This window comes from Pseudocolwellia sp. G5-9, from assembly GCF_055808995.1.
Window position 1 is genome coordinate 4,498,376 of record NZ_CM147893.1, and the last position, 115,343, is coordinate 4,613,718.

Here is a 115,343-nt window from a genome sequence, read left to right on the forward strand (position 1 = left end):
GGGATAGTTTCTAATTCGGCACCATTAAAAGTATAGCCGCCACCCTGAAATATGAAGTTAGAAACACTTCTATGGATAATGCTGTCGGTATACGCGCCATCATTTACATAGGCTAAAAAATTTTCCACTGTTTTTGGGGTATCTTCGTCAAATAAGTTAACTTGAATATTCCCTTGTGATGTTTGAAATTCAACAATAGTCGCATTACTTGTGAAACAGGAAAATACTGCGGTAAGACTAAAAATAGATGCAATATAATTGCATTTTAACTTATTTATCATAAGTACCTCATAATTATTGGAATTGTTTTTAATATAGTGAGTTGGATAGTAAAGATTATGAATTAAAACAACAACAGGCAATATTTACTGTTTATTGATAATGAGTGAGGAAATAAAGCTAACTTTTTGATATTAATATAAATAAAATAATGTGATTTTTTGTAATTATTGTTGATGAACTTTTGTTTTTCGTAATGTTCCTTCATTTACAACTCTTTTTAATAAAAATATATGCATCTATAAATATCTTGATTAAAAAATACACTTATTATATATATTTAATGAATAATAAAAATAATAGAGTTAGTAAAATTATGAATGTTAATAAAAAGCTTTGGTCGTTTATTTTTGGCTGTTTAATTGCTGCATCTTTTGTCTGGTTAATTAGTTTTGGTAAGAATGCCGCGGTATTAGAGTTTTTTCATCAGTACCCAGATTTTGTTATTGATTATTACGCTTTAACGGTTACTGCTGTTACTTCAGTGGGAGTAACATTTATTATTATTTTTATTATGAGTTGGGTTTTTAATGTATGTACCAGTGAACATCCCTTTTGGTTAATTCTTCCCAGTGTTACTTTTGTTTTTTTAACCTTATTTACATCTCAATTCATGCTAGCTTCTATGCTTTCAGCCGCTATACCAGCATTAACTATATTGCTACTTACTGCCATAGTATTTAGATTTTTAAACATTAACCGAGAAAATAATAAAAACGCCGACTTATAAGTCGGCGTTTTTATTTATATCCGTTACTGCTCAAGATACGTATTTTAGTTCCCACTGAAACCTGCATATTGAATGATAACGGGTATACATACTGATTATATTTTTAAAGAGAGCTACTTGGTACACTTGTTGGGCTAATGTGCTCAATAGGGTAGCAACCTAACACTTTAATAAAGTTAGTGTGCTGAGTTATTTCAGCAATAGCTTCTTGTAAGGCTAAGTTCTTTAAATTAGCTTCTACGTCTAAATAGAACATCTCTTCCCAAGGTCTACCTTGAATAGGGCGAGATTCTAATTTACACATGTTAATGCCTTTTTCTTTTAATACGATTAAGCATTCTACTAAGGCACCTGGTTTTTGGCTGGTGGCCAAAACAATAGCTGTTTTAGCTGGAATTTGTTCAGCAACATCTACAGGTTTACGCGCAACAAGAATAAACCTACTGTGGTTCTCTGCTTGATTAGCAATAGACTTTTCTAACGCATGTAGTTTGTATAGCTGACCACCTTCTTCACTACCAATAACTGCAACTGTTTTGTCTTGTAATTCATATGCTTTAGCCATCGCTTCTGCTGTACTTTCGCAATACTCAATACGGATGTTCTTTTGTTTATCTAAAAAGTTACTGCACTGAGCAAAAGGCTGGCCGTGTGCGTAAATTGTTTTGATATCGCTAAGCTTGGTGTTTACAGCAGTAAGTAAACAATGCTCTATAGGTTGAGTTATTTCACCTACAATCGACAGGTTAGTATGCTGTAACACATCGTATACTTGGTTAATACTACCTGAACTTGTGTTTTCAATCGGTAACATGCCGTAGTCTACTTGGCCTGATTCAACTCGTTGCATTATTTCAGCAAAGCTTTGGCAACCTGATTCAATGATTTTTTCAGCTCGTCGAGAAAAATATCGATGGCTAGCTAAATAACTGTAAGAACCTTTGTCACCTAAAAAAGCAACACTTACTGTCGGAACCTGAATATTTGGATTAGCAAGTGTTTGTAAATAGGCTTGCTGATTTAATACGGAGTCCTCAATTATCGTATGAAAAACACTCGTAACATAGTGGGCATCTAAACCTAATTTTTTACCTTCAGTTATTAGCCTAATCAGTAGTGCTTGTTCACGTTGTTGATCGCGTACTGGTCTTATTTGGTGTGCTTTGCTTTTAGCTACATTCAATGTAAGAGAACGTCTTTGAGCAAAAAGTTCTAGTAACTGTTGGTCAAGCTTAGTAATTTTTTCACGAATTTTGTCAAGATCTAGATCTTCGTTCACCGCATTTTTCCTATAAAATCAAATGAGAAATCATTAACATCAATATTTTTATTTTACATATAAAAAAACCTCCAACTAGGAGGTTATTATTGTTTTTTTACAAAACAAAAATCCCCTCATCTTCAATTAAAGAAAGGAAAAAGTATAAATCGTAAAAAATAAAAAGATTGAATAAGGTTCATCGTCATATCGTAGCCATGTAAGGTAATTTATTCAACCGTTTATTTAGATGAATTTAACAAGATCTATAATTTGTGTTTATTAGGGAATACATAACCAAATAATATACACAGGGCAAAATAAACTAATTGCCCAAACAAACGAGCGTAATGTGCTGAAATTAAGTAAATATAATAGGTTATATACCACTCTAGCAATAAGGTAAGTGATTGCTATTTGTTGAATAAGATCGCCTGTATGATTAGTTGCTACGGCAATTAATATTGCAGGACAAAATATAATTAATGACTCAAATGCATTTTGATGAGCAGCTAAGGCTCTGGCACCTAATCCTGTCAAGTTTTCTTGTTGGCTTCTTGGATGTTGGTTATCGTACTTTCCTAATTGATGCATTGCTATAACTACAGGGATTTTAGCCACAAAAGGCAATAATACCGCAATAAATAAAACCCAAATAAGTAAAGTCATTCTAACTCCTTGATTTATAAATGTTCGATATATAACTTTACACTAAAATTTTGTATATGCTTAATTGAATATTTATTATTCTCCTACTGGTTATATTCATTATAAAAACTTAATCAATTAATCTTTCATGAATTCTTAAATATAGGCGTTTGTATTAGTCGCTTTATTTGTTAAGATAATGTGAAGAGTTGGTTATCGTTTAGGTTATTTAGCATTGATTTATAATGATTGGTGTTAAGCAGTATAAGTTTGTATTTGTTACTCATTAACTAAGTTTGATGAGTATTAGTAATATAAATCTAATTCACAAGTATGTGTAATTGAAGAAGTTAACACTTCATAATTCAATAGCTACCACTTTACATGACTATTTATCATGGTTGATATATAGATAGGTTTGTAAGTCAACGGCAGTAAAGCTAGATTGACTCAATTAATGGTACATAAAATGTCACAAGAAAGCGCTCGTTACATACAAGTAGGTGAATGGGTCTTTGAAGTTAAAACGGTTAGAGCATTACGTGTAGATGAATATGGTAAACCTTATTCAGCTATTGCCAATTGTAATTTAAATGGCGACACAATGTATGTAGACGGTTTATTAACTAAAGACGAACAAGAGTTCAGTAAAGAAGATTTTTTAACTTTTCATAAATTTTGTAAAAAAATGGGGTTAGAAGGTTTTTCATATCATAGATACCATAATGGTGAGTCGGTAACGAAAGACGTAAAAGTTGAAACGTTAGACAACAAGTCTACTTCTGTAGATGTACCAATGAGATTAGTGACTTAATCAAAGTTATTTATTCCTGCTAAATCAGCATGTTAAGTTGATGCTGGCGACTTACTTTTTTGGGTGCTTTAATGGATGATTTTGCTGTAATAATTTTGGCTGCAGGAAAGTCTTCAAGATTAGGTCACCCAAAACAGTTAGTTGAAATAAACGGTGAAAGTTTACTCGTTAGGCAATGCAAAATATCCTTATCTATAACAAAACATGTATATTGTGTTTTAGGATACGAGACTAACTTATTTAAACCGTTGTTAGTGCCGTTACCGGTAAAACTTGTTACTAATCCTCATTGGCAACAAGGTATGTCTTCTTCTATCAGTTCTGCAATAAAGTGTTTACCTGAAACAATTGAACGTGTGATGATTGTTTTAGTTGATCAATGGCAAATTAATAAATCATTACTTATTCCACTTATTGATACGTCATTAGATAATCAATGTAATATAGTAACTTCATCTTGCTCTCGTAATAACAAATTACCGCTTAACAAAAACATACAACCTCATACTCAATTAGATAATCGAATTGGTCCTCCCACTATTTTTCCGAAAGCTTATTTTTCTCAATTATTGGCTTTAAAGGGAGATAAAGGTGCAAAAGCATTAATGATGAAAGAGATAGAGCAAGTCATACACGTTGATTTACCCGAAGCTTTTATTGATTTAGATACGGCCAACGATTTATCAAAACTGAGATATGTTTACCCTGAATAATTCTACTATCTTTAGTTTTGTTTCTTTAATAAATCAGCAAAACTGCTAAAATAGCATTTTTATTCGTGACCCCAATTAGGACAAATAGTTTATGGCGTCGTTACAAGATCAATTGTTAAAAGCAGGCTTAACTACTAAACAAAAAGCACGTCAAGCTAATAGCGATCAGCGCAAAAAAAATAAGCAAAAAAGAAGTGGTGTTAAACACGACCTGAGCTTGCAAGAAAAAGTAAAACAAGATTTAGCAAAAAGCAAAGAAGAGAAAGCGAAAAAAGATGCTGAGCTTAATGCTGAGAAAAACAAGCAACTTGCTCAAAAAGAAACACACTTAAGAATTCTTCAAATATTACAGCATCATAAATTGACAAGAATTGATGGTGAAACCGAATACAACTATACCTTTAACAGTAAAGTTAAAAAGTTATTGGTTGATGCTATTACCCATAGAGCGCTTGTTAATGGACGTTTAGCCATTTGTGGCTTAGACGAAAAAACCTACGTTGTTACCTCAGAAACAGCAGAGAAAATAGCGACATTAGATAGTTCTATTATTTTGGTTCAAAACGATAAAGTTGAAACTAATGATGTAGTAGAAGATGATCCATACGCTGAATTCCAAATTCCAGACGACTTAATGTGGTAATGATATAACCTCATACCTTGAATGCTATGAGGAATTATTATTGAATGTAATTTACTTTATGTTCGGTCCTTTAGTTGAACTAACCTTAACTACGCTAACTTTAACTACGTTAAAATTAATTATATAAAAAGAGTCAATATGTTTATTATCAGATGGATTTTAGGTCGCATTATTTTAGGTTTGAATTTTATTTTTTCACCTAGTTCGCCTAAACGAGATGCAAATGCACAAAATGAAATTAATGCCCAAACACAACATTTAAGTTTATATCAATTACCTGCTTGTCCGTTTTGTGTCAAAGTACGCAGAGCAATAAAACGTCAAGGTTTACAAATTGATATTTGTAATATTAAAGATGAAACATACCTTAACGAACTAGTAAACGAAGGTGGAAAAAGAACGGTTCCTTGTTTAAAAATAGCTAAACCGGGTGAAGCTGTTACTTGGTTGTATGAATCGAAAGACATTATTAATTACTTAGGAAAAATTGCTTAATTCTTCAGTAAGTTTTAACTCTCAATTCTATTTACTGTATTAAGTATGAAATGAATCATGCTTAATACGGTCTTATCATTTAACAACCTATTAATTTTAGAATCTAGTTCCCTTTAAGAGAGTGAGTACCGCATGCTTATTAAAACTCCGGCTAAATCAGCTTTAACAGAAAATAGTGTTACAGACGAGAATGTTTATACTGATAGACGAAGTTTGTTAAAAAAAATGGGCTTTTTAGGAGCCGGTACTTTGTTAGCAAGTTCAGCTAATGCTAAAGGTTTTGATCTGTTTTCTTCTGATGAAGAAGCGGAAGTATTTAAAACAAAAGCGATAAAGTATTCACCCGCTAAAAATGCCATGAAAGGTGAAGTGCTTACGCCAGAAACTAAAGTGATTAGCCATAACAATTTTTATGAATTTGGTACTAAAAAATCAGATCCTATAAACAACGCTCAAGCGTTTAAAGTAAATCCTTGGACGCTAAAAATATCAGGTGAAGTGAATAAACCGTTTACTTTAGATTACGATGATCTATTTAATAAGTATGCCATTGAAGAACGTATTTACCGTTTACGTTGTGTTGAAACATGGTCTATGGTTATACCTTGGTTAGGTTTTTCATTATCTAAAATAATTAAACAAGCCGATCCAACCTCAAAAGCAAAGTATGTAGCCTTTGAAACCTTACATGATCCTGAGCAAATGCCAGGACAAAGAAGCCGAAGAGTTGGTGGTGGTATCGATTATCCTTATGTTGAGGGTTTACGTATTGACGAAGCAATGAATCCTCTTACATTAATGAGCGTAGGTTTATATGGAAAAACATTACCTGCTCAAAATGGCGCACCTATAAGATTAGTTGTGCCTTGGAAATATGGTTTCAAAAGTATTAAATCGATTGTAGGTATTAAATTAGTAGAAAAAATGCCACCTACAACATGGAATATATTAGCACCTAGCGAGTATGGCTTTTACGCGAATGTAAACCCTGCAGTTGATCATCCTCGCTGGAGCCAAGCAAGTGAACGTAAGATAACATCTGGAGGGCTATTTTCTCGAAATAGAATCGATACTTTACCTTTTAATGGCTACGGCGAAGAAGTTGCTGATATGTATGAAAATATGGATTTACGGAAATATTATTGATGCAGATTAAAAAATATTTTCCGCCTATTTGGTTGCTTAAAACCTTTGTACATGTTTTTTCATTATTACCTTTAATCAACTTATATTGGCTGGCGTTTATAGATGAGTTAGGCGCAGATCCTGTAAAAGAAGTTATTCACTTTACTGGAATTGGAGCACTTAACTTATTTTTATTGTCGTTAACAATCTCTCCATTAGCTAAATTTTTAAAACAAGGGAAACTGATTAACTTGCGTAGAGTGATTGGTTTATATGCCTTTTTTTATGCGGTATTACACGTATTAAACTTTTTATTTTTTGAAGTACAATTCGATTTTAGTTTATTTATTGATGAGATATTTGATAGGCCTTATATCACTATAGGAATGGTAGCTTTATTAATTTTAAGTGCACTAGCTATAACTTCAATAAGCACTATACGCCGCAAAATGGGGAAGGGGTGGCAAAAACTACATAACTTAACTTATTTAGCTGGGATACTTATCGTGACTCATTTTTATTGGTCGGTTAAGTCTGAGCTAACCAGCCCGTTAATGTATATCGCCGTGCTTATTTTGTTACTTTATTTACGTCGCGACAAATTTCGTCGGTGGTTGTAGTGTTCTTTTTAAATGGGTAATACCAGCACATTAAAAACAAGATAAAAAACCGATATTATAATGTAATTGGTATAATATCGGTTTTTATTATTTGTTAACTAACTTTACCATTAAGGTAATTATAAGTTTTTAGCTTTCTAAGTAATCGGTTGTTTTTACCGAAAACTCTTTTAATAAATCATCAATTAAGCGATTTATTTCTCCAGCCATTAATGAGAAATCAGCATCTAACTTAGCAATAATATCGTCGCTATCAATATCATCGTTTTGCTCTTGTAGTACATCAAAAAACTTTAAGCGTTTAATGGCTAAATCATCACATAAAATAAACGAAATAGCGTCATCCCATTCAAGAGCAACTTTCACTACGTATTTGTCGGCATCTAAATGCGCTTTTATTTCATCGCTTGCTAGATCTTGATTTTTAACGCGCACTACAGCACCGTCATCACCAAGCGCATTAAATTCAGCTTCCATACCTAAATTAAAGTTGTCGCCAAGTTCAGTACCTGCTACCCAATCTGTCATTACTTCATCAGGTGCTTTTTCAGGTGATACTGAAGTAACAGGTAATGTGCCAAGCGCTTTACGTAATAAAGCAAGGAAATCTTCTGCTTTACCTCTTGAACCGGTGTTAATAACAATAATGTTATGTTCAGGGCTTACATAGGCATGTGTATCGGTTACACGTGAAAAAGCACGTGGTAACAATTCAAAAATAATGTCTTCTTTAAATTGTTCTTTTTCTTTTTTAGTTGCTGAACGCGAATGTTCTTGTTCATGCAACGCTATTTTAGCTTCTAGTTGATCTTTAATAACCGGAGCTGGAAGAATTTTTTCTTCTTTTCTAGCGCATAATAAAAAATTATTGTTTACGCCATGCACAATTGTACTACCGTGCTTACCTAATGCGTTTACCCAACCAAAATGAGATTGTTCTGTAGAAGCACAAGGCGTGAATAAGTGCTCAGAAAGTTGTTTTTCTATATCTTGTTCAGACCATTCAAAAGGGCGCGTGAAAGCAAAAAAATAAAGGTTCTTAAACCACATTGATAATAATCCTGCCCCATATTTATAGGGATGTTGAGTGAAGAAAGTGGGTAATAATAGCTTAATTGATTGGGTTATTCATTGAAAAGTCCTTTTAAGATTCACTTATTTGTCATTTTATTTTTTAACGACTATGGTTAAATTGAAAATTAGCGATAAAAAGAAGAAAAAACTAAGCACAATAAAGAAATAACAAAAATGATAAACGGCTTAAATATAAAACAGGTTTTTCTTTGTTTAGTCATAAAAAAGAAACTAAAAAGAAATATATTTTTAATGATAATGTAATAAAACTTTAAAGTTTTTGTCGCATTGTAATAAATTTGTCATAAATTAACGGCAAAATATGCACCATTAAATAATACACTTTCAAACAATTTAAGGCACAACATGAAACTTACACATAATATACTTGCCATTGCTGTTTTATCTTCGTTATCAATAACTACATATGCTGCAGACGTTACTATTTACGGGAAAGCTAACGTTACGGTTCAGTCTTCAGATGATGGCAAAGGCTCTTTTACTGAAGTGAAAAGCAATGCGTCACGTATTGGTGTTAAAGGTACTCATGAATTAGAAGAAGGGCTTGAAGTTGTTTACAAAGCTGAATTTCAAGTAGACCTTGACGGTGATAGTGCTAAAGGAGATAGCATTACCGATCGTAATCAATACATAGGATTACGCGGTGCCTTTGGTGAAGTGTTATTAGGTAAAAACGATACGGTTTTAAAACAGTCGCAAGGCAAGGTTGACCTTTTTAGTGATTTAAATGGTGATATTAAAACTTTATGGAAAGGTGAAAACCGTATGGCTGACACGGTTACATATAAATCACCTAAATTTTCTGATGTTCAAGTAGGTGTTACTTATATCGCTGAAGACAGTGTTGAAGCTGACAATGCTTACTCTTTATCAGTATCATATGGTGATTCTAAGCTTAAAAAATCTAAACTTTTTGCCTCTGTTGCAATGGATTCGGAAGTTAATGGATATGACGTAGTTAGAGCAACTGTGCAAAGTAAAGTTTCAGGTATTACTTTAGGTGCAATGCTTCAAACACAAGAAAGAATTGATGGTACTGCTGAAATGGATGGTTTAATGGTATCGGCTAAGTATTCTGTAAATAAATTAACGTATAAAGGGCAAGTACAAACTGCTAATTTTAAAGACGGTGATGATCTATCAGGCATTACTCTAGGTGTTGACTATGCTTTAGCTAAAAGTACTAAGCTGTTTGCTTTTTACACCAATTTTGATTTAGACAGCCAAGTGGATAAAGAATATTTAGCGGTAGGTATTGAATATAACTTTTAGTTATTGGTATAGCCTGATAAAAGCCGCATTCAATGCGGCTTTTTTATGATTAAAAGATAGTGAACTAAAGTTGTTCTTGATATTATTCACTTAATCTCTCGCTTTGTCATAAAAGTGTCACTTAAATTTAGCACAATGAACATATATACCAGTTGTTATTCCAGATGAAAAATCTGTAATAAGCATCTTGAATGGTAACGGGTATGAATATTGTTACTTCTTTTACGTTTTTAATTAAGAGGTAAATTTAACATGGTTATATTGACCGCTTTTTGAAACATAGCAGGAATTTTATGAGCAGACGTATTTTAGTTGTCGAAGACGAAACGCCGATCAGAGATATGATTACATTTGTTTTAGAGCAAAACGGATTTAATGTAGTTGAAGCTGAAGACTTTGAACAAGCCACAAAAAAAGTTGTTGAGCCTTATCCTGATCTTATTTTATTAGATTGGATGTTGCCAGGTGGCACAGGGGTTAAACTAGCAAAATCACTTAAGCAAAACGAATACACACGTAATATCCCTATTATTATGTTAACTGCTAGGGGTGACGAAGAAGATAAAGTTAAAGGCTTTGAAGCCGGGGTCGATGACTATGTAACTAAACCTTTTTCGCCTAAAGAGCTTATTGCTCGTATAAAAGCGGTTATCAGAAGAGTATCTCCCACGTCTTTAGAAGAAGAGATTGAGTTTCATGGTATGAAATTAGATCCTGTTTCTCATCGTGTTTCTATTCATGATAGCAATTTAGACTTAGGTCCAACCGAATTTCGTTTATTACATTTTTTTATGACACATACCGAACGCGTTTATAGTCGTGAACAGTTACTCGATAATGTTTGGGGAACTAACGTGTATGTTGAAGATAGAACAGTAGATGTTCATATCAGGCGATTACGTAAAGCAATCACCGGACAAGGTCATGAAAATTTTATTCAAACAGTTCGTGGTTCTGGCTATCGTTTTTCTGGAAAATTATCGTCTTAAACTATGCATTTTAAATTAATTATTCGTACTTTATTTTTACGACTAGGTACTTGGCTTTCATTAAGTGTTTTACTCGGATATTTACTAGGTAGTGTTTGGGCCGCTTTAGCATTATGTAGTCTTACTGTTATTGCTTGGCACTACCGTCATTTGTACGAATTTATTAATTGGATATGGCAGAGTAAGGCCATTTCGCCTCCGCAAGCGGATGGTGTTTGGGGTGATATTTATAATGGATTATATCGACAAATAAAAAGACATCGTCAAAAACAAAAAAAATTGAATGATAAACTTCGTCAGTTTAGAGACGGAGCCGAGGCATTACCTGATGCCGCTTTAGTGTTATCTAAAGACTTTATTATTCAATGGGGCAATAAAAAAGCACAAAAATTATTAGGTGTACGCACTTCTGGCGATGTTGGCCAGCGTATCGATAATTTAATTCGCTTTCCTGAATTTTCAAAATACCTCGATGCGCATAATTGGGATACTCCTTGCCACATTGTTTCTCCCGTTAATCATGAAATTCATTTAGAACTTCGATTTATGGCTTATGGAACTGAACATTTACTTTTTATAGCGCGTGATGTGAGTAAAATTCGCCGCTTAGAAGAAATGCGCAGAGACTTTGTTGCTAATGTTTCGCATGAGCTAAAAACACCTTTAACGGTAGTTAGAGGCTATGTTGAAATGATCCAAATGGAAGAAGAAACTTTTAATCCTCATTGGAAAAAAACTTTCGCGACCATTGAATCACAAGTTTCACGTATGGACCGATTGGTTGAGCAACTGTTAGTTTTATCTCGAACAGAAATTAATGTTGATAACCATGATCAACATTTAGTTAACGTGCCTGAGTTAATAGAAGACTTAGTTGAAGATTCACAATGGTTAAATCAAGATAAAAAACACACTATAACTACCGAAATAGATAGCTCATTTGGCTTATTAGGATTTGATACAGAATTGAAAAGTGCATTTTCTAATTTATTGTCTAACGCTATAGGTTACACGGCACCCAATGGAAATATTCATATTACTTGGAAAAAATCGGGTAATAGAATGATGTACAGTGTGAAAGATGACGGGCCAGGCATTAGTAAACAACATATCAACCGACTAACCGAGCGTTTTTATCGTGTAGATAAATCAAGATCTCGTGATACTGGTGGTTCTGGTTTAGGGCTAGCTATTGTTAAGCATGTATTAAATCATCACCATGCAGAGTTAAGTATTAATAGTGAGTTAGATAAGGGAAGTGAATTTATCATTTATTTTGATGCTAAAAGTATGGTTTCGTTAACTAACTAAATTTTTAGCCAACATATTAATCAATATATTGGTGGTTCTAATACTTCGTAATAGGGGCCATCAACACGCTCTAATAGATTTATGTGATAATTATTCATCCCTGTAATCCTTTCTTATTTCAACTATATTTCCTTTTTATTTCTAATTTGTTTCTTTTTTATTTCAATTGTCATTTAACTGTCACATAAGCGCCCTATAATTTTTACATTGCGTTTATATACTACACCGCAATCAATTATATATAACAACATTCGTCGGAGAGTGACATGGGTTTTAAACGTGCTTTAAGCATTTTAAGTTTTACAAGCTTAGTAAGTTTTTCAACTTTAGCAGTTGATAATACATTACCAGAATACAAAAAAGTAAGTGGTGTTTCAGGCAACCTATCATCAGTAGGTTCAGATACTTTAGCCAATATGATGACTTTTTGGGCTGAAGAATTTAAACGTACTTACCCAAATGTAAATGTTCAAATACAAGCTGCGGGTTCTTCTACAGCTCCACCAGCATTAACTGAAGCTACTTCAAACTTAGGGCCAATGAGTCGTAAGATGAAGTCTAGAGAAATAGAAGCATTTGAAAAACGGTATGGTTACAAGCCAACAGCTGTTCGTGTAGCTATTGATGCGTTAGCGGTATTTGTTCATAAAGACAATCCAATTAAAGGTCTACGTATTGACCAAGTTGATGCTATTTTTTCTAACAACAGAAAATGTGGTGCAGATAAAAATGTTGATCGTTGGGGTGACTTAGGCTTAACGGGTGACTGGTCTGGTAAAGATGTTCAACTATACGGTCGTAACTCGGTATCTGGAACATACGGTTACTTTAAAAAGAAAGCCCTTTGTAAAGGTGATTTCAAAAACACAGTAAATGAGCAACCGGGTTCAGCATCTGTAGTACAGTCAGTATCGGCATCTTTAAACGGTATTGGTTACTCAGGTATTGGTTATAAAACTTCTGGTGTACGTGCATTACCTCTTTCTAAAAAAGGTGATAATTTCGTAGAAGCAAATATGGAAAATGCGGTTTCTAAAAAGTATCCATTATCACGCTTTCTATATGTTTACGTGAACAAACATCCTAATAAGCCTTTAGCACCTATGGAAGCTGAATTCTTGAAAATGGTTTTATCTAAATCAGGTCAAACTATTGTAGAAAAAGATGGTTATATTCCATTACCTAGAAGCGTTGTAGATAAAGAGTTTAAAAAGTTAGGTTTAACTCACTAGTTAACTTAATCATTTTTAAATTGAAAAGCCTGACAGTGTCAGGCTTTTTTGTTTTCTACATTATGATAAGTAAATATGAGAAGTAAATTAAGACTTGATTAAAAGCTCAATACCTAAGGGTTTGAGTAGATCAATCTCATAAAATAATTCGTTATCTACAATAGGGTGATCAATCAACCAATCATTATCAAGTGATAGCGTTAATATATCGTCATCTGCTTCAACAACTAAGGTATAGGTATCGTTAATGTGGCGTTGCTGAGTCAGTAAAATACTTAAGCGGATGATCACACATATTTTTTCTAGTTTTTTAGGTTCAAGTAAATACCACTGAAAATGATTAATAGGTGTTATTTTTTTTCGTTGATTACCCACTAACCATGCTAATGCTTGTTGTTGTTCCTGATTGAATCCCGGCAAATCAGCATAAGAAAGAATATATGCGCCGTGTTTATGGTAGCCAGAAGGATTTATGTCGAGTCCAATTTCATGCAGTTGTATTGCTGCTTTTAAAAGCTCTTTATAGGTGCTTTTATTCATTTTCCAACTGGGTTGTACTTGGTTGAATATTGCAACAGCTTGTTCGTTTACTGTATTGGTGTAGTTTTCATCAATACTAAATCTTTCCATTAAACTTGTAATAGTACGGCTGCGTATATTGTTTGTTTCGTTGGCTGTATTGTCGAGTTGTTCAAACAAAACACCTTCTCTAAGTGCATATTGGCAATGGCTAAACTCTTTAATTTGTAATGTTTCCATTAGCGCTATAGTAATAGCTACGCCTGCACAAATTACGGGTACTCTATTTTCTTTTAAGCCACTAATGTTGATGTTTTTTATGTGCTCACATTGAATTAAGTCTTTTTTAAAGTCGTGTAATTTTTTCAGCGTAACGGGTTTATCAATATGCTCTCCATGGTTAACAACTTTATAAATAGATTTTAGTGTGCCTGAAGTACCTATAACTTCTTGCCAAGGCGATTTTTTAAAACGTTTTACAATAGAGTCTATTTCGCGTTTTGCCCCTTTAATGGCTTTTTTAAACGCTATTTCAGAAATTGAACCCTCAGCAAAAAACTGTTGAGTAAAGCTAACACAACCCATAGTTAAACTGGCTAAGGCGTGAATATGGTTGCCTGTGCCTATTATACATTCTGTACTTCCACCACCAATATCGATCACTAAACGGGTGTTTTTAGAGTGAGTTAAATTATTCACGGCTTGATAAATGAGGCGAGCTTCTTCATGCCCCGAAATAATTTCTATATCGAAAGGGAATACTTTGGCTGCTTCTTTTAAAAATTCTTCCGTGTTTTTAGCTTCACGTAAGGTAAAAGTTGCAACGGCTCGAAAGTTTTCTTTGGTTAAATGTTCTGTAGTGGCAGCAAGGTTCGCTAAAATATTTACACCTCGCGAAATAGCTTCTGAAGATAATGTTTTATCTTCAGAAAGGCCATCTGCGAGTTTAGCTTGGTATTTTTCGGTGTGCAGTATTTGTATATGATTATTAATACTGCGAGCAAGAACAAAGTGAAAGCTATTCGAACCAATATCTAATGCTGCTAAGTAGTTGTCAGCACCATTGTTTAAAGCAGGTTCAGAGTTATTCATAGAGTTTACGTTAGTTTCAAATTTTCTATCATCATAGTATCTTTATTTTCTTCTGCAACTAAATAATCATAAATCGCCATTTGTGATCTAACTTTGGTTTTACTATTGTTTGTTACATATTTATTACTGTTTGTTTTATCTATGACACGAGCTTTAACATTATCTTTAAAGTGTAAATCAATGGTATGAATAATACGTTGTTTTAATGATTCATCGTAAATAGGGCAGCCAACCTCAACACGGTGATCTATATTACGTTCCATCCAGTCGCCTGAGGTTATAAAGACTAATTTATCTCCTTGGTTATGAAAAATCATAACGCGTGGGTGTTCTAGGTACGAATCAACAATAGAAATGACTTTAATATTGCTACTTAAGTCTTTTATGCCGGGTACTAGTGAACACATGCCTCTGATCACTAGCCTTATTTTTACGCCAGCTTCACTGGCTGCGTAAAGTTTATTAATTAAACTTTCATCAACAAGGTTATTAAGTTTTAGGGTGATTTCAGCCTTTTTATTACTTTTAGCTGCTTGTATTTCGTTTTCAATAAATTGATTTAGGCGTCTTCTTGATGTTAATGGCGATACAATTAAGTGATTAAATCGAAAGCGTTTATAACTGTGAGAAATAAACGAAAATACATTATCTACTTCTTGGCAAATTTCTTTATGTTTAGTAAATAAAGCAAAATCTGTGTATACCCTAGCGTTACTTTCGTGAAAATTACCTGTGCCAATATGGGCATATTTAACTAATTTGTCATTTTCATTACGTATAATAATGCAAAGCTTTGAATGTATTTTTAGGGTTTCAATACCAAATTCTACGTTTATTCCAGCGTCTTTCATTAATTTAGCCCATTCAATATTGGCTTCTTCATCAAAACGCGCTTTTAGTTCTACCACAACCGTAACTCTTTTACCGTTTTTAACCGCTTCAATAAGTGATTGAATAATTCTTGAGTTTTTAGCTACACGATAAATATTAATTTTAATTTCTTTAACCAAAGGATCGTAAGAGGCTTGGCGAACAAATTCAGTGAAGTGTCTAAACCTATGATAAGGGTAGTAAAGTAATATGTCGTTTTGTGTTATAGCTTCAAATACCGAAGGGTATTGAGCAAATCGTTGAGCATCTAATGCTTTAAGTTTTTCTTTAACTAAGTATTTATCACCTAAGTTTGGAAATTTGATAAAGTCTTTAAAGTGGCGATAACGAACACCAGGAACAAGATTGTCTAATTCTCTTATTTTTAACGATTTACGAAGAAAAAGTAGCATGTATTGCGGCATTTTTTCATCGTGTACAAGTCGAACTAAGTCAGCTTTTAAACGTTGCTTAATACCTTTGGACATTTGATCGAGTAGGCTTTCGTCTAATTCATCCGTTAGGTTATATTCAGCATCTCGCGTCAATTTCATTGAGTAAGCATCGATTGAGTCGTAGTCAAATACACCATGAAAAAGCTTATCGATAAAAAACAGTACCACATCGTCTAATAGTACTATTTGGCTTTCTTGATTGGGTGATGAGGTTGGTAAAATAATAAAGCGTTCAATATCGTAACGAGGGATTTCTACCAAACAAAATTGATTATTTTCATCTTTATTAAGTGAAACAAGAAAGTAAATGGCATCGTCATCAATACATGAAGATAACTGTGTTTTGTTATTAATAATAATAGGCGTTATATGACGAATAATTCGGTTGTCAAAATATTCAGCTAGCCATTCTTTTTGAACAGAAGAGAGTTTATTTTTAAAGGTTCTATTGGTTGGATCATTAAAAATAATGTTGATACGTTTCTTTTTTATTTCATCAAAAATAGTATCGGCTACAAATTTAAAGCGGCGAGTTAATTCATTCACCTTTTCTATAATATTAGTATGTAAGGTAGTCCATTCATTGGTTGAATTTTCTTGTGCTGATTCTAAAATTGCACTGCGGCGAATATTGGCAACACGTACTCTAAAAAACTCATCTAAGTTAGCAGAATATATACCTAAAAATCTTATTCTATCAACGATAGGAACGGTTTCGTCAGCGGCTTCTTGTAATACTCTTTCGTTAAAAGATAACCAACTTAATTCTTTGTCAAAATATGTCGTCATACTGCTCGTCTTTATCGTAATATCAAACAGACTAATTTGTTGTTAACAGAACAACAAATTAGTCTGATTTGCATAATTCGTCAATAATAAAAGGTTAGTATATGGACTTCTTGTTACTGATTTATTACGATTTTTATGACGGTACAGTTGTTACCCATCAATTAACGAGATACATCAACAATCAGGTCGTCAGCTAAGCATTCAATGGCATCAATTAATTCATCTATTTGTTGGTCATCTACAGCAACAGTTACTTTTGCTTTAAATAATTCTTGACCACTATGAGCGGCAATTTCTGTTTTACTAACGACTTTAAGTAAGTTGCCACCTTGCTTATGAATAACCGAAGAAACTTCTTGTATAATGCCTTCACGATCGTTTGCAGTTAGTTCAAGAATAATACTAGGCTGTTTTACATTTTGTGCGTTGTCAGCAATTTTTATAATACTTTCTAAACCGTCAATTTCTTTGAGTGCGTCAACTAACTGGGCACTTTTATCTACTGCTACTGCAATTTCAATTGAACCAGAAAAAAAGCCTGACATATGGTGCAAACTACTACTTTTCCAGTTGCCGTTATGTTGGCGAACAACGTTCGATATGGCGTCTACTAATCCTGGGCGGTCTAAACTAATAAAAGAAATAATGATGTTTTGCATGTTGTTTCCTTCTGCTTCAAGGCGTTTATAAGTATGGAGGTTTTTATTATTATTCGTGTGAATAGCTAAGTTGTGAAAGCTCTTTGTTGAGTTGTTCGCTATCACCAAGATTCAATTCTATAAGTCTACGTAATATAGAAATACTGTCGAGATCAATAGAGTTACAATGTAACCTTATTTCCGAGTCGTGTTCGTGCACAATAGTGACATTCATTGATACTTTCGAATCTTCACCATCGAGTGAAAAATGCAATATGCCTGTTTGATCAGCTAAATCGGGTTTGTCTACGCTGCATTTTATTAATGCACCTGACATTGAAATGTCGTGAAGGCTCACAGGGTAGTCTATGTTGTTTACTGTCAACCTAGCATCAATTGAAAATAATACCCGTGTAAAAATTCGTCTATTTTCCATAACTGCACTCAATTTAAGTTATTTATCACTTTAGCATAGTTGGTTTGAACTAACTTTGAAACAAAAATGGAAACTTAAATGGGAAATAACAAAGCACATCACGCGTGATATGTGCTTTGTTTTATATGGATATTAACCTATTTTTTTGTATTTAATTCTATGAGGTTCTAACGCAGCAGAGCCAAGCGTTTTCTTCAACCATTCGTCGTATTCAGTAAAGTTACCTTCGAAGAAATTAACTTGGCCTTCATCACGGTAATCAAGAATATGCGTAGCAATTCTATCTAAGAACCAACGGTCATGCGAAATAACCATAACACAACCTGGAAACTCTAAAATAGCTTCTTCTAAAGCACGTAAAGTTTCAACATCTAAATCGTTGGTTGGTTCATCAAGTAGTAATAAGTTACCACCCACTTTAACCAGTTTAGCTAAATGTACACGGTTACGTTCACCGCCTGATAAGTCTTTAATAAACTTTTGTTGGTCGTTACCTTTAAAGTTAAATCTACTACAGTAAGCTCTTGCTGGAATTTGGTAAGTGCCTATTTCTATAATATCGGTACCTTCAGAGATTTCTTGGAAAACTGTATTGTTTTCGCCCATGTTGTCTCTGAATTGATCAACACTAGCAAGTTTAACGGTTTCGCCTAGCTCTGCTGTACCACTGTTGGCTTCTTCTGCGCCAGACAGAATTTTAAATAATGTTGACTTACCTGCGCCGTTAGCACCGATAATACCCACAATAGCCCCTTTAGGAACACTAAAGCTTAAATCATCAATCAATACTCTGTCGCCAAACGACTTAGTTAAGTTTTTAACATCTAATACTTTATCGCCTAGGCGTGGCCCCGGTGGTATATAAAGCTCGTTAGTTTCATTACGTTTTTGAGATTCTTGACTATTAAGTTTTTCAAACTCAGCCATACGCGCCTTACTTTTAGTTTGGCGCGCTTTAGGATTTGAACGTACCCATTCAAGCTCTTGTTTAATGGTTTTTTGTAGCGCGCTTTCCGCTTTACTTTCTTGCTCTAAACGTGCGTCTTTTTGTTCTAACCAAGAAGAGTAGTTTCCTTCCCATGGGATACCGTAGCCTCTATCTAGTTCTAAAATCCAACCAGCAACGTTATCTAAGAAATATCTATCATGGGTGATTGCTACAACGGTACCAGAGTAGTCGTGTAAGAAGCGTTCTAACCATGCAACCGATTCAGCATCTAAATGGTTGGTTGGTTCATCAAGTAGCAACATGTCAGGTTTTTGTAATAATAAATGGCATAAAGCAACACGACGACGCTCACCACCACTTAATACCGCTATTTTTTGATCCCACTCGGGTAAACGTAAAGCATCAGCTGCGCGTTCTAAAACGTTATCAATGTTATGACCGTCTTGACTGTTAATAATATCTTCAAGTTGACCTTGCTCTTTTGCTAGAGCATCAAAGTCAGCACCTTCTTCAGCATATTCGTTATACACTTGATCTAAACGCGCGATTGCATTTTTTACTTCAGAAACGGCTTCTTCAACAACTTCTCGAACGGTTTTGCTTTCATCTAATTGCGGTTCTTGCGGTAAGTAACCAATATTAGTGCCAGCTAAAGCTTTTGCTTCACCTTCAAATTCAGTATCTACACCAGCCATAATACGGAGTAGGGTTGATTTACCTGAACCGTTTAAACCTAGAACACCAATTTTAGCGCCAGGGAAAAACGATAAAGAAATATCTTTTAAAATAGTACGCTTAGGAGGAACCACTTTTGATACGCGGTTCATCGACATGATAAATTTATCTGGTAATGGTTGAGCCATAGAAAAACCTTTTGCTTAGAGATGAAATTATATGGCCTATATTTTAGGTTATTCGAGGGAGATTAAGCAAATATGATTGTAGTAATTTTGTGAATGAAATTAAGGAGAAGATTCGCTGTATTTTGACAACAGCTTTGTTACTGAAATAAAGCAAGTGTTGTGAAAAATTAACGTCATTAAACAGATTTTAATTGGTGTAAAATACAACAATCTTCAACGTGATGATTTTTACAAGAAGAAGCTAAGGTAGCAAGTGATTGTTCTAGCAAGGCGAGCTCTCTTTGGCTTTGTTGAATACGGGCTAATTGATCCGCAATAATTTTATCTACGCTAGCACATGATGCTTTAGGATCTTGTTGTACATCTATTAGGAGTTTTATATCGCTAATAGCAATATTTAACTCTCTGCACCGTCTAATAAATATGAGTGTTTCAACATTTTTCTGTTGGTACTGCCTATAACCATTGTCTTTTCGCTTTGGAGCTGCCAATAAACCTATTTGTTCATAATAGCGAATGGTTTTGGCGGGTACTTGTGCCTTATCTGCTAATTCACTTATTTTCATCTTGACCTTCCAGTAGCTGTAACCTTTAAACTTTGCATATCATATAATACCTTGTAAGAAATACCACTTATGTTTAACTCTGCTTCACCCGCAATACTTGTTTTTACTTTAAGCTTACTACCGCTGAGTTATGCCAGCGGAATTGAAATGGAAGATGAGCACCACGAACAAGATGAACACGAACATGCCGATAAAGTAGAAAAAATTATTGTACAAGCAACACGTTCTGGCCGAATTGCAGATGAGCAACCTATTCGCGTAGAGCTTATTAATCGAGAAGAAATTGAAGAAAAAGCCGCTATGCGCCCGGGTAATATTTCAATGTTAGTTGCTGAAACTGGTGGCGTACGTATGCAAACAACTTCACCTGCTTTGGGTAGCGCCAATATTCGATTACAGGGTTTGTATGGTCGTTATACACAATTGCTGGCAGACGGTTTACCTCTTTATGGTAATCAAGCTTCTTCTATTGGTTTAATGCAAATACCACCTACCGATTTAGGTCGTGTTGAAATTATTAAAGGTTCAGCTTCATCGTTATATGGTGGCTCAGCATTGGGTGGAGTCATTAACCTTGTATCCAGAAAACCAAGCGACGAACTAAAAGGTGAAATGCTTCTCAATGCAACCACGCGTAACGGACAAGATCTTACGTCGTACATTGAAGCGCCATTGACTGATTCTTTTAAAGGTTCGTTAACCGCAGGCGCTCACTACCAAAAAGCGCAAGACATTGATCATGATGGCTGGGTTGATTTAGCCGATTATGAAAGATATACCGCTCGACCTCGACTTTTTTGGGAAGGCGATGCTGGTGAAACCCTTTATGCAACAGTAGGAGTTATGACTGAGCAACGTGTAGGCGGAAATTCAGTCGGTGGAACCGTTGCTGATGGTAGCTTCTATCAACAATTACAGGAATCACAACGTATAGATAGTGGTTTAGTTTTTAATATGCCTGTTTTAGACTCTCTTACTTTGAACACCCGAGCATCAGCTATGGTGCAAGATCATACTCATGGCTACGGTGAAATTACTGAAGATGATCAACACGAAAGCTATCTACTTGAAACCAGCCTTGCAGGATATAGCGATAAAAGTGACTGGGTTGTTGGTGTAGCTTATCAATCTGAGATTTACGCTTCTGATACTTTTCCTGAGTTTGATTATTCTTATGAAGTCCCTGGGATATTCGCTCAATTAGATTATGAACTGAGTGAAAAACTCACTACGTCTTACAGCGCTCGTGTAGATGAACACAGTGAGTACGGCACGCAGTTTAGCCCCAGAATATCGCTGTTATATCGCCCTTCAGATTTAACCATAAGAGGTTCTTTTGGGCGTGGTTATTTTGCTACAACACCCTTTGTTGAAGAAATTGAAGCTGTTGGTTTATCAAGGCTTGAAAAAATAAAAAACTTACAAGAAGAGCAAGCTGAAACTGCTTCTCTTGATTTTACCTATACTTTTGAAAATATTGAAACCAGCTTGACCTTATTTGGTTCAAACGTAGATAACGTGGCTAAACTAGAAGCTTTTTCATCGAATAACGATAATGTTTTAGACGGTATAAGATTGTTAAATACCGAAGGTGAAAGCAAAATTCGCGGTTCAGAAGTTTTGCTACGTTACCACTGGGAAGACATCAAATTGACTGCGAGCTACTTATACTTAGATGCGACAGAGTTATCTCCAAATGGACAAGGTAGAAGACAAATTGCATTAACACCACAACATTCCGCTGGTTTTGTTGCAATGTGGGAGCAACATGGAAACTTTAGAGCGGGATTCGAAGCTTATTATACAGGGCCGCAACGGTTAAATGATAATCCTTATATTGATGAGTCGGATCCATATTGGCACTTAGGTTTAATGGGAGAAATGACCTTTGGCCGCTTAAGTTGGTTTATTAATTTAGAAAACTTATTAGATGTAAAGCAAACAGATGAGCATCCATTATTATTACCCTCTAGAGCACCTACAGGGCAATGGACAACAGATATATGGTCTCGTAATGACGGATTTATTGCAAATGCTGGTGTTAGAATTAAATTTGGCGACTAACTATGATCATTAAATATTGAAGGCTGTATAGCCTATAAATTTATCGTTTAAACTTAAAGCTACTATACCCGTCATAGTAGCTTTTTTTATTTTAGGTGGAATGCCTTTTATCAATTTAAGCGCCGTTTAAACAATAACAAAGTGTCTGCTTAACATGTTAACAATGCACGCTGATGGTGCGTTTTATTGGTGCATTCGTATTTGTTTGCTAGCAACTTAATATTATATTTTATTTGTTTTTATCTAGAATAAAAATACCTATCCCTTTATTTACAAGGTCTGTATGAAGGTCTTCGTAGTGGTGTAAATTTTTTATTTCGCTATTTTTATAGTGGCATATATAGTGCTATCTCATAGTCGGTATCAATTTTAAATACGACTATAGGTTCAATATGTATCGCAATCAAAACACTTCTGTTTTTGAAAAACCCTCTTTAGTGATTATCGGCAATGGAATGGCGACGGGCAGGTTATTAGACGAAATATTGGAGCGAACGCCGGGGCAGTATCAAATTACGGTTATAGGAAAAGAACCTTACGGAAGTTATAACCGCATTATGTTGTCGTCTGTACTGGCAGGTGAAACAACGATTGATGGCATTATTCAAAAAACACCTCAATGGTATAAAGATAATCAAATTAAATTTATCAGCGGTACTCATGTTTCTCATATAGACAGTGAAAATAAAAAACTGGTCTTACAAAACAGTCAAAACCATGAAAGCCTTGAAGATCAAAAAATTATTTCATACGACGAACTTGTGCTTGCGGTTGGTTCTCGTTCTGCAAAAATTTCTGCTAAAAATCAAAACGTAAAAGGTTTGTTTAACTTTAGAGATATTAAAGACACCGAGCAAATTCAGTCTTTTGCTAATCAAGCCTCTGCGCTGAAAGGCGAAGAGGGTAAAGATAAAAAAGCCTTGGTTATTGGTGGTGGATTATTAGGTTTAGAAGCGGCTTATGGTTTAGCGATAAGTGGTGTAAAAGTTACCTTAATACATCGTAATAAATGGTTGCTAAATCGTCAGTTAGACCAAGTGTCTGGCACTATGCTGAAAAACATTATGGCTGCTAAAAATATTAATTTTATTTTAGGGCACGAAGTTGCGCAATTTACCAGTAAAACCAACAAAGAAGGTGAAAACGTTTTATCGGGTGCAGAATTAACGAATGGTGAAACGATTACTGCTGAAATGGCGGTTATTGCAACAGGGATCACGCCAAATAAAGAATTAGCGGTTAGTGCAAATATTATTGCGGAACGTGCCATTGTTGTTAACGACTTTATGCAAACAAGCAATAGATATATTAGCGCGTTAGGTGAATGTTGCCAGCATAAAAACTCAACATTTGGATTGGTTGATCCTATTTGGAGCCAATGTAAATCGCTTGCTGAACGATTGTGTCTTGGCCGTTTATCTGCCTTTAAAAATGCTCCAGTGCCAACAAAATTAAAAGTGTCTGGTGTACAGCTGTTTTCTGCTGGTGTTGTTGAATCATCTGATACCACACAAACATTTGTTCTTACCGACCAAAAGTCATCTATATACCGAAAAATCATTATTGAAAACGACATTATTGTTGGTGTTGTTTTATTTGGCGATGTGAGTTCTGGAATGGTGTATTTCGAGATGATGCAAAATAAACAAAAAATATTGCATGCAATGCCTGAGTTATTAATAGGTCATGAATTTATGGTCATTGAAGCTGAAAATAAAGATGAGCGTAGTGAAGCTGCGTAATAAGACAATAGATAATTTTCGGGTAAGAACGTACATTTTAGAGAGTTAAATGAATTCAAATATAATTTTTACGGATAAGCAAGACGCTACAGTTTCTCTAGCTTCTTCAATTCATAAAACCACTTGTCCTTATTGTGGTGTAGGTTGTGGAGTATCAACCACGGTTGTTGATAATAAAATAGTCGCGGTAAAAGGTGATGAAAATCACCCATCAAATTTTGGACGTTTGTGTGTAAAGGGCTCTTCGTTACATGAAACGGTTGCTGATACAGGGCGAATTTTAACCCCTAAAGTTTTTGGTAAAGAAGCCTCGTGGGAAGAAGCAACATCAACCGTTGCCGAGCATTTTAAACAAACTATTGCAGAACACGGCCCTGACTCTGTCGCTTTTTATGTTTCTGGTCAAATTTTGACAGAAGACTACTACGTTGTTAATAAATTAATGAAAGGCTTTATTGGTTCAGCAAACGTAGATACAAACTCTAGGTTATGTATGGCTTCTGCCAGTGTTGCCCATAAAAGGGCGTTTGGAGAAGATGCTGTACCTGGTTGTTATGAAGATTTAGAACAAGCAGAGGTTATTTTTATTGTTGGTTCAAACCCTGCTTATGCTCATCCTATTGTTTACCAACGTATTGTAAAAGCTAAAGAAGATAACCCTAAGCTTAAAGTGGTGGTTATTGACCCTAGAGCAACAGCAACCAGTAAAAATGCAGATCTGCACATAAAGTTAAAGCCGGGAGCTGATGCTTTTTATTTTAATGGCTTATTAGCCTTTTTAGCTGAAAACAATGCGATAGATACTGATTATATTGAACAATATTGTTTAGGTTATAGCGAAGCACTCGATACCGTAAAATCACAAATGCCTACCTTAGAAAATGTAGCAAAAGCGTGTGATATTGAACCCGAAACACTACTTGAAAGCTACCAGCTTTTTGCACAACATAAAAAGGTTGTGAGCATGTTTTCAATGGGCATTAATCAATCATCTTCAGGGGTTGATAAAGGCAATGCTATTATTAATTGTCACTTAGCTTCGGGGAAAATAGGTTATGCGGGCGCAGGACCTTTTTCTATTACAGGTCAGCCAAATGCTATGGGCGGGCGTGAAGTTGGTGGGCTGGCTAATCAATTAGCGGGTCACATGCACTTTGAAAATCCTAATGAAATTGATTTGGTTCAACGCTTTTGGAATGCGCCTAATATGGCACAAAAACAAGGCTTAAAAGCTGTTGACATGTTTGATGCTGTTAATAGCGGTAAAATCAAAGCTATTTGGATCATAGCAACCAATCCCGTAGTCAGTATGCCTAATGCTAATGTAGTCAAAAAAGCATTACAAAAGTGCCCTATGGTGGTGATAAGCGAAAGTTACGAAAGTGCAGAAACCGTTAACTACGCTGATATTGTGTTACCTGCAACTACTTGGGGCGAAAAAGAAGGCATGGTAACGAGCTCAGAACGTACCATTTCTTTACAAAAGTCTTTGGTAAGTGCACCGGGTATGGCTAAAAATGACTGGGAAATTATCAGCTTAGTTGCCCAAAAAATGGGTTTTAGCGATGCCTTTACCTATAAACATGCACACGATATTTTTAAAGAGCATGCTGCATTATCAGGTTTCGAGAATATCTCTACCGATGAAAATACACATAGAAGCGATACTGAGCATAGAGTACATCGAGCTTTTGATATTTCGGGCTTGGCTAATATATCGTTAGATGCGTATCGTGATTTTACACCAACCCCTTGGCCAATTAATGCAGAAAACCCGAAAGGGACCAAACGTTTATTTACCCAAGGCGGGTTTGCTACTAAAACAGGTAAAGCTAATTTTGTTCCTGTTGTTGCTAAATATCCGCAAGTGGTACCTAGTGCCAATCAAGTGATCATGAATACCGGACGTATAAGAGATCAATGGCATACCATGACACGTACAGGGCGAGTGCCTAAGTTAATGACGCATCTAAGTGAGCCTTTTATACAAATTCATGCTGATGACGCAATGCGGTTGAATGTGGTAGATAAAGAACTACTTCAATTAGATAATTTAGGTTCATCTTATATTGGTCGAGCACAAATAACAGATGAACAAAGAGTCGGTGAAATATTCGTTCCTATTCATTGGAATGATAGTTTCTCTAAATCAGCTAAAGTTTCAGCTTTGGTCAGCTCTATTACCGATGCATTATCGGGGCAGCCTGAGTTTAAACAGTGTCCGGTTAATATAAGTGCTTTTAACGCTAAATGGTCTGGTTATCTGGTTAGCTCAACGCCAGTAAATTTAACTACTGACTATTGGACTATGGCAACAATAGAACAAGGGGTTAAATACGTAATAGCAGACAAGCAAGATTTACCTTATTCAGCAGATAATAGTGAAGCGTTTTTACAAGCACATTTTCCTGATGTTTCTGATTGGCTGGTTTTAAAAGATGATAAAAGTCATATTTTAAGAATAGCGGGATTTGTTGATGACGTACTCACATGCTTTTTTGCTGGCGGTACGGACCTATCAATAAAATACAGCACGCAGTTTATTGAGAAACAAATAGGGCAGAAGCATAACCCTAAAACACGATTTAAACTTTTATCAGCCTTAGATTCAGATGGTTCGTTAGATGTAGGTGAAATTATATGTTCGTGTTTTCAAGTAGGCAAAAAAAACATTAAACAAGCTATTGCGTCTGGAGATTGCTCGTCTGTTGAAGCTTTAGGTAAGCAATTAAAATGTGGAACAAATTGTGGTTCGTGTATTCCCGAATTAAAGGCTTTTTTTTAGTTCTTGAGTGCGGTGTTCTTAAAGGAGTGATATCCATGAAACTTAATGGAATTGTTATTACTCCTTTTGTTCCTTCAGCTTAGTTCGGTAATTATTGGCAACAATTTTAATAATATCTCGCCAAGTAATAATACCAATAGGTTCATTTTTTTCGTTCACTATGGGTAAACAAGAAATGTGATTGTCGTCAAACAGTAAGGCCGCTTCGTTAAGTGAAATAGATGATTTTGCCGTTACAAGGTTTCTACTCATAATTAAATGGACTTTTTTGTGTAACAAAAAAGTATCTTTAGCAGTTTCTATACGAGTGCCTACAGATGGGCTTAAGTGTTTAAATATGTCTCTGTCAGTAATAATTCCCATTAATTCTTTATTATGGAGAATGAGAATGTGATGAATGTTTTTTGCATCGATGATCTTTTTGGCTTTTTCTAAATTGTCATCCATATCTAAGGTAATTAAACTACGCGACATGACAGTTTCTACACTCATAAGCTTGTCCTTATTTAATTAAGCTGTAACAAACAGGTCTTAATATATTCTATATTTTAGTATACTAGGCAAATAAATACTAAATCATTATAGGTAAAAGATCGTTATGACAGATCAACAAAATATTATCAAAACATTTATGACTGATGTAAAAGTCTCTCAAACCTTATGGGCTTTAAAGGAACCCGAGTCAGAAAACTATGTGGTACTAGACTCAGTTAACTTTGAAAACACAGAAGTAATGCCTTTGTGGTCAAGTGCTGAACTTGCGCAAAACCATTGCTTTGAAGAATGGGAAGACTACCAGCCAACAGAAATTTCAGTTGCTGAATGGATGGAGTTTTGGATTGAAGACCTAAATGAAGACAATATTATTATTGGACTTAATTGGCCTGAAGAGGGCGATTGTGTAGAAGTTGAATTGGCTGAATTTACACAACTACTTTCTGAAGTTGAAGTTTATAAATAAATATAAACAAATTAGCTCTAAAACTTATTAGGTTATAGGGCTCATTTTTATCCAATCTTAATTCTTGTAAACACATCTGTCACAAAACTGTAATATTAATGACATATAATTTAATTTGAACTTAATATTTATAGTAGATAAAGGCAGATTTAGTGGCTCTAGCATTTAAATCAACTGGCACACGTCAGCTTAAAAACTCTTTAGCAAAATGGTTAATTACACTCGGTGGTATCAGTGTGTTATTTACCCTTGTGCTAATTTTTATGTATTTACTTTACGTAATTAAACCTGTTTTTGACTCAGCAACTGTAGAACAGACCTCTCAACTTTCTCTTACGTCTTCAACCAAAACATTAAGTGTTGGTGTTGATGAACTAAAAGAAGTGGCCTATCAAATTAATGAACTAGGTGATATTCGCTTTTATCGTTTAACTGATAAAAACGGATATAAAACAGGAAGTCAGTTGTTTTCACAGCAATTAATTTCTAACGGTGGTGAAGTTAAACACATTGTTGATTCAGGCATTAATTACAAACTGATTGTTGACTCAAATAACAATAACCTAGTTATTGCTCCTAAGTTTCAATCTGTTTACACCGCTGACAGCCGTGAGATTATTGCGAGAATTGATTACCCGTTAGGAGAAGAACCGCTAGAGCTTGACGAAAGCAATGCAGGTTTCTCTAAAGTTGCTTTTGCAATGAACTCTGAAAAGGCTGTGTTTGTTGCAAAAACAGACGACGGCCGATTAATAAAAACCACATTGGTATCAGAAGATAGTTTTGATTATGACCCCGCTTTTGAAACTGTTTTTCAAGAGATAGAGTTTTATTCAAAAAAAGTTGATGAAATTCTGATTACACCTGACTTATCGTTAGCCTTTGTTCAAAGTGGCAATACTATATCTGTATTTGAATTAGACGATGAATACAGCGTTACTTTAAAAACGGAAATAAAACCTAAGAAAACCATTACCTCTATGGCATTGCTTTCGGGTAGTAGCTCTATTCTCATTGGTGACAATAAAGGAAATATTAGTCAGTGGTTTGAAGTGGCTGGAGACAGTGGTAGAGACTTTCAAGAAATACGCTCATTTAACAATAGTACAGGTGAAGCTGTAGCAAAAATTTATACTGAGCAATTTCGCAAAAGCTTTTACGGGATAACGGCTACAGGTGCCGTTGATGTGTTTTATACAACCAGTGAAGCGCAATTATGGAACGGAAAACTCGTTAATACGCAACCTGATGCTTTTGCGGTATCACCAAGGTCTGACGCGATTATTACCGTTAATAACAATGAGCTAAAAATCTTTTCAGTACACAACGAACATCCTGAAGTAACGTGGTCTGCACTATGGAAGGAAGTATGGTACGAAGGGTATGCTGAACCTGATTATATTTGGCAATCTACATCGGGAACGGACGACTTTGAAGCTAAATTTTCTTTAGTTCCTATTTCTTTTGGAACCATTAAAGCGGCATTTTACGCCATGTTATTTGCAGTACCAATTGCATTAACCGCTGCCATTTATACCGCATATTTTATGACTCCGGCTTTACGTAAAAAAGTTAAACCTACTATTGAATTGATGGAAGCATTACCCACCGTTATCTTAGGGTTTTTAGCTGGACTTTGGTTAGCACCACTGATTGAAGACTACTTACCTGCAATATTCTTAATGGTGATCTTCTTACCTCTATCGACCCTTATTGCAGCGTTTGCTTGGTATAAATTACCGAAAGAACTAAAAATTAAAATACCTGAAACTTTAGCTCCGGTAATTTTAATTCCTGTTATTTTAGTCTCGGTTTACTTTGCTTTTGCGTTATCACCCGTACTTGAATTACATATGTTTGGTGGCGATGTTCGTCAATACATTACGAATGAATTAGGTATTAGTTTTGACCAACGTAATGCATTAGTTGTGGGTATTGCTATGGGGTTTGCGGTAATTCCTACTATTTTTACTATGGCTGAAGATGCAATTTTCAGTGTTCCTAGGCATTTAACCAGCGGTTCATTAGCGTTAGGCGCTACACAGTGGCAAACCTTAATTAAAGTAGTTTTATTAACGGCTAGCCCCGGCATTTTCTCAGCGTTAATGATGGGGCTTGGTCGTGCGGTGGGTGAAACCATGATTGTACTCATGGCAACAGGTAATACCCCAATACTTGATTGGAGTATTTTCCAAGGCATGAGAACACTAGCGGCTAATATAGCGGTAGAAATGCCAGAGTCAGAAGTGGGTAGCTCGCACTACAGAATTTTATTCTTAGCTGCATTTGTTTTATTCGTGTTTACTTTTGTAGTTAACACACTTGCAGAATTTATTCGTCAGCGTTTACGCGACAAATATAGCTCGTTATAAAGGCAAGTTATTAGGTAAATATGATGAAAAATAGTAATAAAGAGCAACAAAATATGAATAAATGGTTTCGTTCAGGATCACCTTGGATATGGTTGTCAGCCGGCGGTGTAAGTATCAGCTTAATTTCAGTATTAGGTTTGTTATGGCTTATCGCTTCTAAAGGTTTATCTTACTTTTGGCCAGCCGATATTTATGAATTTAAGTCAATAAACGATAAAGGTATTCACGGTACAGTGATTGGTGAAATATACGATCGTGAATTTATTCCTGCCTCTCAATTAGCACATACGGCAATTAAATTAGCGCCGGGCCAAGAAACAGTAGAGCGTTTGCTCGTTAAAACAGGTAACCGTGAGTTAGTAAGCTTAGATTTTAGATGGTTATTAGTACCAGAAATTCAAACAACAACTAAGCCTGAAGAAGTTGTTGTTATTGAACGTAGAACCAATGGTAACTTTTATGGTTATATAGAATCCGTTATTTTAGAAGGGAAAGAAGTCGATATAACTCGATTACCTGAATTACTTGAGCGTGTAGACAATTTTCAAGAAGAAATTGATTCACTACAAAAAACTCATATTGGGGCTATTAACTACAACATTGAGCGTACTCGTTTAAAAGAGCGTAAATATAAGCTTGATAACGAATTAACAGACGATTTAGCGAAAGAATTAAATAGCGAAGTTGCAACATTACAAGCTGAATATAAAGTACTTGAAGCTGAATTAATGGGCTTGCGTGAAGAAATAGCACGTGACCAGTTAGTGGTAAGAGCTATGGATGGTCAAAAAGTTACTATTAACTTTGAGCACATTCTTAAAGTAACTTATAACAACAAGCTTAACTTTTTTGAAAAGTTTTTAACCTTTTTAGAACAAATTAGCGCATTTTTAGTTGATGACCCAAGAGAAGCTAATACCGAAGGTGGCGTATTTCCAGCTATTTTTGGTACGGTGCTAATGGTGCTGTTGATGACTGTTATTGTTTCACCATTTGGCGTTATTGCGGCTATTTATTTACATGAATATGCGGGTAAAAATGCATTAACTAAATTATTACGTATTGCTGTAATTAACTTAGCGGGTGTACCTTCAATTGTATATGGTGTGTTTGGCTTAGGTTTCTTTGTTTATATGGTAGGGGGCAGCTTAGACCAATTGTTCTACCCAGAAACATTACCAAGCCCTACATTTGGTACGCCAGGTGTTATGTGGTCGGCTATTACGCTAGCGATATTAACGCTACCTGTTGTTATTGTATCAACAGAGGAAGGTTTAGCGCGAATTCCATCAGCAATGAGGCACGGTAGTTTAGCTCTAGGTGCAACAAAAGCAGAAACCTTATGGCGAATTATATTACCTATTGCTAGCCCAGCAATTATGACGGGAATTATTCTAGCGATTGCTCGTGCAGCGGGTGAGGTTGCTCCTCTTATGTTAGTAGGAGTTGTTAAAATGGCACCTAACTTACCATTAGATGGCAATTTCCCATTCTTACATCTTGATAGAAAGTTTATGCACTTAGGTTTCCATATATACGATGTAGGTTTCCAAAGTCCTAACGTAGAAGCGGCAAGACCACTTGTTTATGCAACCGCTTTATTACTCGTCACAATTATTGTTGCTTTGAATATGACCGCTGTTTCTGTTCGTAACAAATTACGAGAGAAATACAGAATGTTAGAACATTAAGCTTTTAACTTTCAGTACCGGTAAAAAATTATTTAAACAATTTATTTATATGAACAATGGAGGGACACCTCCAAAATGAGAGAAAAATATGATCTCTGTAACACCAAAAGCTTTAATTGATAGCCCAAATAAAATTGACTTAGCAAACTTGTCACCAGAGCAAGTTGCGTTAGAAATCAAAAATCTCAACCTTTTTTATGGTGAAAAACAAGCACTACAAAATATATCTATGGCGATCCCAAAAGGCCAAGTAACCGCCTTTATCGGCCCAAGTGGTTGTGGTAAATCTACGCTATTACGTTGTATTAACCGTATGAACGACTTAGTTGATATTTGTAAAATAACGGGTGAAATTAACCTGCATGGCGAAAATATTTATGGTCGTCATGTTGATGTAGCTGAGCTACGTAGAGCTGTTGGTATGGTATTTCAACGACCTAATCCATTTCCAAAGAGCATCTATGAAAATGTTGTTTATGGCTTACGTATCAAAGGCGAAAATAATCGTAGAGTTTTAGACGAAGCCGTTGAGCAAGCATTAAAAAGCGCCGCGCTATGGAATGAAGTTAAAGATAGACTACATGACAGTGCATTAGGTTTATCAGGTGGTCAACAACAACGTTTAGTTATTGCTCGTGCAATTGCTATTCAACCAGAAGTATTGTTGCTAGATGAACCCACGTCTGCACTTGATCCTATTTCAACGCTTACCATTGAAGAGTTAATCAATGACTTAAAGCAACAGTTTACTGTGGTTATTGTAACGCACAACATGCAACAAGCTGCTCGCGTATCAGATCAAACTGCTTTTATGTACATGGGAGACTTAATTGAATACAGTGATACCAACACGTTATTTACGACGCCTTCTAAAAAGAAAACAGAAGATTATATAACCGGTCGTTACGGTTAAAGTTGGTCTATCTTTAATAGAGATAACTAGTAAATTACATTATTCAATAAATACCATAAATTATAAAAGGTGAGGCATGGACAGTTTAAATATAAGTCGTCATATATCGGGACAATTTAACGAAGATTTAGAACGCATTATTAATCTTGTAATGCAGATGGGTGGTTTAGTTGAAAAACAACTAAATGAAGCCTTAGAGTCGGTAAGTCAAGGTGATGAAGACTTAGCTAAAAAAGTACTTTCAAATGATTATCAAGTCAATAACCTTGAAGTTGTTATTGATGATGAATGTACGCGTGTTATAGCTAAGCGCCAGCCTGCCGCAGGCGATTTACGTTTAGTGATGGCGATCATAAAAACCATCGCAGACTTAGAACGTATTGGTGACGAAGCTACAAAAATAGCAAAGGTAACGCTAGAGAGTTTAACCAGTAAGCATAAAGAGCTTTTACTAAATTTAGATAATTTAGGTCGTAGAGTTTTAGAGTGTTTACAACTTACACTTGATGCTTTTACGCGTATGGATGTGGAGGCGGCATTCAAAATTCATCAAATAGATGAAAAAATAGATCGTGAATATGAAGCGTTAATGCGCCAATTAATGACCTATATGATGGAAGATCCTCGTTCGATTCCTCAAGTGATGAGTGTTATATGGTCTGCAAGGGCATTAGAGCGTATTGGCGATCGTTGTCAAAATATATGTGAGTACATTATTTATTTTGTAAAAGGTAAAGTTGTGCGTCATACCAGCGTTGAAGATATGAAAAAAATATAATTTATTTAACTCATTTAATAATTTGGTAACTTATATTAAATAAGTTATCCCCACACTTTAAATTAAAGGTCTTTATTTTATCGTTGTTCGTCGACAAAGCATTTGCTAATTATAGCAAATAAGTTAATATCCGCCGCGAATTACAATAAAGAGAACCCTTTACTGGAAATTATTATGGCCAGAAACACAATATTAGGTGTCTTTGCTAAGTCTCCTATCAAACCACTAGAAAAACACATCAGGTTGGTTGCTAAGTGTAGTAAACAACTCATTCCTTTTTTCAATGCTTGTACCGCACTCGACTGGGACAAAGCTGCTGAAATCCGAACTAAAATATCAACGTTTGAAAAAGAAGCTGATGCGTTAAAGCGCCAAATCAGGTTAGGGTTACCGGGTGGTTTATTTATGCCCGTTGAACGTACAGATTTACTTGAGCTACTCTCTAAGCAAGACAAAATAGCAAATAAAAGTAAAGACATTGCAGGGCGTGTTTTAGGGCGTAAAATTGTTATACCTGAATCGTTACAAGTGTCTTTTATTGCTTATTTAGAACGTAATTTAGATGCTATTGAAAAAGCAACGGAAGCGATTAATGAATTAGATGATTTATTAGAAACCGGCTTTAGAGGTATTGAAGTTGAGTTGGTTGAGAAAATGATCCTTCAATTAGATTTAATTGAAAATGACACTGACTCAATGCAAATCAAGATTAGACAAGAATTATTAGCAATTGAAGCCGATTTAAACCCCGTAGATGTGATGTTTTTATATCAAATCATCGACTGGGTGGGCGAACTTGCCGATATAGCGGAGCGCGTAGGTGCTCGTTTAGAAATTATGTTGGCGAGAAAATAAGGGTTAGTAATGGATATTTTAATTTCGAGTGGCTCAACTCTCATCATAATGGCTGCAGTTGTTGGCTTTTTTATGGCGTGGGGCATAGGTGCTAACGATGTTGCAAATGCAATGGGAACCTCTGTTGGCTCTAAAGCATTAACCATTAAGCAAGCAATTATTATTGCGATGATTTTCGAATTTGCAGGTGCTTATTTAGCTGGTGGTGAAGTTACATCGACTATTCGTAAAGGTATTATTGACTCAAGTTATTTTGTTGATTCGCCTGAATTACTTGTATTTGGCATGATTTCAGCTCTTTTTGCTGCGGCAACTTGGTTATTGATAGCATCAATACTTGGCTGGCCTGTTTCAACGACTCATTCAATTGTTGGCGCTATTATTGGTTTTGCTGCTATTGGTGTGAGTCCTGATACTGTTGCTTGGGGGAAAGTAGGAGGTATTGTAGGTAGTTGGATAGTAACGCCTCTCATATCGGGGGTCATTGCTTTTGCTATATTTAACAGTGCACAAAAACTCATTTTTGATACAGATAACCCTTTAAAGCAAGCTAAACGTTATGTGCCTTTTTATATGTTTTTAGCAGGCTTTGTATTAGCGCTAGTAACCATTAAAAAAGGTTTAAAACATATTGGTTTAGAAATTGGTGTGCAAGAAGGTTATATTTACGCGATTATTGTTGCACTCGTAGTCGCTGTTATTGGTAAAATATTTATCTCTCGTCTTAAGTTTAACGAAAAAGCAGCTAAAACAACGCTTTATGCTAACGTAGAAAAAGTGTTTGCTGTTTTAATGATAGTAACAGCATGTTGTATGGCATTTGCTCACGGTTCAAACGATGTAGCTAACGCTATAGGGCCACTAGCAGCCGTTGAAAGTATTATTAGTAATAATGGTGAAATAGCTAAGAAAGCCGCTATTGCTTGGTGGATATTACCACTCGGTGGCTTTGGTATTGTTGCGGGTCTTGCATTATTTGGACACAAGGTTATTGCAACTATCGGAAACGGTATAACGCATTTAACTCCAAGTAGAGGATTTGCTGCAGAATTAGCTGCGGCTTGTACTGTTGTTATTGCTTCAGGTACAGGGCTTCCTATTTCAACAACGCAAACATTAGTTGGTGCAGTATTAGGTGTAGGAATGGCGCGTGGTATTGCTGCTATTAACTTAGGTGTAGTGCGCAATATTGTTATTTCATGGGTTATTACGTTACCAGTTGGTGCTGGGCTTTCAATCCTATTTTTCTGGATACTAGAAGCTTATTTTACTTAATTGTAGTGATTAACGTGCCAAGCTAAGTTATTAGGCTGGTTTTTAACAAACGTAAAAAAGCCCCGATAATTTATCATTATCGGGGCTTTTTAATAAATACTAATCTATTACGTACGAGCAGTAACTTCTAATAAATGGTAACCAAATTGTGTTTTAACAGGACCTTGAACTTTGTTAAGTTCTGCACTGAATACTACTTCATCAAACTCAGGTACCATTTGACCACGACCAAATGAGCCTAATTCTCCACCTTGTGCTTTAGAGGGGCAATTTGAATGCTCTTTAGCAACTTTAGCAAAGTCTTTACCTGCTTCTATTTCTGCTTTAAGTGCTAAACATTCTTCTTCAGTATCTACTAATAGGTGACGAGCTGACGCTTGACTCATAAACTTTCCTTAAGTGTTATTTTATAATTAGTCGAACAATATCGTAATTTTTCGATCATTTAAACCGTGATTAGTTTATTTTTAATTTTATTGGTGATTGAAGAAAGTAACTAAAAGATAGATGATATCAACACAAGTATTATTACAGCATGACTTAAACGAATGAATTTGCCTAATTTAAAACATTTACAATATTTTTTGTCTTTACATGAACATCAAAACTTTAATCGGGCTGCAGCAGCTTGTTATGTAAGCCAATCAACATTAAGTAGCGCGATATTAAAACTTGAAGAACAACTTCACTGTCAGTTAATTGAAAGAGATCATAAATCTTTTATTTTTACTGCACAGGGCTTATCTATTGTAAAAATGGCGAGAGAGCTATTAGTGTCTACTAATGAGCTGGTTACCTATGCTCAACAACAAGGAAACCCTAATGGTGGGTCAATTAGAATAGGTTGTATTCATACCATAGCTCCTTATTTATTGACTGATTTTTTACATTCCTGTCAAAAAAATATACCGGATCTTTCACTATATTTAATAGAGAGTACAACAGAAAACCTCATGCTAATGTTAGCCAACGGTGAGATTGATTTAATTGTACTGGCTTTACCCGTTGGCAAACACGGTTTTAAAAGTAAAGTCGTAGGTAAAGATTCATTTTATTTGGCAGGTAATAGTGAGTTAGTAAGACATTATTCGGAGAATAAAGACTATAAAGGTTTGCCACCACAAAGTGTTTTTTTATTGTCTGAAGAACATTGTTTAACAGATCATGCTGTATCAGCTTGTAACTTTACCGATAAAAGTCTCATAAATCCTTTCTTAGCATCTAGTATTTCTACTTTAATACAAATGACGTCATATCATAACGGAATGACTTTTTTACCGAGTATGGCGGTTAAGAAGGGGGTTGGAGTAAATGAAAACTTAACCATTACAAAGCTTGATAATTCTATGTACAGAGATATTGGTATTATGTGGCGTCCTACCACTGTTCGACAGCAGTTGTTTTTAAAATTAGCGGACTTAATCTCTGATCTTCTTTAGAGCGTTTAGGCCTTTTAGGTAACCTCAACTCGGGTTAATGAATGTTAGCGAATGAATTAAAGTTATTATTTATCAAAGGCTTAATGTGTATCGTTGTTTTCCTAAGCTATATTAGCTTCTCAACATTGATATTTTTGTGTATAACAAGGCGAATTTTTCTATCTAATAGCTGGCTATTAGTAATAAATTCAACGAAGTTAGACGTAAAAATAGCTTGTTGAGTAACTTTGCTTATCCCGAGCTGAGGTTAGGTATACATTTTGTTCAAATTAAATGCTATTTAATTTAGGCGTCATTCTATGTAAAAGAGCAACACCAACGAGTGAATGGCGTTTAAATGAACCTGTAAGGCAATGCTAGTTTGGCATTTCTGCTGTGTTATCGTTTTCTTAAGTACGAAACGCATGAATGAATTGACCTATTTTACACGAAGAATAAATGGTCATATACACAGGTTCATCGTTCCAGACTGAACCTAAGCATCTACTTCCTGTAGGTGAGGATTTTATATAGAGCGACTATGCTACACTCCTTGCGGCGAGATCAATAAATATTTAATTCGAACAAAAATAAACATAAAAGATCTATAGACCTAATTAAAGAGATACTAGAAAAGATACGTTTTTATAAGATGTTAAATTGGAATCTGTGAATAAACAAGTAAGTGGCTTATTAATCAATAAGACCACTTATTAGAATAATCAATTAATGTAGGTTTTTGCTGTTTTTACATTGAATAGCGTTTTTATCTTTAGGTGTATCACCATGCATTAAGTGATCTTTACTTTGAGAGGTTTGATTAAAAGATAATTTAGCGAGAATTTGCTGTAATTTGTCATTAAAGATAGTTGCTAATTCAAATATTTCATTCTTTTTAGTGAAACTAGATGCAGGTATGTATTCACTAGGAATAGATGATGTTAGATTGAGTAAAGGCCTATTAATAACTTCATTAAAACTATTTATTGAAAATATATTTATTTTTTTATGTTCTTCAACAAGTTTTATCACTTGGTTAGATGAGATACCTGAAGTGGTATAAGTTACTGTTTGAACAATAAACTGTTTGTCTGCAGCATGAGAAATAGTAGAGCATAAAGCAACTGTACAAAGTACGGTTGTTATAAATACTGAGACGACTTTAGATTTCATTGTTAATTCCATTATGTTTATTATCTGTTCGATGGCTTGTTGTAAGTTAAACAGTAGATAAAAATGTAACTAATTATATATCATTGACAATATAACTTCCTACACTTTTAATGCTAATTTTATAAGATAAATAACATAATTATCAAGATAAACAGCGTGATTAATAGACAAATATTGTTTTAACTAAATAAATATACATAAAAACTGTGTAAATATACAGAGTAATCAATTTATTTAATAGGCTATTTTATTGGATTTAAAGGGGGGGTTATAGATGATTAAAATGGATTATCTCTATAATTAGCCCTATCTACATACCGATAGGGCTGTGCTAATTTTTAACTAATGAGCTTGTTTTTTTAGCGTACGATAATGGTGTAAAAGAGGCTCTGTATAGCCGCTTGGCTGGCTTTCCCCTAAAAATACGAGTTGTGTTGCTGCTTCAAAAGCTAAACTATTATCTAAATGATCAGCAATGGGTACATAAAGCGGATCGTTTTTATTTTGTTCATCTACTATTTTTGCCATTTTAGTAAAACTTTGCATCACTTGTTCTTTAGTACAAACATTGTGCTTAATCCAGTTGGCTATGTGCTGACTAGAAATACGTAATGTAGCTCTATCTTCCATTAATGCAACATTATTTATATCAGGCACTTTTGAACAGCCAATGCCTTGATCTATCCAGCGTACAACATAACCCAATATGCCCTGCACGTTGTTATCTATTTCATTGATGATTTCTTCTTCAGACCAGTTAATTTCATCTGCAAGTGGGATAGTAAGAATATCATCTACTGAAGCAGGTATTCTTTTTAATAATTTTTTCTGGACATCAAATACGTTTACCTCATGATAATGCAGAGCGTGTAGCGTTGCTGCTGTTGGTGAAGGGACCCAAGCTGTTGATGCGCCTGATTTTGGGTGGTCAATTTTAGAGGTAAGCATGTTTTTCATTTGATCTGGAATGGCCCACATGCCTTTACCTATTTGTGCTTTACCGCTAAACCCACAGGCCAAACCAATATCTACATTGTTGTTTTCGTAAGCGCCAATCCATACTTTGTTTTTAATTTCTGCTTTTCGAGCAAAAGGACCAGCACACATAGAGGTGTGTATTTCATCACCGGTTCTATCTAAAAAGCCAGTATTAATAAATACAACACGTTCTTTAGCTGCATAAATACATGATTTTAAATTAATACTGGTTCTACGTTCTTCATCCATTATGCCCATTTTTATTGTAAGCTTAGGCAAAGACAGCATGTGTTCAACACGTTCAAATAATGTATTAGTAAAGGCGACTTCTTCAGGGCCATGCATTTTAGGTTTTACAATATAAATTGATTTTTTGCGAGAGTTTTTAATAGTTTGGCTGTTTTTAATATTATGCATAGCAATTAATGAAGTAATAACGGCATCAACTATACCTTCAGGTACTTCGTTATTGTGTTGATCTAATATTGCAGGTGTTGTCATTAAATGACCTACATTACGAACAAACATTAAACTACGACCTTTTAAGATAATTTCATTATCACTTAGGCCTTGGTATATTCGATCTTTTGCCATTACACGTTTTATGCTTTTACCATTTTTAATAATAGATTCTTCTAAATTACCTTTGTTTAAGCCTAGCCAGTTTTTATAGGTAGTAATTTTATCTTCAACGTCTACTGCAGCTACTGAATCTTCACAATCCATTATGGTGGTTAATGCTGACTCTAAGGTGATGTCGCTTATGCCTGCTTTGTCTGTTTTAGCTATTTCACTTGCTGAATTAAAGTTGATTTCAAAGTGCAAACCGTTTTGTACAAATAGCAATGCTTTGGGTGATTGGATTTCACCTGTATAGCCTTTGAATAATTGGGGTGTTTGAAGCTGAGTTGTTTCGTTATTACTAAGTTTGGCGACAAGGCTATTGTCAATGACTTCGTATTTAACTACATCACTATGGCTAGCATTTGCTAAAGGAATTGTTTTATCAAGAAAGTCTCTTCCAAAGGCTATTACTTTATTACCACGTAGTGGATTGTACTGCGTTGCTTTTTCAGCGCCGTTCTCATCAGATATTATATCGCTACCATATAATGCATCATATAAACTTCCCCAGCGGGCATTTACTGCATTGAGTGCAAATCGAGCATTCATTACAGGGACTACAAGCTGAGGGCCGGCTAATATTGCTAATTCATCGTCTACGTTTGATGTTGAAATATTAAAATTTGGTGCTTCTGTAGCGATGTAGTTTATTGCTTTTAAGAACTGTTTATATTGTTTGAAGTTAAATAACTCGCCTGAATTTTCTTGATGCCATTGATCAATTTTTTCCTGCATGCTTTCTCGTATAGCGAGTAAGTTTTTATTTATGGGGCTTAGGTCAGTTATAAGCTTAGAGAAATCCCTCCAAAAAGTGTCATTGTTAACATCAATTCCAGGTAGAACTTCATGGGCAATAAAGTTATAAAATTTTTCATCTATTTGTAAATTATCAATATTTTTTCTAGTAGACATGATTTTTATCCATGGTTGTATTGATGTTGAAATGATTCATTATTTCTTTCAAAATTTATTTCTTTTTCTAAGGTAATGCAATCTATGCTAACTGCATTAAATTTTAAATTTAACTTAAATAATATGTTTTTATTTTAACTGTTTGTATTTTAATGTTTTAATTTTATTTTGTGCTTTTTATTTAAATTCATGATAAGTATTATTCATTGTGTGAATTTAAACTTTGTTTTTTGTGGTCTCTCATGAATGTAAGTCGATAAATTTCTAGTTTAAAATTTTTAATAATTACTTTTTAAATCGTTAAATAAAGTAAAAAAACATAAAAGGAATTAAAAAAGGGCTTACTATTGCTGTAATTACAGCTGATAAAATTAAAGCTAAAGATCCATAAGCAGAATGTTCGTAACTGATCTTACTTATCGTTGCTGTGCCTAGTGCATGGCTTGCTGCACCAATTGCTAAACCTTGGGCCTCAGCAGATTTTACATTAATAAAATTTAGCCAACTAGGCCCTAATAATGCGCCAAAAAAACCGGCAAGAATAATAGCAAATGCTGTGATTGCGCTATTACCGTTTAATGCCTCTGTAAGCGATATTCCTATGGGGGTAGTGACTGACTTTAAAGATAAAGACACTGCAATTTCTGGTATAGCAATAAGCGACATTGTTAGTAACATACTTACAGGAATAACAATAAATACACCTAATGTTAATAATAATACGATGACTTTCCATTGACGTTTTATCGTATGTAATTGCTGATATAAAGGAAAACCTAGTGCAACTACTGCAGGCTCTATAAGATTAGTCAGTAGTTGTGTTGATTCAAAGTATTGCTGAAATGGCATATCTATATAAAGTATAAATATTGCAATAACAAAAATAGATAGCAACAAAGGGTTTATCCATATAGCTTTTGATTTAATCTGCATTTTGGTAAATGCTTGGTAAATGCCTATCGTAGATACTATAAGTATGGTTGATAGTACTACTGAAGGTAATTGATCTATAAGCATAGTTTATATTACAAAGATGTCGAGTGACTTGTTGTTTGTGTATTATTTTGCTTTTTCATTGTTCTCTCAAAAAGTAACCCAACAATGGTAAGCAGAATAAATGTACTCATAAATATAATAAAAACGATAGCTAGGCCGTGTTGTTGAATTAATTCGAAGTGTTCAATAATTCCAACCCCAGCAGGAACAAAGCAAATACTCATATTTTTAATGGCCCATTCAATACTTAATTTTATTCTATCTACAGATAATATTTTAAAATGCAACAGTAAGGTAAAACATATTAAACCATACAAACTAGAAGGTAATCCTCCAATGAGATAGACGGTAAGCTTTCCTATAACGACACAGCCTGTAACAGCTAAAATACTATAAATAATATCTTTCATTATATGGAACCTTATTGAATAACTTTAATTAGCATTCTGACGCTGCTTCAACAACAAGTTGTCTAAACCATATGTGGCTAGCATCGTGATGTAAAAGTGGGCTCCAAATCATTTTAAGTTCAATATCTGGGATATCGAAAGGAGGGCTAACAATCGTGTAGTTATTATCGTTCTTATGTAGCATAGCTGCTTTAGTTGGTAATGTTGCAACTAAACCATCTTCATAGGCTAATTGCATGGCTACATGGTAGTTACGAGTGAAAACTTTTATATCTCGTTTTTTGCCAAGTCTCGCTAATGATTCATCTACCCAACCTAGTTTTTGTACGTCTTTAGGATCCATTCCTACACCTACACCAAAACCTGTTTTAGATACCCAAACATGCTTAGATGAGAGGTAACTGTTTAAGTTAAACTTAGCAACTACTGGATTATCTGCACTTAATAAACAAGAAAATGTATCTCGCCATACCGTTTTTTGATGGAATGATTGAGGCAGTTCATCAAAGCGGTTAATGGCCATATCAATTTTACCTGCTTCAACGTCATGAAACGTTACATCACTTGGTGTCATTATATCAATAGTCACGTTGGGTGCTATTCTATTAACTTTTTTAAGGAGGATAGGTAATAGAGTAGAAGCTGCGTAGTCGCTAGCCATAATTCTAAAAACACGTTGACTCTTTTCAACGTTAAACTCTTCTTCACCTTGTAGTGCTTCTTCTAGCTCTAATAAAATTTTTCTTATAGCAGGAGCTAAAGCTCTTGATCTCTCCGTAGGCACCATTCCATCGGAAGTTCTCACTAGAATCGGATCATTAAATAAAGTTCTTAATCGCTTTAATCCGTTACTCATAGCAGGTTGAGTAATATTTAATTGGCTAGCTGCCCTTGTTACGTTTTTCTCTCTTAATAACACGTCTAAATAAATAAGAAGGTTTAAATCTATTTTTGAAATATTCATGATATTAATAGCCCGTAGTTAAATTATAAATGAAGTATATTTCATTTGTATCTAGGTACATTAAGTCATTTTTTAACTTAATTTACTTTTTGGTTTTTATACGCCTGTTTGAAAATAATGTATTTTTAATTAACTATTGTAATTAAAGGTTTTAATTATTATTTTGTATAAAAATAATACGTTGTATTTATTTTAATGATGGTAGGGATAGATTATATATATTTAGTAAATGTTTGTCGATCAATTAATCTTTGTGTTGTTAGTTTTGTATTGTTTCAGTTGTTACTACATAACATCAACTGATTTTAATCATAAATTCTAATGCTAAGTTTTCAGTAAACTTACTTAGATAAATATAAAAAATTGGAGATAACCATGTCTACTTACCAAAGTGCTATTGAGGCAGTAAAAAAAATTAAGTCACAAGCTGGAGATTCTTGGGATGCTATTAACCCAGAATCAGTTGCACGTATGAGAATACAAAATAAGTTCAAAACGGGTTTAGATATCGCTCAGTATACTGCGAATATCATGCGTGCTGATATGGAAGCTTATGATGCTGATAGCTCTAAATATACGCAATCTTTAGGTTGCTGGCATGGTTTTGTTGGTCAACAAAAAATGATTTCTATCAAAAAACATTTTGGTGGTAAAACAGATCGTCGCTATTTGTACCTTTCTGGTTGGATGGTTGCTGCGTTACGTAGTGAATTAGGGCCTCTTCCTGATCAGTCTATGCATGAAAAAACTACTGTAGCTACCTTAGTTAAAGAGCTTTACACTTTCTTACGTCAAGCTGATGCGCGTGAATTAGGTGATCTCTTTCGTAAACTAGACAACGCAGATGAGGCAGATAAAGCGGCTATTCAGTACCAAATTGATAATCATGTTACTCATGTTGTGCCTATTATTGCTGATATTGATGCAGGTTTTGGTAACGCAGAAGCTACATATTTAATGGCTAAGCAAATGATTGAAGCAGGTGCCTGTGCACTTCAAATTGAAAATCAAGTTGCTGATGAAAAACAATGTGGTCATCAAGATGGAAAAGTGACGGTGCCACATGCTGATTTTCACTCTAAGATCCGTGCATTACGTCACGCTTTCTTAGAGTTAGGTATCGATAATGGTATTATTGTTGCTCGTACAGATTCTGAAGGTGCTGGTCTTACTAAAGAGATCGCAGTCGTTAAAGAACCGGGTGATCAAGGTGATCAATATAATTCTTATCTCGACGTTGAAGAAGTTGATGTAGCTAACATGGCTGAAGGTGATGTATGTTTTAACCGAAATGGTAAAATTGTACGTCCTAAGCGTTTACCTTCTGGTTTATATCAGTTTCGTGAAGGTACGGGAGAAGAGCGTTGTGTATTTGATAGTATTGAAGCTATCAAGGCGGGAGCTGATCTTCTTTGGATTGAAACAGCAACACCAAATGTTGCAGATATTACCGCTATGATGAATGAAGTTCGTAAAGAAATACCAAACGCTAAGCTTGTTTATAATAACAGCCCATCATTTAACTGGACGCTTAACTTCCGTCAGCAAGCTTATGATGCCATGGTTGAAGCTGGTGAAGATGTTTCTAGTTATACTCGTGCTGATTTAATGAATGTTGAGTACGACAATACTGAGTTGTCTAAACGAGCTGACGATAAGATCCGTAGCTTTCAATCAGATACTTCTCGCGATGCCGGAATCTTCCATCACTTGATCACACTTCCTACTTATCACACTACAGCATTATCAGTAGATAATTTAGCTAAAGAGTACTTTGGTGATGCCGCTATGCTGGGTTATGTTGAAGGTGTACAACGTAAAGAGATACGTCAAGGTATCGCCTGTGTTAAGCATCAGAACATGTCAGGATCTGATATTGGAGATGATCACAAAGAATATTTTGCTGGCGAAAATGCACTTAAAGCTGGTGGTGAGAAAAATACGTCTAATCAGTTTTAGTTTTTTATACCGACTGTATAAAAAGCAGACAATAAAAAACCGTACATTTGTACGGTTTTTTTATAAGTAGAATTACGAAAAAATATGGTTTTAAAAACTATACACTAGCGTAATAGCTGTTTGGGTATCTGTTCTTTCATTACCCTCTGCAACTTCAGTATTATGGTCTATTTTAAATGAAAACTTTAACTGTAATGTTTCAATTAATTTAGTGGTAATTGAAGATTCAGCTTTATACTTACTATTTTCACCTGATTTTGGCGCATATTTAGCACTTAATGTTTGTTTAAATTGAACAAAGTTATTTATTTTTCTTAAATAAAGTACTTGAGCTTGAACAATAAATGCACTGTTAGTTACGTCACTATCTTTTAATACGTCACGCTTATAACCTGGACCAATATCTGCGAAAAAAGAAGCGACTTCTGTTTTATACCATTCACGACCCCAACCAGCCGAAAGTGAACTTTGGCTATCAAAGTTGCCTGTTTTACTATCTTCATAAGCTAAGTCACCATATACATAGCTTTTTTTAGCTTTATTTAAGGTGTAATTGGTTTTTGATTCAATGGTCCACTTTTGATCTGTGGTTTCAAAGTTTTCAGAGCCGTCAGCTTGTATTGTATCTGCTTTTTTGATTAATAAGTCAAAAGCAAGTGTGCTACGCCATAAATCTTTTTCGTATTTTAAATCGTATCCGGCCTTTAAATCGGTACTTCTTGTATTACCTGATTTAAAAAGCATACCTAATTCAGCAGATGATGTTATTGCTGACTTTTCAGCTGGCTCAGCAGCTAAGGCTACTGAGCTAGTTAATGTTAAGCCAAGAGACGCGGCTACAATTAATTTATGGTCCATATTAGTCTTCTTTATTCATGTGCAAACCCATTTGTGGGTAAGGGATTTCAATGCCAGCTTCGTCTAGAGACACTTTAATTGTTTCTAATAATTCAAAGTATACTGGCCAGTAATCTGCCGATTTAACCCAAGGACGAAGCACTAAATTTACAGAACTATCAGCTAGTTCACTTACACCAATAGTTACAGCCTGATCTTTTAATACTAATTCATGTTCATTTGCTATTTTAGCTAATATTTCTTTAGTTTTAGCAAGATCGGCGTCGTAGCTTACACCAATAACTAAATCGATTCTACGTGTAGGTTTAGTCGAATAGTTAGTAATTGTACCGCCAGTAATTGCTGAATTTGGAATAATGACTGTTTTATTATCACCAGATCTTAACTGTGTAGAAAATATGTGAATTTCTTCAACTACGCCTGCAGTACCCGCTACTTCTACAAAGTCACCACTTTTAAACGGTTTTAATACGATAAGTAATACACCTGAAGCAAAGTTAGATAAAGAACCTTGAAGTGCTAAACCAACAGCTAAACCAGCAGCACCAATAATAGCGACTAGAGATGTTGTATTAAAGCCCATGTGAGAAATAGCAGCAATAATAGAAACGAAGAATATTAGGCTAAATAAAATACTACCTACAAAGCTTGAAACGGCTTTATCAATATTCTTAGCAAGCATAACTTTAATAATCGTATTACTTATAAGTCTTGCAACCCATTTACCGATGACGATGATCGCAATAGCGATAGCAAAATCAATTAAATATTGTAGAAATAAGCCTTGGTTTTCTGAAAACCATTTGTTGATCATGTCCATGTGTTTATCCTTTAGTTGTGTATGTTTTTTATTTTAGAACAAAAAGAGTATATAGCATGTTTTTTATTATAAAAAGGTAGGGGATGAAAAAATGTTAATATTTTGTTAAATATTTTTATATGGTTTGGGATATTGTTCATCAGATAATAAAAAAGGGTAAATATAAAAATTATATTTACCCTTTTTATAGTTCAAACGCTGCTGAATTTAACTATTATATTTTTTACACATATTATCTAGCGATACAGGATTGATTTTACTGGCATTACCAGCAGTTCCAAAAGCTTCGTATCTATCTTTACAAATAGAGTGCATCGCCTTTACTGACTGCGCCAAATATTTACGTGGATCAAATTCAGCTGGGTTTTCAGCCATATAACGTCTAATTGCACCTGTTGAAGCTAAACGTAAGTCAGTATCAATATTAATTTTTCTTACGCCGTTTTTAATACCTTCTTGAATTTGCTCAATAGGTACACCGTATGTTTCATTAATAGCTCCACCATTTTCGTTGATGATAGCTAACCAATCTTGTGGTACTGATGAAGAACCATGCATAACGAGATGAGTATTAGGTATGCGTTTGTTAATCGCTTTAATACGATCAATTGCAAGAATGTCGTCAGTAGGTGGGCGAGTAAATTTATAAGCACCATGAGATGTGCCACATGCAATAGCTAATGCATCTACATTAGTTTTAGCCACAAAGTCGGCGGCTTCTTCAGGATCTGTGAGCATTTGTTCTTTATCTAATATACCTTCAGCTCCAACGCCATCTTCTTCTCCAGCCATACCTGTTTCTAAAGAGCCTAAACAACCCAACTCTCCTTCTACAGATACACCACAAGCATGTGCTATTTCTACTGTTCGTCTAGTTACATCTACATTATATTCATAACTCGAAGGGGTTTTTCCGTCTTCAAGTAATGAGCCGTCCATCATAACTGAAGAGAAGCCTAACTGAATAGCGCGTTGGCATATAGCAAGTGAAGTGCCGTGATCTTGATGCATTACAACAGGAATATGTGGGAATTCTTCTATGGCTGCTAGTATTAAATGTTTTAAGAATGGGGCTCCTGCATAGGCTCTTGCTCCAGCGGAAGCTTGTAAAATTACAGGGCTATTTGTTTCGTTAGCAGCGAGCATAATAGCTCTAACTTGCTCAAGATTATTTACATTAAATGCAGGTATTCCATAACCATATTCCGCCGCATGATCTAACATTTGACGCATAGAAATTAATGCCATTACAACACTCCTAAAGTTTAAATAGACTTTTGATTGGTTTCGTTTCGAAACAAAATATGTTTCATGGTGTAATTGTATCAGAAAAAAATACACATTAGCATAGCGAAATTTTGGGATGTAATGCTATGAAATCTATGTTTTAAGCTTTTTATGGGAGAATGTACTAATTTTACAACAATATTTGATGATAAAGATGGTTTTTGTATGTTTCGTTTCGAAATTTATGTAATTTTACAACAAAAGCTGTTTTAATTTTTTATATTTTTTTTGGCTTTTAAATTTATATATTTTATAAGGACACAAAAATATCTATGTATACCGGTTACCAATCGAGAGGCTATTTCAGAGTGCTTGAGCGATATCAATTCAAGGCACTGCTTTGTAATAATGGCGTCCCCTTATAAAAAGCACTGTTGATGAAGTGATTTTGCTCAAGCGCTTCTTCGATGGGTCTAAAAACAATTTATGCTTCGTTATTAACTTTAGTCGGGTTCCTACATGGATCTAGGACATTAGGGGAAAGCAGGAGTAGTTACCGAGAATAACCATAACGTAAACTTAATGCCTTGCATACATGGATGTAGACCTTAGATTAAATTTGGAGCGTAAAATCTGTGCCTAAATTGTTTTTAGTTCCCACTGAAACCTGCATCTTGAATGATAACGGGTATATATTAGTGCGCGTTGACCTTTTGGGTTTAAATTTTATTTAAATGAACGAGTAAAGCAACGCTAGTTGGGTATTTCTGCTGCGTTATCGTTTTCTTAAGTAGAATAACCACGTATTAAAAAACGAAGCTTTACATAATAACAAAACTAGCTAACCTCAGCTCGGGATAAGCAAAGTTACTCAACAAGCTATTTTTATGCCTAACTTCGTTGAATTTATTACTAATAGCTAGCTATTAGATAGAAAAATTCGCCTTGTTATACACAAAAATATCAATGTTGAGAGACGAATATAACTTAGGAAAACAACGGTACAGGTTAAGGTTTTGATAAATAATAATTTTAATTCATTATCTAACATTCATTAACCCGAGTTGAGGTTAGCTATTGCAAAAATATACCCCTGAGGTCACACGTTTTAGTTTGTTTATTAAAAAAGTTTGAAGATTAAGATAAATAAAGAAGTGTTTAGTATAAATGTTAAATTGTAATTCAACCTGTTTCGATTATATGAAACAGGCTGAATTAATTATGCTTTAGCAAGTAATACTATTTACCGCGTTGCTCTAAAATTTCAACAGCGGGTAATACTTTGCCTTCAACAAACTCTAAAAATGCGCCACCGCCTGTTGAGATGTATGATACTTGATCTGCAAGGTCAAACTTATCAATAGCGGCTAAAGTATCGCCACCGCCAGCAATTGAAAAGGCATCACTTTCAGCAATAGCTCGAGCAACGATTTCAGTGCCTTTAGCAAATGCATCAAACTCAAATACACCACATGGGCCATTCCAAAGAATGGTTTTTGCATTTTTTAATATTTCAGCTGCTTGTGCTGCTGATTTAGGGCCGTAATCGATAATTTCTTCGTCGCTTGTGATTTCGCTTGGATCTTTAACGGTTGTTACCGAATTATCGTTCCATTCACTAAAGCCTTCTTTTGTTGTTGTTACGTCTTGAGCAAAAATAACTTCAGTTTCTCTACATAAGCGTTGTGCTTCAGGAATCAGGTCTTTTTCGTATAACGAGTTACCTACTTCATGACCGGCAGCGGCAACAAATGTATTTGAAATACCACCACCAACAACAAGTACATCGGCAATTTTAGATAACGCATCTAAAACTGTTAATTTAGTAGAAACCTTTGAACCACCTACTACTGCAACTAATGGGCGAGCAGGGTTATCAAGTGCTTTACCTAAAGCTTCTAATTCAGCTGACAGTAAAGGACCCGCAGCAGCGACAGGAGCAAATTTAGCTACGCCATGTGTAGAAGCATGAGCGCGATGAGCAGTACCAAAAGCATCCATAACAAAAACGTCACATAATGCGGCTAATTTTTTAGATAGAGCTTCGTCGTTAGCTTTTTCGCCAAGGTTAAAACGTATGTTTTCAAATACAACCAGTTCACCAGCAACAGATTCAACACCGTTTAAGTAATCTTTCTCTAACCTTACTGGAAAGTTCAATGCTGCTGCTAAGTAGTCAACAACAGGTTGTAATGAAAATTCGTCATTAGCTTCGCCTTCAGTAGGGCGTCCTAAATGTGACATAACCATCACTTTAGCGCCAGCTTCTAAAGCTAGCTTTAACGTTGGTAATGCCGCTCTTAAGCGAGCATCAGACGTAATTTTTCCGTCTTGAATTGGTACGTTTAAGTCTTCTCTAATAAGTACACGTTTTTGTGATAAATCTAGATCGGCCATTTTAATAATAGACATTTTGGATCCCTATAATTTGTTAAATTAAAATTGTTAAATTAAATTGTTTATGTGTAGCTTTGTTTTAAAGATACTTAGCCATAACGCTTGCGGTATCTAACATTCTGTTAGCAAAGCCCCATTCGTTGTCACACCATATTAATAGTTTAACTAGGCGTTTATGACTAACACGTGTTTGGTTACCATCGACGATACATGAATGTGGATCATGATTAAAATCAACAGAAACTAACGGTTCTTCGGTATACCCTAATATGCCTTGTAGGCCATTATTTTTACTGTTCTGTATTGCTTGGTTAATTGCTTTTATATCAACATCTTTAGATACGGTTAAGCTTAAATCCATTGCTGTTACATTTATGGTTGGTACTCGTACGGCAATGGCTTCAAAACGGCCTGAAAACTTAGGTAATATCCTCTCAATACCAACAGCAAGTTTAGTATCTACAGGAATAATAGAATGACTTGCCGCTCTGGCTCTTCTTAAATCAGGATGATAAGCATCAATAACTTGTTGATCATGCATTGAAGAGTGAATAGTGGTTATTGTTCCACTTTCAACACCAAAAGCATCATCAATAGCATTAATAACAGGTACTACGCAGTTAGTTGTGCAAGAGCCATTAGAAACAATATTATGTTTTTGAGATAAAAGGTGGTGGTTAACACCATAGATAATAGTCGCGTCAACTTCTGCATCACTTGAAGCAGGGTGTGAATACAATACTTTTTTCGCACCTTGTTTTAAGTGTTGTTCACCTTGATCGTATTGATCAAATTTACCTGTACATTCAAGTACTATATCTACTTGGTGTTTAGCCCAAGGAAGACTAGATAATTGTTTTTCGTGAGATAAGTGAGTGAGTTTACCATTTATTAGTAAATGCTCATTGTGAAGTTCTACAGGAAAAGAGAAGCGTCCGTGAGTTGAATCGTATTTTAATAAGTGAGCAATACCTTCGGGTGTTGCAATTTCATTAATAGCGACCAGATTAAATTCATCTGATCTATTGCTTTCAAATAAAGCGCGAGCAACGTTGCGACCAATTCTTCCAAAACCATTTATGGCGATATTTATAGACATAGAAACTACAAAATAAAAAAGAACCTGAAAAACAGGTTCTTTTGTTTAAGGATTTAAATTAAAGACTTTTAACTGTTTTAACAATATTGTCTACTGTAAAACCAAAGTGCTCTAATAATACATTGCCAGGAGCAGACTCACCGAATGTTGTCATGCCGATGATTTTTCCAGCAAAGCCAACATACTTGTACCAAAAATCAGTATGAGCAGCTTCAATAGAAACTCTTTTGGTAACGCTAGATGGTAAAACGGCTTCTTTGTATGCAGCATCTTGCTCATCAAAAATGCTTGTTGATGGCATTGATACTACGCGAACTTTATCGCCTAGTTGTTCAGCTGCTTGCATTGCTATACCAACTTCAGAACCTGTAGCAATTAAAATAACCTCAGGTGTACCAGCACTGTCTTTTAATATATAAGCACCTTTAGCTATGTTATTTACTTGTTCAGTTGTTCTTGATTGAGCAGGTAAACCTTGGCGTGAAAAGATAAGTGATGTAGGGGCATTTTGACGTTGAATAGCGTTTTTCCATGCTACTGCAGACTCAGTTGCATCAGCTGGACGCCATGTCACCATGTTAGGTGTGTTACGTAAATTAGCTAATTGTTCTACAGGTTGATGTGTTGGACCATCTTCACCTTGACCAATTGAATCATGCGTATAAACAAAAATATTCTGAATGCCCATAAGTGCTGACATACGTACTGCGTTTCTAGCGTATTCCATGAACATCATGAAAGTTGCGCCGTAGTTAATAAAACCACCGTGCAAAGAAATACCATTCATAATGCCGCTCATACCAAATTCACGTACGCCGTAAAAAATGTAGTTACCTGCAGTATCTTCTTGAATACCTTTTGAACCAGACCATAATGTTAAGTTTGAACCGGCTAAATCAGCGGAGCCACCTAATAATTCAGGCAATATTTGACCAAAGGCTTCGATAGCGTTTTGAGATGCTTTGCGAGATGCTATGTTTTCAGCTTTATCTTGGCATTGTGCGATATATTCATTGGCTTTTTGTTCAAACTCAGCAGGTAAGTCACCTTTGATAACACGACGTTCATATTCTGCTGCTAATTCAGGGTAAGCTGTTTTATAGGCTGAAAATGCATCGTTCCATTGTGCTTGTTTAGTTTGGCCTTTTTCTTGTTGGTTCCATTGTGCTGCAATATCTGCAGGGATAGTAAACGGAGCATGTGGCCAATTTAAAAATTCACGTGTTGCTGCAATTTCGTCGTCACCTAAAGGTGCGCCATGACAATCATGACTACCTGATTTGTTTGGTGAACCAAAACCTATAATTGTTTTACAACAAATCATGGTTGGTTTGTCAGTAACTGATTTGGCTTCTGCAATTGCTGCTGTAATTTGCTCAGGGTTATGACCGTCTACACTGATCACATGCCAGCCGTATGAAGCAAATCTTTCTGGTGTATTGTCTGTAAACCAACCTTCAACTTCACCATCAATTGAAATACCGTTGTCATCCCAAAATGCGATAAGTTTACCTAAGCCTAAAGTACCTGCTAATGAACATACTTCATGAGAAATACCTTCCATTAAACAACCGTCACCTAAGAAACAGTATGTAAAGTGATCAACAATCGCATGATCTTCACGGTTAAATTGCGCCGCTAACGTTTTTTCAGCAATCGCCATGCCTACAGCGTTAGAAATACCAGCACCTAAAGGGCCTGTCGTTGTTTCAACGCCTGGAGTATAACCGTACTCAGGATGACCAGGTGTTTTAGAATGTAATTGACGGAAGTTTTTTAAATCATCTAGTGATACGTCATAACCAGTTAAATGTAATAGAGAATAAATAAGCATTGAGCCGTGGCCGTTAGACAAAACAAATCTGTCTCGGTTTACCCATTTTGGATCCGTTGGATTATGATTTAAAAAATCACGCCATAAAACTTCAGCTATATCAGCCATACCCATAGGTGCACCTGGGTGACCTGATTTTGCTTTTTGAACAGCATCCATACTTAATGCTCGTATTGCGTTCGCTAGTTCTTGACGAGATGTCATAATTACTCCGCTTAGAATTGATAGGATTTATAAATATGTGCATTTTCACCTGAACGTACCTATAACTCAAATGTTATTCTGCTATTTGTTATATTTTATTTGTAAAGACATATCATTTTTGAGTATGAAAATGAAATATACCTATAAATTTTAGGTGATTATCAGTATATTAATGACTCACTTTTTAGCTTTTTATTCATTAACTCTTTATGAAAAAACAAATTTATCAGCCGGTATTTGCTATTTGCATGTATATAGCTGTATCTCTATTAACCATCATGATGATTAAACCATTTTCCATGATTGTTTTTTTAGGATCTTCGGCGGGTATTGCAAGTGCGATCATAATCTTATGGGGAGCTCGTCATCTTTTTTCGATCGTTTTAGCGAGTATTATTTTTAATACATTTTTATTTTTTTATTTGTCGGTTGAGTTTGATCTAGCGGTTGTAATGATTTCGTTATTAGCAACTTGTTTACAAGCTCTTTGGGCGAAAAAATTAACTCATCAAATGGTGAGTCAAGGGCAATGGTTAGACAGTCGTATCAAGTTATCAATCTTTATGTTTAAGATTGGACCCATTGTTTCTTTAGTTTCTGCTTTTGCTTCGGTACTCATTGCGGTTTTATCAGTTAAAACATTTGATGTGAATTTGTTTTATATTTTTTGTCGCACTTGGTCGATGAGCATTCTTGTCTCAATCTTTATTATTCCTGTTTTATTATTCCTTAAAAAAGAACATAACTTCAATAAAAGTAAGCAGCTATTTGTTATGACATCTTCTATTTTAGGAGGGCTGTCTATTGCGTTGTTATTTAAAATCTTTCAGGACCAACATCAACATTATCGTAATGATGATTTTTATAAAGCCCATACTCATATAATGATTGAACTTGATCGTAAGTTAATGCTAATTGAAGAACAATTGAATGCCTTAAAAGCTTACTTTGAAGCGAGTCGATCAATTAACTTAGAATCTTTCAATCAATTTTCAGCTCATATTTTAAACGATTTTTCTATTGTTGAATCGTTTGAGTGGGCACCGGTTGTGAAGAATAATCATAGAGATAGTTATGAAAAATATATGTCTAAGGTGTTAGATACTCATTATGTTATTAGTCAACAAACACTTATGGGGAATACCGTTAAACTTACTGATGCACCTATGTATATGCCTGTTCAATATGTATTTCCTCGATATCAAAATGAAGAAATATTAGGTATTGATTTATTTAGTCATATAGATAAAAAAAATGCGATAGAAACGGCAATAAATACAGGAGAGATATCAGCAACATTACCTATTAATATGATTGAAGGTGACTTTTCTAACCCCGCTGTTTTGATTGTTTTACCTGTATATAATAGTAATTTAACCCCTAGTTTTGGAGAGTTCAATCAAAAGGGAAAAAGCTCTACTTCAGGTGTTGTTGTTGCTGTAGTAAGGATTTCATCTTTTTTTAATAATATTAACCGTTTCATCACTGAACATGATGTTAATTTATTAATAAAGGATGCTAATAATCAAGATTATTTTACTATTATAGGGGAAGAGGTTAATACAAATAATAAGCTTGTGAGTGAAGATGATATCCGTGTATTTTCCCGGAAGTGGCATTATCAAATTTCCGAGAAGCATACTTGGGTGCTGCAGGATAAAACATGGCAAACTTGGGCTATGTTATTTGGTGGTACATTTGGAGGTTTGGTTTTTCAATTATTGATTTTAATGATGGCTGCTTACTCTACCGAATTGAGTAACAAGGTGACTCAAAAAACTCGTGAACTTATTTTATCTAAAGAAAAATCTGATAATGAAAATCAAGCAAAAACAGATTTTTTACAATCTTTAAGTATTGAATTACGTGTGCCTTTAAGTGTTATTAAACGTTTAGTGGAAGTATTTCCAAAGAAAAAATTAGGAGATACTGAAAAAGAATATATCGATAATATTTCAAATGCAGCCCTTAATTTAGAACAATTAATTGATACTTTAAATGAACTTTCGAGTATTGAATCAGGTAGATTAACGCTTAATAATCAATCGTTTGATTTTCTTTTGTTTTTAAAAAGAATGGAAGAAATTGTAGAAGCGCAGGCTAAAAATATTAAGTTTTTAATTCAAGAAGATGTACCACACTTTATTGAGTCAGACGAACTACGTTTGCAACAAGTCTTCATTACCTGCGCAGAAAATGCAAAAGAGCTGCTTGATAATAATAATATTTGTATTTCGGTCAAAGTTCATTTTCATCATCAAAATAGTGCAACTATAGTGTTTGTATTACATGCTTTAAGGGCAAATAATTCTCTTCAAGATTCTTCTGTCGTTTTAAATAATAACCCTGATGGTATAAAGTTTAATCTTAGAATGGAAATGGCAAAAGAGCTTTGTAATAAGCTAGGTGGCAATATAAATATTGCTCAACTCCCTTCTGGTGAGTCTATGGTGCATGTGTCTGTTAAGGTTAAAATATCACAAGAGCAAGAGCTTGGGTTAGGGCGCTTTAATATACCTTCTATTAATAACAATGCGATTTTAGATGTTAAGCGTATTCTGTATATAGAAGGTAAAAATAAAACCAATAAAAACTTGTATCGACAACTCGTGTCTTTAAAATATTATGTTGACGTTATTAGTGATATGAAAGACATAGAATCAAAACTTACAAGCAAAAAATATCATTTGATTATTTTTGATTGTTCAGAAAATAATATCGATTTAACTGCAGTACCTAGCCCTTTGAGTGGTGAGTTTTCACATCTTCCAACCATAGCTCTTTTTCATCAGGCATTAGATAATAAGCTGCTATCTTTGGTTAATCATAAATTCACTTCGTATATGGTACTACCCATGACAACTGAGAACTTACGGGGTTTATTATCTAATTATATGAAATAGTGTTATAAAATTTGATTAATTATTTAAATAGCCTAAGTTATTTCCCTATTATAAATTAAGCATCAAGATGTTCTTTTGTCACTGCTAAGTTCTTTTTCACAACCGATAGGATTTCACTTTTAGTTGACGGTTTTATGATGTAGCCTTTTAAACCATAGTGAGCCCACTTTTTAACAAGTTCTTTATTTTTATTACCTGTTAATGCGATGACTGGAGTATCTATTCCCTCTGATAATTGACGGATCTTTTTCGTTGCATTTAAACCATCTAAATTTGGCATAAATAAATCCATAAGAATTAAATCATAACGACCTTTTTTAATTTTATCTAACGCACACAGGCCATCCTCAGCTTCGTCTACGTGGTAATTTTCTTTTGACAGTACATTCGATATCATATCTCGATATAGCTTGTTGTCTTCTACTACTAAAATGGAGTGAGTTAATACGTTTTTGATTGTGGTTTTTTCTACGTTAATTGACTCATCTTCATTTAATTCATCGTTGCTTTGTTCAGTGTTATCTCTTTTTTTAATTGAGGCGACGTGAGTGATTAAGCCTTTTCTTTTTTGCTTTTTAACTGGCAGACTTTCTTTTAGTGATTCTTGCTGTGAAATAAGTTGTGCGATTATACTATCGAGACTTTTACGGATATCTTCTTCAAGTAGATGTAATAGGGGGTGTACATGTTCTTGGGTAATATTATCTAACATATCCTGATGACTGTTATTTTCTTGAGCGTTTTTTGTTAAATCAGACTTGGAAATTTTAGATATATCTTCACTACTTTGTGATATTTTTTTTAACAAATGTTGTTTACATCGGCTACCTTCATCGATTAAAGCAGAAAGTTCATCATCTATTTGTTCGCATAACTCCTCACTTTCTGTTTCAATTTGACTGTCGGTTTGAGTTTCTATCAAGCCGCTTTGTACTACCATGAGTAATCTTAATCTTTCATATAGCGGTTGATATACAAAGTAATTGTCAAAAAGATTTTTCATGCAACACCTAAAGGCTAAAGAAGACTCTTTGTTGTTACATAGTACGATGCTGTAATGTATATGATTAAGTTGCGATTCTTCCACTAGATATTTGTAATATTCAACTGATTTCTCTACGTTTGATAGAGCAAATAAAATTACAGAAGGTGCTACTTGATTTAAGTATTCAGCAGTATCGTCATCTAAATTTACTGTTCTATATTCATCAATGTGTGTTGCTAAAATATTAGCAGCACCTGATGTATCTTCATCACTATCAATAATCATCACTACTTTGGGGTGACGACTCCCAACAGGTAAGGGCTTAGACTTCATTTTTTATTACTCCGTAGACTTGCTTAATTGAGTTATTAATTAAAATAATGAGTTCCTTGCATTTGTTTTTATCGTTAAGCACAGATATATCTTCTAACTTTTGTAAATAATCAGCTGTTTGTTCAGCCCCTATTGCTTTGGCTGATGTTTTTAAAAAATGCGCCTCTTCTTTCATTAACTTAAAATCAGTTTCACTATAAGCATTACTAAGTTTAGCTATAGATTGCTTAGCTTGCTGTAAAAATTCTATTTGGAATCTTTTTATTAATTCGGCGTCATCACCAACAAGCTCAAACATGGTGTTTTTATTAACTATTTTTAATTGACTATTCATGTAAGTACCACTTTTTTAACATTGTTCTTAAATCAGATAATTGAATAGGTTTACTTAAAAAATCGTTCATTCCTGAAGCGATACAATATTCAGCATCACCACTCATTGCTGCTCCTGTTACGGCAATAATTGGCGTTGCTTTTTTTTGTTTAGTTTTTTCAATCGCTCTAATTTGTTTTGTCATTTCATAACCGTCTATATTGGGCATATGACAATCGGTTAAAATCAGTTGATAGGTGCCTTCTTCCCACATTAGTTTCCCTTGTAGTCCGTCGTCGGCAAGCTCACAGTGATACCCTAATCGTTCTAGTTGCTTTACGATAAGTTTTTGATTTAAAGGGTTGTCTTCAACAACCAATATATCGGCATGAATTGTTTTTTTATCATCTTTTTCAGTTGCTACATCAAAATCGAAATCGAGTTCATCTAATTCCATAGCGTCATTATCTGCTTCAAGTTCTAAAGAGCTTAAATCTAACTCGTCAAGGTTTAGTTCAAAACGGCTTTGCCATGTATGTTGTATGCATTGCACTAATTGAATTCTCGTCATAGGTTCAGAGCAAATAACCCTGATGTTTTTAAAGGTTTTTCGTGTTTCATCTATTGCTTTTCTATTTACAGCAATGGTAATGCGACTTTTGTTATTAATACTTTCTAGTAAATTTAAAACAGTATTAATATTGTTTTCATCTTCATTTAATAAAATAAATAACACATCGTAATCATCGTTTCTTTTGACGTAGTCATTTAATGTGTATGCATTAACATCAGCGCCTTCGTATTCTAAATATTGACTAAACATCTCCGCCTTATTTTTAGATTTTTCGTTGCAATCGATGATTGAAATTTTAATGTTAGATAGAGATTCAATATCCATTGCTCGTGTTTCTTGAGACTTCAAGAAGGGGATTTCTGCATCAAAACAAGAACCTTTACCTTTTTCACTGGTTAAAGTTATTCTTCCGCCCATTATCTCGGTAAGCTTGCCACAAATGGCAAGCCCTAATCCGGTGCCACCATATTTTCGTGTCGTGGAACGTTCAGCTTGCGTAAAGGGGTTAAAAAGCTTTTCTTGGGTTTTTTTGTCTATACCAATACCATTGTCGATAATTTTTAAGCTGATGATGCTAGTACTTTTATTTTTTTGGGTTACCGTTGTTTTAAGGCTAACTTTTCCAGGTTTTTTGATAGATGAACTGGTGAATTTTAGGGCGTTACCTAAAAGGTTAAAAAGAATTTGTCGTACTCTCATTGGGTCGCCCTTAATAAACATGGGCGTATTTGGATCTTCATAAACCTGCAAAGATATGTCTCTTTTAATTGCAACAGGTATAAACACTTTAATCACATTATCAATAATTTCTGATATTGAAAAAATACGTTCTTCTAACTCAAGTTTACCCGCCTCAATTTTGTTAATGTCTAATATATCATTCAGAATAAACACAAGGTTTTCTGCAGAGGTTTTTGCTGTATCTATTAAGTCTTTTGACTCTAATGTTTGTTTAGTTCCTGTGAGCAAGTCTAAAGAACCAATAACACCATTCATGGGGGTTCTTAGCTCGTGGCTCATCATCGAAAGGAAATCTGATTTTATTTGACTTGCGTTTTCGGCATCTTCTTTGGCTTTTATTAACTCAGCTGTACGCTCTGAAACGCGGTCTTCAAGTTGAGCATTTAATTTTTTAAGTTGTTGTTCTGCTTCTTGAATTTCAGTTTCGTCGATACAAATTCCATCTAATCGATAAATTTGGCCTAAACTATTACTAACAGCGCGACCAATACTTTGGAAATATTTTATAGATTTGTCTTTGAGAATAATACGGTACTTAAATGATAAATCTTCACCTGTACTAAAAGAGTAGCGTGTTATATTTTTCATCGCGTCTCTATCATCAGGATGTATTATTGATACCCATTTATTTAATTTTCCAATATCTTCAGGGTTTAAACCAAGCATTTCATTGGCAAAGTGATCCCATTCATAATGCCAGTTATCATCAATAAGTTTAATGCACCAAGTACCTATTTTTCCTGCTTTCATGGTAATGTTTTTACTTTCTATGGCATCATTTAATTCATTAAATATTTCTTTGTTAAGTGTGCAATCAGTAAGAGTTCCAATTATTGTTTTAGGTTGACCGTTTTCATAAAATAATTCTCCTTTTATGCTAAACCAATAGTTTTTCTGATTTATTGTCATTCTAAATTCGAAATTTAACGGGGATTTTGACTGAATATGAGACTTTAGAAATATCTCGAATAAGATTAAGTCTTCATGGTATATGTCTTTTTTAAACATATCCCATGTGTATATATCATTGGATCCTATTTGAAGTAACGCTTTAAATTTAGCTGAAAATAGAGCGGATTGTTGAGCAATGTCTAATTCCCAAATACCTACGTTACTACTTTCAATTGAATTAATTAACCTTGATAAATAAATGCTTTCTTGTTGATATTTATATTGCCAATTCTCTTCTAACGACAATATGATCAAACGATAATTATGATTATTTATAGGACTTATATTAGCTTTGTATATAGTTGAATTATTACCTGCTTTATATGATAAGTAGGCGTGGCTTTGTACTTCTAATTTATCAATAAATTCCTGATTAGATAAGTTAGCGTCGTAAGGGGAAAAAAACTCAAAGAAGGAATCGTTTTCTGAAAATTCAGATGTAATATTTAATAGGTTTGATGCTAATTCATTAGAAGCAATTATCCCATAGCTGTTAGTAACCGCTATGGATGGAAAAGGGATGTTTTTTAATTGTTCACATGCTTCACATTTCATTACCATATCCTAATTAAATGATTTTTTAATTAAAATTTATTAAAAGGGGATAATAAAAATATAGCAGTTAAATTGGATATATCTATTAATGTGAAAAATAAACTTATACCAAACGCATTGATGAATTGACCTATTTTATACGAAGAATAAATGGTCAAAGGGTTATTACGAGTGGTGTTAAACTTATTAAATTAATAAGGCAATCTTTGAGGTTTAGTACATAACTGTTAGGCTGAGAATAGTACTCAAATATAACCTAAGTAGAGGAGATATTAAGTTTTTTATTAATGCTATAGGCTTTAGTGGGTAATAAAAAGCATTAGGGTGAAAAACAATATAATAATCGTGTTAAAAGCAATGATGTAAGCAAAACCTTTCCATGCTTGTTTTATCGTGTAACCTTTAGAATTTATATACCACCACCAGAATAAACACATTAATACGGGGAGTAAAAAGAATAGCTTTATCATAGTTAGATTTCATTATTAAGTGTAATTTCAATATCATAGCTCAACTAATGTTTATCCGCACTTGAATTCCTTTAAAAGTTTACTCATACAGGTTAACTATTCAAAGGAATACGAAATAAAGCGTTAATTAGCTACATGTTAATAGGGCTCTAGTTAACCTGAGTTTGCCTTAATAAATGTTTTTCTAGCAGCTGTTTTTAATCACTTCGGCGTTAAATTCACTTGCAATAGGTCAGCTATTGACGCGTAAATTTGCCTTGAATTAAGTAAAAACATCAAGCTAGACGCGATAAGTTTTTTTGTTTTTATTTTTCAATAAGTTAAATCCTTATTGAACCGAACTCAGGTTAGTTAGATGAATTGTTATTAATCAATGCCGTGAGTGGTTTTCTAATGAAATATAAAAACAATAAACTAGGAATAACCATAACGGCTGTAAGCACAAAAAACAGCGCCCAATTACCATCAAGCCAATCAACAACTATTCCTGAGTAAGAACCAAGCATCACTCGTCCGAATGTACCTAACGATACCATTAATGCATATTGGCTGGCGGTAAATGTTTTATTACACAGTACCGAAATAAGTGCTACAAAGGCTACAGAGCCCCAAGCTGAAGTAAAGCCGTCTACAAAAACCGTTGCTGCAAATAATAGTTTATTTGGCCCTACCAATGCCATTACCGCAAATAACAGGTTGCTTGCCCCCATAGCGATACCACCAATAAATAAACCTTTTAATATGCCGTATCGAATAGTAAATACACTACCAATTAAAGAAAAAACGATGGTAGTTGCCCAGTTGATCATTTTTGAATAATAAGCAATATCGCTATTAGAAAATCCCACTTCACGATAAAACACAATAGACATTCGTCCTAAATAGGCTTCACCTAACTTAAATAAGAAAATAAACAGTAAAATAGAAAGCGCTAAGCGAGTCCCATTTCTGTCGAAAAATTCTTGAATTGGGGCTACTAATGTTGTTAACAGCCACGCTGTAATTCTATGAATATGATTTGGTGTATGGGAATGATGTAATGGAGTATTTTGTCTAATGGTTAAGTTTAACTTACCTAATTGTTGAATGAATATAAATAACAATAATACGATAAATAGGGTGATAAAGGTAAAGCGATAATCTGAAGAAATAACATTTTCAGGCCAAGCTGGGTAGCCTATATTGGCATAAATAATTGACGCAAAAATAGTAGGGAGTATAAGTAAAATAAATAAAGGTTTATGGCCTTGTCGGGGAAGCACATTTAAATAGTTTGCTTGAATAGAATCTAATTCTACTTCTCTATTGGTCTCTGGTTCTTTTACTATGAAGGCGGTTAACATAAGTATCGCCATAATAATGGATAAAACAAAGAACGCTTCAGGCCATGTCCAGTTTGGTTGATCTACTAATAAAAAAGGAATACTCCCTAAACCAGCAAAACCTGTCCACCACCCAGCGGTAGCCATTGCTGAACCTGCCGACATGTAGTTATTATCGTCACCCGAAAGTATATCTATTCGGTAGGCATCTATTGCAATGTCTTGACTAGAACCAAAAAAAGCAATGGTTAGTCCTAAAAGGGCAACTAAACTTAATTGACTTGATACATTCACTTGGCTTAACTGGTAAGTTGCGAGCACAATAAAAACTTGTGTAAACATAATCCAACTTCGACGTTGGCCAAACTTTGCCGTTATAAAGGGAATTTTGAGTCGATCAACAAAAGGGGACCATAAAAAATTGATGCTGTAAGTGACAAATATTAAACCAAATAATCCAATACTTGATCGACTTAATCCTTCATCTTTTAACCAGCCACTCATAGCTGAACCTGTCATAACCCAAGGAAAGCCGCTAGCAATACCAAAGCAAAAAATACTAAGTAATCTTTTATCTTTAAAGTAACGAATAGTGTCGAAAAGGGAGTTGGAACTTGGCATTCAGAATATTCAAATAATGTTAGGTGGGTAAAGCCTATCAGACTGTTTGTAATGAAAGAAGTTAATTATATGGATTGTTACAATGTTGTGGTATTTATAAGTTAAATTTAGGTCTTTTAGATTATAAAGATTATGCGATAGGTCTCCAGCCTATGCAATCTAAAGGATAGCTACCTGTACCTGCAAAAAAGTCTACACAGGTTGTTATTTCACTTTTAAAATATAAATTATCATTTAACGAATGAGCGCCATGAAGGCTTACTTCGTGAATCAGGTGCCAAAAAACTCTTTCTCTTGCATTAGCTGGAGTTTCGTCTTGTATTTTAAGTAAAGTCCATTCATCCATAGTATTTAATATGAATTGATCTAATTCAGAATGATGTAACGAATGACTTATTACGGCTTGAATGTAATAAATGGTTTGTTTAATTTTTTCATTGATAAACTGCTCGATTATCATATATTTTACTCTTTGAGTATGACGTCTTCTTTAATTCAATTTATATGAATTAAAATCTCCATGAAGTTCAGTATTTCCTATAGTTAAGTGGTATACGTTATATATGTATCGTTGAAAATAAAGTAAAAGTCAAAGAAGTTTATCTTGAAAATCGATTCTTATTTGTTGAATAATGTTCGATTTGTTCTTTTTCTTGTTGCTTTTAGTGTTGTTTTTTTTCGTTTTTTGTTCTTTTTTGTTACTGTTTATTTGTTGTATTAATTTTTTGAGAACCATCTTATTGTTATTATTTTATTCTGTGGGTAGCAATGTAGCTTTGATTATTATAACTGGTTCAACCGGAACATCTTGCCAACCCATTCCATCATGATAGTCGGTTTTAACTTTTGCTATAGCCTCTAGTACTTCTTGACCTTCAGTTATACTACCAAAAACAGCGTATCCCCAGCTTCTTCCTGGATCCAAATTGGTGTTATCAGCCACATTGAAAAAGAACTGCCTATTAGCCGTATGCGGTTTTGATTCTTTTGCCATAGCAATAGTGCCTATTTCATTTTTTAAGCCATTGCCAGATTCATTAACAATATCTTCATTTACTTTTTTAATAGTAAAATCTTTATCATAACCACCACCTTGCACGATAAAGTCTTTAATTACACGATGAAAAATAGTGTCGTTGTATTCACCTGTAATTACATAATTAAGAAAGTTGTCTACCGTAATAGGTGCTCTTACTTTATCTAATTCAACAATAATTGTACCCATTGATGTTTCAATTTTTACTTTTGGGTATAAGTTATCAGGGTCTATCTTTATGTCGTTAGCTTTAATAGCGGAGGAAGATAAAAGACAAAAAGCAAAAATGAGTTTGATGAAAGTTTTGAGCATAATAAATGAACGCCTAGGCTACGAAAAGAAGATAATTAAAAGGTATCAGAGTTGTTTGATTGTTGCTTAATCGCATTTTGTATTTCATTACTATTAGCAATTCTTACAAGTAATGAAGCAAGTTGGTGATTGAAATCTCGCTCTAGCACAGCAATATCAGCTACTAACGGCCCAGCACTGCTGCCAGCAGTATTAAAGCTTTTTGTGGTGACTTGGTTGGAATTTGATACAGAAACGGTTAAGGCTATTGTATTTTTAGCTGTATAGTTAACTAAGCTTTGCTGAACCGTTATTAAAGCCGTATCAATAGTAATGTCAACGGTTATGTTGGCATATTGATCAAGTGTAATACCTTGTTTACGTAACACTGGATTTATCGCTTTATTGATTATATTAGTTAAACTATCTTGGCTTGAAAGTAGTTTAGCTGGCTCACCATCTTCTAAAATTTGAACAACTTGGTTACCTGTACGTTGGTCGATAATATTGAGTTGAATGCTTTTATCAAAATACACACCTTTTGAATAACCGATCAGCTCAGGCGACACCACAATATGCCGAGGTAAAGTTGTACACGCCGTTATTATGTTTAATAAAGTTATGGTTAACAGTAATTTTAATTTCATCGTTTAATTGCCGCTGTAGTTACAAACTTATCATTACTAGCAACGAGTTTTTCATTACCAAAAATTCGCTGTAACTTGATATGATAAGCTAATTGGCGGTTACCTATAATACGTAACTCGCCTCCCTTTTTTAATACTCTATGGCTATCTTTAAACATTTGCCAAGCAATATGATCTGTTGTTGCTGTTTGTTGATGAAAAGGTGGATTACACAAAATTAAATCTACGCTTCCACCTTCAACGCTACTTAAACAATCATTAATATTGAATGTACATTTTTCTGCTAAATCTGGGAAGTTTGTTTTAATATTTTCTTCCGCTGATTTTATCGCCATAAATGATTCATCATAAAAATGAATTTCAGCGTCGGGTTGTTGATCTAAAACTGACAATCCGACAACACCATTACCACAGCCTAAGTCTATAACTGTTGCTCCAGCTGACACATTCGGCAGGTTATTAATAAAATATCGAGCGCCAATATCAAGTTTTTCTCTTGAGTAAACATTAGAACGATTGGAAATAGAAAATACTTTATCTTTGTTTTGTATTGACGGCATTTCCCAACAAGTTGGAAATGGCGATTCTATGTTTGGTTTATTTTCTATATGAGTAAAAACAAGGCGAGCTTTCTTTACGGCTAATGACGTTGTTGTAGCACCTAAATGCTTTTCAAATAATTTTAAGGTTGAGCTATGAATTTCTTTTGCTCTATCAGCTGCAATAAATACAGTATTTTCGCTGTACTTCTCATTAATTTGCATCAGTTGATCAATTAATAATGATTTACTTTTTGGGATCTTATATAAAATTAAATCAATATTATCTGGTAGTTCATCAGTACTTGTTAAATAGCTAATACTTTCAGCATTTATGTAGTTTTGTTCTACATTCAGTTTTATCCCTTGCTGACTTATATATGAATCATTAACACAAAATACATGATGCTGAGATAAGTTACAGGTGAGTGCGCCAAAAGCATCGTTAAACACGAGTATGTTTTGTTGCTTATCCGTTAGGTGATTTTCATTTAAGTAATTAATTAAATATTCATCAGCGGCATCCCAGGCTTGTAAACTACGGTTAACTTGTCCTACAGGGAAACGATCTAGAAAAAGGTTTTTATCATTAAAAATAAAAGGGCTGATCATATTAAAATTTACAACGAAAAAGTGAATGTTGGAGAAGTCTATTGTGTCAAAAATTAACGAGTGCGGCTAGTCGCTTTAAAGATAAATAATTAAAACTATTTATCTAAGTTAAACACATATTTAGCGAAAAGAGCTCTATATTCTGCTTATATTTGATGGATTATTTTACTTTATAGGCTACGCTTATTAGTAATGTTAATAAAAATAACATGAGGGAATATATGGCTATTGAATTGTTAATAGAAGAGAAACTTATCAACGCATTTTCTCCGTTGCATATTGATATTACTAAGGAAAAGTTACTATTTGATTTTCCTGATCCTGAACAATTTCATTTTAATGTCGTTATGATATCCACAATATTTGAGGGGGTGAGAATTAAACAACGGCATAAAGCCATCAACAGTATTTTAGCCAAAGAATTAATCGAAAGTATTTCGGTACTCACTCTTCATACTTATACCGAGAAAGAATGGTTATATCGGTTTTCATCCTTACCTTTATTTATGAGTAACTCAAACCTGACTAGAAAAATAGCGTAAAGGGATTAACATAGACGTGTGTCTTATACGAGGGGAGAAGCTGTAGATTAAAAATACATAAACATAATTATTTTAAAATAATTATGTTTCCACTTTTGAAATTCTGTTATTTTTGTCCGTATAATAATTACAATGTATGGATTTTCACTCAATGGGAAATAATCTCATTCAATCTTTTATTCATTTTATTGATAAATTTACACATTTAACCGGCAAGCTTGTTTCTTGGTTTTCTCTTTTTATGGTACTCATCACTTTTATTATTGTTGTACTTAGGTATGGTTTTAATATGGGATGGATTGCCATGCAAGAATCTGTTTTATATATGCATGGATTAGTTTTTCTTTTAGGTTCTGCTTATACTTTGAAAGAAAATGGCCATGTACGTATCGATGTTTTTTATCAAAAATACTCAGTAAAAACTAAAGCGTTAGTGGATTTATTTGGTACTGTTTTTTTACTTATTCCTGTTTGTACTTTTATTTTTTACATTAGCTGGGACTATGTTTTAGTTTCTTGGCGCATTATGGAAACATCATCTCAACCCGGTGGCTTACCCTTTGTTTATATAAGTAAAACCTTTCTATTACTTTTTTCAATAACACTTATTCTTCAAGGTATTTCAGAAATACTCAGAAATGTACTGATATACAAGAACGAGAAAACCGATACCGTAAATAATATCGAGGGTGTAAGTTAATGGAATACCTTGCTTTGTGGATGTTTTTATTCGTTTGTATTGTTTTAGTTATTGGTTATCCCGTTGCATTATCTTTAGCTGGCTCGGCGTTGCTTTTTGCTGGAGTCGGAGTGTTTTTTGACATTTTTGATGCCAGTATATTATCAGCGTTACCTAGTCGATTATTCGGTATTGTAAATAACCAAACCTTACTTGCAGTGCCTTTGTTTGTTTTTATGGGGGCGATGTTAGAGCGTTCTAAAATTGCAGAGAACTTACTTAATGCAATGACATTGTTGTTTGGTAAATTAAACGGTGGTCTGGGGATTTCAGTAATCATAGTTGGAATGATATTAGCCGCAAGCACAGGAATTGTTGGGGCTACCGTAGTAACTATGGGAATGTTGTCGTTACCTACTATGCTCAAGCGCGGTTACTGCCCTAAATACTCTTCAGGTATTATTTGTGCTACGGGTACATTAGGTCAAATTATTCCTCCGTCAATCGCTTTAGTTTTATTAGGTGATGTACTTTCAAGCGCTTATCAAAAAGCACAGTTAAATATGGGGATCTTTAGCCCTAAAACAGTTTCTGTGGGCGATTTATTCGCTGGTGCCGTTATTCCTGGCTTCATACTTGTTGGACTCTATATTCTTTATACAATTACATTAGCTATCTTAAAGCCTTCATCTGTTCCACCCCTTGATGATGAAGAAGTGAATAAGTTGATGAATGGTGAATCAAAGCTGAGTATCTTTTTATCTGCGCTTATTCCTCCTCTATTATTAATGTGCTGTGTTTTAGGGTCTATTTTATTAGGTTATGCAACGCCTACTGAAGCGGCTGCAGTTGGTGCTGTTGGCTCATTAATATTAGCTGCTTGGCAAAAACAGTTAACCTTACCTAACCTGCAATCGGTTATGCAAAGTACGGTAAAAATATCATCTATGGTGTTTCTTATTTTGATTGGAGCGAGCTTATTCTCTTTAGTTTTTAGAGGCTTTGGGGGTGAAGAACTTATTCATAGTGTATTTGAAGGAATTCCAGGAGGTGTTATTGGTGCAACAATTGTTGTAATGCTTATTATTTTCTTTTTAGGTTTTATATTAGATTTTATTGAGATCACTTTTGTTGTTGTGCCTATAGTTGCTCCTATATTATTAGCTATGGGGCTTGATCCTATATGGTTAGGTATAATGATCGCAATTAACTTACAAACATCCTTTTTAACACCACCATTTGGTTTTGCTTTGTTTTATTTAAGGGGCGTTGCAGATAAAAATCTTAAAACAATCGAAATCTATAAAGGAGTTATTCCTTTTATTTTAATACAACTATTCTTGTTAGGTGTCTTGGCTATTTGGCCTGAGCTCATAACCTGGTTACCTCAAAAAATATATGGATAGAAAATATGAATATACTAAGAAGTAAAATGTTTTCCTTATGCTCGGTACTCTTAATAAGTGCTGTTGTAATTACAGGATGTGGTAGCGACAAACAATCAACTTCTCAAGCTGGAGCAGCCGAAGTTAAAACTTATAAATGGAAAATGGTGACCTCTTGGCCGAAAAATTTTCCTGGTTTAGGAACCGCTCCTGAAACGTTTTCCAAGTACGTCGAAAAAATGAGTGCTGGACGTTTAACCGTTAAAGTATTTGGAGCAGGGGAGTTGGTACCGGGATTAGAAGTATTTGATACTGTTTCTCAAGGTACCGTTGAAATGGGGCATAGTGGTGCTTATTACTGGAAAGGTAAAATACCAGCAGCACAAATGTTTAGTACTATTCCTTTTGGTATGACAGCAACAGAAATGAATGCTTGGTTACACTTTGGTGGTGGTTTAGAGCTTTGGGAAGAGTTGTATAAACCTTTTGGTCTTATCCCTATGGCTGGCGGAAATTCAGGTGGGCAATTTGCAGGTTGGTTTAAAAAAGAAATCAATTCGGTTGATGATCTTAAAGGCTTAAAAATGAGAATGCCTGGTTTAGGTGGCGAAGTACTTAAACGTGCGGGTGGTATTCCTATTAATTTAGCCGGTGGAGAAATTTTTTCATCATTGCAAAGTGGAGCTTTAGACGCATCTGAGTGGGTAGGACCATATAACGACTTAGCGTTCGGATTTTATCAAGTTGCAGATTATTACTATTCATCTATATGGCATGAAACAGGCACAACACTTGAATTTATGATCAACGAAAAAGCTTTTAATGAGCTGCCAAGTGATTTACAAGAAATAGTAAGAATAGCGGCCAAAGCGGTTAATCAAGACATGCTTGATGAATATACTGCTCGAAACAGTAATGCGTTAAAAGTGTTAGTTGATGAGCACAATGTAAAATTAAAACAATTTCCTGATGACGTATTATTAGCATTAAAAAAGCACACAAAAGACGTTTTAGCTGATGAGGCTAAAAAAGATAAAGACTTTGCTAGAGTATTAGAGTCTTACCAAGACTTTCTTTCAAAAGCTCGTGACTACAACGATTTAACGCTAAAAGAATATTTACAGCATAGATAAATTTTGTCTGCAAAGTGTGATTGTTTTAGTTACACTTTGCATAATTCAACTGCTCGTACCTCTTATTTTTTTCAGCAGAGTAAACTATGCCCATTAAAATGAAGAGCAGTAATACTAAACGGATGAATTCACGCTAAATGATTACTCATATATCTGATTAGTATTATCGAGCTCAACAATCGACAACATATATAAATATAAGGTTTTTTTATGGTTATTAAGCCAAAAATTCGTGGTTTTATCTGTACCAATGCACACCCTGTAGGTTGTGATACTCATGTAAATGAACAAATTGCTTATGTTAAGCAACATGAACAAGCTAACACTAAACCAAAAAATGTACTGGTTATAGGTGCATCTACTGGATACGGTTTAGCTTCTAGAATTACAGCGGCTTTTGGTAATAATGCGAAAACATTAGGTATTTTCTTCGAAAAACCACCAACTGAAAAGAAAACAGCTTCAGCAGGTTGGTATAACACAGCTGCTTTTCAAAAAGCTGCAGATGAAGCAGGCCTTTGGTCTAAAAACATTAATGGTGATGCTTTTTCTCATGAAATAAAAGCTAAAGCGATTAACACCATTAAAGAAGAGTTAGGCCAAATAGATCTCATTGTTTATAGTTTAGCATCTCCACGTAGAACCGATCCTGATACAGGTGAAGTATACTCTTCAACGCTTAAGCCTATTGGTCAAAGTGTTACCACTAAAAATTTAAATACTTCAAAACGTGTTATTGATTCTGTTTCTGTAGAAGCCGCTTCTGAAGAAGAAATTCAAGGCACTATCGACGTAATGGGTGGAGCCGATTGGGAGCTTTGGATCAAAGCACTTAATGAAGCAGGCGTATTATCAGAAGGCTTTAAAACAGTTGCATACACATACATAGGTAAAGAATTAACTTGGCCTATTTACGGTAAAGCAACTATTGGTAAAGCCAAAGAAGACTTAGATCGTGCAGCATCAGCAATTAAAGCCTCAACACAAGCTATTAAAGGCGAAGCTTACGTTACTTCACTTAATGCGGTAGTTACTCAAGCAAGCTCAGCAATTCCTATTATGCCATTGTATATTTCTGCTATGTTTAAAGTAATGAAAGCTGATGGTACATATGAAGGTTGTATAGAACAGATTCAAAATTTATTTGTTGAAAATATTTATGGTGAAACGCCTCGTTTAGACGAAGAAGGGCGCTTACGTCAAAACTACAAAGAATTAGAAGACAGTGTTCAACAACGTGTAACCGATATTTGGAATACTGTTGATACCGACACTATTGATGAGTTAACTGACTATGAAGGTTACCATCAAGAATTTTTAAAACTGTTTGGATTTGGTGTTGATAGTGTTGATTATGACGCTGATGTAAACCCTGTTGTACAAATTAATCACTTAGATTAATTTTCAACCAAGGTTGCACCAATTTGAAAAGCCGATAATTAAAATATCGGTTTTTTTTGCACTAAAATATAACTTTTTGCGTGAATTTTGAGCTAATAATTATTTATTAGCCTAAATTATAATGAAAAGTTGTAGCGACCGTAGAATGATATTGAATTATTGTGCTAAAATCGCGCCAGAAAAATTTTAACCTAGAGCCAGTGGAAACAAGTTTATTCTCTGTTTCTTACTGAAATACACTGAAATCAATATTTTTATTTGTACTGGTTATGTTCATGCGTAAATGGTTTGAATAAAAATCTTTGATTTTGATACTCCCATCAAAAGTAGTGCAAGTGTTTATGATTACAATAAAAAAAGGTCTGGATGTACCTGTAGTTGGTTCGCCCCAACAAGTGATCCACGATGGCAATGCCATTAAAACCGTTGCAACACTAGGTGAAGAGTTTGTGGGTATGCGACCTACCATGTTTGTTAAAGTGGAAGATCGTGTTAAAAAAGGTCAGGTTCTTTTTGAAGATAAAAAGAACCCTGGCGTTAAATTCACAGCTCAAGCATCAGGTGTTGTAAAAGAAATCAACCGTGGTGAAAAACGTGTTTTACAATCAGTTGTTATCGAAATAGATGGCAATGAAAAAGAGACGTTTCCAAGCTACTCAGCAAATGAACTATCTAAACTAGATCGTCAAGATGTTGTAAATAACCTCGTTAATTCTGGGTTATGGGCAGCATTACGAACGCGTCCGTATAGTAAAGTTCCTGCTATTGATTCAACACCAACAGCCATTTTTGTTAGCGCAATGGATACAAACCCAAATGCAGCTGATCCTGAAGTTATTATTAACGAACAGGCAGAAGCATTTAAACAAGGTTTAATTATTCTTTCACGCTTAACTGAAGGCGATATTTTTGTTAGCAAAGCACCAGGAGCGAATATTCCTGTTGAAGCTAATGTAAAAGTAAATGAGTTTGCAGGTAAACATCCTGCTGGCCTTGTTGGTACGCAAATACACTTTTTAAAACCAGTAAGCGCTGACAAATTTGTTTGGCATCTTGGTTACCAAGACGTTATTGCATTTGGTAAGTTATTTACTACTGGTGAACTTGATTGTACGCGTGTTATTTCATTGGCGGGTCCTGCTGCTAAAAATCCTCGTTTAGTAAGAACCCTATTAGGTGCTTCAACTGCTGAATTAACTGAAAATGAAGTTAAGCCTGGTGAGTTACGTGTTGTTTCTGGTTCATTGTTATCAGGTTCTACGGCTAAAGGTGTTCATGGTTATTTAGGTCGTTACCACGTTCAAATTTCTTTAATTTTAGAAGGTCGTGAAAAAGAATTTATTGGTTATATGTACCCAGGACCAAATAAATTCTCAGTAACTCGTGCATATATGTCTCATTTCTTCCCTAAGAAATTATTCAATATGACAACTACAACCAATGGTAGTCCGCGAGCAATGGTTCCAATTGGAAACTACGAACGTGTAATGCCATTAGATATTTTACCAACTTTGTTGTTACGTGATTTAGCTGCTGGTGATACCGATAGTGCGCAACAACTTGGTGCTTTAGAGCTAGATGAAGAAGATTTAGCGCTTTGTACGTTTGTTTGTCCAGGCAAAACAGATTACGGCGTTCTACTTCGTGATTGCCTAACCATAATTGAGAAGGAAGGTTAGTCATGGGTGTCAAAAAGTTTATTGAAGATATAGAGCCGCATTTTGAAAAAGGCGGTAAACATGAGAAATGGTTTGCTCTCTACGAAGCCGTAGCGACTGGCTTATTTACTCCAGGTTACGTTAACAAAGGCAAAACTCACGTACGTGATAGTATTGACCTTAAACGTATCATGATCACTGTTTGGTTAGCCGTATTTCCTGCCATGTTTTTTGGTATGTACAATATTGGTTTTCAAGCAACTGAAGCATTAGCTGCTGGTTATGCTTTACCTGATACATGGCAAGTAGGCCTATTTGAAACACTAGGTGGTAGCTTAGCTGCTGATACTGGTTGGTTTGGAATGATGCTCTACGGAGCAGTGTTCTTTTTACCTATATATGCCGTAACATTTATTGTTGGTGGTTTCTGGGAAGTTCTTTTTGCAGCTGTACGTAAGCATGAAGTTAACGAAGGTTTCTTCGTAAGCTCAATCTTATTTGCATTAATTGTTCCTGCAACTATTCCATTATGGCAAGTGGCTATCGGTATTACTTTTGGTGTTGTTGTTGCTAAAGAAATATTTGGTGGAACAGGTAAAAACTTCTTAAACCCAGCGTTAGCGGGTCGTGCATTTTTATTCTTTGCTTATCCAGCACAAATCTCAGGTGATTCAGTTTGGGTTGCTGTTGACGGTTTCTCTGGTGCTACAGCTTTAGCTGCAGGCGCTGCGGCAAACGTTGGTGAAATTAGCTACGCTTTAAATGCTGACTGGTGGAATGCATTCTGGGGCTTTATTCCTGGTTCTGTTGGTGAAGTATCAACATTCGCTATTCTATTAGGTGGTGCATATATCCTTTATAAAGGTATCGCATCATGGCGCATCGTATTAGGTGTGTTTGGTGGTATGGTTGTTACGTCTTTACTATTTAATACCATAGGTAGTGAAACTAACGCAATGTTTGCAATGCCTTGGTATTGGCACTTAGTTGTGGGTGGTTTTGCATTCGGTATGATGTTTATGGCAACAGATCCTGTTTCAGCTTCTTTCACAAACACAGGTAAATACTGGTTTGGTGCTTTAGTTGGTGTAATGGTTGTGCTTGTTCGTGTAGTAAACCCTGCATTTCCAGAAGGTATGATGTTAGCTATTTTATTCGCTAACTTGTTTGCTCCTTTATTCGATTACTTTGTTGTACAAGGTAACATCAAACGGAGGCTTGCTCGTAATGTCTAGTAATAAAGAAACTCCTATTAAAACGATTGGTTTTGTACTCGTTGTTTGTTTGGTTTGTGCTGCATTGGTATCAATATCTGCAGTTCAACTGAAACCTTTACAGGTTGCTAACAAGTTACTTGATCAACAAACTAAGATTTTAGAAACAGCTGGTCTATTAGATGTTGCTGGTGATGATATCGTTGCTACGTTTAACAAATATGTTGACGCTAAAATGATTGACCTTGATTCAGGAGAGTTTATTGAAGGTGATCCATTATTATTTGATGAACGCCGTAATTCGCGAGATGCAACTAAATCTGAAAAACCTGAGAATGATATTGCAGGTATCAACCGTCGTTCTAATAACGCTGTTGTTTACTTAGTACGTAATGATGAAGGTGAAGTTAACACGATTGTTCTTCCTATCGTCGGTTCAGGTTTGTGGGATTTAATGTACGGTTACGTTGGTTTAGAATCAGATTTAAATACTGTACGTAGTGTTGTGTACTCTGATCATAAAGAAACTCCGGGCCTTGGCGCTGAAGTAATGAATCCTAAGTGGAAAGCATTATGGCCAGGTAAGAAAATTTATGACGAACAAGGTGAACCTAAAGTTCATTTAGTTAAAGGTGGCGCAAAAGCTAACGACATCCATGGTGTTGATGCTTTATCAGGTGCAACTTTAACAAGTAACGGTGTTACACGTACATTACAGTTTTGGTTTGGTGAAGAAGGTTACAAACCTTTTATTGCTAAGTATCGCTCTTCATTAGGTAAGGGAGGTGTTAACTAATGGCTTCAGAAACAAATAAGGTTTTAACTAAACCTATTTTTGACAACAACCCTATAGCGCTTCAAATACTTGGTATTTGTTCTGCTTTAGCGGTAACAAGTTCAATGGCAAATGCATTAGTAATGACATTAGCTGTTATTGTTGTTACGGCATTTTCTAACTTGTTTATTTCGATTATTCGTAATCAAATACCTTCAAGTGTTCGTATTATTGTTCAAATGGCAATCATTGCATCATTAGTAATTGTAGTTGACCAAGTACTTAAGGCCTTTTCTTATCAATTATCGAAAGAGCTTTCTGTATTTGTTGGCTTAATTATTACTAACTGTATCGTTATGGGCCGTGCAGAAGCTTTTGCTATGAAAGAAAAGCCTGGTGTAAGTTTCATGGACGGTATCGGTAATGGTCTAGGTTATGGTTTCATACTAATGAGTGTTGCTTTTGTTCGTGAACTATTTGGATTCGGAACAGTCTTTGGTATCGAAATATTATCATTGATTCAAAATGGTGGTTGGTATCAAGCAAATGGCTTATTAGTATTACCATTTAGCTCATTCTTCCTTATTGGTTTCTTAATTTGGGCAATTCGCCAATGGAAACCAGAACAAGTTGAGAAGGATTAGAACTCATGGAACATTATATTAGTTTATTAGTTAAAACGATTTTTATTGAAAACATCGCTTTAAGTTTCTTCCTAGGTATGTGTACTTTCTTAGCTGTATCTAAAAAAGTAAGTACTGCTATGGGGTTGGGTGTAGCTGTTATCGTTGTACTTGGTATTGCGGTTCCAGCTAACCAAATAATCTACCAAGCAATATTAGCGCCTGGTGCTTTAGATTCAATTATGGGGATTACAGACCCTAAAGAAACAATTGATTTAAGTTTCTTATCATTTATAACGTTTATCGGTGTTATTGCTGCATTAGTTCAGATCCTTGAAATGGTGTTAGATAAATACTTCCCTGCGTTATATCAAGCATTAGGTATCTTCTTACCGTTAATTACGGTTAACTGTGCGATTTTTGGTGCGGTATCATTTATGGTATCTAAAAACTTAACGCTAGGTGAATCTGTTGTTTATGGTGTTGGCTCTGGTATCGGTTGGGCATTAGCTATTGTATTGCTTGCTGGTATTCGCGAAAAGATGAAATATTCTGACGTTCCAGATGGCCTTAAAGGTTTGGGTATTACGTTTATTACTGCAGGATTGATGGCTTTTGGCTTTCTTTCTTTCGGTGGTATTTCGTTATAATAAGATTAACAAGGAATACGAGTTGTAACTTGTATTCCCCTAGAAAAGTATAAGGAAAAGTCGATGGAAATCATTCTCGGCGTAGGCATGTTCACTGCGATCGTTATAGCTTTGGTTCTAGTAATCTTATTTGCTAAATCGAAGTTAGTTGCAGAAGGTGACGTGACTATTAGTATAAATGGCGATCCAGATAAAGCAGTTACGACTAGTGCTGGCGGAAAGCTATTAGGCGCACTTGCTGACCAAGGTATTTTTATTCCTTCAGCATGTGGTGGTGGTGGTACTTGTGGACAGTGTCGTGTACATGTTCATTCAGGTGGTGGAGATATTTTACCAACTGAGCAAGGTCATATCACTAAACGTGAAGCTAAAGAAGGTTGTCGTCTTTCATGTCAAGTTGCTGTTAAGCAAGACATGGAAATTGAAGTAGAAGACGAAATCTTTGGTGTTCAACAATGGGAATGTGAAGTTATCTCTAACGATAACAAAGCAACTTTCATTAAAGAACTAAAACTACAAATTCCAAATGGTGAATCTGTACCGTTTAGAGCCGGTGGTTACATTCAAATTGAAGCGCCAGCTCATCACGTTAAATACAGCGATTTTGATATTGATGAACAATACCGTGGCGATTGGAATCATTTTGGCTTTTTTGATGTTGAATCAAAAGTTGATGAACCAACGTTACGTGCATACTCAATGGCTAACTATCCTGAAGAAGAAGGCATTATCATGCTTAACGTGCGTATTGCTACGCCTCCTCCAGGAAGATTACACTTACCAGCAGGTAAAATGTCATCGTACATCTTTAGCTTAAAACCTGGCGATAAAGTTACTATTTCAGGTCCATTTGGTGAATTCTTCGCGAAAGATACCGATGCTGAAATGGTATTTATTGGTGGTGGTGCTGGTATGGCGCCAATGCGTTCTCACATATTCGATCAACTTAAACGTTTAAACTCTAAGCGTAAAATGAGTTTCTGGTATGGTGCACGTTCACTACGTGAAATGTTCTATGAAGATGACTATAACGGCTTAGCGGCTGCTAATGACAACTTTGAATGGCATGTTGCACTTTCAGACCCTCAACCAGAAGATAACTGGGATGGTTTAACAGGTTTTATTCATAACGTATTACATGAACAATACTTGAAAGATCATGAAGCGCCAGAAGATTGTGAGTACTACATGTGTGGTCCACCAATGATGAATGCTGCTGTTATTCATATGCTTAAAGACCTTGGCGTAGAAGATGAGAATATCATGTTAGATGACTTTGGTGGCTAATATTTTATTTTAAGCTGCCTATTGGCACTACTTCAGCGTTGGATGTACTCATTGACTATCGTCAACTCCGTGCATCCGCCTTGAATTAGCACCACTATTCTTCGCTTAACTTTAAAATATAATTCACACTAAAATATTTAATTAATATTTTATTTAAAGGCGACTTAGGTCGCCTTTATTATTTATATAAGTGCAATTTACTATCTAATAGAAGTGCATTTACATAAATAATAATCTTTTGGAAGTTGTATGAAAAACTTAATATTAATCACGCTTGTTTTAACTTTACTGACGGGATGCTTTCCTAGTAAAAACTTAGACAAAAAAGAAGTACTACTGCAAGGTAGAACAATGGGAACCACTTATAATATTAAAGTGATAGTAGAAAACGACTCTATTGATACCCAATTACTACAAAAAGATATAGACAGTGCGCTTGTTAATGTTAACCAAGAAATGTCTACCTATATTCCTGATTCAGAGCTTTCACATTTTAATCAATTACGATCGTCAGAGCCTGTTACTTTATCTAAAGGTTTAGCGCGTGTTATTGAAGAAGCTATTCGTTTAGGTAAATTAAGTAATGGTAAGTTAGATGTTACCGTAGGGCCTTTAGTAAACTTATGGGGATTTGGTCCTGAATATCGTCTTGAAAAAGTGCCTTCTGATGAGTTACTCGAACAAACTAAAAGTAAAGTAGGTATTGAAAATATTGAGTTAGTAGATGGTCGATTAAGTAAAAAAATTGATGAACTCTATATTGATTTATCTACCATTGCTAAAGGCTACGGAGTCGATCTAATTGCCGAGTTAGTGGAAAGCAGAGGCATACACAACTACTTAGTAGAAATTGGTGGTGAAATGCGTTTAAAAGGCTTTAAAGATACTGGCGAGTTATGGCATATCGCTATAGAGAAACCAGTAACAACCGAACGCGCTGTTCAGCAAGTTGTTGTTCCTAAAAATAACGCTGTTGCTACTTCTGGTGATTATAGAAATTATTTCGAATCTAACGGGCAACGTTTTTCTCATATTATTGATCCTGCTACAGGAAAACCTATTAATCATAAGTTAGTCTCTGTAACGGTAATTCATCCATCATCAATGACGGCTGATGGTTTATCTACAGCATTAATGGTGATGGGCGAAAAAGAAGCGTTAGCTTTTGCAGAAGAAAATGAAATAGCTGCTTACTTTATTAGTAAATCAGAAAATGGCTTTGTTGAGCAAAGCACGGTAAAATTTGCTCAATATCTTAAATAAAAAAAATTAAGCGAGAATATTGTTTACATATACTCGGTCTATATTAAAAGTTGTGCTTTAAATAGAATAAAGCATGAATACATTTGAACAAAATATTAAGGTTACATTGTGGGTATCTTTTTAATTACATTATGTTTTTTTCTCGTGGTTGTTGCTGCAATGGCCGTTGGTTATATTTTTCAAAATAAAACACTTGCGGGCTCTTGTGGTGGTTTATCTTCAATGGGCATTGAAAAAGCTTGTGACTGTGATAACCCGTGTGAAAAAAGAATTGAACGTGAAAAAGCCGCTGCTCTTAACGAAAATTCTATAGATATTAAAAATATCTAATTATAGTCGACTATTTTAACGACCTAATAGCTTTACAGCTTTATATCACTCCAACAATTAAATAAGTGGTGCAGCATGTATCACTTATTTCTTCGTTCATTATCTTCCTCATTGTAAATACCTAACAACTCCTTTAAACTGTTTTTATATACAGTGCTTTGAGTTTTCTATGGTTCGTAAAATTATTCATATCGATATGGATTGTTTCTATGCCGCAGTAGAAATGAGAGATAATCCTGAATTAAAAAATGTGCCTATGGCCGTTGGCGGTAATGGTCCTCGCAGTGTTTTATCCACTTCTAATTATATAGCTCGCCAATATGGTGTACGTTCAGCTATGCCAAACGCTAAAGCCTTTATGTTATGCCCTGATCTTATTATTGTGAATGGCAGAATGGATGTATATAAAGAAATATCGGTAAAAATTAGAGCTATCTTCCAAAAGTATACAGACCTAATAGAACCTTTATCATTAGACGAAGCTTATTTAGATGTTACCGACTCTAAACACTGTCAAGGTAGCGCGACACTTATTGCTGAACAGATCAGACAAGATATTTTTGATGAACTCAATCTTACCGCTTCAGCAGGTATAGCTCCCAATAAATTTTTAGCCAAAATTGCCAGCGACGAAAATAAACCTAACGGACAATGTGTTATTACGCCTGACAAAGTTAACGACTTTGTTGAAAAAATGTCGCTCAGTAAAATTCCCGGTGTAGGCAAAGTAACGTTTGAAAAACTTAAAGCACATGGCTTAGAGTTTGGGCGAGATGTTATTGCCTACGAAAAATCTGAACTTATTAATAAGTTTGGTAAATTAGGCATCTCTTTATGGCATAAATGTCATGGCGTAGATAATAGAGAAGTGGTTACTAGTCGAATACGTAAGTCTGTAGGTGTTGAGAGAACCTTTGCTCACGATATTAGCTCAGTAGAAGAACTGAGTGAGTATATGCATGAAAAGCTGATTCCTGAGCTAAAGCGGCGTTCTGAATCTTATCTTCAAACACGAGATATCAGTAAATTAGGGGTTAAAGTTAAATTCAAAGACTTTCATCAAACCACTAAAGAATTTAAGCATCATAGTTTTGACGATGATATTTTTAATCAGCTTTTACAAGAAGCATTAGCTCGCGGAGAGGGTAAAGCGGTGAGATTATTAGGTGTACATATTGGTTTGGGGGAAGAAGCTGACGAGCAACATCAATTTGAGTTGGAGTTATAAAGAGATTAGGGCTACAGCTAACTTATATTGTTAATGCAGCCCTTAATTAGTTTTAAAATTTAATGGAATTATTACTCAACGTTTAACACTACTTTGATTGTTGCTGATGCAAGGTTAGCAACATCATATACAATGATCTCGTCGTGATATATACCAGAAGCTAACGTGTTGTAATCGACTAAGGTAATAATAAGCTCACTTGGCTTTTCAGTATCTTTAGTTCCTACTATCCAATCTTCATTTCTTAAGGCTTGCCAGCCACTATCAATATTGCCTAAATTAACAATAAACTGTTCATCTTCCGGTTTAGCTAACGGTACATTAAAGGTTACTTCAAGTGTGTCAGGCATAAATGGCGCTATGTTGGCAGTAATATTATTACTTGATTTATCGTTTGTTATTATGTGTTGAGCACTGAGTGAAAAACTAATATCAACAGGCGATATATTAAATAATTGAGTATTGTTAGAGGCAGAAATACTCGACATTAATTGTTGTTGCGTACTGTAGGTATTAATGTGTGTTTCATACAATATAGGTGAAGTATTAGGTACTTTAATTGTTCTTATATAATGAGGCTGATTAAGGCTATTTAGGTAAACAGAGTGAGTAACTATATTATCTTCACTTGAGGTTATATCTTCATTTACAATTGTTTCAGTGGCTTGATCCGCTCTTAGTACCGTTTCTTCTTTCGCTAATAAACCATTATCAGTAAAGCTTGTACCATCAAAACTCAGCCATTCAGATGTTTTACTCACAAGGTATAGATTTTTTTCATCGTTAGTTACGGCTAAATCTATAATAGGTTCTTCATCAGGCAGACTCGTAGGGTGGTAACTATGAGTTAAGTTAGTGGCTACTTTTTCTGTGGTATAGTCGTTTACTTCAACTTTAAATCTTTTTATTTTAGATAAACTCGAATCCGTATTATCAATTGCAAATACACTATGAGTTAATTCAGCAACTGCAATTTTAGTTGGGTTAAATCCTTCTTCATTATTAAAGTAAAGGCTTTTTAAGTTTTCGTCTGCAAACTCTAAAGCGGTTGTTAATACAAAATATCGGCCAGACAATCTAACGATACGATCAGGTGCAGCAACTATCGTCCAATCTTCAATTTCACTTATGGTATTGTCTGCTAAGTTGATTCTATATCTATGGGTAACCGTAGATGTTTCATCATCACTCGTTGTTGTTTCAGTTGCTTGAGCTAGCAAGTAGGTGCCTTGTGGGTGCATAACAAACTGTGCTACTTGGGTGCCTTCAGGTGAAGCAATTAAAGTATTAAGCAATTCCCCCGTGTAAATATTAAACACTTTAATTTCATTATTTACACCAACATATACCAAAGGCTGCGAAGGAGATGTTGCAATCGCATTAGTGTTTACTAAAACATTACTCAGATCTATATCTTGTTTTTCAGTTAAGGTAGTTGAATGAAATAAACTTACGCTTACAACATCAGTAATAGCTTCGTTTGTAGTATTTGATTCAATACTAATGTCGGCTAGTGATGTTGCATTTTCAGTTACCTTTGAAGTATCTGCGCTTATTTTAAGGGTATTTCCATCTGCTAAAGGCGTTAAAGTTAGCCAATCAGCCGTTGTAGTTGCTGTCCAATCAATCACTTTTTCTGCATTGTTTGATACAGATATAACCGTTTCAGTTATGTTGCTATTAGGCGTAGAAACTAAAGCAACATGCGGTTGGCTAGCAAAAAGGTAAGTGTTATCTAACCCTAGTTCTACAGGAATAATAAACTCTTCACCTGTTGTCGTATTTTTTAATGTGATGTCAGTTTGTTGTAAACCTGAATCGGTAAAAGAGCTGATATCAGCTGAACTGGTTAGTGTCAGAGTTTTAGTTTCAGTATCTTTATCTAAAACAGGTGTTAGCCAAGCCGCTGTTGTAGAAGCTTCCCAAGTATCATCGGTTGAATTAAGAAGAGTAATAGTTTGGCTTGCTATGTTATTTTGTCCCGCAACTGATTTAAAACTAAAAGCTGGAGCAATTAATATCGAAACATCTATATCATGATGAACAAGATCAACACTGTTGCCTTCAATACTGCCAGTAGAGAGCCTAACTTTAGTTTGATATAAATTAGGTATATATAGATCACTATCTAAAAGCTCAACATAAACCGTTGCGGAATTGTCGGTTACATTCTCTGTTCTAAACTTTATCCAAGATAGTGGTGTTGAATCGGGAGAAAAACCGACTAATAAGCCATCACCAGAAAATTCAACGTCAACTTTTAAAGATTGAGTCGACTTTTCCTGCGCTACCGCGCTAAAGGTTAACGATGTTTTGTCAGCTGAAATTGAATAACGTTCTTTGTCACTTGAACCACCACATGATTGCAATACAACCAATAAGCCAGCTAGAAGAATATTTCGAATGGTTAACATGTTTTTTAACATACAGATCCCTGTTTAGTTTTACAGCTTTTTGGACTGTTTTTATATGACTATATTTTGCGTGATCATCATGCAAATGTAAAAGCTATTTATTCTCTTGTTTATTTGCTTAAAATATTCAGTAAAATAAGCCTACTCATTGTATAGGTTTTAATTTAATTGAATAAAAGTATTTTACATTCCGCTATCGGGTTGTTATCTCGTAGAGAACACTCCACAAAAGAATTAACGCAAAAGCTTTTATTGAGAAAATTTGAGCTAGAAGAAATAACGCCGGTTATTGAATACCTTATTGAAGAAAACTACCTAAGCCATGAACGCTTTGCTGAAAGCGTTTTTAGAACGCGTGTAAATAGAGGTTATGGTTGGTTGTATATTAAAAATGAATTAACGCAAAAAGGTATTAGTTCATCATTAATTTCTCAATTAAAGAATAATCAGCAAATTGATTGGTATCTTCAGGCCGAGCTTGCGTATAATAAGCGTTTTGGTACAACAGCTGTTATTGATCAAAAAGATAAAGCAAAACGTGCACGATTTTTACAAAGCAGAGGTTTTTCCTCTGATGAAATTTTCGCTATTTTGTAAGTAACTACAATACGAATATAAATAATTAAATGTTAACGAGTTGGATTTCCCATGATTAAAACGAGTGCTGAATTACGTCAAGCATTTTTAGATTTTTACGCATCTAAGCAACATCAAATTGTAGCAAGTAGTTCTTTAGTTCCTGGTAACGACGCTACCTTACTTTTTACCAATGCTGGAATGGTACCATTTAAAGATGTTTTTTTAGGTGCAGAGCAACGTAGTTATACACGTGCTACTTCTTCGCAGCGCTGTGTTAGAGCCGGTGGTAAACACAACGACTTAGAAAATGTGGGATATACAGCTCGTCATCATACATTTTTTGAAATGTTAGGTAACTTTAGTTTTGGCGATTATTTTAAAGAACATGCTATTACTTATGCATGGGAATTTTTAACCACCGTATTAAAATTACCCAAAGAAAAACTGCTAGTAACTGTTTATGAATCAGACGACGAAGCATTTAATTTTTGGGCTGAAAAAATAGGCGTACCTGTAGATAAAATTATTCGTATAGGTGATAAATCTCCAGATAAAAAATACGAATCTGATAACTTTTGGTCAATGGGTGACACTGGGCCATGTGGTCCATGTTCTGAAATATTCTACGATCATGGTGAAGGTATTTTTGGTGGTCCTCCGGGATCTCCTGATGAAGATGGCGATCGCTTTATCGAAATTTGGAACCTTGTTTTTATGCAGTTCAATCGCCAAAGCGATGGAGCAATGGATCCACTTCCTAAACCTTCTGTTGATACAGGTATGGGGCTTGAACGTATTGCGGCTATTATGCAAGGTGTTCACAGCAACTACGAAATTGATATTTTCCAAGGTTTAATTTCTGATATTGCTAACTTGTTAGACTGTAAAGATTTAGAGCATAAATCATTACGTGTAATTGCTGATCATATTCGCTCTTGTAGTTTCTTAATTACTGACGGTGTTATGCCATCAAACGAAGGCCGAGGTTACGTACTTAGACGTATTATTCGTCGTGCAATTCGTCATGGGCATAAGTTAGAAGCTAAAACAGATTTCTTTTATAAAATAGTAGCGTCACTAGCTAAGCAAATGGGCGACGCCTACCCTGAATTAGTTGATCAACAAGCTATTATTGAAAAAATACTGCGTATTGAAGAAGAACAATTTGGCCGTACGCTTGACCGAGGCATGGCATTACTTGAAAACATACTATCTGAAATGAAAGGTAGTGTAATTTCAGGTGAAGACGTATTCAAACTTTACGACACTTACGGATTTCCGGCTGATTTAACCGCTGATATTGCACGCGAACGTGACCTAACTATTGATCAAGACGGTTTTGATCAAGCCATGGCACGTCAACGTGAACGAGCGCAACAAGCTAGCCAATTTGGTACCGATTACAACGAACAGTTAAAATCTGATCAAGTCAGTGATTTTAAAGGCTATACGCAATACCAATTATCATCAACGGTTGTAGAACTTTTTGCTAACGGCGAATCAGTAACAGAGCTGAAAGCGGGTGAACAAGGCGTTGTAATATTAGACCAAACACCATTTTACGCAGAGTCGGGCGGACAAGTAGGTGACTCAGGTGTTTTACGTTCTGACGCTGGCGTATTTGAAGTTAAAGATACCGTTAAAGTAGGTAATGCTTTTGCTCACCAAGGTGTGGCACAAGCAGCAATTAAATTACAACAAAAGGTTAATGCAGAAATTAACCTTGAAAGCCGTAATAATATTGTTAAAAACCATACTGCTACTCATTTACTTCATGCCGCTTTACGTAAAGTACTAGGCGACCATGTTACGCAAAAAGGCTCGTTATGTGATGCTGAAAAACTACGTTTCGATTTCTCTCATTTTGAAGCCGTAACAGCAGAAGAATTGCATACCGTAGAGCGCATGGTAAATAGTGAAATACGTACAAACCATAAACGCAACACCGAATTAATGGCAATAGACCAAGCCAAAGAAAAAGGCGCTATGGCACTATTTGGTGAAAAATATGACGAAGAAGTACGCGTAGTAACACTGGGTGAATTTTCTACCGAATTATGTGGCGGTGTTCATGTAAACCAAACGGGCGATATTGGCTTATTTAAAATAGCGTCTGAATCTGGTATTGCTGCTGGCGTTAGACGTATAGAAGCTTACACAGGTAACGGTGCGTTAAACTTTGTTGACGAACAAGCCAGTGCATTAAGTAAAATTGCGTCAATGGTAAAATCTGACACAAACAGCGCAGCAAGCAAAGTAGAGCTACTTATTAGTAAAGGTAAGCAACTTGAAAAAGAAATTGCCCAGCTAAAACAAACATTAGCGGCTCAAGCAGGTTCTGACTTAGTTAGCCAAGCAATCGACATTAATGGTATTAAAGTACTTATTGCGAATCTGGAAAACGCCGAAGCTAAATCATTACGTGGTATGGTAGACGACCTTAAAAACAAAATGGGCTCAGCTATTATCTTTTTAGCAACAGCTAACGACGATAAAGTGAGCTTAATTGCAGGTGTAACTAAAGACTTAACCAATAACGTTAAAGCGGGCGAATTAGTTAATGTAGTAGCCCAGCAAGTAGGTGGTAAAGGTGGCGGACGTCCAGACATGGCGCAAGCCGGTGGTAGCCAACCAGAAAACCTAGTAGCAGCACTTGCAACCGTTAAACCATGGTTAGAAGAAAAATTAGGTTAATAGCGCTTACTTAAATTAAATAAGAGTGAAACAACCTAAACATAAAAAGACGCATCCTGCGTCTTTTTTTATAGCAGTAATATTTTATATACATTAAGGATGAACAATGAACTTTCAAAAATTTAATATCCCAGTAAAAACGATTATATTTCTAATCGTCGGTTTTATTTTACTGATGGGGTCTATTTATACCGTTAACGAAGGGCATATAGGGATAGTTAAACGTTTCAGCGAAGCTAAAGAACAAGTAAACCCTGGGCTACACTTTAAAGTACCTTTTATTGATAGCGTAGAAGAAATAGAAGTAAGAACACGCAAAAACGAAGAAAGAATGGCCTCTAGCACAAAAGAACAAATGCCTGTTACGGTTAGTGTGTCTGTTAACTGGACTGTAGATAAAGCAGCTGCATTAGAGCTATTTAGACAATACGGCGGCCTTTCGCAATTTGAAAGCAGAATATTAGATCCAAGGTTTAGATCCGCAACGAAAGACGTGATCCCACGCTTTGATGCAGAAAAGCTTATTCAAGACAGAGCGAGCGCGATTCAAGCCATTGAAGCTAACTTAATTGAAGAGATGAAAGACTTCCCAGTAACAGTGGATAACATTCAAATTGAAAACATTCAGCTACCTGCTAAGTACTTAACATCTATTGAAACTAAGCAAACAGAAAAAAACTTAGCGGCAGCCGAAGAACATAAACTCGCAAGACAAAACCTAGAAGCACAACGAGACGTAAACACCGCTAAAGCAAAAGCTGATGGTATTAAATTAGTCGCTATTGCAGAAGCAGAATCTATTCGTATTAAAGGTTTAGCTGAAGCCGAAGCCATTACAGCAAAAGCGAAAGCATTAGGCGACAACCCATTAATTGTTAAGTTAACAGAAGCTCAAAATTGGGACGGTAAATTACCTTCAACCATGTTAGGTGGGCAGAACATGCCTATTTTAGATATGCGAGCTAAATAACCTTAGCTCGGGATAAGCAAAGTTACTCAACAAGCTATTTTTATGCCTAACTTCGTTGAATTTATTACTAATAGCTAGCTATTAGATAGAAAAATTCGCCTTGTTATACACAAAAATATCAATGTTGAGAAGCTAATATAGCTTATGAAAACAACGATACATATTAGGTTTTTGATAAATAATAACTTTAATTTATTCGCTAACATTCATTAACCCGAGTTGAGGTTAAATAGTTTTTAAAATATATGAGTTTTATATAAACGAAAAAAGACGCTAATCAGCGTCTTTTTGTATTTTAAAATCAATAAATTATATTGATTAAGGTTAAGTGTGCAAATGCAACGGAATAACAACCTTCAAACGTTCTAAATCACCATCGCCAACGCCGTGATTTTTGAAATATCTTCGCCATTCAGAAACAAGATCTAAGGTTTCTTTAATTATTTTTTCTGCTTTAAAACGCTTCAAACCAAATCTTTTAGCTTGCGACAATAAGTTTTCAACCGTTCCATTTCGTCCATCTGTACCAATGCCCATACCATGTTGGCCGTTTATATTAATGGGTAAAACATCATAAGCAGGTGATAAACGCCAATCTTTATTTTTGAATGAATATAAAAAAGCATGATTACGCGTATGATCATCGGTATTACCAATAAACACGTTAAACACCATACGTTGAAATAGTTCAGCAGCATCTTCAGGAACACTACCGTGCTTCAAAATAAACTCAGACAGAAATCCATAGCTGTATGTATCTACCAACAACGAGGGATTAATAGAGCGTAAATTAATAAGAGAATTAGCACTAATAAAATGGTGAGTAGGGCGTATACCTTCTAAATCAAATCGCTCAACCAATAATACATCACCATTATTTGTTTCTAACACTTTGGTATGTGCAACATGACCTGTTAGTTCTTTCAGCATATTCATCGAAGCATTTTCAACTTTAGCATGATTAAATAAATCATCAGCACGATTAAATTTAGCTAAATAGGTTATGTTACCGTCAGACACTGTGGTTTTAGGACGAGCACCCCCCATACTTGAACCATATTCAAAGGCTTTTTTTGCTTCTTTAGGTATTTCTTCATCATTTAGAATCGCGTCTTTCGCTCTCAATAACAGAGGAATATCCCCTAAAGTATTCTTATTTATTTTTAATTTAGAGGTAAGACTAGATAAGCTAAAAACTAATGATCCCACGCCCATGCCAGCACCAGCTAATAAAAACTCAAGCGCATTTTTAGGTTTAGTATTGTGTAGCGAAAGTATAACTTTTTCACCCCACGAGTCAGCACCCGCATCAGCAAGCACACCAAACATACCTCTTTGATTGGTTGTTTTATATATATTATTAGAAAGGGGGAGGTTTAGCGGGTCGAGCGGAAATGCATCTGCTCGCGCTAAATAGCTTTTACCGTAACGAAATTCACCATATTGTTTTTTTACATCAAGAGTAACTGCACCACAAACAATAGGCTTATCTTCAAGACCATCTATAAACACATAAGCTTTAGAAATCATTCGAAAGCTCTTCAGGCGCTTTTCTTGCTTTACGTGATCTAACAGATTCAATTAATGCAGAACGTTCATCAATGGATGCTTGTAGGTTTTGAGTTAAGTCTAAAAAAGCGAGAACATTAAATAACGCTTTAGAGTTAACACCAATCCCACGTTCAATGGCTGAAATAGTAGTACGGCTCACACCAACTCTTTTGCCTAACTCTGTTTGATCCATAGTTTCAGAGCGAACACTTTTAACAAGTAGTCCGATAGATTGTAATAAATTATCTGAGTTTTTATGCATTATATTTAAGTCATTAGCTTCTTATGAGTTAAATATAATGCATATTGTTTTATTTGTCTATTATGTATCAAATTTTAATCAATAGTGTTTGAAGAGGCTATGTGTTTATGGTGTAAGAGAATGTGGATTTCGCAACTTTAACGATTTCTTTTCGTCGTTAAAGAACGTTGTTGAACAAACGAAGTGCGTTAGTAAGTCTTTGATTTTAATAGGCCCCCGTTTAGTAATTCGGGGGTAAAGGTTAAGGGGGTGACGAACTATTAGCTTAGATGGTTTGTTTTAGCGACCGACCTTATTCCTTATGTTTTTACGTTCTAATATCTAAGTTTGATTTGTTAATAATAATCTATTTAGTTTACTGTTATGCATATAGTGTCCTATGCGTTCTTGCTATTTATAATTTCATTTTTTAATCAACATACTAAGTGATTGAGGATTATATTTAAGTTATATATATTGGCTTTAATTTAGGATAATTAGTTGGCTGTTTTTTTGTTTGTAGTAAACGAGAATAGTTTCTATTAATAAACTGTTAGGATTTTTATGGTGGGATTGAAGAAGGAAACATTGGTAGAAGCATTAAATCCAGATATTGATTCAAAGGATAGGCAACGATTTGAAACTTCATTTAAGGGTTTAGATTCCCAAAAACAATACTGTGAATTTCACTTCGAAGAGTATAAAAAGGCTTGTCAAAATTATGACCTTGCAATGCAAGACAAACTTAATATTAACGCACAAATAGATCCCCAGTATTATAGGATTGCTTTTGAGTCACATGGTTATGCTTTTTTTAGGTGTCTTCATGCATTGATTGAGTCAGTGCCATATATGTTAAATATTATTCTTCAAGCTAATCCTGATATTGAATTTCGTCATATTGGTTGGAGTACATTGTATGAATACATTAAAAATCATAACTTTAATGATGGTAATGCTGTAATTAATGATATTCGTCAATCTCAATCGTATCTAGAGCTTGAACATTTAGTAAATGTTTCTAAGCACCGTAGGATTCCAAGAATAGATAGCTGTTTTTTTAAAGAAATTGTTAATCAGTATAATAAACCAGAGTTTTCAAGTGAGGACTTGTGTATTGGATTCAGGAATTACAATATCGAATACCTTATGATTGAGTTATATAATGAGTTATTTCCTAAAACAATATCTTTAATTAATTGCTTCGTGTCATTTCACAGTATTGATAAAAGACTCTAATAATCAATTTAACTAGGATAAATAACTGATCTATTATTTCTATTTTAGTCAGCTATTGTGCATTCTTTTGTAGCACTTGATTGTTTATTTTGCATCCCCATATAAGTTATGTGCTATTTTCAAATATGCATTTAAAGCCTAAAACCAAGCAACACAACAAAAGGAAAAAATTATGGGAATTAAACCAGGTCCAAAACCAATTGCTAAATCAACAGGGGAGTTAGATAAGCGTCGTAGGGATAATAAAAACACTCCCGGGAATAAGCCTTCACTTAAGCCACATAAACACAAAAAAGGTGATTAGCAAAATTATTATTTCACCTAAAAAGTTACTTAAACAGAAAAGAATAATTGGTCATCGCTTTGCGATTATATACAACCATAATTTTCAGTTTAACAACGCATTAGGAAACTAAACTAGGACCTGAATTATGGGATGGATTTCATCACTTTTTAAGCGTAAAACTACTGATGGCAATGTCAATGCGTTCACTTTTCGACAAGGTAAAACTGTCGCTGTAGATGAGGCTTATGAAGCTTGAACTTCAGGTGATTTGGAGTTAATGCTAAAAGCGGTTGACTCTAAAACCAACCTGATTGATAGACATTTTCTATTACTGTCTATAGTCAGAGCTACTTACAAGTTAAGAAAAGAAGAAAAATATCGAAGTTTGTGTGTGGAGTACAGTGAAAAGCATTTACAAGAGTTTCCTGAAATAGCGCCTGCCTTAAAAGAAAATATGGGAGGTTTTCTTCCTCGTGTTACTACATTTCAAAATTATGCGACAGTTTTATCTGAAAATAATAATTTTGATAAGGCAATTGAGGTATGCCAACAAGCGCTAAGTTATGGGTTACATGATAATACTAAATCGGGCTTTAATGGGCGTATTGTAAGAATAGAAAAAAAGGCAAAAAAAATTATTTAATAAGTCGTTAAGTATGAAAAGAACAGTTGGTCATTGCATCATGATTGGAACCAATTATTATTCCCGCTTAGTTAGACATTATATTATTCACTAATCAAGGAGTTCAACTCGAAATCATGGATAATAATTTAGTAAAAGTTTGTTATAACGGTGAAACGGGGTCTAATGACATTAGAACATTTCATCGTAGTGAGATCTTATATATTTCATTACGTGATGTTTTGATTACATTGAATAAAGAAAATAAAGAAATAGATGATAACCATGTAGTGAAGTCTATGGTCAATGTAATTAAAGGGCAAATGAAAGCATTAGATTCTGATGAATACGTTATGGTTCCTGTAATAGACGGCTCTTATGTAGATGATGAAGAGGTTTTTGTTACTCAGCCGGGACTTTATAGAGTTTTATCTGGTGACAGAAGTCATGCAGGGAAAATTTTCCAAAGATGGTTATTCCATGAGGTTGTTCCTTCTTTAACTAAATATGGTGAGTACCCACCTCCTTTAGTTTCGCAAGACTCTGATGTAAAAAGATTAGCTAAAACTCTGTTACTAGAGATAGAACAAAGAGAAGAACTCGAACGTAAAACTCAAGAACAGTTTAATAAACATGAAAAAATGCTTAATCATCTTGGCAGTAAATTACAGAATTTAAACTCCAATAATCTGCATCTTGAGTTTATGTCGGTGACTGATTTTTGTAACTTGAACGAAATTGATAAAACTAATGAGCAACTAATTTTTGGGTGGAGTATTAAGATTTGCGCAGAAAAAGGTGAGCCATCAAGAAAATCTATCATTCAAGGGAAAGAAATACTCCAGTTTCCTCAATATGTTTTAATTGCGTCAGCTAAAGAGTTAAAAATAGCATAACAATTAATTATGAAAGATTAATAACTGCACTTAGCTGCCGTGCCTCGCTAATTTGGCTGACAATTTGTAACCTATGTCTGAATGGGGGCTTATCTTTCTATAGTTTTTTAAAAATTGGACAATTAGTGGACTTCAAATAAAAAAACCTTTACAACCTGTTGATTGTAAAGGGTATTGTGTGGTGGAGCGGGGGGGGGGTTCAAACCTCGCCACGCTACAGCCCTTTAAATACAGCGACTCTCTAAGGCTTCTTTATTCTGATGTGTACCAGTTTAGTGTATCAGTTAAATTGGGTTCAGTTCCCCGCTTGGGGGTTGAACTGTTTGTGTTGTTTGTTTTGATTGCTCGTATTTATTGGAACGGGATATTACTAGTTTCTATAAATAACTCTATTTCATCTTGACTCATTTTTTTATCGTTTCTGAGGAAGTGCCTCAACCCTTGCTTGCATTTGTTTTTTAATTTACTTGTTCTGATTACCACTTTTTGGATATCTTTGTAATCGAAGCAGTAACGATAGTAAGGTATAAAGACCCCGTTTTTCTCTCGATAACAGGGGTTCTGCTTATAATTCATATCAAAAGTAAGAAAGAAACGATATTCCTCCTCTTCTTTAAAGTTTTCGTTTTTGAATAAATATTTGTAATAAAGATATTCTGATAGCCACACATCTCCGGCCTCTAACCTGTGTAAGAAATGCTTTAATCCTGCGGGAGGTCTATCTAGATTAGTAAGAAAGTTATTCATATCAACCTGTAATCTAAGGTAGTCTTCCTCCATATGTGAAGCCATCTTTTTGCAAATTTCTTCCTTTTCACTATCTTCGTAGATACATGCCTCAAAACCATGGGAGTGTCTTGTTAAGACGTACGTATCATCTTTTGTCGGAGCCCCTACGATTGATAAGCCATCATCACACATGATATCTTTAAACTTATCTGGTGATTTAAAACCAATAGCGTATCCTTCTTCAGGTGGGCAATATCCTCGCCATTGACTTAATAGGTCTTTTTGTTTTGAGAAAGAACAACTATAGGCGTCAGTTCTAGTATCTATAAACTCAAGTAACTTCAATATATCTTTATTTTTAATATGCTTTCTAAGGTGTTTTAATAAGTCCGAGCCTTCATTTGCATCATTTAAAAAACTCGTATGAGTTATCCATAACTCTTGATTGGTTAAGATTTTTAAAGTCGTTGCTGCATCAGTGTAATGGTAAAATAGTTGGGTCATTTTGCACCTATTATTGGGTATTTGTCAGCTTAATGTGAATTACTTAAAAACTTCATCAGGTAAGTAAAAAGAAAGCTTAAGTTAGCTAACCAAAACAACCAATATGGAAATCTGAAATCTAGGTAGTAAGGCTCTCTAGTAATCGCCTTGTACTCGGATTTTATTATTTCATAATACTTAGTTAATTTTATTGATTGTGTAATGAAAATATATTCATTTTCTTTATCATAGTGCCTTACCTCCCATCTAGGTATACCTAGTTTATATTCAAGAGTGGGAGGAAAATACACTAAACCAGTCCAATTCTCTGATTCTCGCCCGCCCGTAAGGTTATATTTAATTGATTCAGGTAGTTTGTATGTATTACTAACTGGCTCGTCAGGCTCGTACCAATATGTTAAACCATGGGCTTCTATTGACTTCTCAGCCTTGTTTTTAAGTTGGAGGCCACACTCCGTTACAAGCTTAGGGGGGATTTTACTTCTTATTATTTCTCTAAATTTTTGACTGCCACCGCCATTACTTGTAACTAAATAAGAGTTGTAGCGTATAAAAAAATACATAAGCGTAACCATAAACAGGATTATAAATGCATTAGGATTTCCAACCTTAAGGCCTAACCCGTTCATCGATATTCCTGTTATTTGAGACTCAGATATAGAGTAAAAAATAACTAATACACTCATCAAAATTAAATTTCTTCGCTGCCTTAACAGTCCGGGCTGTTCATCTAAACTTTTAATGCTCATTTTGATTTAATTATCTCTCATTTGGTGAGGTTGACTTTTATATTAAACAATCTTTAACTGATGCGAATCGTGGAGCTATAACATACCTATTAATTGGCCGTCCTTTCCTGACGATAACTCCTGGCAATATCAATTTTTCAAACGCCTCTTTGTACCTTCCTTTGGTACTGCCTGTAGGTACTCCGCCAGAAACGGTCAGTAAGGAGGATATCTCCTCAGCCAGTTCAATATCATTCAAATGCCGATATATCATCTGAATAAAAGTTAACGGATTACCGCTTAGTATGGTTGGATGATTAGAGTACTCTGACAAACTGGCAAGAAACTTATCTGCAAGCTCGAAAGATTCGTGTGAAGCGAAGTTAATCAAACCGATTAAGCCTTCTAAGCTTGTGGCTGTATATGTTCGATTCTCCGTAAGGGCTGGGTTTTGGCTGTATTTATGTTCTATTTCTATCCGTACTCTTTTATTAGTCTTGGCGTATAACTTAAGCCTTTGTTTGGTTTTAAATTCAGCCCTAAGAGCTATCGCAGAACCCTCTGTAAGCGTTCCTGCATCATTATAATATGATGTTGACGTATTGTTTCCTAAAGACAAAAAATCGCGCTCTAATGATTTGACTGTAGCTACTGGGTTATCGCACTTTATGTCCCAATATGTTTCGATTGATTTAAGGGAGTAGTATGGTTCAAAACCTCGCAAGGCAAATCCCCCAGAGTGATATTCATTAATCTCATTGCTTAGGTAGTCGCTTATTGAGGAAATGTAACGCTCAAGGTTTTGTTGCCATAAACCTCTAGAGCCATTAAGTTTTGAAACTGGTTTCAATAAAGCATTGTCCTTGTAATCTAGAGTCCTTTCTGATGCATGGCTAATGCGGTCTTGCTTGGCAAATAAAACAAACGACTCAGTAAGTATTCTTTCAATTTTATTGTTATGTTTAACTCTTAATGGCGTGGGTTGGTAAACACAAAAGCGAGTAGGGTTAATTCGAAGCCTGAGCTTTAATATGTAGCTGTCTAGCTGTTCTGTTGCTGTTATTTTACGAACCTCTAAGTACCCTCCAAATAGCGGGGCATTATCCAGCAAGCCTCGCCCATATTTTGGCTTAAGGATTTGGAGTCGCTTAATTGCGGGAGAACTCAAATAATTATCGGATTGAAAAGCCCTGTGCGGTGATTGTGATTGACTCCTGTCTTGACTTCCTAGACATTGGATAAAGCCTGCCATCTCGGAATCAATAGCCTGAATAAACCACTCACCAACATCTAACTCTATTTTATCTTGCTTAGCATCATCAACACTAAGTGTAGTATCTAAAATATTACCTTCCATATAGTACTTGTTTTCTTCCTTTTTACACCCTCTACTAGAGGAGGGGATTTGAAACTGGTTTCAAATTATGCTTCATTTATTATGTTATAGATAGATTGTCGGCTGATATTTAATTTACATGAAACCTCAGTCTTAGGGGTGCCACTAGTGACCAGTTCAATAACCTGTGATTTTAATTGTTCGGTTATTGCGGGCTTCCTCCCCATTCTTACGCCTTGGGCTATAGCTGCTCTTCTTCCTTCATTGGTTCTTTCTAGTATCCTTTCTCTTTCTGCCTGTGCTACAGCAGCAAGGATGGTAACTACCATTTTACCCATAGTACCTTCGGTGCTTATTCCATCATCAAGGAACTTGACTGCTATTTTTCGTTTGTGTAAGTCATCAATTATCGAAATCATATCAGCAGTATTCCTGCCTAGACGGTCAAGCTTTGTAACTACAATCACATCACCTTCACGCGCTTTGGTTAGCATTAATTGAAGTCCTAAGCGCTCATCACTTTTACCAGATGCCTTATCGGTAAATAAAAAATCAGAGCTATCTTTGACGCCTTCAGCGATTAATCTTTCTTTCTGAATGCCTAAGTCCTGAATATTGGTCGATACTCTTGCATAACCTAATGAGGCCATAATGTGTCCATTAAATGGTTTGTTTTACATTGAGTGTAAATTAAGTCTAAAAAGTGAATTAATTTACACGTTATTGATGCTGTTACTGAATGTACAAAAAATGATAAATTAATTTACACTCTTTCTAACTCAGCCAATTCAACAATGCCGCAATAGAGTGGGCGGTTGTATGGACTTCTTGATTAGAAAATAGAGTTTTGTTTAGCTCAGGGTCGATATCTTTTCTGAAAGCTAAATCCAACTCTCTTTTTAGGGTGACAGCATAGGGCTTGTAATCATTAGGCGTCTTCAGCTTATTTATCATATCTTCGTTCAGAGCACCTGACTCTTTCATCGCATAAATCAGGTCTGCACACGTGGAGAGCTTGTTTTTAGAGCTTGCTGCTTGCCATATTAATGCACTTTCGGTATGTAAATTTCCTCCCTCGTACCATTTATGGTTATCACTTCTGGCTGAGCTAGATGATTCATCAATCAATCTACTTCCTGTATCAAGCCCGCCTGATGGTGAAACTAAAAGCGCCATAAAGAACAAGCCTACCACTAATTTTATTGATAATGACCTGTTAATATCAGCTAATGATAACTCAGGCTTATTGAGCTTATTCAGTAACCACGACTTTAGGTTTTTATCTAGTTGAGCAACTAGGGCTGCGCAGCAAAGTAGAAAAAGAAAGGATAATATCCCACCTTCAAGTAGTTGCCCTAATGACATTAATGTAAAGAATATTGAGGTGGCGACTATTTTTTTATTCATATTAATTCCTTGTATGATTTTATGGGTGGTCTCTGACTATAAAAAGCCAACAACCTATTATCCCAAAATGGGATGCTGCTGACAATATTCTATTTTAGGATATTTAGTTCAGGTTGGAATATTTCAGTGGCAAATAAATTATGGGACGTGAAGCGTGTAGCTTTGCGAGAAACACTGAAAGAGCTAAGGATGAATGAGGGGTACACTCAAGACCAATTGGCGGATAGCCTTTCAAAGCCACAGAGCTATGTTTCAAAGTATGAGAGTGGTGAACGTAAGTTAGACTTTGTTGACGTATTGGAGGTTATTGATGTTTTGGGTGTTGAGCTTGTAACTATGTATGGGGTGTTTAATAAAAAGCTCCAGCCCTGATTGTTTCAACTGGAGCGCCGTAGATTAGAATAAATGTGTAACTGAAAGGTTTAAATTTGTATTGTCATTAAGGTAATCAACGACTAGCTTTCTGTGGCAGAGGTGAGGCTTGTGCTCACTACAGAGTAGACAGGCATTGTTGAGAGTATTTTGGTTTATGTGTTTTTCTACATTACGTTGAGCCATCAAATTTAGAAATGACTCCTCATACCCCTCCCAAGAAATATCACCTTTCTTAAGGGATTTGAATAATTCGTCTGTTGGAGCTAGCTCAGGTAGGTGTATGTATTCTGCTTGGCATAGCTCTTTGGTAAAAAACTTTAAATCATCGCGCTTCGCAAAACCTGACAACTGAGATGTATTATTTAGCCTAACATCAATTAGAGTTGAAACTTTTGACTTTCTCAGTAGGTCAAAAAAAGCTCCTGCGTTCTTTTTGGTAAATCCTATGGTAAATACATTCATTAAATATCGCCTTATATAATTGATTAATAACAACAATATTCTGACATATTAGCTAATAAAGTACACAAGAACCGATTGTTATTGCCCTTGATTTTTATCGTTACGATTAAGTGTCGATATTAGCTCACATAAGGTTCCGTATTGGATTTTTTGAAGGTGGGTAGATAGGGTTGTCAGCTTATATCCAATACCGTAGTCATCCATCACATCTTTTGATGCTTTCCAGCCGCCTAATGCTGCACCCAGCTCTTTAGGTATTTGCGCCTCGCGAATAGCGTCGCGAAAACCATGCCTGAAACTGTGAAAGCAAACACCATTATTTTTAATATTTAAAGAGTTTAAAAACCGAGAGAACCATTTAGAAAAATTATCTGAATAACTGCCGCCTGCGCTTTGAGGTAAGTCTGGAAATAAGCGCTTATGTCCTTGGATTTTTATTTTATTAACATAATCAAGAAAGCCAATTTTAATTAGTTGCTTATGTATTGGAATATCTCTTTCACTACTAGCATTTTTAAGTGATTTCTCATTGTTATCATCAAGCTGAACTTGAATAACATTTACACCTTCAATACAGGTAATATCACTCGTAAACAACTGACAAATTTCATTTAATCTCATGCCTGTATATAAGCTAATTAAAGGTATCCAAAATTTATGTCGTCTTGGTTTATTCGTTCCAGCGGTCTTGTAGTTCCATTCGTCATCAACACACCCTGTGTATATGGGAGCTTGAAATAACGTGCTTAAAGCTTGCTCTGAAAACGATTTTTTACCATCTGTTTTTTTCTTTTTCTGCTTTAGATTGGGTACATGTTCACATGGGTTTTTCTTCAAGTATCCTTCTTGCACCGCAAACTTCAATGTGGCGGATAGCTTGTTAAGATTGCCATTAATAGAGATGATACTAAGAGTGCCTGTAGGTTTTTTAGAATGCGCTTCTATACTGTCTATGAGGGATAGGTGAGGATAACGCTTTTTAGCGTTTGAAGGGAGTTGCTGGAGCTTGTCTCTGAATTCTCTACAGTCTTCAGTGCTAATAGATGATAAAGGTTTGTTTTTACCAAATAGCTCTAGTGAAAAATCAAAAGCAAGTTTATACCCTGCTAATGTTTTATCTGTTAAACCATCACTCTTTTTAGCGGCCTTAAATTTAGCCAACACTGCGCCCCAAGTAAGCTGTGAGCTTTGATTTACTTGTGATGGTAATAGCTGCTCATTACGAGTTAAAAATAACTGGTAAGGTATTCGTTTATAAGTATCACCTAATCTTTCTAATCGTTTAAATGTTTGCTCTATAAGCGACTGGTGCATTAAAGACTGAGCAAAACGGTATTCTTCTTTTTGCTTGTGGTTATCTAAATCAGGAAAAAGGTTTTTTACTTTCTTCTGAATATCTCCGGCATATTGTGATTCATCCCCCCCATCAAAGACAGATAAGTCCTCCCGCAAATTATCAATAATTTGTATTCTTTCTTCGACAGATGAGTTAACCCTAAAGGTATCATCTTCGGTTGCATGTTTAGTTATTTCATTTTGGTGCCAGAGAATGACTCGTCTTTCTATACTTGTTCTATCAAGCAAAATGGGTAAAGGTTGAGGGGCTGGTCTTGTATTGCGAGCCTTTTCAAAGGTTTCTTCGGCCTCAAGTTGTTCAATAGGTAAACGCCTTTTAGCCTCACTGCGATTGCTCGTGCCTAGGGCTTTCTTTATTTCTTTTTTACCGATGATTGTAACCAAGTCCTTCGGAACTCTAGTTCTGAAGTAAAAGCGACCATTTCGTAGTAATAAATTAGATTGTTTTGACAAGTCTTTCATTCCTAAAGTGTACCACTAATGTGTACCATTTTAGAAACAAGAAGTTAGAGAGAGTGGGAAGTTGCTGATAATTCAACAACTTCCCATTAAGTGGTGGAGCGGGGGGGAATCGACCCTATCTTATAGCTTGATTAAATAAGGCCTTGCATTTAAAAACAATGACTTAGTGTTACATATTGTTATGGCTTGTTACTATCTGTTAGTACTGTTGGGTATTAATTGGGTACTTTGTTAGCCATTGGATTGAATTTTATAACGTCTTCTAAATGGGTTTTACTGAAGTGAGCATACTTCATTGTATCGTTTATACTAGCGTGTCCTAGTATTTGTTGAAGTACTAATATGTTCCCACCATTCATCATAAAATGACTAGCGAATGTATGCCTTAAAACATGGCTACATTGTCCTTTAGGGAGTTGAACCGCCGTCCGTTCTAATGCTTTTCTAAATGCTCCAATACAACCAGTAAATAATCTACCGCTATTTTTAGGGATCTCGTTATTTAGTTCTTTACTAATAGGAATGGTTCTATTCTTCTTACCTTTGGTGTTTATGTAGGTAATTTGATTGTTTGCAATTTGTCTTCCTGTAAGACTTTCAGCTTCACCCCATCTTGCACCTGTGGATAGGGCTATTTTTGCTACAAGGTAAGCGTCAGTATTTCTAGATTTTTTTAATTCTTCTAGTAGTAATTCTATTTCTTCAGGTGTTAAGAATCCCATTTCAGGTTGTTGGTATTTTAATGCTCTTACGTTTTTAATTGGATTGTTTTTAATTTCATTTAATCTTATTAATTCATTAAATAATGCATTTAGGTAGGTTTGTTCATTGTTTACCGTTTTAATAGATACTTTGTCTAGACGCGTAGCTCTATATTCTGACCAATCGCTACTTGTTATTTTTCTTGCAATTGGATTTTTCATTCCTTTACACATAGCTTTCATCTTGGCTAGTCGTTTTTTTATATCTGCTAGGCTTTTACCGTGTAGGTTGTACCAAAGGTTTATTAGTTCCTCAAGTCTTCTATTGTCTTCAGGAGCAGGTTCCCATTCTTTAGATGAGTTGGCGATAGATATTTGATGATTTTTGAAACGTCGTGCTTCACCCAATGTTAGAAACGTTTTTTTATATCGTGTTCCGTTGTGGCCATTTGGTCTAAAATCTAGTTGATAAGGTGTTTTTTCATCATCAGTTTTCCAAATACCATCTTCAACTTTTTTTACTTTTTTCATTGATGATGTTTGTCCCATTCAGTACTAAATCTTTCTGCCTCAACATTTCTTTTATTTAAGCAACTTGCAAATTGTGATGTGCTTTTAGGCTTTATGCATTCTTTAGGTGTTTTATAGTATTCTATCCATGCGTTTTGTTTATCTCCTTTAAACTTACCTTTTATTTTTACGGTACTCTTTCCAAAAGATTTTTTTACATATTGATTAGGGTAATACTTTTTCTTTGTAGTAGTTTTTTTTGAATAGATTTTTTTAGATTTATTATTGCTTGATTGGTTGTTTTTTCTTGACCTACATATTTGATATTTCTCATGCGCTTTATGTTCTTTATCTCTTAAATATTCACTTGTTTTATGTCTTAACAAAGATTGAATATGTTGTAATTCATTTAATTCAACTTCACATTTTGATTTTGCATAAGATTTATTTGTAATGATCAGGAATAAAATTATCCATAATGTTTTTAGCATCTAATATTTCCTTATTGCTATTTTTGTAAAACTTTAAAATTTAAGGAATGAAATGAAACAAAGCTTACTTATCCGTTATTTCGAATTAAAAAAATTACCACCTGATTTACGTTATCAAGCATTGCAACAATGGGAAAAAGAAGCGCAATTTAGAGTAATACAACAACAAAAGAACGAAGTTATTGAGCTTTGTCTAGTTTCTGGTTCTCATCGTTAATTTTACATATTTCTTTTATTTCAGACGTTATTATTTCCGTGATATGAGAAATTTTAACGTCTTTGTTTAATGTGATCATATCGGTTTGTATTGCTGCAAAAATACCTTCAGTAACTGATATTTTTAATTCATTTATATCTATTTTTTTTGAATCGTCTTCAATCCCAAAAATTAGATAATCCATAGAAACATCAAATTCTTCACATGCTTTTATACATGCTTCAAACGGAATTGAACCTCTATTTTTTACAGATGATCCCCAATTTTTTTTAAAACCAAGCAGTATTGAAAGTTCATTCAATTTTTTCGTTTTATATAACCCTAATAATCGATCAAAAATATCTTTAGAATTCAATAGCATATAAAATAAACCCCAAAACGCGATATATTTATGTTGAAATCCACAAATCGCGAGTTTAATATTCATATCAAGATTTAACGTCGCATAACGCAATGAGATATGAGTTTAAAAAATGTTAACTAATCATATTACACTTACTGACATACAATTTGAATCACTTAAAAGTGACTTGTTAGCCTCAAACCTTCCTTTTTTGAGTGTAGAAGCGTACGCACGAATTACAAACGATACAGTTGGCAATGTTCGCCAACAAGTTCATCAAGGTCGTTTACCTATCCGTAAAAAATTAAAGTCTCGCGAAAAAACATTCATCAATATGTCTGCTATTCGTGCAGAAGCTCAAGCGGCTATTTAATCATGATACCTAAAGACATTTATTTTCAAGTAGAGCAATGGGGCGATGTGTGTATTCAACACAAAGGCCAAGTGCACCACTTTACAAATCTAATGTCATTAATCTCATTTCTTCAACCTATCTACGGTGAAGACTTCAATTTAATAGAAGTAAACGACGAAAATTGGCAACAACTTTATGAACAAGGGGTGTTTGATGAACAATAAAAAAGCACTTTTTTGTAAAGTTGATGCGTTATCACTTACCTGGTCACCGCAAGAACTTCTCCACATAAAACAACTCGCTAAAGTTGGCGCTTGCATCAAAAAGAGCGATATAGAAGAAATTCAAGGTAATGCACTACTACGTAAACTGTCTAATTTAGAAATAAAAAAGAACATCGATTTATCTGCGGCTGAAACATTTAACCATGTTGCATATAACGACATTCTAGAAAGCTACAAAGAAACGGCTGAAGGTATTACGCGTGAATACAACGAGCGCAAATTCAAAGGGCTGAGTTCTGAAAGTTTTAGACTAGCAGAAAATGAAGTCGCCGCACGTTACGAACTGCGCCAAATGTTTAAAGGCGAACTCGAAGTCGATACCTCAAAAAAATACGGTGACCGATTAAACAATTTATTAGAGAACATTGGCGTTAACATGCTCGACACACTTTGTTGTGGAGAGTCAGAACGTTTCGTTTGTTTACTTAACAAAGTCTTTTCAAAAAACAACTACATGTGGACCATCAAAAACAATCCATCAGGTCGTTTTAATTACACCTACTCAGCCAATATATTTGCCGAAGGAGAACAAGCAGGTGTTATTTGTTGGGGTGGTAAAAACCTCGGCTGTTATGTGTCATTCATGGGTACGGGCTGTGAAGCTATAGACTTTCAAAGACTGTATCAAGAAATACAACATATTCCAGAAATCAAAATTACCCGTATCGATTTAGCCTATGACGATTTTTCAGGTACTCGTTCTATTAAATCAGCTAAAAGATTAGCTGAACAAGGCGCTTTTAATTGTGGCGGACGTCCTTCTTCTTACATGTATGTTGAATCAGGCCACTTATGCAAAGCCATGAAACAAACATACAAACGCCAATTTGCATTCGTTCCTGACAAGGGAAGAACCTTATATGTAGGTAGTCGTGAATCTGGAAAACTTCTTCGTGTATATGAAAAAGGCATACAGATGGGCGACCCAAAAGATAAATGGGTTCGCTGGGAACTTGAACTCCATTCAAGTCAACGTGTGATCCCATTAGAAACAATGATTAAACCCAGTGAATTTTTAGCAGGTGCTTATCCAGCGCTTCATTTTTTAAATGAAGAGCAATCAGTCATAAAAACAGTGGTTAAAAAAGCACTTATGACGGTTGAAAAAATCATTGAGAATCAAGTTGTTTCAACGCGTAAAGCTATCAACATGATGCGCCATTTATGCGATATGTCTGACAGTGAAATAGTCGATAAATTTTTAGTTGGTATCAAAAATCCATTGAGCAAGGAAGCTTTCCCTAAACGGCTACTTATACCCATAACAGAACAACAATTTTTAGAACAAACACAATCAATTTAAATGAGAGGTTAATCAAATGGAAACTGGAATTATTTTACGTGGCAAGTTACTAGGCGTTCGACCTACCGTTCGCAAATATACAAATGCTAACGGTGAAGAAAAGACAACTAACTTTACTGAAATAGGTATTGAAACATACGGAAGTGATGGTTACGGCGGTGTTAGACCGTTTGTAAATAACGTTCGTATATCAGCAGAAAAAGAAAAAGATTCTGCCTTTATGAAATCACTTAACGACAATCATTTTGCCATTGTTGAACTACCTGTTCAGTTAGGTAACTTTCAAAGTATCTATACCGATAGAAACGCCGTTTTATCTGTATTAGAACAATCAAAGGTTGCTTAACGCATGGTTCAAATAGTCGTTATTCATAACAAACCAATGAACATAACAGAGCGCGTTTTAGATAATGTGGCTTTTGAATGTACCTCATGTAACTGGGTTGGTTTTCCTGAATTTCTGGCTATTTTGAACGATTTTTCATGTTGCCCGATATGCCATGAATATGATGTACGGGTTAAAGATAAGTTACTGAGTATTACGTCATGAACGGATTTAAATTAACTCAATTTAGGGCGTTATATTTTTTAATCATTATCTTTCTTTTGCTCGTTATTTCGCAAACCGCAAATGCAGCATTTTGTGCAAGAGAACTTAACGATGGGACAGTGGGATTAACAAGCACTTCAGTAGAGCAATGTACTGGAATGATAATACTCACAAAGCCCGATTTTGAAGCATTAATTGGCGGGGCAAGCGCCTCGTCTGGAAATTTGGAAGTAACTCTCAATAAGCTTTTTGCTTTTGATGCAGAGTTATTTGCAATAGTTGAATTAGCGCTAATTATGGCTTTTTTAACGTCACACTTTGGCGGACGTATTGTTCGCTGGTTCGGTAAATCTTAATTTAAAATTATTCCTGAAGGGGAAATTATTATGTCTAAATTTGTAACGATTATTAAAAATGGTAAAGCGTGTGTTGTGGCAACGGCTGCTACTGCTCTTGTTTCTGGTGGTGCTTTTGCGGCTGATTATACAACTGAAATTGCATCGGCTTCGACTGAAGGTTCAGCAAACGTAACAGCGGTAATTTTAGCGGTTATCGGTATATCAATTCTTGGTTTTGGTGTTAACGCCTTAACGGGCTGGTTTAAAAAGTAATGGTGACAACTATATTTTTAGCTTGTGCGTTGTATTACGCAATGTTCGAGGGATTCACATCGGGTATTAGAGCCTCGTAATATAGTTGTTATCAAAATAGGGGGCTTTTTAAGCCTCCTTTTTTTTAAGGTTTTTCCTATGAAATCATTAATTTTTATTATTATCTTTTTTACCGCTTCATTTTCTAGTCATGCGGCTTTTAGTGTAAGAAGTGGTCTTCAACCTCAAATCCCTACAGGAGCAACTTGTACTGATTTTGAATCATGTGCAGGTTTATTTCATAACTTAGATGGTTATGTGTTAACGGGGGAATTTCAAATAAGTTATCCAGATTTAGTTAAAGCGACGTATCGTCGACCTAATGGAGATTTAAGGGTTTTCTCTGCTTCTTTTAATATATCTTCTGATTGTTATATGTCTTCAGAGATAGGTATGGTTTGTGGTTTAGATTGCAACTCTTCTGATTCTTGTCTTGCTTTTGCTTCTCAGGGATGCCCCTCTGGATATGTCAGTCAATTTGAGTTTACCAATGTTGCTAATTGGGTCCATTCCTGCGGTAGTTTTGAAGATACGGGGTCTATTCCTGATATCAGTCAGTTACCTGATGAAGCAATATTAACATCTACCTTGAAAGGTGATAGGGGGTTACAAGGACAAGCGGGTCAAGATGGTGCTGATGGAAAAGACGGTATTGATGGAATCGATGGTGAAGATGGAGAAAACGGTACTAATGGTATTGATGGTGTAAATGGGGCTGATGGTTTGAATGGTCTCAATGGCGCTAATGGAATAAATGGAAAAGACGGTGTTGATGGAACAAATGGAACCAATGGTGTTGATGGAACAGATGGAATAAATGGCACTAATGGAACAGATGGAAAAGACGGTAAAGATGGTGTTGTTGATCCCCTTGTTCTTCAACAAGTGCAGTCTAATGAAAATAACATTTCAGATTTATTTGATGATCTTTCTTTTTTAGACCAATCCATGAATATGGTTGTTAATGATGTGGTTCGTAACAATCAGGAGATAAGTTTATTAACTCAGGATAACACGTTACAGGACCAACAAATTTCAATGTTAGAGGTTGCTATACAGGCCGTTGATACTTCAGACGGTGTAGATGGGACAGATGGAATTGACGGAGTTGATGGAAAAGATGGTGTTGATGGCGTTGACGGAAAAGACGGTGTAGATGGGGCAGATGGAGAAGGTTGTTATACAACAACATCAACCAGTCACGTAACACAAGTTATTTGCGGTGAATCTAGTAGCTCGATTGAAAATGGCCGTGATGGTGTAGACGGTAAAGATGGGGCTGTTGGTGTTGATGGACAAGACGGCTCTGTGTTGAATCTGCAAGCGGTTGCTGACTCTATTAATGACGGTTTTGGTTATATTAAATCACCTTATAATTTTTCTTCGAGTGTTTCTAATTCTGAAGCTTATAACGGCTTCTTTACTGCTGAATCGATTTTAAACAATGATATAGCGGTCGGTAATTATAAAGAGCTTATTAAACGTGAAAACTCAACTTTTCATGACGTTATAAAAGGGAAATTTACGTTTAATGCTTCTTCTAGCGGTTATGAGTCTCGTAATCTTGATTTAGGTCAATGGGGGCAACATGACATTTCTATTTCGCGTATTACTCAACATTTTGGCGGACTCGCTAATATTATTTATTTTTTAGCGTCTTTAATGGCTTTAACGATAGTGCTGTCGGGGATTAAAGTATGAGATTAATCATTGTAGTTTGTTGTCTTTTTTCGTTTTCTGTATTGGCTCAAGAGGTTACAAGCGGCTCAGTTGATGGCCTGTCAGGCTTCTTTACGTTTGTCTCGAATATCCTTGCTGATATTAATAATTTTATCTTTGTAACAATACCTGAACTTATAAATAATTTTTTTGTTTGGGTGACTTCGTTTTACTTAAAACTTCAGTTTTTTGCTATGTATGAATCTTTGAAGTTCTCTCATGAGGTCGCGTTAACTTTTTTAAGCATGATAGATATTTCATCTTTTATTAATAGCGCGATTTCTGCATTGCCTCAGGATATGAAACAACTGGCCGTTGATTTACGATTTTTTGAAGCATTAACCTTAGTGGTTGAAGCTTGGGTTACACGACTTGTTTATACGGGGTTTAACTAATGGCGACTAAAATATTTCATGGTGCTCCAGGTTCTTATAAATCATCAACGGCCATGTGGTTTGAAATAGTACCGGCTTTACGTGCTGGCCGTGTTGTTGTTACCAATTTACAAGGTATAAAAACACTTGAGGTTATACAAAAGGAATTAGATGAGATTTTTCCTAATACCGCTAGATTATTACGTATCTCAATAGGTAATGATTTAGGCATGACGTTAATGCGTAATTTTTATCATTGGTTACCGATAGGGGCGTTAATTTTCTTAGATGAAATACAAGACATTTATCCAAACGATAAATCGTTCAAAGCATCAGATTATGATTATGTTCAGGAAGGGGCTTTTGATGAGCATTTGCCTAATGAATTTAAAGAAATATATCACCAAGAACAAAGGGCCATAAAAGGTTCTATTAACATTGAAGACTATCTTGATGATATAGGCGAATCCCTTTTTGATGAACGTGATTATTTACGTTATCCAAGAACATTACGCGAATGTTTTATGCGTCACCGTCATTACAACTGGGATATTTTAATCGCTACGCCTGATATTAAAGAGGTGTCTACGTTTGTTCGCTCTGTGTGCGAAGTGGCTTATGCGCATGTGAGTAAAGATGCAATGCCGTTACCGTACTTTAAACGACGACCGAGAATACTAGAGCATTCACCAAAATCTAACGGTATTACGGTTGGAAAAAACGATATAACTTCATATAAAAAGGTTCCTCTCGATGTCTTTAAACTTTATAAATCAACCGCAACTGGAAAAAGCACTAAGTCTGGCGCTGGTCAATCGCCTTTTACGAGTACTGTTATATTCGGCTTTATTGCTGTTCTCGCCGTTTTTGTTTATCTATTTTATTTTATACTCGATAAAACAAGCGCTGACGCTCCTAAAGAGACTCTTAAAAATTCATCTGTTCAAGAGGTCAAAGATAAGAAAGCGTTATCGAAAGTACCTGAGAGTCAAAAGCAAGTTGCTAAATCTGGTAAAGAAGTTCTTGATAAACGTGATTCTGTTTCTTTTCGTCATGATAGTTTTGAGACTATGTTTACGTCTAGCCGTTCTTTAATAAAGCATTTCGGTGTTACTTCTATTTATGTGAATGGCATTAGTACCGTTATATATGACCATAATAGGGTAGAGCGTGATTATGTATTTACCATGTATTCAGGTGAGCAACAATTTACGGTTGATTCTGATTTCTTTAAAAAGATGGGATATAAGATTTTTTATAAAAGTGAATGTCTCTTAGAGCTTCGGTACGAGTCTGTAAGTAACTATATTTTTTGTGAACCTAATAAGATTGAAACACATGATGATGGGCTTCAACAGACTGCTGCACCTAATGTAAGTTTGATTTAAATAATAAAGTCAAAGTAAACCAGCGCGAGAGCACTGAGGCGGAGGGCGAAGCCTGAGCAACGACAACGAAAGCGAGCAAGCGGTTTACCGTCTGCTCGTTTTTTTTATACCTATTAATAATATTAAATAGAGAACAATCGCAGCTTTAACGATTTCTCTTCGTCGTTAAAGAACGTTGTTGAACAAACGAAGTGCGTTAGTAAGTCTTTGATTTTAATAGGCCCCCGTTTAGTAATACGGGGGTAAAGGTTAAGGGGTGGGGAGAACTATTAGTTTAGATGGTTTGTTTCTTTTCACAGGTTCTAAATTAAGATATAAAAGTAAGTTATTGAACACAAAATATAAGTTTGATATGTTGCTTTAATTAAAAATTCATTGAGTGGATTTTTTCGCTTGTAGGAAACGAGAAATATTTCTCTTAATTTGCTGTTATGTTGCAAGGAGCTCATCTATGAGTTATATGATTAATATTGTATGTGCGTTAGGTGGAGCGTTATTTGGTTCATGGATTGGTCATAAATTTACTATAAGCTTCTTTAATTCTCGTACAAAAAAACAAAAGATAGCACTTTATGATGAAGTCCAGATTATTAACGAAGACTACATTAACTGGTTAAATATATTGATTGATGAATTTAATGAACCGTTGAAAGATAGTTATTCTGGAGCGCCATTTATACATACTAAACTATTAGATAATTTAGTAGTCGAACTCTCCAGCACTGATGAAATGTTAACTAAAAATCAAAGACGTTTACTTGTTGGTTTAAGTAATAAGAATCGAGCTTTAGCAGTTAAAGACAATGAACGAGATTTATGTATTAATGATTTGCGTACTAAAAGCGATCAACTTGACGATAGAGAACGATTTAGAGCAACTAAAAATATCGAGTTTTGGACTGCACATTTATTAAGAGAAGTAATTGAGATTATTTTTTATACGTCAAAGCTTAATGAAGAGAGTAATAATTTTATATTTGGAAAGTACGAGATTATCGAGCAGATAAAGGCAGTGTGCAAATATAGCAATCTAGACTTTGATGAGCAGTTTTGGCAAAAGGTTATTCAACGGATTTCAGCATAACAAACTGCTAAAAAAGGATCAAATACAGTTGGCTTTTTGTTTACTTATTTTTTGCCAACTTTATTTTTCCTGTTAAAAGGCTCGTTAGCTTTACTCATGAGGTTGTGGTTATGATAGGTAAGGATAAGTTTTCAAATTTGGAAGAAGCAATACGTATCATCAATGGCTTATCTCCTATAGAGCAAGCAATGAAGTCTTTTGAATCACAACAATCTTTAGTAGATAAAGCTTTAAGTATCACTAATGGCTTATCTCCTATTGAGCAAGCAATGAAGTCTTTTGAATCACAACAATCTTTAGTAGATAAAGCTTTAAGTATCACTAATGGCTTATCTCCTATTGAGCAAGCAATGAAGTCTTTTGAATCACAACAATCTTTAGTAGATAAAGCTTTAAGTATCACTAATGGTTTGTCTCCTATTGAGCAAGCAATGAAGTCTTTTGAATCACAACAATCTTTAGTAGAGAAAGCTTTAAGTATCACCAATGGTTCGTCTGCTATTGAGCAAGCAATGAAGTCTTTTGAATCACAACAATCTTTAGTAGAGAAAGCTTTAAGTATTACCAATGGTTCGTCTGCTATTGAGCAAGCAATGAAATTTTTTGACTCTCAAAAGCATTTAACAGAAAAAGCTATGTTAGTAATTTCAGGTTCTTCTTCTGTATTAGACGCTTTAGAAATATTACAGCAATCAAGTGTAATTAAACAAATATATCCTGAATTTTTAAATTGTGTAACTGGCTCTATTAATGAATCAAGTTTTACTGATTATTCGCCTCTAAATGAAGAAACTATAGAGTCTGATTTAAATGGTTTTTGCGAAGTAGTTAAGCAACTTCATCCAATTATCCAATTAATATTGATATTCTTTTTAGATGTGATTTTTTCTCAACTTAATAGTATTTCAGCGAATTTGTTAACACCTGTGGTAGAAGATTATTTATCTCAAAGTGATAAAACAAAAAGGGAAAATATTAAAAATATTAAGGTGTTGCCACGGAAAATATCTGATTTCGATACGAAAAGCCTTCGTTTTATTACTGGTAATAATGTTAGGTTAAGGGCTGGGGCATCGACCAGTTCAGTTATCTTGGATGAAATGGTTTTTGGTCAAGTTGTAACAATTCATTCTAAAAATAAAAACTGGATTGAGATCTCATATGAGTATGAGGATGGCTCATTCATGCAAGGTTGGGTATTTACTCGATATACTGAACGTTTTGTAAAGTAGTAATATTAACGAGCTGTTAAATAAGGATAAAATATAGTTATCTTTTTCTTTCAGCGCTAACTTTAGCTAATTTCTTATCAATAAATAAAAATCTAGTTTTTGATTTATCTGGATATTTTTTTCGAAACTTTTGAAGTTCTGAATACCACTTTCAAATTTTCCTTTATGTTTCCCATATTCCTTTTCATATTTTTCCTTTAGAACAATAGAAATCAGTATTTGCTCAACAGTTAAATTAATAAGAACAGTGCAATATGTTTGGTTATAATATTTTTTCTATATGTTGCAGGGTACTGATTGGGTACTAAAATAAAAAACCCTTTACAACCTATTGATTGTAAAGGGTATTGTGTGGTGGAGCGGGGGGGAATCGAACCCCCGTCCAAAAAACCTACATCCTCGGTACTACATGCTTAGTCGATTATTTATTTAACCAATTGGACGCCAATCGACAGGCTTCGTCATGGTGAGCTTAATACTATTTCGCGGTTCAGCCTTAAGCGTGCTTCCCTCGCTATCCTATTTGGGGTGACCATCGATCCTCTAAACAACAGGACAATTTTTGAGGCGATGGCTAGCCTAAGCGGCTAGTGCGAACGTTTCGTCGTTTGCAATTATAGTTTTGCGGCTTTTTACGAGGCCAACCGCCCCTCGGCATGCACCTTGGGTTTCGTGAATCTTGTCGAATCCTAGATCCGCCCCAAAGTTTTTATTAAAGTTTTCACTTTAATTTGTTCTACAACGTGCATTGTACAGCGCTTTCTTTATTTAAACAACGTGGTATTTTTTAACCAGTTAGCGCTCTAAATTTTTGTTTTTCATTAAACGGCTTTTATCAACAGCCCATTCTCTGTCTTTAATATCGGCACGTTTGTCGTGATCTTTTTTACCTTTACCTAGGAAAAATTCTAATTTAACCCAGCAGGCTTTCCAGTACATTGCTGTAGCTATAAGTGAGTAGCCATCGCGTTCTACGTAAGCGGTAACTTGTTCTAGCTCTCTGCGGTTTAGTAGTAATTTTCGGTCACGGTTTGGATCACATACTACGTGGCTAGATGCGGCATTGAGGGGCATTATTTCAGCACCAAGCAAATAGGCTTCGCCATTTTTAATATGTACGTAACAGTCTGATATGTTTACTTTACCACTTCGGATTGATTTTATTTCCCAACCCTGCAAGCTAATTCCTGCTTCAAACTTGTCGCTTAAAGTGTAGTTATGACGAGCTTTTTTGTTTTGTGCAATAGTATTGTTATTTGGTTTCTTTTTTTTTGCCATGTTAGTTCCATTCTTTTTGCCAAAATAGATAGCAAGCGGCGCCATTATACGGGGAATCTATAGTATTTAAACGGCTTATTTATCATTTTTCATATTAATGCGTTTTTTGTCGAGTTTTGTTATGATATCGCCCTTGAGAATTGGAGGGTAAATGCCAACTATAAGTCGTAGTGCCTTAGTAATGCACAGTGTTGAAGAGATGTACAAGCTCATTAATGATATTGTTTTGTATCCGCAGTTTTTACCTGACTGTAGCGATAGTAAAATTATTTCTCAAGATGAAACCTCAATGACGGCGTCGTTGCTTGTTTCAAAAGGTGGAATTAAAAAGTGGTTTACTACTAAGAATACGCTATTGAATAACTCAGAAGTTGTGATGGAATTAGTTGATGGGCCATTTAAAAAACTTACAGGTGGTTGGGTATTAACACCATTGTCGGAAGAAGCGTGTAAAATTGAGCTTGCTTTAGAATATGAGTTTTCAAGTAAGATTTTTGATTTGGCTTTTGGTAAGGTTTTTAATCAGTTAGCTAATAATATGGTTAAGTCTTTTACAAGCAGAGCAAATGAGGTTTATGGATAAAATGGAAGCTAATAGCACGTTAGATAATAAAATTACTATTGAAGTTGTGTACGGTACACCTACTAGTCAAAAGATTGTTGAAACGATTGTAGATGCCGAAACAACTATTGAAGAAGCGATTAAATCTTCAGGTATTATGGCTATTTATCCGGAAATTGATTTAGCGGTTAATAATGTTGGTATATGGAACAGAGCGGCTAAATTAACGGATAAGCTGGTTGATTTAGATAGAATTGAAATTTACAGACCTTTAATTGCTGATCCTAAAGAGGTAAGAAAGCGCCGAGCTGAAAAAGCTAAAGAAGAAGGTCGAGCGAATAAAATTACAGGCGGTAGAGTTAAGCCATTGTAATATAAATGAGTAAAAAAATTGTATTAAAAAAGGCTGATATTCAGCCTTTTTTATTGCCTTAACCCCTATTTTATTAGAATAATTGGGATGGCGTTAGTTACTTAGTTTTCTATTGGAGTGTTATATGATTCAGGTAGTTCGAAATCGCCTGAAGCTGAAACTAGATGACCATTTTCAAACACTACGGTGAATTGTTTTTTAACGTTATGTTTTTCACCTTTACCTGATTTTAAACGGTAAACATAGTGCCATGTGTCGTCGTGAAACGAGTCAACAATTACAGGACTACCTAAAACGAACTTAACTTGTTCTTTCGTCATATTTAATTGAAGTTTGTCGATGTCTTTTTGTACTAGATAATTACCTTGTGGCATATCTAATCTATAAACCCAACTCGAACAAGCACTAATTGATAAACATAAAATAAGGGTTAAAACGCGAAACAACATGTATTAAATTCTTCCTATTTAGAGGTAAGTGCAGATAATAACTAAGCTAAGCTTTATATACAAAGCTATTTTGATTTTATCTAACTTTTATACTTACTCAGCTTGTTTTTTAACCTTAACTGGCAAGTAGTTCTTGGGCATTTGCTAAGCTGGTATCTGTTATTTTATTACCAGCGAGTAAACGCGCAATTTCTTGGACTCGACCATTTTCAGAAAGTTCAGTTACGGTTGTTTCTGTTCTAGCTCCATCGGTTAACTTTGCAACAAACAGCTGTTGATGGCCTTTACTTGCTACTTGAGGTAAATGAGTTACACAAATAACTTGGGTGTTTTTAGCCAGCGTTTGTAATTTTGAACCTACCATAGATGCTGTTGGGCCACTTATGCCTACGTCTACTTCATCAAAAATGAGGGTAGGGGTTACAATTTTTTCAGCTAAAATAACTTGCATGGCTAAACTGATCCTTGAAAGTTCTCCGCCTGAGGCTACTTTGTCCATAGCTTCAAGAGGTTGCCCAGGGTTGATGCTAACTAAGAAAGACACGTCGTCGCTACCTGTAATGGATAGTTTTTCATTTTCAGAAGGTTGAATATTTGCCTTGAATTGACCATGAGGCATGTTAAGTTCTTGAATGTTAGCTGTTATTAATTTACTTAATTTTTGGGCTGATTTTATTCGTGATTTTGTGAGCGCATTAGATGCTTCAAAATAGTTTATTTTAGTTTTTTCTATTTCGTGGGCTATTTCTATTAATCTATTTTCATCTGAACTTATGTTTTTTAATTCTAGAGAAAGTTCAGCATGAAACTTAGCAAGATTTTCAGGTGCTATGTGATGCTTTTTAGCAAGTAGAATTGTTTGAGAATATCTTTCTTCAATCATTGCGTAAGTTTGGGGATCAAGCTCTAAATTATCGTAGTAGTGTTTTAATTCACTATTGGCATCTTCAATTTGAACAAGTGCTTCGTTAATTGTATTGGCGATGTTTGACAGTTTGTTATCTAATTTAGATAAGCTATTTAAGCTATCGCTTGTTTTTCTGAGTGAATCAACAATATTAAAATTATCGTCTTCAGATAGGGTTTGTATTGAGTATAGGGTATCGTTCAAAATATCTTGTGCGTTACTATGGCGTTTGTATTCAATTTCGAGGGATTCAAACTCACCATCTTGCAGTGAAAACTCATCTAGCTCTGTTACTTGATATTGTAATAAAAGTTGTTTGGCATCTCTCTGTAATTTAGTTTCATTTAATACCTCCAATTCGTTACTGAGCTTTTTGTAGTGATGAAAATAGTATTGAACATCGTTGAGTAAATGGCTGTGATTTGCGTAGCCGTCTAACATTTTGCGTTGTTCGGTACTTTTCATGATTAATTGGTGATCTTGTTGACCATGTATATTGATAAGTAAGCGGCCAATTTCTTTTAATTGAGTAAGAGGAACCTGACTACCATTAATATAGGCTTTAGAACGACCTTCTGCTGATACTACTCTACGCAGTATACATTCGCCTTCTTCGTTGATTAAATCGTGCTGACTTAACCATTTAAGTGCTTGTTTGTTTTTTGAAATATCAAACGTAGCGGCTAGTTCTGCTTTAGGTGTTTCAGGCCTTACTACGTTGGTTGTAGCTCTTTCTCCTAAACATAAACCAAGAGCATCAATAGCAATAGACTTACCAGCTCCTGTTTCACCTGTAATGGTTGTCATTCCATTTTGCCAGTCAATATCTAACGATTTTACAATGGCGAAATTTTGTATATTTAAGTGTAGTAACATAGTACGAATCAATAGTTAAAAATGATTAACTGTTAATTTATACAGTAACTGTTTTTTATGCAAGTATTGATTGAA

The 115,343-nt window shown here is 35.0% G+C and carries 108 protein-coding genes and 1 other RNA gene (1 of these 109 cut by a window edge); 61 read left to right on the forward strand and 48 right to left on the reverse strand.

What is annotated here, in order from left to right:
* A protein-coding gene (locus AC0L5Q_RS19610) for a peptidylprolyl isomerase (RefSeq protein ID WP_473613228.1) crosses the window boundary here: on the reverse strand, positions 1–281 show its beginning. It extends 523 nt beyond the left edge of the window; the window shows 281 of its 804 coding nt (coding positions 1–281); it begins with the start codon at positions 279–281; its stop codon lies beyond the left edge, outside the window.
* Between the two features lie 314 nt (positions 282–595).
* On the opposite strand from AC0L5Q_RS19610, the gene AC0L5Q_RS19615 reads away from it, so the two are divergent.
* Positions 596–1,009, forward strand: coding sequence for a hypothetical protein (locus AC0L5Q_RS19615; protein WP_473613229.1), 414 nt, complete (start codon positions 596–598; stop codon positions 1,007–1,009).
* A 103-nt stretch (positions 1,010–1,112) separates the two neighbouring features.
* On the opposite strand, the gene pheA is transcribed toward AC0L5Q_RS19615, so the two are convergent.
* Positions 1,113–2,288 (reverse strand): prephenate dehydratase, encoded by a 1,176-nt coding sequence (gene pheA / locus AC0L5Q_RS19620; protein WP_473613230.1) that lies wholly within the window; start codon positions 2,286–2,288, stop codon positions 1,113–1,115.
* A 261-nt stretch (positions 2,289–2,549) separates the two neighbouring features.
* Entirely contained in the window at positions 2,550–2,936 is a 387-nt protein-coding gene (locus AC0L5Q_RS19625) for an MAPEG family protein (protein WP_473613231.1), read from the reverse strand.
* A gap of 448 nt (positions 2,937–3,384) precedes the next feature.
* Between AC0L5Q_RS19625 and AC0L5Q_RS19630 the strand changes: the two genes are divergently transcribed.
* The 6 genes from AC0L5Q_RS19630 to msrQ all read left to right on the forward strand — a co-directional run bounded on the left by AC0L5Q_RS19630 (position 3,385) and on the right by msrQ (position 7,325).
* The gene (locus AC0L5Q_RS19630; RefSeq protein WP_473613232.1) at positions 3,385–3,729 is read left to right on the forward strand and encodes a hypothetical protein; all 345 of its coding nucleotides are present in this window, start codon (positions 3,385–3,387) and stop codon (positions 3,727–3,729) included.
* A gap of 71 nt (positions 3,730–3,800) precedes the next feature.
* Positions 3,801–4,442: a nucleotidyltransferase family protein gene (locus AC0L5Q_RS19635; RefSeq protein WP_473613233.1), complete on the forward strand. Its 642-nt coding sequence runs from the start codon at positions 3,801–3,803 to the stop codon at positions 4,440–4,442.
* 91 nt (positions 4,443–4,533) lie between these two features.
* Positions 4,534–5,085, forward strand: coding sequence for a DUF2058 domain-containing protein (locus AC0L5Q_RS19640; RefSeq protein ID WP_473613234.1), 552 nt, complete (start codon positions 4,534–4,536; stop codon positions 5,083–5,085).
* A 138-nt stretch (positions 5,086–5,223) separates the two neighbouring features.
* Positions 5,224–5,580: a glutaredoxin family protein gene (locus AC0L5Q_RS19645; protein WP_473613235.1), complete on the forward strand. Its 357-nt coding sequence runs from the start codon at positions 5,224–5,226 to the stop codon at positions 5,578–5,580.
* A 132-nt stretch (positions 5,581–5,712) separates the two neighbouring features.
* Positions 5,713–6,726 (forward strand): protein-methionine-sulfoxide reductase catalytic subunit MsrP, encoded by a 1,014-nt coding sequence (msrP, locus tag AC0L5Q_RS19650; RefSeq protein ID WP_473613236.1) that lies wholly within the window; start codon positions 5,713–5,715, stop codon positions 6,724–6,726.
* Positions 6,726–7,325, forward strand: a complete 600-nt coding sequence (gene msrQ / locus AC0L5Q_RS19655) for a protein-methionine-sulfoxide reductase heme-binding subunit MsrQ (RefSeq protein ID WP_473613237.1) — start codon at positions 6,726–6,728, stop codon at positions 7,323–7,325. Before msrP ends, msrQ begins: the two co-directional genes overlap by 1 nt.
* Positions 7,326–7,454: 129 nt before the next feature.
* Here the strand turns inward: msrQ and rdgC are convergent, their stop codons facing one another.
* Positions 7,455–8,375 (reverse strand): recombination-associated protein RdgC, encoded by a 921-nt coding sequence (rdgC, locus tag AC0L5Q_RS19660; protein ID WP_473613238.1) that lies wholly within the window; start codon positions 8,373–8,375, stop codon positions 7,455–7,457.
* A gap of 390 nt (positions 8,376–8,765) precedes the next feature.
* Between rdgC and AC0L5Q_RS19665 the strand changes: the two genes are divergently transcribed.
* From AC0L5Q_RS19665 to AC0L5Q_RS19680, 4 genes are all read left to right on the forward strand, one after another.
* Entirely contained in the window at positions 8,766–9,692 is a 927-nt protein-coding gene (locus tag AC0L5Q_RS19665; RefSeq protein WP_473613239.1) for a porin, read from the forward strand.
* A 293-nt stretch (positions 9,693–9,985) separates the two neighbouring features.
* The gene (gene phoB / locus AC0L5Q_RS19670) at positions 9,986–10,681 is read left to right on the forward strand and encodes a phosphate regulon transcriptional regulator PhoB (RefSeq protein WP_076418640.1); all 696 of its coding nucleotides are present in this window, start codon (positions 9,986–9,988) and stop codon (positions 10,679–10,681) included.
* Positions 10,682–10,684: 3 nt separating this feature from the next.
* Entirely contained in the window at positions 10,685–11,992 is a 1,308-nt protein-coding gene (gene phoR, locus AC0L5Q_RS19675; protein ID WP_473613240.1) for a phosphate regulon sensor histidine kinase PhoR, read from the forward strand.
* A gap of 266 nt (positions 11,993–12,258) precedes the next feature.
* Positions 12,259–13,224, forward strand: coding sequence for a PstS family phosphate ABC transporter substrate-binding protein (locus AC0L5Q_RS19680; protein ID WP_473613241.1), 966 nt, complete (start codon positions 12,259–12,261; stop codon positions 13,222–13,224).
* Between the two features lie 87 nt (positions 13,225–13,311).
* Here AC0L5Q_RS19680 and AC0L5Q_RS19685 read toward each other — a convergent pair whose 3' ends face one another.
* From AC0L5Q_RS19685 to AC0L5Q_RS19710, 6 genes are all read right to left on the reverse strand, one after another.
* Entirely contained in the window at positions 13,312–14,835 is a 1,524-nt protein-coding gene (locus AC0L5Q_RS19685; protein WP_473613242.1) for a Ppx/GppA phosphatase family protein, read from the reverse strand.
* 5 nt (positions 14,836–14,840) lie between these two features.
* On the reverse strand, positions 14,841–16,949 hold the full coding sequence (gene ppk1, locus AC0L5Q_RS19690; protein ID WP_473613243.1) for a polyphosphate kinase 1: 2,109 nt from the start codon (positions 16,947–16,949) through the stop codon (positions 14,841–14,843).
* A 161-nt stretch (positions 16,950–17,110) separates the two neighbouring features.
* Positions 17,111–17,608: a glycine cleavage system transcriptional repressor gene (locus AC0L5Q_RS19695; protein ID WP_473613244.1), complete on the reverse strand. Its 498-nt coding sequence runs from the start codon at positions 17,606–17,608 to the stop codon at positions 17,111–17,113.
* Between the two features lie 49 nt (positions 17,609–17,657).
* A complete protein-coding gene (locus tag AC0L5Q_RS19700) occupies positions 17,658–18,023 on the reverse strand; it encodes a PilZ domain-containing protein (RefSeq protein WP_473613245.1) in 366 nt (121 codons plus the stop codon).
* Between the two features lie 132 nt (positions 18,024–18,155).
* Positions 18,156–19,835, reverse strand: coding sequence for an energy-dependent translational throttle protein EttA (ettA, locus tag AC0L5Q_RS19705; protein ID WP_473613246.1), 1,680 nt, complete (start codon positions 19,833–19,835; stop codon positions 18,156–18,158).
* A 176-nt stretch (positions 19,836–20,011) separates the two neighbouring features.
* Positions 20,012–20,401: a MerR family transcriptional regulator gene (locus AC0L5Q_RS19710; RefSeq protein WP_473613247.1), complete on the reverse strand. Its 390-nt coding sequence runs from the start codon at positions 20,399–20,401 to the stop codon at positions 20,012–20,014.
* A gap of 69 nt (positions 20,402–20,470) precedes the next feature.
* Here AC0L5Q_RS19710 and AC0L5Q_RS19715 point away from each other — a divergent pair, with 69 nt between their 5' ends.
* The 3 genes from AC0L5Q_RS19715 to AC0L5Q_RS19725 all read left to right on the forward strand — a co-directional run bounded on the left by AC0L5Q_RS19715 (position 20,471) and on the right by AC0L5Q_RS19725 (position 26,992).
* Positions 20,471–22,465: a TonB-dependent receptor plug domain-containing protein gene (locus tag AC0L5Q_RS19715; protein WP_473613248.1), complete on the forward strand. Its 1,995-nt coding sequence runs from the start codon at positions 20,471–20,473 to the stop codon at positions 22,463–22,465.
* Positions 22,466–22,857: 392 nt separating this feature from the next.
* Positions 22,858–24,207, forward strand: coding sequence for an NAD(P)/FAD-dependent oxidoreductase (locus AC0L5Q_RS19720; protein ID WP_473613249.1), 1,350 nt, complete (start codon positions 22,858–22,860; stop codon positions 24,205–24,207).
* Between the two features lie 49 nt (positions 24,208–24,256).
* Positions 24,257–26,992, forward strand: a complete 2,736-nt coding sequence (locus AC0L5Q_RS19725; RefSeq protein WP_473613250.1) for a nitrate reductase — start codon at positions 24,257–24,259, stop codon at positions 26,990–26,992.
* Positions 26,993–27,049: 57 nt separating this feature from the next.
* On the opposite strand, the gene AC0L5Q_RS19730 is transcribed toward AC0L5Q_RS19725, so the two are convergent.
* Complete coding sequence (locus tag AC0L5Q_RS19730) at positions 27,050–27,484, reverse strand: CBS domain-containing protein (RefSeq protein ID WP_473613251.1); 435 nt, start codon at positions 27,482–27,484, stop codon at positions 27,050–27,052.
* Between the two features lie 106 nt (positions 27,485–27,590).
* On the opposite strand from AC0L5Q_RS19730, the gene AC0L5Q_RS19735 reads away from it, so the two are divergent.
* The 7 genes from AC0L5Q_RS19735 to AC0L5Q_RS19765 all read left to right on the forward strand — a co-directional run bounded on the left by AC0L5Q_RS19735 (position 27,591) and on the right by AC0L5Q_RS19765 (position 35,837).
* Complete coding sequence (locus tag AC0L5Q_RS19735; RefSeq protein ID WP_473613252.1) at positions 27,591–27,953, forward strand: DUF2750 domain-containing protein; 363 nt, start codon at positions 27,591–27,593, stop codon at positions 27,951–27,953.
* A gap of 263 nt (positions 27,954–28,216) precedes the next feature.
* Positions 28,217–30,325, forward strand: a complete 2,109-nt coding sequence (locus tag AC0L5Q_RS19740; RefSeq protein ID WP_473618338.1) for an ABC transporter permease subunit — start codon at positions 28,217–28,219, stop codon at positions 30,323–30,325.
* Positions 30,326–30,378: 53 nt separating this feature from the next.
* The gene (gene pstA, locus AC0L5Q_RS19745; RefSeq protein WP_473618339.1) at positions 30,379–32,016 is read left to right on the forward strand and encodes a phosphate ABC transporter permease PstA; all 1,638 of its coding nucleotides are present in this window, start codon (positions 30,379–30,381) and stop codon (positions 32,014–32,016) included.
* Between the two features lie 88 nt (positions 32,017–32,104).
* On the forward strand, positions 32,105–32,929 hold the full coding sequence (gene pstB / locus AC0L5Q_RS19750) for a phosphate ABC transporter ATP-binding protein PstB (RefSeq protein ID WP_473613253.1): 825 nt from the start codon (positions 32,105–32,107) through the stop codon (positions 32,927–32,929).
* Positions 32,930–33,005: 76 nt separating this feature from the next.
* Positions 33,006–33,707 (forward strand): phosphate signaling complex protein PhoU, encoded by a 702-nt coding sequence (phoU, locus tag AC0L5Q_RS19755; protein WP_473613254.1) that lies wholly within the window; start codon positions 33,006–33,008, stop codon positions 33,705–33,707.
* 174 nt (positions 33,708–33,881) lie between these two features.
* On the forward strand, positions 33,882–34,562 hold the full coding sequence (locus AC0L5Q_RS19760; RefSeq protein ID WP_473613255.1) for a TIGR00153 family protein: 681 nt from the start codon (positions 33,882–33,884) through the stop codon (positions 34,560–34,562).
* 9 nt (positions 34,563–34,571) lie between these two features.
* On the forward strand, positions 34,572–35,837 hold the full coding sequence (locus AC0L5Q_RS19765) for an inorganic phosphate transporter (RefSeq protein ID WP_473613256.1): 1,266 nt from the start codon (positions 34,572–34,574) through the stop codon (positions 35,835–35,837).
* A gap of 107 nt (positions 35,838–35,944) precedes the next feature.
* Here AC0L5Q_RS19765 and AC0L5Q_RS19770 read toward each other — a convergent pair whose 3' ends face one another.
* Complete coding sequence (locus AC0L5Q_RS19770) at positions 35,945–36,223, reverse strand: peptidylprolyl isomerase (RefSeq protein WP_473613257.1); 279 nt, start codon at positions 36,221–36,223, stop codon at positions 35,945–35,947.
* Positions 36,224–36,385: 162 nt separating this feature from the next.
* Here AC0L5Q_RS19770 and AC0L5Q_RS19775 point away from each other — a divergent pair, with 162 nt between their 5' ends.
* Positions 36,386–37,276, forward strand: a complete 891-nt coding sequence (locus AC0L5Q_RS19775) for a LysR substrate-binding domain-containing protein (protein ID WP_473613258.1) — start codon at positions 36,386–36,388, stop codon at positions 37,274–37,276.
* Between the two features lie 705 nt (positions 37,277–37,981).
* Here the strand turns inward: AC0L5Q_RS19775 and AC0L5Q_RS19780 are convergent.
* The 5 genes from AC0L5Q_RS19780 to AC0L5Q_RS19800 all read right to left on the reverse strand — a co-directional run bounded on the left by AC0L5Q_RS19780 (position 37,982) and on the right by AC0L5Q_RS19800 (position 43,312).
* Positions 37,982–38,428: a hypothetical protein gene (locus tag AC0L5Q_RS19780; RefSeq protein ID WP_473613259.1), complete on the reverse strand. Its 447-nt coding sequence runs from the start codon at positions 38,426–38,428 to the stop codon at positions 37,982–37,984.
* Positions 38,429–38,770: 342 nt separating this feature from the next.
* A complete protein-coding gene (locus AC0L5Q_RS19785) occupies positions 38,771–40,942 on the reverse strand; it encodes a malate synthase G (RefSeq protein WP_473613260.1) in 2,172 nt (723 codons plus the stop codon).
* Positions 40,943–41,242: 300 nt separating this feature from the next.
* Positions 41,243–41,959 (reverse strand): LrgB family protein, encoded by a 717-nt coding sequence (locus tag AC0L5Q_RS19790; protein ID WP_473613261.1) that lies wholly within the window; start codon positions 41,957–41,959, stop codon positions 41,243–41,245.
* 8 nt (positions 41,960–41,967) lie between these two features.
* On the reverse strand, positions 41,968–42,348 hold the full coding sequence (locus AC0L5Q_RS19795; protein WP_473613262.1) for a CidA/LrgA family protein: 381 nt from the start codon (positions 42,346–42,348) through the stop codon (positions 41,968–41,970).
* A 28-nt stretch (positions 42,349–42,376) separates the two neighbouring features.
* Positions 42,377–43,312 (reverse strand): LysR family transcriptional regulator, encoded by a 936-nt coding sequence (locus AC0L5Q_RS19800; protein ID WP_473613263.1) that lies wholly within the window; start codon positions 43,310–43,312, stop codon positions 42,377–42,379.
* Between the two features lie 375 nt (positions 43,313–43,687).
* Between AC0L5Q_RS19800 and AC0L5Q_RS19805 the strand changes: the two genes are divergently transcribed.
* Positions 43,688–45,271 (forward strand): isocitrate lyase, encoded by a 1,584-nt coding sequence (locus tag AC0L5Q_RS19805; protein WP_473613264.1) that lies wholly within the window; start codon positions 43,688–43,690, stop codon positions 45,269–45,271.
* Between the two features lie 90 nt (positions 45,272–45,361).
* Here the strand turns inward: AC0L5Q_RS19805 and AC0L5Q_RS19810 are convergent, their stop codons facing one another.
* The 6 genes from AC0L5Q_RS19810 to tkt form a co-directional block, all read right to left on the reverse strand.
* The gene (locus tag AC0L5Q_RS19810) at positions 45,362–46,129 is read right to left on the reverse strand and encodes a DUF481 domain-containing protein (protein ID WP_473613265.1); all 768 of its coding nucleotides are present in this window, start codon (positions 46,127–46,129) and stop codon (positions 45,362–45,364) included.
* Between the two features lies 1 nt (position 46,130).
* Positions 46,131–46,949 (reverse strand): mechanosensitive ion channel family protein, encoded by an 819-nt coding sequence (locus AC0L5Q_RS19815; RefSeq protein ID WP_473613266.1) that lies wholly within the window; start codon positions 46,947–46,949, stop codon positions 46,131–46,133.
* Positions 46,950–47,156: 207 nt separating this feature from the next.
* The gene (gene fba / locus AC0L5Q_RS19820; protein WP_473613267.1) at positions 47,157–48,197 is read right to left on the reverse strand and encodes a class II fructose-bisphosphate aldolase; all 1,041 of its coding nucleotides are present in this window, start codon (positions 48,195–48,197) and stop codon (positions 47,157–47,159) included.
* A gap of 1,218 nt (positions 48,198–49,415) precedes the next feature.
* Positions 49,416–50,588 (reverse strand): phosphoglycerate kinase, encoded by a 1,173-nt coding sequence (locus tag AC0L5Q_RS19825; RefSeq protein WP_473613268.1) that lies wholly within the window; start codon positions 50,586–50,588, stop codon positions 49,416–49,418.
* A gap of 64 nt (positions 50,589–50,652) precedes the next feature.
* Positions 50,653–51,672, reverse strand: a complete 1,020-nt coding sequence (gene epd, locus AC0L5Q_RS19830) for an erythrose-4-phosphate dehydrogenase (RefSeq protein WP_473613269.1) — start codon at positions 51,670–51,672, stop codon at positions 50,653–50,655.
* Positions 51,673–51,730: 58 nt separating this feature from the next.
* Positions 51,731–53,710 carry a transketolase gene (tkt, locus tag AC0L5Q_RS19835; RefSeq protein ID WP_473613270.1) on the reverse strand — a complete coding sequence of 660 codons (1,980 nt, stop codon included), beginning with the start codon at positions 53,708–53,710 and terminating at the stop codon, positions 51,731–51,733.
* 209 nt (positions 53,711–53,919) lie between these two features.
* Between tkt and AC0L5Q_RS19840 the strand changes: the two genes are divergently transcribed.
* Complete coding sequence (locus tag AC0L5Q_RS19840) at positions 53,920–56,613, forward strand: sensor histidine kinase (RefSeq protein ID WP_473613271.1); 2,694 nt, start codon at positions 53,920–53,922, stop codon at positions 56,611–56,613.
* Positions 56,614–56,668: 55 nt separating this feature from the next.
* On the opposite strand, the gene AC0L5Q_RS19845 is transcribed toward AC0L5Q_RS19840, so the two are convergent.
* The 8 genes from AC0L5Q_RS19845 to AC0L5Q_RS19880 all read right to left on the reverse strand — a co-directional run bounded on the left by AC0L5Q_RS19845 (position 56,669) and on the right by AC0L5Q_RS19880 (position 66,603).
* Positions 56,669–57,931 carry a response regulator gene (locus AC0L5Q_RS19845; RefSeq protein ID WP_473613272.1) on the reverse strand — a complete coding sequence of 421 codons (1,263 nt, stop codon included), beginning with the start codon at positions 57,929–57,931 and terminating at the stop codon, positions 56,669–56,671.
* Positions 57,921–58,265 (reverse strand): Hpt domain-containing protein, encoded by a 345-nt coding sequence (locus AC0L5Q_RS19850; protein WP_473613273.1) that lies wholly within the window; start codon positions 58,263–58,265, stop codon positions 57,921–57,923. The genes AC0L5Q_RS19845 and AC0L5Q_RS19850 overlap by 11 nt, the downstream gene beginning before the upstream one ends.
* Entirely contained in the window at positions 58,258–61,065 is a 2,808-nt protein-coding gene (locus tag AC0L5Q_RS19855) for an ATP-binding protein (RefSeq protein WP_473613274.1), read from the reverse strand. The genes AC0L5Q_RS19850 and AC0L5Q_RS19855 overlap by 8 nt, the downstream gene beginning before the upstream one ends.
* An 817-nt stretch (positions 61,066–61,882) precedes the next feature.
* The gene (locus AC0L5Q_RS19860; RefSeq protein WP_473613275.1) at positions 61,883–63,478 is read right to left on the reverse strand and encodes an AmpG family muropeptide MFS transporter; all 1,596 of its coding nucleotides are present in this window, start codon (positions 63,476–63,478) and stop codon (positions 61,883–61,885) included.
* Positions 63,479–63,608: 130 nt separating this feature from the next.
* A complete protein-coding gene (locus AC0L5Q_RS19865; RefSeq protein ID WP_473613276.1) occupies positions 63,609–63,938 on the reverse strand; it encodes a hypothetical protein in 330 nt (109 codons plus the stop codon).
* Positions 63,939–64,229: 291 nt separating this feature from the next.
* On the reverse strand, positions 64,230–64,826 hold the full coding sequence (locus tag AC0L5Q_RS19870; RefSeq protein ID WP_473613277.1) for a peptidylprolyl isomerase: 597 nt from the start codon (positions 64,824–64,826) through the stop codon (positions 64,230–64,232).
* Positions 64,827–64,861: 35 nt separating this feature from the next.
* A complete protein-coding gene (locus tag AC0L5Q_RS19875; RefSeq protein WP_473613278.1) occupies positions 64,862–65,452 on the reverse strand; it encodes a YajG family lipoprotein in 591 nt (196 codons plus the stop codon).
* Entirely contained in the window at positions 65,449–66,603 is a 1,155-nt protein-coding gene (locus AC0L5Q_RS19880) for a methyltransferase (RefSeq protein ID WP_473613279.1), read from the reverse strand. The genes AC0L5Q_RS19875 and AC0L5Q_RS19880 overlap by 4 nt, the downstream gene beginning before the upstream one ends.
* Before the next feature lie 221 nt (positions 66,604–66,824).
* Between AC0L5Q_RS19880 and AC0L5Q_RS19885 the strand changes: the two genes are divergently transcribed.
* From AC0L5Q_RS19885 to dinB, 14 genes are all read left to right on the forward strand, one after another.
* Positions 66,825–67,145, forward strand: coding sequence for a BolA/IbaG family iron-sulfur metabolism protein (locus AC0L5Q_RS19885; RefSeq protein ID WP_473613280.1), 321 nt, complete (start codon positions 66,825–66,827; stop codon positions 67,143–67,145).
* A gap of 151 nt (positions 67,146–67,296) precedes the next feature.
* Positions 67,297–67,845: a TRAP transporter small permease subunit gene (locus AC0L5Q_RS19890; RefSeq protein WP_473613281.1), complete on the forward strand. Its 549-nt coding sequence runs from the start codon at positions 67,297–67,299 to the stop codon at positions 67,843–67,845.
* Positions 67,845–69,230: a TRAP transporter large permease gene (locus AC0L5Q_RS19895; RefSeq protein WP_473613282.1), complete on the forward strand. Its 1,386-nt coding sequence runs from the start codon at positions 67,845–67,847 to the stop codon at positions 69,228–69,230. The genes AC0L5Q_RS19890 and AC0L5Q_RS19895 overlap by 1 nt, the downstream gene beginning before the upstream one ends.
* Before the next feature lie 5 nt (positions 69,231–69,235).
* Positions 69,236–70,342 (forward strand): TRAP transporter substrate-binding protein, encoded by a 1,107-nt coding sequence (locus AC0L5Q_RS19900; protein WP_473613283.1) that lies wholly within the window; start codon positions 69,236–69,238, stop codon positions 70,340–70,342.
* A gap of 210 nt (positions 70,343–70,552) precedes the next feature.
* Positions 70,553–71,743 carry an enoyl-ACP reductase FabV gene (gene fabV, locus AC0L5Q_RS19905; RefSeq protein ID WP_077338006.1) on the forward strand — a complete coding sequence of 397 codons (1,191 nt, stop codon included), beginning with the start codon at positions 70,553–70,555 and terminating at the stop codon, positions 71,741–71,743.
* A 341-nt stretch (positions 71,744–72,084) separates the two neighbouring features.
* The gene (locus tag AC0L5Q_RS19910; RefSeq protein WP_473613284.1) at positions 72,085–73,422 is read left to right on the forward strand and encodes a Na(+)-translocating NADH-quinone reductase subunit A; all 1,338 of its coding nucleotides are present in this window, start codon (positions 72,085–72,087) and stop codon (positions 73,420–73,422) included.
* A gap of 2 nt (positions 73,423–73,424) precedes the next feature.
* Complete coding sequence (locus tag AC0L5Q_RS19915; protein WP_473613285.1) at positions 73,425–74,636, forward strand: NADH:ubiquinone reductase (Na(+)-transporting) subunit B; 1,212 nt, start codon at positions 73,425–73,427, stop codon at positions 74,634–74,636.
* Positions 74,629–75,411: a Na(+)-translocating NADH-quinone reductase subunit C gene (locus AC0L5Q_RS19920; protein WP_473613286.1), complete on the forward strand. Its 783-nt coding sequence runs from the start codon at positions 74,629–74,631 to the stop codon at positions 75,409–75,411. Before AC0L5Q_RS19915 ends, AC0L5Q_RS19920 begins: the two co-directional genes overlap by 8 nt.
* Positions 75,411–76,034 (forward strand): NADH:ubiquinone reductase (Na(+)-transporting) subunit D, encoded by a 624-nt coding sequence (locus AC0L5Q_RS19925; protein WP_473613287.1) that lies wholly within the window; start codon positions 75,411–75,413, stop codon positions 76,032–76,034. The genes AC0L5Q_RS19920 and AC0L5Q_RS19925 overlap by 1 nt, the downstream gene beginning before the upstream one ends.
* 5 nt (positions 76,035–76,039) lie before the next feature.
* Positions 76,040–76,663, forward strand: a complete 624-nt coding sequence (gene nqrE / locus AC0L5Q_RS19930; protein ID WP_076418586.1) for an NADH:ubiquinone reductase (Na(+)-transporting) subunit E — start codon at positions 76,040–76,042, stop codon at positions 76,661–76,663.
* Positions 76,664–76,726: 63 nt separating this feature from the next.
* Positions 76,727–77,950 (forward strand): NADH:ubiquinone reductase (Na(+)-transporting) subunit F, encoded by a 1,224-nt coding sequence (nqrF, locus tag AC0L5Q_RS19935; RefSeq protein WP_077338002.1) that lies wholly within the window; start codon positions 76,727–76,729, stop codon positions 77,948–77,950.
* A gap of 249 nt (positions 77,951–78,199) precedes the next feature.
* Complete coding sequence (locus AC0L5Q_RS19940) at positions 78,200–79,213, forward strand: FAD:protein FMN transferase (RefSeq protein ID WP_473613288.1); 1,014 nt, start codon at positions 78,200–78,202, stop codon at positions 79,211–79,213.
* 108 nt (positions 79,214–79,321) lie between these two features.
* Positions 79,322–79,543 (forward strand): (Na+)-NQR maturation NqrM, encoded by a 222-nt coding sequence (gene nqrM / locus AC0L5Q_RS19945; RefSeq protein WP_076418581.1) that lies wholly within the window; start codon positions 79,322–79,324, stop codon positions 79,541–79,543.
* Between the two features lie 169 nt (positions 79,544–79,712).
* Positions 79,713–80,771: a DNA polymerase IV gene (gene dinB / locus AC0L5Q_RS19950; protein ID WP_473613289.1), complete on the forward strand. Its 1,059-nt coding sequence runs from the start codon at positions 79,713–79,715 to the stop codon at positions 80,769–80,771.
* Positions 80,772–80,842: 71 nt separating this feature from the next.
* Here dinB and AC0L5Q_RS19955 read toward each other — a convergent pair whose 3' ends face one another.
* Positions 80,843–83,197 carry a hypothetical protein gene (locus AC0L5Q_RS19955; protein ID WP_473613290.1) on the reverse strand — a complete coding sequence of 785 codons (2,355 nt, stop codon included), beginning with the start codon at positions 83,195–83,197 and terminating at the stop codon, positions 80,843–80,845.
* A 156-nt stretch (positions 83,198–83,353) separates the two neighbouring features.
* On the opposite strand from AC0L5Q_RS19955, the gene AC0L5Q_RS19960 reads away from it, so the two are divergent.
* The 3 genes from AC0L5Q_RS19960 (at position 83,354) to AC0L5Q_RS19970 (ending at position 87,428) form a co-directional block, all read left to right on the forward strand.
* Positions 83,354–83,782 carry a regulatory protein RecX gene (locus AC0L5Q_RS19960; RefSeq protein ID WP_473613291.1) on the forward strand — a complete coding sequence of 143 codons (429 nt, stop codon included), beginning with the start codon at positions 83,354–83,356 and terminating at the stop codon, positions 83,780–83,782.
* A gap of 51 nt (positions 83,783–83,833) precedes the next feature.
* On the forward strand, positions 83,834–86,458 hold the full coding sequence (gene alaS, locus AC0L5Q_RS19965) for an alanine--tRNA ligase (RefSeq protein ID WP_473613292.1): 2,625 nt from the start codon (positions 83,834–83,836) through the stop codon (positions 86,456–86,458).
* Between the two features lie 106 nt (positions 86,459–86,564).
* Positions 86,565–87,428, forward strand: a complete 864-nt coding sequence (locus AC0L5Q_RS19970; protein ID WP_473613293.1) for a prohibitin family protein — start codon at positions 86,565–86,567, stop codon at positions 87,426–87,428.
* Between the two features lie 324 nt (positions 87,429–87,752).
* Here the strand turns inward: AC0L5Q_RS19970 and AC0L5Q_RS19975 are convergent, their stop codons facing one another.
* Both AC0L5Q_RS19975 and AC0L5Q_RS19980 read right to left on the reverse strand, forming a co-directional pair.
* Complete coding sequence (locus AC0L5Q_RS19975) at positions 87,753–88,958, reverse strand: type II toxin-antitoxin system HipA family toxin (RefSeq protein WP_473613294.1); 1,206 nt, start codon at positions 88,956–88,958, stop codon at positions 87,753–87,755.
* Positions 88,948–89,241 (reverse strand): helix-turn-helix domain-containing protein, encoded by a 294-nt coding sequence (locus AC0L5Q_RS19980; protein ID WP_473613295.1) that lies wholly within the window; start codon positions 89,239–89,241, stop codon positions 88,948–88,950. Before AC0L5Q_RS19980 ends, AC0L5Q_RS19975 begins: the two co-directional genes overlap by 11 nt.
* Before the next feature lie 567 nt (positions 89,242–89,808).
* Between AC0L5Q_RS19980 and AC0L5Q_RS19985 the strand changes: the two genes are divergently transcribed.
* The 4 genes from AC0L5Q_RS19985 (at position 89,809) to AC0L5Q_RS20000 (ending at position 92,263) form a co-directional block, all read left to right on the forward strand.
* On the forward strand, positions 89,809–90,459 hold the full coding sequence (locus tag AC0L5Q_RS19985) for a hypothetical protein (protein ID WP_473613296.1): 651 nt from the start codon (positions 89,809–89,811) through the stop codon (positions 90,457–90,459).
* 172 nt (positions 90,460–90,631) lie between these two features.
* On the forward strand, positions 90,632–90,763 hold the full coding sequence (locus AC0L5Q_RS19990) for a hypothetical protein (protein ID WP_473613297.1): 132 nt from the start codon (positions 90,632–90,634) through the stop codon (positions 90,761–90,763).
* 259 nt (positions 90,764–91,022) lie between these two features.
* Positions 91,023–91,388 (forward strand): hypothetical protein, encoded by a 366-nt coding sequence (locus tag AC0L5Q_RS19995; protein ID WP_473613298.1) that lies wholly within the window; start codon positions 91,023–91,025, stop codon positions 91,386–91,388.
* Between the two features lie 116 nt (positions 91,389–91,504).
* Positions 91,505–92,263 carry a BRO family protein gene (locus AC0L5Q_RS20000; protein WP_473613299.1) on the forward strand — a complete coding sequence of 253 codons (759 nt, stop codon included), beginning with the start codon at positions 91,505–91,507 and terminating at the stop codon, positions 92,261–92,263.
* A gap of 351 nt (positions 92,264–92,614) precedes the next feature.
* On the opposite strand, the gene AC0L5Q_RS20005 is transcribed toward AC0L5Q_RS20000, so the two are convergent.
* From AC0L5Q_RS20005 to AC0L5Q_RS20025, 5 genes are all read right to left on the reverse strand, one after another.
* On the reverse strand, positions 92,615–93,496 hold the full coding sequence (locus AC0L5Q_RS20005) for a DUF2971 domain-containing protein (protein ID WP_473613300.1): 882 nt from the start codon (positions 93,494–93,496) through the stop codon (positions 92,615–92,617).
* Positions 93,497–93,525: 29 nt separating this feature from the next.
* Complete coding sequence (locus AC0L5Q_RS20010) at positions 93,526–94,245, reverse strand: hypothetical protein (RefSeq protein WP_473613301.1); 720 nt, start codon at positions 94,243–94,245, stop codon at positions 93,526–93,528.
* Positions 94,246–94,282: 37 nt separating this feature from the next.
* Positions 94,283–95,581 carry a hypothetical protein gene (locus AC0L5Q_RS20015; protein WP_473613302.1) on the reverse strand — a complete coding sequence of 433 codons (1,299 nt, stop codon included), beginning with the start codon at positions 95,579–95,581 and terminating at the stop codon, positions 94,283–94,285.
* A 65-nt stretch (positions 95,582–95,646) separates the two neighbouring features.
* Positions 95,647–96,210, reverse strand: coding sequence for a recombinase family protein (locus AC0L5Q_RS20020; RefSeq protein ID WP_473613303.1), 564 nt, complete (start codon positions 96,208–96,210; stop codon positions 95,647–95,649).
* A 124-nt stretch (positions 96,211–96,334) separates the two neighbouring features.
* The gene (locus AC0L5Q_RS20025) at positions 96,335–96,967 is read right to left on the reverse strand and encodes a hypothetical protein (protein ID WP_473613304.1); all 633 of its coding nucleotides are present in this window, start codon (positions 96,965–96,967) and stop codon (positions 96,335–96,337) included.
* 126 nt (positions 96,968–97,093) lie between these two features.
* Between AC0L5Q_RS20025 and AC0L5Q_RS20030 the strand changes: the two genes are divergently transcribed.
* A complete protein-coding gene (locus tag AC0L5Q_RS20030; RefSeq protein WP_473613305.1) occupies positions 97,094–97,339 on the forward strand; it encodes a helix-turn-helix domain-containing protein in 246 nt (81 codons plus the stop codon).
* Positions 97,340–97,363: 24 nt separating this feature from the next.
* On the opposite strand, the gene AC0L5Q_RS20035 is transcribed toward AC0L5Q_RS20030, so the two are convergent.
* The 4 genes from AC0L5Q_RS20035 to AC0L5Q_RS20050 all read right to left on the reverse strand — a co-directional run bounded on the left by AC0L5Q_RS20035 (position 97,364) and on the right by AC0L5Q_RS20050 (position 101,324).
* Positions 97,364–97,804: a DUF488 domain-containing protein gene (locus AC0L5Q_RS20035; protein WP_473613306.1), complete on the reverse strand. Its 441-nt coding sequence runs from the start codon at positions 97,802–97,804 to the stop codon at positions 97,364–97,366.
* 78 nt (positions 97,805–97,882) lie between these two features.
* On the reverse strand, positions 97,883–99,613 hold the full coding sequence (locus AC0L5Q_RS20040; protein ID WP_473613307.1) for a DUF6538 domain-containing protein: 1,731 nt from the start codon (positions 99,611–99,613) through the stop codon (positions 97,883–97,885).
* Positions 99,614–99,837: 224 nt separating this feature from the next.
* Positions 99,838–100,854: a phage integrase gene (locus AC0L5Q_RS20045; RefSeq protein ID WP_473613308.1), complete on the reverse strand. Its 1,017-nt coding sequence runs from the start codon at positions 100,852–100,854 to the stop codon at positions 99,838–99,840.
* On the reverse strand, positions 100,851–101,324 hold the full coding sequence (locus AC0L5Q_RS20050; protein ID WP_473613309.1) for a hypothetical protein: 474 nt from the start codon (positions 101,322–101,324) through the stop codon (positions 100,851–100,853). The genes AC0L5Q_RS20045 and AC0L5Q_RS20050 overlap by 4 nt, the downstream gene beginning before the upstream one ends.
* 52 nt (positions 101,325–101,376) lie before the next feature.
* Here AC0L5Q_RS20050 and AC0L5Q_RS20055 point away from each other — a divergent pair, with 52 nt between their 5' ends.
* Entirely contained in the window at positions 101,377–101,541 is a 165-nt protein-coding gene (locus AC0L5Q_RS20055) for a hypothetical protein (protein WP_473613310.1), read from the forward strand.
* Here the strand turns inward: AC0L5Q_RS20055 and AC0L5Q_RS20060 are convergent.
* Entirely contained in the window at positions 101,504–101,902 is a 399-nt protein-coding gene (locus tag AC0L5Q_RS20060; RefSeq protein ID WP_473613311.1) for a helix-turn-helix domain-containing protein, read from the reverse strand. The two genes, AC0L5Q_RS20055 and AC0L5Q_RS20060, sit on opposite strands and share 38 nt — an antisense overlap.
* A gap of 112 nt (positions 101,903–102,014) precedes the next feature.
* Between AC0L5Q_RS20060 and AC0L5Q_RS20065 the strand changes: the two genes are divergently transcribed.
* The 12 genes from AC0L5Q_RS20065 to AC0L5Q_RS20120 all read left to right on the forward strand — a co-directional run bounded on the left by AC0L5Q_RS20065 (position 102,015) and on the right by AC0L5Q_RS20120 (position 110,823).
* Positions 102,015–102,257 carry a hypothetical protein gene (locus AC0L5Q_RS20065; RefSeq protein WP_473613312.1) on the forward strand — a complete coding sequence of 81 codons (243 nt, stop codon included), beginning with the start codon at positions 102,015–102,017 and terminating at the stop codon, positions 102,255–102,257.
* 2 nt (positions 102,258–102,259) lie between these two features.
* A complete protein-coding gene (locus AC0L5Q_RS20070; protein WP_473613313.1) occupies positions 102,260–102,463 on the forward strand; it encodes a hypothetical protein in 204 nt (67 codons plus the stop codon).
* A complete protein-coding gene (locus AC0L5Q_RS20075) occupies positions 102,453–103,826 on the forward strand; it encodes a replication initiation factor domain-containing protein (protein ID WP_473613314.1) in 1,374 nt (457 codons plus the stop codon). Before AC0L5Q_RS20070 ends, AC0L5Q_RS20075 begins: the two co-directional genes overlap by 11 nt.
* Positions 103,827–103,842: 16 nt before the next feature.
* The gene (locus tag AC0L5Q_RS20080; protein WP_473608214.1) at positions 103,843–104,172 is read left to right on the forward strand and encodes a DNA-binding protein; all 330 of its coding nucleotides are present in this window, start codon (positions 103,843–103,845) and stop codon (positions 104,170–104,172) included.
* Positions 104,173–104,175: 3 nt separating this feature from the next.
* On the forward strand, positions 104,176–104,376 hold the full coding sequence (locus AC0L5Q_RS20085) for a hypothetical protein (protein WP_473608210.1): 201 nt from the start codon (positions 104,176–104,178) through the stop codon (positions 104,374–104,376).
* Positions 104,373–104,732: a hypothetical protein gene (locus tag AC0L5Q_RS20090; RefSeq protein WP_473613315.1), complete on the forward strand. Its 360-nt coding sequence runs from the start codon at positions 104,373–104,375 to the stop codon at positions 104,730–104,732. Before AC0L5Q_RS20085 ends, AC0L5Q_RS20090 begins: the two co-directional genes overlap by 4 nt.
* Positions 104,733–104,762: 30 nt before the next feature.
* Positions 104,763–104,987, forward strand: a complete 225-nt coding sequence (locus tag AC0L5Q_RS20095; RefSeq protein WP_473613316.1) for a hypothetical protein — start codon at positions 104,763–104,765, stop codon at positions 104,985–104,987.
* Positions 104,988–105,125: 138 nt separating this feature from the next.
* Positions 105,126–106,727 (forward strand): hypothetical protein, encoded by a 1,602-nt coding sequence (locus tag AC0L5Q_RS20100; protein WP_473613317.1) that lies wholly within the window; start codon positions 105,126–105,128, stop codon positions 106,725–106,727.
* The gene (locus tag AC0L5Q_RS20105) at positions 106,724–107,140 is read left to right on the forward strand and encodes a DUF2523 family protein (RefSeq protein WP_473613318.1); all 417 of its coding nucleotides are present in this window, start codon (positions 106,724–106,726) and stop codon (positions 107,138–107,140) included. The genes AC0L5Q_RS20100 and AC0L5Q_RS20105 overlap by 4 nt, the downstream gene beginning before the upstream one ends.
* Complete coding sequence (locus tag AC0L5Q_RS20110) at positions 107,140–108,507, forward strand: zonular occludens toxin family protein (protein ID WP_473613319.1); 1,368 nt, start codon at positions 107,140–107,142, stop codon at positions 108,505–108,507. Before AC0L5Q_RS20105 ends, AC0L5Q_RS20110 begins: the two co-directional genes overlap by 1 nt.
* Before the next feature lie 451 nt (positions 108,508–108,958).
* Positions 108,959–109,591, forward strand: coding sequence for a hypothetical protein (locus AC0L5Q_RS20115; RefSeq protein ID WP_473613320.1), 633 nt, complete (start codon positions 108,959–108,961; stop codon positions 109,589–109,591).
* Between the two features lie 110 nt (positions 109,592–109,701).
* Entirely contained in the window at positions 109,702–110,823 is a 1,122-nt protein-coding gene (locus tag AC0L5Q_RS20120; RefSeq protein WP_473613321.1) for an SH3 domain-containing protein, read from the forward strand.
* A 352-nt stretch (positions 110,824–111,175) separates the two neighbouring features.
* On the opposite strand, the gene ssrA is transcribed toward AC0L5Q_RS20120, so the two are convergent.
* Positions 111,176–111,525, reverse strand: a transfer-messenger RNA (tmRNA) gene (ssrA, locus tag AC0L5Q_RS20125).
* Positions 111,526–111,618: 93 nt separating this feature from the next.
* Positions 111,619–112,101: an SsrA-binding protein SmpB gene (gene smpB / locus AC0L5Q_RS20130; RefSeq protein ID WP_473613322.1), complete on the reverse strand. Its 483-nt coding sequence runs from the start codon at positions 112,099–112,101 to the stop codon at positions 111,619–111,621.
* Between the two features lie 151 nt (positions 112,102–112,252).
* Here smpB and AC0L5Q_RS20135 point away from each other — a divergent pair, with 151 nt between their 5' ends.
* A complete protein-coding gene (locus AC0L5Q_RS20135) occupies positions 112,253–112,684 on the forward strand; it encodes an SRPBCC family protein (RefSeq protein WP_473613323.1) in 432 nt (143 codons plus the stop codon).
* Positions 112,677–113,036, forward strand: a complete 360-nt coding sequence (locus tag AC0L5Q_RS20140) for an RnfH family protein (protein ID WP_473613324.1) — start codon at positions 112,677–112,679, stop codon at positions 113,034–113,036. Before AC0L5Q_RS20135 ends, AC0L5Q_RS20140 begins: the two co-directional genes overlap by 8 nt.
* A 101-nt stretch (positions 113,037–113,137) precedes the next feature.
* On the opposite strand, the gene AC0L5Q_RS20145 is transcribed toward AC0L5Q_RS20140, so the two are convergent.
* Together AC0L5Q_RS20145 and recN are read right to left on the reverse strand one after the other, a co-directional pair.
* Entirely contained in the window at positions 113,138–113,485 is a 348-nt protein-coding gene (locus tag AC0L5Q_RS20145) for an outer membrane protein assembly factor BamE (RefSeq protein ID WP_473613325.1), read from the reverse strand.
* Positions 113,486–113,600: 115 nt separating this feature from the next.
* Complete coding sequence (recN, locus tag AC0L5Q_RS20150) at positions 113,601–115,268, reverse strand: DNA repair protein RecN (RefSeq protein WP_473613326.1); 1,668 nt, start codon at positions 115,266–115,268, stop codon at positions 113,601–113,603.
* Positions 115,269–115,343 lie beyond the last annotated feature (75 nt).

Excerpts from the sequence above, each read along its gene's own strand:
- AC0L5Q_RS19615 (WP_473613229.1), top strand. The coding sequence starts at position 596 with ATGAATGTTAATAAAAAGCTTTGGTCGTTTATTTTTGGCTGTTTAATT.
- AC0L5Q_RS19625 (WP_473613231.1), bottom strand. The coding sequence starts at position 2,936 with ATGACTTTACTTATTTGGGTTTTATTTATTGCGGTATTATTGCCTTTT.
- AC0L5Q_RS19630 (WP_473613232.1), top strand. The coding sequence starts at position 3,385 with ATGTCACAAGAAAGCGCTCGTTACATACAAGTAGGTGAATGGGTCTTT.
- AC0L5Q_RS19635 (WP_473613233.1), top strand. The coding sequence starts at position 3,801 with ATGGATGATTTTGCTGTAATAATTTTGGCTGCAGGAAAGTCTTCAAGA.
- AC0L5Q_RS19640 (WP_473613234.1), top strand. The coding sequence starts at position 4,534 with ATGGCGTCGTTACAAGATCAATTGTTAAAAGCAGGCTTAACTACTAAA.
- AC0L5Q_RS19645 (WP_473613235.1), top strand. The coding sequence starts at position 5,224 with ATGTTTATTATCAGATGGATTTTAGGTCGCATTATTTTAGGTTTGAAT.
- msrP (WP_473613236.1), top strand. The coding sequence starts at position 5,713 with ATGCTTATTAAAACTCCGGCTAAATCAGCTTTAACAGAAAATAGTGTT.
- msrQ (WP_473613237.1), top strand. The coding sequence starts at position 6,726 with ATGCAGATTAAAAAATATTTTCCGCCTATTTGGTTGCTTAAAACCTTT.
- rdgC (WP_473613238.1), bottom strand. The coding sequence starts at position 8,375 with ATGTGGTTTAAGAACCTTTATTTTTTTGCTTTCACGCGCCCTTTTGAA.
- AC0L5Q_RS19665 (WP_473613239.1), top strand. The coding sequence starts at position 8,766 with ATGAAACTTACACATAATATACTTGCCATTGCTGTTTTATCTTCGTTA.
- phoB (WP_076418640.1), top strand. The coding sequence starts at position 9,986 with ATGAGCAGACGTATTTTAGTTGTCGAAGACGAAACGCCGATCAGAGAT.
- phoR (WP_473613240.1), top strand. The coding sequence starts at position 10,685 with ATGCATTTTAAATTAATTATTCGTACTTTATTTTTACGACTAGGTACT.
- AC0L5Q_RS19680 (WP_473613241.1), top strand. The coding sequence starts at position 12,259 with ATGGGTTTTAAACGTGCTTTAAGCATTTTAAGTTTTACAAGCTTAGTA.
- AC0L5Q_RS19685 (WP_473613242.1), bottom strand. The coding sequence starts at position 14,835 with ATGAATAACTCTGAACCTGCTTTAAACAATGGTGCTGACAACTACTTA.
- ppk1 (WP_473613243.1), bottom strand. The coding sequence starts at position 16,949 with ATGACGACATATTTTGACAAAGAATTAAGTTGGTTATCTTTTAACGAA.
- AC0L5Q_RS19695 (WP_473613244.1), bottom strand. The coding sequence starts at position 17,608 with ATGCAAAACATCATTATTTCTTTTATTAGTTTAGACCGCCCAGGATTA.
- AC0L5Q_RS19700 (WP_473613245.1), bottom strand. The coding sequence starts at position 18,023 with ATGGAAAATAGACGAATTTTTACACGGGTATTATTTTCAATTGATGCT.
- ettA (WP_473613246.1), bottom strand. The coding sequence starts at position 19,835 with ATGGCTCAACCATTACCAGATAAATTTATCATGTCGATGAACCGCGTA.
- AC0L5Q_RS19710 (WP_473613247.1), bottom strand. The coding sequence starts at position 20,401 with ATGAAAATAAGTGAATTAGCAGATAAGGCACAAGTACCCGCCAAAACC.
- AC0L5Q_RS19715 (WP_473613248.1), top strand. The coding sequence starts at position 20,471 with ATGTTTAACTCTGCTTCACCCGCAATACTTGTTTTTACTTTAAGCTTA.
- AC0L5Q_RS19720 (WP_473613249.1), top strand. The coding sequence starts at position 22,858 with ATGTATCGCAATCAAAACACTTCTGTTTTTGAAAAACCCTCTTTAGTG.
- AC0L5Q_RS19725 (WP_473613250.1), top strand. The coding sequence starts at position 24,257 with ATGAATTCAAATATAATTTTTACGGATAAGCAAGACGCTACAGTTTCT.
- AC0L5Q_RS19730 (WP_473613251.1), bottom strand. The coding sequence starts at position 27,484 with ATGAGTGTAGAAACTGTCATGTCGCGTAGTTTAATTACCTTAGATATG.
- AC0L5Q_RS19735 (WP_473613252.1), top strand. The coding sequence starts at position 27,591 with ATGACAGATCAACAAAATATTATCAAAACATTTATGACTGATGTAAAA.
- AC0L5Q_RS19740 (WP_473618338.1), top strand. The coding sequence starts at position 28,217 with ATGTATTTACTTTACGTAATTAAACCTGTTTTTGACTCAGCAACTGTA.
- pstA (WP_473618339.1), top strand. The coding sequence starts at position 30,379 with ATGAATAAATGGTTTCGTTCAGGATCACCTTGGATATGGTTGTCAGCC.
- pstB (WP_473613253.1), top strand. The coding sequence starts at position 32,105 with ATGATCTCTGTAACACCAAAAGCTTTAATTGATAGCCCAAATAAAATT.
- phoU (WP_473613254.1), top strand. The coding sequence starts at position 33,006 with ATGGACAGTTTAAATATAAGTCGTCATATATCGGGACAATTTAACGAA.
- AC0L5Q_RS19760 (WP_473613255.1), top strand. The coding sequence starts at position 33,882 with ATGGCCAGAAACACAATATTAGGTGTCTTTGCTAAGTCTCCTATCAAA.
- AC0L5Q_RS19765 (WP_473613256.1), top strand. The coding sequence starts at position 34,572 with ATGGATATTTTAATTTCGAGTGGCTCAACTCTCATCATAATGGCTGCA.
- AC0L5Q_RS19770 (WP_473613257.1), bottom strand. The coding sequence starts at position 36,223 with ATGAGTCAAGCGTCAGCTCGTCACCTATTAGTAGATACTGAAGAAGAA.
- AC0L5Q_RS19775 (WP_473613258.1), top strand. The coding sequence starts at position 36,386 with ATGAATTTGCCTAATTTAAAACATTTACAATATTTTTTGTCTTTACAT.
- AC0L5Q_RS19780 (WP_473613259.1), bottom strand. The coding sequence starts at position 38,428 with ATGAAATCTAAAGTCGTCTCAGTATTTATAACAACCGTACTTTGTACA.
- AC0L5Q_RS19785 (WP_473613260.1), bottom strand. The coding sequence starts at position 40,942 with ATGTCTACTAGAAAAAATATTGATAATTTACAAATAGATGAAAAATTT.
- AC0L5Q_RS19790 (WP_473613261.1), bottom strand. The coding sequence starts at position 41,959 with ATGCTTATAGATCAATTACCTTCAGTAGTACTATCAACCATACTTATA.
- AC0L5Q_RS19795 (WP_473613262.1), bottom strand. The coding sequence starts at position 42,348 with ATGAAAGATATTATTTATAGTATTTTAGCTGTTACAGGCTGTGTCGTT.
- AC0L5Q_RS19800 (WP_473613263.1), bottom strand. The coding sequence starts at position 43,312 with ATGAATATTTCAAAAATAGATTTAAACCTTCTTATTTATTTAGACGTG.
- AC0L5Q_RS19805 (WP_473613264.1), top strand. The coding sequence starts at position 43,688 with ATGTCTACTTACCAAAGTGCTATTGAGGCAGTAAAAAAAATTAAGTCA.
- AC0L5Q_RS19810 (WP_473613265.1), bottom strand. The coding sequence starts at position 46,129 with ATGGACCATAAATTAATTGTAGCCGCGTCTCTTGGCTTAACATTAACT.
- AC0L5Q_RS19815 (WP_473613266.1), bottom strand. The coding sequence starts at position 46,949 with ATGGACATGATCAACAAATGGTTTTCAGAAAACCAAGGCTTATTTCTA.
- fba (WP_473613267.1), bottom strand. The coding sequence starts at position 48,197 with ATGGCATTAATTTCTATGCGTCAAATGTTAGATCATGCGGCGGAATAT.
- AC0L5Q_RS19825 (WP_473613268.1), bottom strand. The coding sequence starts at position 50,588 with ATGTCTATTATTAAAATGGCCGATCTAGATTTATCACAAAAACGTGTA.
- epd (WP_473613269.1), bottom strand. The coding sequence starts at position 51,672 with ATGTCTATAAATATCGCCATAAATGGTTTTGGAAGAATTGGTCGCAAC.
- tkt (WP_473613270.1), bottom strand. The coding sequence starts at position 53,710 with ATGACATCTCGTCAAGAACTAGCGAACGCAATACGAGCATTAAGTATG.
- AC0L5Q_RS19840 (WP_473613271.1), top strand. The coding sequence starts at position 53,920 with ATGAAAAAACAAATTTATCAGCCGGTATTTGCTATTTGCATGTATATA.
- AC0L5Q_RS19845 (WP_473613272.1), bottom strand. The coding sequence starts at position 57,931 with ATGAAGTCTAAGCCCTTACCTGTTGGGAGTCGTCACCCCAAAGTAGTG.
- AC0L5Q_RS19850 (WP_473613273.1), bottom strand. The coding sequence starts at position 58,265 with ATGAATAGTCAATTAAAAATAGTTAATAAAAACACCATGTTTGAGCTT.
- AC0L5Q_RS19855 (WP_473613274.1), bottom strand. The coding sequence starts at position 61,065 with ATGAAATGTGAAGCATGTGAACAATTAAAAAACATCCCTTTTCCATCC.
- AC0L5Q_RS19860 (WP_473613275.1), bottom strand. The coding sequence starts at position 63,478 with ATGCCAAGTTCCAACTCCCTTTTCGACACTATTCGTTACTTTAAAGAT.
- AC0L5Q_RS19865 (WP_473613276.1), bottom strand. The coding sequence starts at position 63,938 with ATGATAATCGAGCAGTTTATCAATGAAAAAATTAAACAAACCATTTAT.
- AC0L5Q_RS19870 (WP_473613277.1), bottom strand. The coding sequence starts at position 64,826 with ATGCTCAAAACTTTCATCAAACTCATTTTTGCTTTTTGTCTTTTATCT.
- AC0L5Q_RS19875 (WP_473613278.1), bottom strand. The coding sequence starts at position 65,452 with ATGAAATTAAAATTACTGTTAACCATAACTTTATTAAACATAATAACG.
- AC0L5Q_RS19880 (WP_473613279.1), bottom strand. The coding sequence starts at position 66,603 with ATGATCAGCCCTTTTATTTTTAATGATAAAAACCTTTTTCTAGATCGT.
- AC0L5Q_RS19885 (WP_473613280.1), top strand. The coding sequence starts at position 66,825 with ATGGCTATTGAATTGTTAATAGAAGAGAAACTTATCAACGCATTTTCT.
- AC0L5Q_RS19890 (WP_473613281.1), top strand. The coding sequence starts at position 67,297 with ATGGGAAATAATCTCATTCAATCTTTTATTCATTTTATTGATAAATTT.
- AC0L5Q_RS19895 (WP_473613282.1), top strand. The coding sequence starts at position 67,845 with ATGGAATACCTTGCTTTGTGGATGTTTTTATTCGTTTGTATTGTTTTA.
- AC0L5Q_RS19900 (WP_473613283.1), top strand. The coding sequence starts at position 69,236 with ATGAATATACTAAGAAGTAAAATGTTTTCCTTATGCTCGGTACTCTTA.
- fabV (WP_077338006.1), top strand. The coding sequence starts at position 70,553 with ATGGTTATTAAGCCAAAAATTCGTGGTTTTATCTGTACCAATGCACAC.
- AC0L5Q_RS19910 (WP_473613284.1), top strand. The coding sequence starts at position 72,085 with ATGATTACAATAAAAAAAGGTCTGGATGTACCTGTAGTTGGTTCGCCC.
- AC0L5Q_RS19915 (WP_473613285.1), top strand. The coding sequence starts at position 73,425 with ATGGGTGTCAAAAAGTTTATTGAAGATATAGAGCCGCATTTTGAAAAA.
- AC0L5Q_RS19920 (WP_473613286.1), top strand. The coding sequence starts at position 74,629 with ATGTCTAGTAATAAAGAAACTCCTATTAAAACGATTGGTTTTGTACTC.
- AC0L5Q_RS19925 (WP_473613287.1), top strand. The coding sequence starts at position 75,411 with ATGGCTTCAGAAACAAATAAGGTTTTAACTAAACCTATTTTTGACAAC.
- nqrE (WP_076418586.1), top strand. The coding sequence starts at position 76,040 with ATGGAACATTATATTAGTTTATTAGTTAAAACGATTTTTATTGAAAAC.
- nqrF (WP_077338002.1), top strand. The coding sequence starts at position 76,727 with ATGGAAATCATTCTCGGCGTAGGCATGTTCACTGCGATCGTTATAGCT.
- AC0L5Q_RS19940 (WP_473613288.1), top strand. The coding sequence starts at position 78,200 with ATGAAAAACTTAATATTAATCACGCTTGTTTTAACTTTACTGACGGGA.
- dinB (WP_473613289.1), top strand. The coding sequence starts at position 79,713 with ATGGTTCGTAAAATTATTCATATCGATATGGATTGTTTCTATGCCGCA.
- AC0L5Q_RS19955 (WP_473613290.1), bottom strand. The coding sequence starts at position 83,197 with ATGTTAAAAAACATGTTAACCATTCGAAATATTCTTCTAGCTGGCTTA.
- alaS (WP_473613292.1), top strand. The coding sequence starts at position 83,834 with ATGATTAAAACGAGTGCTGAATTACGTCAAGCATTTTTAGATTTTTAC.
- AC0L5Q_RS19970 (WP_473613293.1), top strand. The coding sequence starts at position 86,565 with ATGAACTTTCAAAAATTTAATATCCCAGTAAAAACGATTATATTTCTA.
- AC0L5Q_RS19975 (WP_473613294.1), bottom strand. The coding sequence starts at position 88,958 with ATGATTTCTAAAGCTTATGTGTTTATAGATGGTCTTGAAGATAAGCCT.
- AC0L5Q_RS19980 (WP_473613295.1), bottom strand. The coding sequence starts at position 89,241 with ATGCATAAAAACTCAGATAATTTATTACAATCTATCGGACTACTTGTT.
- AC0L5Q_RS19990 (WP_473613297.1), top strand. The coding sequence starts at position 90,632 with ATGGGAATTAAACCAGGTCCAAAACCAATTGCTAAATCAACAGGGGAG.
- AC0L5Q_RS19995 (WP_473613298.1), top strand. The coding sequence starts at position 91,023 with ATGCTAAAAGCGGTTGACTCTAAAACCAACCTGATTGATAGACATTTT.
- AC0L5Q_RS20000 (WP_473613299.1), top strand. The coding sequence starts at position 91,505 with ATGGATAATAATTTAGTAAAAGTTTGTTATAACGGTGAAACGGGGTCT.
- AC0L5Q_RS20005 (WP_473613300.1), bottom strand. The coding sequence starts at position 93,496 with ATGACCCAACTATTTTACCATTACACTGATGCAGCAACGACTTTAAAA.
- AC0L5Q_RS20010 (WP_473613301.1), bottom strand. The coding sequence starts at position 94,245 with ATGAGCATTAAAAGTTTAGATGAACAGCCCGGACTGTTAAGGCAGCGA.
- AC0L5Q_RS20015 (WP_473613302.1), bottom strand. The coding sequence starts at position 95,581 with ATGGAAGGTAATATTTTAGATACTACACTTAGTGTTGATGATGCTAAG.
- AC0L5Q_RS20020 (WP_473613303.1), bottom strand. The coding sequence starts at position 96,210 with ATGGCCTCATTAGGTTATGCAAGAGTATCGACCAATATTCAGGACTTA.
- AC0L5Q_RS20025 (WP_473613304.1), bottom strand. The coding sequence starts at position 96,967 with ATGAATAAAAAAATAGTCGCCACCTCAATATTCTTTACATTAATGTCA.
- AC0L5Q_RS20035 (WP_473613306.1), bottom strand. The coding sequence starts at position 97,804 with ATGAATGTATTTACCATAGGATTTACCAAAAAGAACGCAGGAGCTTTT.
- AC0L5Q_RS20045 (WP_473613308.1), bottom strand. The coding sequence starts at position 100,854 with ATGAAAAAAGTAAAAAAAGTTGAAGATGGTATTTGGAAAACTGATGAT.
- AC0L5Q_RS20050 (WP_473613309.1), bottom strand. The coding sequence starts at position 101,324 with ATGCTAAAAACATTATGGATAATTTTATTCCTGATCATTACAAATAAA.
- AC0L5Q_RS20055 (WP_473613310.1), top strand. The coding sequence starts at position 101,377 with ATGAAACAAAGCTTACTTATCCGTTATTTCGAATTAAAAAAATTACCA.
- AC0L5Q_RS20060 (WP_473613311.1), bottom strand. The coding sequence starts at position 101,902 with ATGCTATTGAATTCTAAAGATATTTTTGATCGATTATTAGGGTTATAT.
- AC0L5Q_RS20065 (WP_473613312.1), top strand. The coding sequence starts at position 102,015 with ATGTTAACTAATCATATTACACTTACTGACATACAATTTGAATCACTT.
- AC0L5Q_RS20070 (WP_473613313.1), top strand. The coding sequence starts at position 102,260 with ATGATACCTAAAGACATTTATTTTCAAGTAGAGCAATGGGGCGATGTG.
- AC0L5Q_RS20075 (WP_473613314.1), top strand. The coding sequence starts at position 102,453 with ATGAACAATAAAAAAGCACTTTTTTGTAAAGTTGATGCGTTATCACTT.
- AC0L5Q_RS20080 (WP_473608214.1), top strand. The coding sequence starts at position 103,843 with ATGGAAACTGGAATTATTTTACGTGGCAAGTTACTAGGCGTTCGACCT.
- AC0L5Q_RS20085 (WP_473608210.1), top strand. The coding sequence starts at position 104,176 with ATGGTTCAAATAGTCGTTATTCATAACAAACCAATGAACATAACAGAG.
- AC0L5Q_RS20090 (WP_473613315.1), top strand. The coding sequence starts at position 104,373 with ATGAACGGATTTAAATTAACTCAATTTAGGGCGTTATATTTTTTAATC.
- AC0L5Q_RS20095 (WP_473613316.1), top strand. The coding sequence starts at position 104,763 with ATGTCTAAATTTGTAACGATTATTAAAAATGGTAAAGCGTGTGTTGTG.
- AC0L5Q_RS20100 (WP_473613317.1), top strand. The coding sequence starts at position 105,126 with ATGAAATCATTAATTTTTATTATTATCTTTTTTACCGCTTCATTTTCT.
- AC0L5Q_RS20105 (WP_473613318.1), top strand. The coding sequence starts at position 106,724 with ATGAGATTAATCATTGTAGTTTGTTGTCTTTTTTCGTTTTCTGTATTG.
- AC0L5Q_RS20110 (WP_473613319.1), top strand. The coding sequence starts at position 107,140 with ATGGCGACTAAAATATTTCATGGTGCTCCAGGTTCTTATAAATCATCA.
- AC0L5Q_RS20115 (WP_473613320.1), top strand. The coding sequence starts at position 108,959 with ATGAGTTATATGATTAATATTGTATGTGCGTTAGGTGGAGCGTTATTT.
- AC0L5Q_RS20120 (WP_473613321.1), top strand. The coding sequence starts at position 109,702 with ATGATAGGTAAGGATAAGTTTTCAAATTTGGAAGAAGCAATACGTATC.
- smpB (WP_473613322.1), bottom strand. The coding sequence starts at position 112,101 with ATGGCAAAAAAAAAGAAACCAAATAACAATACTATTGCACAAAACAAA.
- AC0L5Q_RS20135 (WP_473613323.1), top strand. The coding sequence starts at position 112,253 with ATGCCAACTATAAGTCGTAGTGCCTTAGTAATGCACAGTGTTGAAGAG.
- AC0L5Q_RS20140 (WP_473613324.1), top strand. The coding sequence starts at position 112,677 with ATGGATAAAATGGAAGCTAATAGCACGTTAGATAATAAAATTACTATT.
- AC0L5Q_RS20145 (WP_473613325.1), bottom strand. The coding sequence starts at position 113,485 with ATGTTGTTTCGCGTTTTAACCCTTATTTTATGTTTATCAATTAGTGCT.
- recN (WP_473613326.1), bottom strand. The coding sequence starts at position 115,268 with ATGTTACTACACTTAAATATACAAAATTTCGCCATTGTAAAATCGTTA.